Consider the following 115343-nt stretch of genomic DNA (forward strand, 5'->3'; position numbering starts at 1 on the left):
TCAGAATTCTCCCTCAACAGGATGAATTCGATCAGCGAATTAGTGAACATGCACAGCAATGACGGGGAGAGAGTCTTCGCATAACGAAGGTCTCGTAGGGTGGGCAAAGGCGCAAAGCGCCGTGCCCACGACCTCTATCCGATCACGATGGAAGACGTGGGCACGGCGCGCGAAGAGCGCGCCTTTGCCCACCCTACGGCACCGTGCCTACTTCACTTCCGCCAGTGCGGCGAGGATGCGGGCCCACGACCGGATGCCCTTCTGGAAGCTGCGGAGGTCGTACTTCTCGTTCGGCGAGTGGATGTTGTCGTCGTCGAGGCCGAAGCCGACCAGCAGCGAGTCGAGGCCAAGCGTGCGCTTGAAGTCGGCGACGATCGGGATCGAGGCGCCCGAGCCCATCAGCACGGTCTCCTTGCCCCATTCCTCACTGAGCGCCTTGCTGGCGGCGGCGAGCGGCTTCATGTTCCAGTCGAGCGCGACGGCGGGCGCGGCGGAATGGTCGCCGAACTCGACCTTGCAGTCGCCGGGAAGCCGCGCGGTGACGTAGTCACGGAACGCCTTGCGGATCTTCTGCGGGTCCTGCCCCTCGACCAGGCGGAACGAGACTTTGGCCGAGGCATGCGACGGAATCACCGTCTTCGAGCCTTCGCCGATATAGCCGCCCCAGATGCCGTTGACATCGCAGGTCGGACGCGAGGAGGCCTGCTCGATCAGGAGCCGGCGTTTCTCGCCCGCGGGGATCGACAGGCCGATCGGCTTCAGGAACATCTCCGGCGTCAAATTGAGCTTCTTCCACTGCTCCAGAATGTCCGGCGGCAGATCCTTCACGCCGTCATAGAAACCGGGAATCGTGATGCGGTTGTCGTCGTCGAACAGGCCGCCGAGGATCTTCGTCAGCACGCGGATCGGGTTCATCGCGGTGCCGCCGAACACGCCGGAATGCAGGTCGCGATTGGCCGCGGTGATCTTCAGCTCCTCGTAGAGCAGGCCGCGCAGCGAGGTCGTGATCGCCGGCGTGTTGCGGTCCCACATGCCGGTGTCGCAGACCAGGACGTAATCGGCCTTGAACTCGTCCTTGTTGGCCTCGATGAACGGCACGAAATTCTTCGAGCCGACCTCCTCCTCGCCTTCGATCAGGAAGGTGACGTCGATCGGCAGCGAGCCCGTCACCTTCTTCCAGGCGCGGCAGGCTTCGACGAAGGTCATCACCTGGCCCTTGTCGTCCTCGGCGCCGCGCGCGACGATGATCTTGCGGCCGTCGGCGTGATCAGTCACGACCGGCTCGAACGGCGGACGATGCCAGAGCTCGAGCGGATCGACCGGCTGCACGTCGTAATGGCCGTAGAAGATCACGTGCGGCCGGCCGCCCGCTTTGGTCTTGCCGACGATGGCGGGATGGCCGGCGGTCGGGCGCACTTCGGTCGCGACACCGAGGCTCGCGATGTCCCTGGCGAGATGCTCGGCGGCCGCCTTGCAATCGCCCGCGAAGGCCGGATCCGCCGAGATCGACTTGATCCGCAACAGCGAGAACAGACGCTCCAGGCTGTTGTCGAAATCCTTGTCGATGTGGTCGAGCACGGATTGAAGCTGCGCATTGGCCATGGTCGGATTCCTGACTTTTTGAATCTCAAGAGGGTTGCGGTTTTAGCGCTGCTGCGGCCTCAGAGCCAGCCGCAACCGGCGGATGCCGGATGTGCCATGCGAGGCTACCTGCCAGGATCGCCGTGGCGATGAGGTTGTTGCCCCAGGCCTGGATGACATTGGGAAACCACGGCAGCGCCAGCAGCATCAGGATGCCGACCGCGCCCAGCGTCAGCCAGGTTCCCAGCCGCACGTTCGGCCGCACGTCGAAGGCGGCGCGATGCATCAGCACCGTCATCGGGAAGAACAGCCACATGAAATAGTATTGCCGCGCCAGCGGTGAGGCCACCGTCATCAGGCAGAACAGGATGCCGAGCTCCTCGGCATCCGAGCGCGCCGTTCGCTGCGATTGCCGTGGCATGACGGCGAGGAAGCCGAGCCCGAGCAGCACCGAGACGGCGAGCACGATCCAGTTCGCCGTCTTGTAGTCGACGTCGATGATGTTCATCGTGCGCGGCGGCTTGTTGGGATCTTCCTGATTGTAGTTGATCGGGCGGACCAGACGATGCGTCACCGCAATGAGGGACTGGTTGACCCACGACCAGTTCTGCTCGTCGCGCTGGCCGAAGCCTTTTTCCGAGCTCGAAGCGACCATGCCCTGATACCAGGTCTTGAGCTCGGCCGCGTTGCGCTCGAAGCCGCGGATCGGCGCCGGCACGACATAAAGCAGGATGGCGGTGAAGGCGATCGTGCCGATTGCGGCCGTCCAGTTCCGCCGCCAAACCAGATAAGGCAGCACGGCGATCGGAAACACCTTGATGGCGGTGGCGAGCGCGAACAGGAACCCGGCGAGCCAGCCCCGCTGATGCTGCAGGCACCAGAAACCCCATAGCATCATCGCCAGCAGCACGAGGTTCGGCTGGCCGAGGTCGAACATGTCGAACACGAAGGTCACGGTGACGAAGGCCGGCAGCGCTTCCAGCCACGGGCCGGCCCTGTGGCCCGACCCCGTCATGGCATTGGAGAGCATGCCGGTGTACCACCACGCTACGATATTGAGGATCGACAGCACGGTGTAGAGCGTGATCTTGCCGAACCAGCTTGGAATCGCCAGCAGGATCGCGGGCAAGGGCGGATAGATGAACTCGAAGTAGGACCTGATATCGGCAGGATAAAGCGGCCCGCCGTGCAGGACCTGCTGTCCGGCCCAATACCAGAGCCCATAATCCTTGGTCTTGCCGTGGCCGAAGATCTCCGGACCGAGCACGTCGGCAGTCAGGATCAGGCAGCAGAGCAGGAAGAGCAGGTCGAGCGGCGCGCGTAGCGAAAAGTGTCGGAATGCGCCCGGTTTGTCTGATCGATTCGGTGGTGTCACATGATGTCCAGTCGGAAACAGGTAGCACCTAGCAGACCGACGGACGCTTGGAGAGTCCCCCTCACCCGAAAATTTGCCTGGACACGGGAGCGTCCCCGCGGATCGGCAGCCCGCAAATCGGGCCGTTCTGGCTACCTTCGCAGCAGCCCGCCGAGCGCGCCGCGGACCAGCGTACGGCCGATCGAGCCGCCGAGCTGGCCGCCGATCGACTTGCCGACATTGGCGGCCAGCCCACCGATCACCTGGTTGGTGACCGATCGCGTCACGTCGCGCGCGATGACCTGGCCGGTCGACAGGCGGCCGCGTTTGACATTGGTGCCGAAAATGGTGCCGACGATCGACCCGATCTGGCCGAGGAGACCACCGCTTTCGCCGCCTGCCGGCGCATCCGCGGTTGCGGCCATGCCGGCGATGCGCTTCTGGATCATCTCATAGGCGGACTCGGCGTCGACCGCGGTGTCGTATTTGCCCTTGACCGGGCTCGCATCCATGATCGCCTTACGCTCGTCCGGCGTGATCGGCCCGATCCGGGCCGATGGCGGCCGGACCATGACGCGCTCGACCATAGCCGGTGTGCCGTTGCCTTCAAGGAAGGACACCAGCGCCTCGCCCTTGCCGAGCTCCATGATCACCTTGGCGGTATCGAGCTTCGGGTTGGGGCGGAAGGTCTGCGCAGCGGCCGCGACCGCCTTCTGATCGCGCGGGGTGAAGGCGCGCAGCGCGTGCTGCACCCTATTGCCCAGCTGCCCGAGCACGCGGTCGGGCACGTCGATCGGGTTCTGCGTCACGAAATAGACGCCGACGCCCTTGGAGCGTATCAGGCGCACCACCTGCTCGATCTTGTCCAGCAGCGCCTTCGGCGCGTCGTTGAACAACAGATGCGCCTCGTCGAAGAAGAACACCAGTTTGGGCTTGGGCAGGTCGCCCGCCTCGGGTAGCTCCTCGAACAGCTCTGACAGCATCCACAGCAGGAATGTCGCGTAAAGCCGCGGCGACTGCAGCAGCTTGTCTGCAACGAGGATGTTGACCATGCCGCGGCCATCGCGGTCGGTCTTCATGAAGTCCTTCAAGCTCAGCGCGGGCTCGCCGAAGAATTTGGTGGCGCCCTGGTTCTCCAGCACCAGCAGCTGGCGCTGGATGGTACCGACGGTGGCCTTGGTGACGTTGCCGAAACCCTGCGCCGCCTTCTTGATGTCGGCGAGCGGGCTTTCCTCTGCGTCGGCGCCCTTCTTGCCGGCGTCGGGCACGATGGCATCGAGCAGCGCGCGCAGATCCTTCATGTCGATGAGGGTCAGGCCGGCATCGTCGGCGACGCGGAAGGCCACGTTGAGCACGCCTTCCTGCACATCGTTCAGGTCGAGCATGCGCGCCAGCAGCAGCGGTCCCATCTCGGTGACGGTCGCCCGCACCGGATGGCCCTGCTCGCCGAAAACATCCCAAAATACCGTGGAGAACTGGTCGGGCTGGAACGTCAGCCCCATCTCGGTAGCGCGCTTGACGATGAAGTCTTTGGCTTCTCCAACCTCGGAGATGCCGGAGAGGTCGCCCTTGATGTCGGCCGCGAAGACCGGGACACCGGCGCGCGCAAATCCTTCCGCCATGACCTGCAGCGTCACCGTCTTACCGGTTCCGGTTGCCCCGGTGACGAGACCGTGGCGATTGGCAAGCGCCAGCGTCAGCCATGCCTGCTCGTCTCCCTTGCCGACGAAGATCTTGTCGTCGGTGTCGCCGAGCTTGCTGTCCTGTGCCGTCATTATTCTCTCTGATCTCTCTGCCGTGTTTCGCGTATTGAAACCCGAATGCACCAGTTCCGTAGTTTAACGCATGTTATGCGCCGATTAAATCCGTTCCACGCGCCCTCAGCACGTGACATTGTCGGAAACATGCAATCAACATCCGCCAAAAGTGGGAAAGACGCGTTCGCAGCGCGGCAATTTTTCGCCGATTCCATCTCTGCTCTTGCATGGCTGCAACACTTTTCGCGTCTTCGAGAATGAATCGGAGCGTTGTTCGCGTTCATCGCTTGAATTTCACATCACACCGGCTCAAGATCATTTTTCGAAGAAATACTCCGGCATGCGAACCGGTTGAGGGGCGGGCCTTATGGACGAACTGATCGGACGGCTGGCGACAAACGCCAGCATAGATAGTGCTGTGGCTGAAAAGACCGTCGGCATCATCCTGGGCTTCCTGCGTAACGAAGGTCCTTCCGACAGCGTGCAGGCCCTGATCGATCAGATCCCCGGTGCCGAAGCGGCGATCGAGGCATCCAGAAGCGGCGGCGGACTGTCGCGGTTGATCGGCGGCGGCCTGATGGCGGTCGGCACGCGCCTGATGGGCCTCGGGCTTGGCATGTCCGACATTCAGTCGATTGCCCGTGAACTTTTCCGCTACGGCCGAGACAAAATCGGAGCGGATCAGATGGGCAAGATCATCGCGGGGACGCCGGGCCTCAGCCAGTTCGCCTGAGCGACGCTTTTCATATCGAGTACCATGACATATCCGATCTCCGAGATTGAGGGCTTGCCTGCCTTTGCCGCCAACAAGTTGAAGGCGCAGGGTATCCGCACCACCGACGCGCTGCTCGAAGCGGCCTCCACCGTGAAGGGCCGCAAGGCGCTCTCCGCCAAGACCGGCATCAGCGAGCAACTGCTGCTCGAATGGGCCAACGTCTCCGACTATATGCGCATCCCCGGCATGGGCCGCGCCAAGGTCGGCCTCGTCCGCGCCGCCGGCGTCGCCACCGTGCGCGAGCTCGCCTATCGGAATCCGGCAAGGCTCGCCCAGAGCATGCGCGACGCCAACGAGAAGAAGAAGCTGGTCCGCATCCTGCCGTCGGAGAAGTCGGTCGGCGACATCATCGCCAAGGCGAAGAAGCTGCCGCCGAAGATTACCTATTGATCGTAGCTCCGTCATCCTGAGGTGCGAGGCGCGCGGTGCAGAGCACCGCGCGGGGAGCCTCGAAGGATGCACGGCCACGCTGCATCCGAGCGGAGAGAGCCGGGCCGTCGCCCTTCGAGGGCCGCTGAAGAAGCGGCCACCTCAGGGTAACGGCGAAAGGCAGCGTGCATCCGCCTCCAATCCCGCCTTGAATCCCCCCTCCCCGACCGCTAAAGCGGGCCGCATGAATGCCTCGCCCTCTTCATCCGTCCCGCTGGCCGGCTCGGCCGGGGCAGATACGTTGCGGACGCTGCTGGAACGGCCGATCCCGGCGGTGATGGGCGTGCTCAACGTCACGCCGGACTCCTTCTCGGACGGCGGCCAGTTCATCGCGCCCGAAGAGGCGCTGAAGCGGGCGCGGGCGATGATCGAGGCCGGCGTCGACATCATCGACGTCGGCGCCGAGTCCACCCGTCCCTATACCGGCGCCAAGGCCGTCACGGCGGCGGACGAGCTGGCCCGGCTGAAGCCGGTGCTGGCGGGCATCGTGGCGCTCGGCGTGCCGGTGTCGATCGACAGCATGAAGTCGGAAATCGTGGCCTTCGCGCTCGACCAAGGCGTCGCGATCGCCAACGACGTCTGGGGCCTGCAACGCGATGCCGGCATGGCGCCGCTGGTCGCCGCAAGAGGCGCCCCCGTCATCGTCATGCACAACCGCGACAGCGTCGATCCCGCCATCGATATCATCGTGGACATGAAGGCGTTCTTCATGCGCTCGCTGGACATCGCCGCGAAAGCGGGCATCGCGCGCGACAAAATCGTGCTCGATCCCGGCATCGGCTTCGGCAAGACGGCCGAGCAGAGCATGACCGCGCTGGCGCGCTTGCGCGAGCTGGACGTGTTCGGCCTGCCGATCCTGGTCGGTGCCTCGCGAAAGCGCTTCATCGCCTCGGTGTCGCCGTCGGAGCCATCGGGCCGGCTTGCCGGCTCGATCGCCGCGCATCTGATCGCCGCGCAGAAGGGCGCGAAAATCATCCGGACCCATGACGTCGCCGAGACCTTGCAGGCCCTGCGGGTCGCCCATGCCATCGAGAGCAAGCCAGAGAACACGCAATGACCGATACGATCTTCGTCACCGGCCTGTCGATCCACGCGCGTCACGGCGTGATGGATCACGAGACCGAGGTCGGCCAGCGTTTCGTCATCGACCTCGAGCTCTATACCGACCTGTCCGAGCCCTCACGCTCCGACAAGCTCTCCGATACCGTGTCCTATGCCGAGGTCGTGGCGACCACGACGGCGGCGTTCAAGAACACCAATTACAAGCTGCTGGAGCGCGCGGCCGGCGCGGTGGCCGATGCCATCCTGTCGCACTTCCCGCGCATCCGCGCCGTGAAGATCACCGTGCACAAGCCGCATGCACCGATCGCCGCGATCTTCGATGACGTCGGCATCATGCTGACCCGCTCGCGGCATCCATAACATGGCAAGCGTGCTGATCGCCCTCGGCGGCAATGTCGGCGATGTCCGCGCGACATTCGCTAAGGCGATCTCGCACATCTGCGGCATGGCACAGGCCGCGGTCATCGCGCGCTCCTCGGACTACAGGACCCCGCCCTGGGGCGACGAGGACCAGGCTGCCTTCATCAACGCCTGCGTCGAGATCGAGACCGACCTCGATCCGCATGCGCTGCTGTTCGTGATGCAGAAGGTCGAGCAGAAATTCGGCCGCACCCGGGACAAGGACCGGCAATGGGGCCCGCGTACGCTCGATCTCGACATGATCGCTTATGACGACGTGTCGTTTCGGAAGCCCGATTTGACCCTGCCGCATCCGCGCCTGTTCGAGCGCGCTTTCGTGCTGGTGCCGCTGGCCGAAATCGCGCCCGACCGCGTCATTGCAGGCATTCGTGTTCGGGACGGGCTTGCCAGCGTCTCGACGCAAGGCATTGAGCGGCTTGCGGATACCGGTTAACCAAAATCGACGGTTTGCAGGGACGGTCCGCCGTGGCAAAATTCGCCTGCCAATAACAATATCTTCGGGAGCCCTTGGCCGTATGACCTCCGTGACTGACGACCTGAAGCTGGCGGCGGAATTTCCCAAGGCCACGCCTGAGGACTGGCGCAAGCTGGTTGACGGCGTGCTGAAGGGCGCGCCGTTCGAGAAGCTGGTCGGCAAGACCTATGACGGCCTCAAGATCGACCCGCTCTATCCGCGCGCCAAAGACGTTGCGCCGGTGGTGGGACGGGCTGCGACAGCGCCCTGGCAGATCATGCAGCGGATCGATCATCCGGATGCGGCCACGGCGAATGCGCAGGCGCTGACCGATCTGGAGAACGGCGCGACGGGGCTTGCGCTGGTGTTCGCCGGAGCGAACGGTGCCCATGGTTTCGGCCTGGAGCCCACGGCGGATGCGGTCGCGAGAGTTTTGAAGGACATTCATCTCGATGCCGGCATCGGCATCGAGCTCGAGATCGGACCGCAATCGCGGATGGCCGCGATCCACGTCGCGGAATATGTCAAGAACAACGGGCTCGATCCCGCCGCCTGCAACATCCGCTTCGGGCTCGATCCGCTCGCGGCCGCTGCGGTGTGGGGCCACAGCCCCTATACTTGGGACGAGATCGTCCCCGCCGTCACCGGCGCGATCAAGGGCCTCGCCGCGCTCGGCTTCAAGGGGCCGTTCGCCTCGGCCGATGGCCGCGTGATCCACGATGCCGGCGGCTCCGAGGTGCAGGAGCTTGCCTTCGTGCTCGCCTGCGGCGTTGCTTATCTGCGCGCGATCGAAGGCGCCGGCATTCCGCTGGAAGCCGCGCAGGGCATGGTCTATGCGCGGCTCTCTGCGGATGCCGACCAGTTTTTGACCATGGCCAAATTCCGTGCGCTGCGGCTGCTCTGGGCGCGCATCGAGACGGCATGCGGGCTCTCGCCAAAACCGCTGTTCATCGCCGCCGAAACGGCGTGGCGCATGCTGACGCAGCGCGATCCTTACGTGAACATGCTGCGCGCGACGATCGCGACATTCGCGGCCGGGCTTGCGGGAGCCAACGCGATCACTGTGCTGCCGCATACGCTGGCACTCGGCCTGCCCGATCCGTTCGCGCGCCGCGTGGCGCGCAACACGCAACTCCTGCTGCTGGAGGAAAGCAACCTCGCCAAGGTCAGCGATCCCGCAGCGGGTGCCGGCGGCATCGAGGCGCTGACCGCGCAGCTTTGCGACGCGGCCTGGGCGCTGTTCCAGGAGAGCGAGAAAGCCGGCGGCGCCTTTTCCGCACTTCAGCAGGGCCTGTTCCAGAGCAAGGTTGCAGCCGCGCGAAAGGCGCGTGACGCCAACATCGCCAAGCGCCGCGACGTGCTGACCGGCGCCAGCGAGTTTCCGAACCTGCATGAGAGCGAGACGGCGGTGCTGAAGGCAACGCCGGTCGCGCTGGCGCCCTACGGCGAGCAGAAATATAAATTCGAACCGCTGCCGCCGATCCGCTTGGCACAGCCGTTCGAAGCGCTCCGCGACAAATCCGACGCGGCGCTCAAGGCGCGCGGCAAGCGGCCAAGCGTGTTCCTGGCCAATCTCGGCACGCCCGCCGACTTCACGGCGCGCGCGACCTTTGCAAAAAGCTTCTTCGAGGCCGGCGGCATCGAGGCCACGGGCAGCGAGGGGTTTACCGATCCGGCCAAGATCGCGGCCGCCTTCAAGGCCTCCGGAGCCGCGCTCGCCTGCCTTTGTTCCAGCGACAAGGTGTATGCGGAACACGCCGAAGGCGCAGCGAAAGCCCTGCAAAGTACCGGCGCCCGACATATCTTTCTGGCGGGACGCCCGACTGAAGCCGAGGCGGCTCTCCGTGCGGCCGGCGTCACGGGTTTTGTCTTTGCCGGTGGCGATGCGCTTGCGACGCTGCAGGACGCTTACGTTCGGATGGAGCAGGCATGACCGAGGCCAGCAAACCCGTTCTCACCGGCGGCTGCCAATGCGGCGCGGTGCGCTTTGCGATTTCAGCCACGCCCGCCAAGGTCAGCATCTGCCATTGCCGGATGTGCCAGAAGGCGAGCGGCGCACCGTTCGCCTCCTTCGCCGATATCGAGAAGACAGACTTTGCCTGGACCAAGGGCACGCCATCGGCGTTCCAATCCTCCACGATTGCGATGCGCGATTTTTGTGCGGCCTGCGGAACGCCGCTCAGCTTCCGTCGCATCGACGGCCCGCGCATCGAGATCATGACCGGCACGTTCGACCGCCCCGACCGGCTGGTGCCGACCCGGCAATACGGAACGGAGTCGCGCCTCGGCTGGGTTGTCGGCATCTCCAACCTGCCGAGCCAGACCACGCAGCAGAATTACGGACCGGAGAAGATGGCGACCATCGTCAGTCATCAGCATCCGGACCATGATTGAGGATATGGTTGAAACCATGAGCCGCATTCCCAGTTTCGCCGATGTCGCCTTCGAGCGGACCCCCACCACCCCGCCCTCAGGCGGCGCCGAGCCGTGGCTGACGCCCGAGGGCATTCGGGTGAAGCCGGTCTATGGCGAGGCGGATCTCGCCGGGCTCGACTTCCTCGAGACCTATCCGGGCATCGCGCCGTTCCTGCGCGGCCCCTACCCGACCATGTATGTCAACCAGCCCTGGACCGTCAGGCAATATGCCGGCTTCTCCACGGCGGAGGATTCCAACGCGTTCTACCGCCGCAACCTGGCTGCGGGACAGAAGGGCCTCTCGGTCGCCTTCGATCTCGCCACCCATCGCGGCTATGATTCCGACCATCCGCGCGTCGGCGGCGACGTCGGCATGGCTGGTGTGGCCATCGATTCCATCTACGACATGCGCACGCTGTTTGCGGGGATTCCGCTCGACCAGATGAGCGTGTCGATGACCATGAACGGCGCGGTGCTGCCGATCCTCGCACTCTACGTCGCCGCCGCCGAGGAACAGGGCGTTCCGCCGGAAAAACTGTCGGGCACCATTCAGAACGACATTCTGAAAGAGTTCATGGTGCGCAACACCTATATCTATCCGCCCGCGCCATCGATGCGGATCATCTCGGACATCTTTGCGTACACCTCCCAAAAGATGCCGAAATACAATTCGATCTCGATCTCCGGCTACCACATGCAGGAGGCCGGTGCGACGCAGGATCTCGAGCTTGCCTATACGCTCGCCGACGGCGTCGAATATCTGCGGGCCGGACTTGCCGCCGGTCTCGACGTCGACCGCTTCGCGCCGCGGCTCTCGTTCTTCTGGGCGATCGGCATGAACTTCTTCATGGAGGTCGCCAAGCTCCGCGCCGCGCGGCTGCTCTGGGCGAAGCTGCTCAAGCCGTTCAATCCGAAAGACCCACGCTCGCTGTCGCTGCGCACCCATAGCCAGACCTCGGGCTGGTCGCTGGCCGCGCAGGACGTCTTCAACAATGTGATGCGCACGACCGTGGAAGCGATGGCGGCTACCCAAGGCCACACCCAGTCGCTGCACACCAACGCGCTCGACGAAGCCCTGGCGCTGCCGACCGATTTCTCGGCGCGCATCGCCCGCAACACCCAGCTGTTCCTGCAGCAGGAGAGCGGCACCACCCGCATCATCGATCCCTGGGGCGGCTCGTATTACGTCGAGCGTCTGACGCGCGACCTCGCGGCGAAGGCGTGGGGCCACATCCAGGAGGTCGAGGAGCTCGGCGGCATGGCGAAAGCCATCGAGGCCGGCGTGCCGAAATTACGTATCGAAGAGGCTTCGGCCAAGACGCAGGCCCGCATCGATGCCGGCAAGCAGGCAGTGATCGGCGTCAACAAGTACAAGCCGACCGACGAGACGCCGATCGAGATTTTGAAAGTCGACAACAGCAACGTCCGCCGGCTCCAGATCGACAAGCTGACGCGGCTGAAAGCCGAGCGCAACCAGAAGGAGGTCGATGCCGCACTCGCCGCGCTGACCCGTTCGGCCGGCGAAGGCAACGGCAATCTGCTCGCGCTCGCGATCGACGCGGCGCGGGCGAAAGCGACCGTCGGTGAAATCTCGGACGCGATGGAAAAGGTGTTCGGCCGCCACCGCGCCGAGATCAAATCCATCACCGGCGTCTACAAGCGGGAAGCATCCAGCATGGGCAACCAGGTCGAGAAGGTTCAGGCGCTGATCGACGCCTTCGAGGAGGCGGAAGGCCGCCGCCCGCGCATCCTGGTCGCAAAAATCGGCCAGGACGGCCACGACCGCGGCCAGAAGGTGATTGCGTCGGCATTTGCCGATATCGGCTTCGATGTCGACATCGGGCCGCTGTTTGCAACCGCGGACGAAGCCGCGCGGCAGGCGGTCGAGAACGACGTGCACATCCTCGGCGTCTCCTCGCTCGCGGCAGCCCATCTCACCGCAGTGCCGGAGCTGAAGGCCGCGCTGAAGAAGCAGGGCCGCGAGGACATCATGATCATCGTCGGCGGCGTCGTGCCGCCGCAGGATTACGACGCGCTCTACGCGGCGGGAGCGGAGGCGATTTTCCCGCCCGGCACGGTGATTGCCGAGGCGGCGGAGGAGCTGATCCGCAAGCTGAACGCGCGGCTCGGGCATAGCGAGGCGGCGGAGTAGATGATATACTGGCGGGGTAACCGGCCAGGTTGTGTCCATGACACGCGACGAGATCATCGCTGCAATACGCGAAAACGCTGATGCCATCAAAGGCAAGGGCGTGTCGAAGCTTGCGATCTTCGGCTCGCGCGCCCGCGACGATTATCGCCCGGACAGCGACATCGATGTCCTGGTCGAAATCGAGCCGGATACGACTTTTTCGCTGCTCAATCTGATCGATGTCGAACACATCATCGAGGATGCGACCGGCTTGCAGGCGCAAGCAACCGTCCGACGGTCGATCTCTCCCCGCTTTGCCCAACGCATCGCAGACGACATTCTCGAAGTATTCTGACGTGCGCCCAACCCTTGCTGACCGGATCGGCCATATTCTGGATGCGGCCGGAAAGATCAGGATCGCCGTCGCTGGCCACACGCGAGACAGCTTCTCCAAAGATATCTTCATGCGCCTGGCGACCGAGCGACTGCTCCAGGTCGTCAGCGAAGCCTCGCGCTTCATCCCGGACGACCTCAAAGCGAAGAACCCGGACATCAACTGGAGGGGGCTGGCTGATTTGGGAAACTGGCTGCGCCATGCCTACCACCGCACCGATGCGGACCTCCTTTGGGATATGATCGAAGATGATCTCCCGCCGCTCGAGACTTTCATTCGAACAATCGCTGAGGAGCCGAAGCCTTGAAGCTCGTGTTGAAATTGAGCGTAGCGTTGTTGCTGGGCGCAATCGGTCTCTCGCCTTCCCTCGCCGCCGATCCCAAGCCCGATGCCGCCGTCAAAACCAAGAGTATCGACGCCCGGGTCTTCCTCGACGACAAGATCAAGGCCGATACGGCACTGGCGGCCGATTGCCTCGCTGAAGGCAAGAAGTGGCTCGACAAGAACGCGGCCGATGCTGCCGCCTCGCGCAAGGCGGACCCGCAATTCTTTCGGGACGGCGGCTGGGATTTCGAGCGCAAATATTCCATCCGCTCGATCGTTGCCGATCGCTATGTCAGCGTGCTCCGCAACGACTACATGGACACCCACGGCGCGCATCCGAACTCGGACGTCAACACCATCCTGTGGGACAAGACTGACAACAAACGCATCTCGATCCGCCCGTTCTTCACCGAAACCGCCGACAAGGGCCCGACCATGAAGGCGATGGTGAAGGCGATCATCACCTCGCTCAAGGCCGAGAAGAAGAAGCGCGACACCAGCGAGACCGCAACCGACGAATGGTTCAAAAGCGTGGAGCCGAGCCTTCTCAAGATCGGCGCGGTGACGCTCGCGCCGTCAACGGAAGCCGGCAAGAGCTCGGGTCTCACGTTCCATTACCCGCCCTATGCAGTCGGCCCCTACGCCGAGGGCGAATATGTCGCCTTCGTGCCGTGGGAGACGCTGAAGCCCTACCTCACTCCGGAGGGCACGCACATCTTCGGCGGCGCACGGCCGAAGGGCGATGCGGAAGAACAATGATTGTCGCTTGAGGACCGTCGGGTTGCTCACGGCGCCCTGCTAACGCTATCGTGCGGCGTGCGCGCCATGGCGATCGGCGCGCCGCTCTGGTCGGTGATGGTCCGGGTCTGGCGCAAGGTGAAACCGGTGCAGACGGCGGCGGCAACATCCCGGTGATTTCAGGCGGGCGGCCCTCGCCTGCCTCCCCGCGCCGTTGTAAAGCAGGGCATGACTGAGAAGAAGGCCTCGCTCGACATCAAATCCCTCGCCCGCGACCTCCGTTCCGGCAGTCGCGCGGCCCTCGCCCGGGCCATCACGCTGGTGGAAAGCCGGCGCAGCGACCATCAGGCGCTGGCGCGGGAGCTGGTGCAGATGCTGCTGCCCGACACCGGCAAGGCGTTTCGTGTCGGAATCACGGGCTCGCCCGGCGTCGGCAAATCCACCACCATCGATGCGCTCGGGACCTATCTGATCGCGCAGGGCCACAAGGTCGCGGTGCTCGCGGTCGATCCATCCTCGGCGCGAAGCGGCGGTTCGATCCTCGGCGACAAGACGCGGATGGCGCGATTGTCGGCCTCGGACGACGCCTTCATCCGTCCCTCGCCGTCCTCGGGCACGCTCGGCGGCGTTGCGGCAAAGACGCGCGAGGCGATGCTGCTGTGCGAGGCCGCCGGCTTCGGCGTGGTGCTGGTCGAGACCGTCGGCATCGGCCAGTCCGAGACGGCGGTCTGCGACATGACCGATTTCTTCCTGGCCCTGATGCTGCCCGGCGGCGGCGACGAATTGCAGGGCATCAAGAAGGGCCTGGTCGAGCTCGCCGACATGATCGCGATCAACAAGGCCGACGGCGACAATCTCAAGCGCGCCAATATCACCGCCGCCGACTATCGCGGCGCGCTGCATATTTTGACGCCGCGGTCCGAGCACTGGCATCCGCCCGTCGAGACCTATTCGGCGCTGACCGGCGACGGCATCGCGAAACTCTGGCAGAAAGTTCTGGACCACCGCACGGCAATGAGCGCATCCGGCGATTTCGCCGCAAGGCGGCGCGATCAGCAGGTGAAGTGGATGTGGTCGATGCTGGAGCAGCGCATGCTGGCGCGGCTGCGCAGCGAGGCGTCGGTACGGACGAAGGTGAAGAAGATCGAGGTCGAGGTCGCCGACGGCCATCTTACGCCCGCGCTCGCCGCCGAACAGATTCTGGGGTTGCTGCAATGAGCGACAAGCTCCGCGTTCTCCTCACCGGCTTCGGGCTGTTTCCCGGCGCGCCCTATAATCCCACCCAGCCGCTGGTGGCACGGTTGGCGCAATTGCGCCGTCCGGCGCTCGACCATGTCGCGCTATCGAGCCACATTTTTCCGGTCACCTACGCCGCAGTCGACCGGCAATTGCCCGAAGTGCTTGCGAAGGTGAAGCCCGACGCGCTGCTGATGTTCGGCCTTGCCGCGCGCACGCCCTACCTGCGCATCGAGACCCGCGCGCGCAACGCCGTCACCATGCTTTGGCCTGACGCCGCCAATACCCGCTCGAGCAAGCGCGGCATCACAGGCACCGCGGATGCGATGATGTTCGGGCCGCACACGGCAAGGCTGCTCCGTGCCGCGCGCCTCACCGGCATCGACGCGCGTTCCTCGCGCGATGCCGGCGCCTATCTCTGCAATTACTTAAGCTGGCGCGCGATCGAGAATGTCAGGGCCGGCGGGCCGAGGCTTGCGGCATTCATCCATATTCCGCTGCTCGCACGCAGCGGCGCGGTCAGGCGCAAGGGTGCGCCGCGGATCACGCTGGAGGAGCTGGTGGACGCGGGGGAAGCGATGCTGATGGAGATGGTGGGGTTGGCAAGAAAGGAGCGTATTTCGTAGGGTGGGCAAAGGCGCACTTGCGCCGTGCCCACGATCTCTCTCAACTACAAAAAATGCGTGGGCACGCTGCGCTTTGCCCACCCTACGGCACCTCGCCTGGGTAAACATTTAACCCTACCGCGAACAATCCCCGCGCGCCCTGGCGCCCTGCGCTACCTAATCTCCGCGGACCGCCGCGTCCGCCGGAGGACGCGTCATGGACCTCAATCGCCGCCATCTCATCGGAGCTTCCACCGCCGGCATCGCGGGTGCCCTCGCCATGCCGGCCGATGCCGCGCGTGCCGCGCCGCTGACGTCCCTGCTCGGCCGCGACGCCACGCAATATGGCGTGCGGCCCGGCAGCAGTGAGGATCAGACGCGCGCGCTCCAGCGTGCCATCGACGAAGCCGCGCGGGCGCAGATGCCGCTCGCCCTGCCGCCCGGTATCTACCGTACCGGATTGCTACGGCTGCCGAACGGCGCGCAACTGATCGGCGTGCGCGGCGCGACGAAACTCATCTTCACCGGTGGTGCCTCGACCATCCAGAGCGACGGCTCCGACTCGATTGGCCTCACCGCCATCACCTTCGATGGCGGCAACATTCCGCTGCCGACGCGGCGCGGACTGGTCCATGTGCTCGGCGGACGCGATGTCCGCATCACCGATTGCGAGATCACGAACTCCGGCGGCAGCGGCATCTGGCTCGAGCAGGTCGCGGGCGAGATCTCCGGCAACATTTTTACGAACATCGCGGTCACGGCAGTGGTGTCGTTCGACGCCAGGGGACTCAGCGTGTCCCGCAACACGATTCTCGGCACCAACGACAACGGCATCGAGATCCTGCGCACGGCGATCGGCGACGACGGCACACTGGTCACCGACAACCGCATCGAGGACATCAAGGCCGGCCCCGGAGGCTCCGGCCAGTACGGCAACGCCATCAACGCTTTCCGCGCAGGCAACGTGATCGTGCGCGGCAACCGCATCAGGAACTGTGACTACTCCGCGGTGCGCGGCAACTCCGCCTCCAACATCCACATATCAGGCAACAGCGTCAGCGACGTCCGCGAGGTCGCGCTCTATTCCGAGTTCGCCTTCGAGGCCGCGGTGATCGCCAACAACATTGTGGACGGCGCGGCCGTCGGCGTCTCTGTCTGCAACTTCAACGAAGGCGGACGTATTGCGGTCGTGCAAGGCAATATCATCCGCAATCTGCTTCCGAAGCGGCCGATCGGCACCGCGCCGGACGATGACGCCGGTGTCGGCATCTATATCGAGGCGGATTCATCGGTGACCGGCAACGTGATCGAGAACGCGCCGTCCTACGGCATCGTCGCCGGCTGGGGCAAATATCTGCGCGACGTCGCAATCACCGGCAACGTGATCCGCAAGGCCCTCGCCGGCATCGGCGTCTCCGTGGTGCCGGGCGCCGGCACCGCGCTCGTCAACAACAACATGATCTCGGAAACCCCGCGCGGCGCCGTGGTCGGGCTCGAGCACGCGCGTGCGGTGACGGCGGATTTGTCGGCCGACGGCGCGCAGCGGTTTGCGCAGGTGGTGATCGGCGGCAATGCGGTGCGGCGTTAGAACGCGTTGCGCAGCAACGGGTACTTCTGCTCCAGGCCGTCGAGGCTGAAGGTGAATTCGACGACGCGCTCGGGGGCGGCGACGATTTCGTCGGCGGGCGGGGCGAACTGCGGCAGGAGCGCCGCCATGGCCGCGGGGGCCTTCACGGCAGGCGCCTTCACGGCAGGAGCGTTGGACACCGCCATTGCAGCCGGCACGGCGACCGGCGGCTTCACAACAGGTGCGGTGAGCGGCGCCATTGCGGCGGGCCATGTGACCGGCGACCTCACAGCAGGCGCGGTTGGCGTCGCCCTTGCAGCGGGAGTCTTCAGCGGCGGCACAGCGGCGGGCGCGGTGAACGAAGCCGCTGCCGCAGGCGCCGCGACCAGTGCGGCCGGGACGAGCGGAGCTTCGGTGACGTCGGCCAGCACATCCGGCTTGGGATCGAGCTTGACCGGCACGACGGTCTCGGGGGCGATGTGGACGGCCTTCGGCTGCATGGTTTGCGGCGGCGCGGCCTGCGCCTGCTCGCGCGGAAACACGCGGGGCATCGTCGCCGGCGACCAACCGAATGCCGGTGAGACGCTCGCGGCCGCCGCGGCGACGTCGCCGCCGGTCGCGATGGCGCGCCAGGTCTGGACGGCGCGCTTGGCTTCCTGGATGTTTTCGAGGAACGCGATCTCGGAATGATAACGGCGCCAGCGCCCGGTTTCGAACATTTCGGAGAGATGTTCGAGCCGCTGTTCGGCGAGAGCGCACCAGCGTGCCGCGATGTCGCGGCTGCCAGCCGCGGCCTGAACCAACTCTTGGCGATGTGTCATAAATCTGCCCGTCAGGAGAAAATACGGACGCGACGCAACGCACACGAATCAATTTAGAAGCGACATGAATATTTTGTGGAAAAGTTTTGACTTGTCCAGCAACGACACCGCGTTCGTCATGAAAGACCGTAGTCGTGCGGAGTTTTACGCCACTTCCGAGTCAAGCTTCGCACAAGCATGACGGACTTGCGGTGGACCTGAACGAGGCCGACGATGCACGCGATCGCATTTGCTTAACCGCAAGTTGAGCCCGAATTTCCTTCAAGGAATTGGATGCCACAAAAGAAAAGACCCGTCCGGGGGGACAACCGGACGGGTCGAGCCATATGGGCGCTTGGGGTGGATGGGCGCTCGCGCCTGATATGACTGATGGGGAGGGATGACCGCTCCCACATCATTTGGTCGTGGCAGCTGGCTGAACGTTCAACGCGGCGACCGACTTTTTAACCTTTGGCGGGCGCGCAATCTCGTCGCACGCAGCTAGCGCGTCGCCGGCCTATCCGCCTGAGAAACCGCGGATTTATCGCCCCCGCTCGACAGCGAGGGCTGCTCGATCGCGCGAATGCCAGGCTCACTGGACGGCTTGTCGGCATCTTCACGTTTTGTTGTATCGGACGCCGCCGCAACCGGCGTCGCATTGTCGGCGGGAACAGCCATCAAAGCAGCGAACGCGTCGGCCTCGCCGTCGCCGTAGAGATCGTCACGCCCGGGTGAGCCGAGATCGCGCGCGGTCTTCGCCAGCGTCATGCGTAGCGCTTCCGGCTTGAGCGCGTAGTTGCGCTCGAGCAGTAATGCCGCAACGCCGGAGACATAGGCCGCCGAGAACGAGGTTCCCGAGGTCATCTGGTATTTGCCGTCGGGCGCCGGCAGGAAGATGTCGACGCCGGGCGCCGCCAGCGCGATGTAATTGCCGCGATTGGATGCCGAGAACAGCTTGTCCTGCTGGTCGGTCGCGCTGACCGCGATCACGTTGGGATTGGCGGCCGGATAAAGCGGCGGCGATTTCGCACCCGCATTGCCGGCGGCGGCGATCAGCACCAGCCCGCGCGCGGCGGTCGCCGCGATAGCGCGCTCGATCACGGCGTCCTTCGGGCCGGCAAAGCTCATATTGACGATCTGGGCGCCGTGCTCGGCGGCATAGTTCAGCGAGCGCAGGATGATGTAGGACGAGCTCTCGGCACCGCCCCTGGTGCCGCCGAAGGCGCGGATCGCGATGATGCGCGCTTCGGGCGCGCTGCCCATCAGCCTGGCGTGGGCTACGATGGCACCTGCGATGCCGGTGCCGTGGACATGCGCGCCTTCCGTGCTGCCGAGCGCGTCGAAATTGTCGGAAATGGAATGGCTGAGCTCGGGGTGGCTCGCATCGATGCCGGAGTCGATCACGGCGACCGTGACGTTGGCGCCGTGCGCCAGCGTATGCGCCTGCGGCAGGCGGAGTTTTGCCAGCGCATATTGCGCCGGATCGCCTTCGGTCGGCACGGCCGACTTCTGATCCTGGAGCACGTAACGGAAATTCGGCTGAACCGAGCGCACGCTGCCGTCGGCTGCGAATTCGCGCCGGACCGTCTCGGACGGGCGGCCGTTGGTGATCCGGAACAGGCCGAACGTCGCCCCGATCAGCGGGAAATTCTCGGACGCGACGCGCGTCAGCCCATGGCGTCGCGCGAGCGCGTCGGCCTCAGCGATCGACAGCCCACCGTCGATCTCGGCGACGAATTCATTCGCAAAGGTCCGCTGGCTGACCGAGACCTGCGTGGTGTTGCCGCGGCCCTTGCCTGCGCTCTTCTTTCCGGATTTGCCGGTCCCCTCACCGCCTGCATCTGGCTGGGCGAGGCATTCGCCGTCGGCGCCGCGGTTCGCTGCCGTGCAGGCCGGATAGAGGTTCGGCGAATAGCGCACATAGGGCAGCACCGGCGCGGGCCCGATCCGAACCACGGAGAGTCTCGGGGTCGTGATCGTGCGCGGACCGGGATTGACGCTGACGGCGCGTGCGGTCACGCCAGGGCTGACGCGTGCGGCGACGTTCGGCGAGACGGTCGGCGTGCGCGAGGGAACGCTGATGGTGGGCGTGCGCATGATCGCCTGCGCCTGCGCGACCTCGACGCCCAGGCAGGCAGCAAGCAGCAACCCCGCTCCGACCGAGGAGGCGTAGGCCCCGGCTCGCACCTTGCTCTCGGACTTGCGCGTCATCGGTGCAGCGGCGCCTTACGGCGCCGCGACGGCGAGGTTGACGAACTTCTCGCGCGACATCCTGGCGAGCAGCGATGCGAGCTCGTCCTGGCTCATCGCCTTGTCGAACTGGAGGCGGAACATGCCGCCCTTGGCATCGCCGATGATCGAGGCCTGGTAGTTGTCGAGCAAGGCGGTGATGTCGGCAACCCGTGCCTCCGGCGTGAAGCGCACCAGCGCACGCGAAGGCGCAGCGGCCCCGAGCTCGCGGGTGATCGGCGCGCCGGTCGAGAGCGAGGCGGTCTGATAGGTCGCGGTCTGGGTCTTCATCAGCACGGCGCCGATGATGCCGGCCTGCAGCAGCAGGGCGATGGCACCGAGGCTCGCCGACCACGCCAGCGTGCGCGGCGACAGGCTGGAGAAAAAGGTCGCGATGCGCGCCGACAGCGGCAGCGATGCGACGGGCCGCGCCGGCTCGGCGTCGATTGCTGCGAACAGCTTCTGCATCGCGCGGGCCGACGGCGCACCGAGGCTTTCGTTCAGGTGAATGGTCTCTTCGTACTCGCCGCGGATCACGGCGTACTGCCTGGCCAGTTCCGGATCCCGCGCCAGCGCTTCCTCGACGCGGCGGGCGTCGCGCGCGTTCAGCGTGCCGGCGGCGTGCCAGGGCAGCAGCAGTTCAATTTCACTGGGCTCTTGCTCCAGCATCTTCTTGCTCAAAGCCATCATGGCCAGCCTCGCTCAACGCCGGCTGCCTTCAGCAGTTCGGCCAGTTTCTTGCGCGCATAGAACAAGCGCGTCTTCACGGTGTTCTCGGGAATGCCGACGATCTCTGCCACTTCTTCCACGGACTTCTCGTGGTAGTAGACGAGATCGACGATCTCCCGGTGGTCCGGCGAAAGGCCAGTCAGACACTCCCGCAACGCTTCACTCGTATCCTTCTTCTGCACCGCGATTTCGGGATCGTCGGACGAATCCTCGATCGCGTTGGCAGCCTCTTCGTCCAACCCAACGTCCTTCCTGCGCCGAAGCGCCGAGAGGGCCTTGAATCGGGTGATTGCCAGCAGCCAGGTGGAAACGGCGGATCGGCCTTCGAACTTGCCGGCTTGGCGCCAGACGTCGAGAAACACCTCGCTGATGAGGTCCTCCGCCGCCTGCTCGTCCCGCACGAGCCTCAGCCCGAACCTGTACACCCTGACATGGTGCCGCCCGTACAGCACCTGCATGGCGAGCCGGTCACCCTGGGCGATCCTGGCGATGAGGACCTCGTCCGAAGCCGCCTGTGTCACGCTCAAAGCCCGTCTCGCAAGATTGGTCGGGTCGATGCGGCGCAGGGTTCGACGGGTGGCGTGAAATTCTTCAACTTACCGCAGTCATACGGGGCGGTGTGTGATCTACCCCACATACGCGAATTTTCCTTTTGCCATCCGCGGCGGTTCGCCGTCTCGCTCAAAAACGGTAACATAGTAATGAGGCGCTTCCCTGTGCAATGCCGTCCCGGTGCGGGCGGCCCGGCCTGCATGGAACCATAGCAGCCCCGCACGACGTATGTCTCACCAAGTGCTGTTTTGGCTCGACCGCATCGCCAGCGATGCCTAATTGCCGGAAAATCCGCTCCCCGGCCGCCGCCACTCTGTCCTGCGCTGCACCGTTTGGATTTGGTTTCAAAGGATACCAAACCTAAAGGCTTGCCACGTAGATTTTTGGGCTGAACTCCACCATTGGCGGGACCATGAACACGGCCGCGACGTCCTTTCCCGAGAGGAATGCCGCTGAGGTCGCGGATCTCGTGCTCACGCCTGGGACAGCGGCACCCGAAGTGCTGGCGCGCCGGGCGAGGCAGCGCCGCCAAATGTATATCGGCCAGGTCGCGAGCTACTCGCTCGGCGCCTTCGTCCTGCTGCTCTACGGCTATGACGGCACCGTTGCGATGCACGTGCCCTCGCTGTTCTGGGTCGGCGGCCTCTCGATCATCGGCATCTTCGCCGTGTTGTCGGAAGCCGGCGTCGGCGACAGGTTCACCGACCATTATCTCACCGTCTTCCAGATCTCGGCGCATATGGCGCTGCAGTTCATCTTTCTGCTGTCGGTGCCGACGATCGGCATCGCTTTCATCAGCGTGCTGTTCCTGATCTTCGCCTTCGGCACGCTGCGCATGACCTCGGCCCAGGCGATGTTGACCTGGGCACTTGCGACCATCGGCCTCGCCGCCGTGTTCCTCGGCTCCGAATTGCCGATCGGAATGCCCGTCGCGTCCCGGCTCCAGCGGATCGCCTCGATGCTGTGCTTCGTGCTGGTGATCGGCCAGTGCGCCTTCCTCGGCCTGTTCGGCGCCACGTTGCGCAAGGTGCTATACCGCCGCAGCATCGAGCTGAAGGACGCCTACCGGCGCATCGAGGAACTGGCCGAGCTCGACGAGCTGACCGGCTCCTATAATCGCCGCTGCATCATGCGTCTTCTCGACGCCGAGATCGAAAAGTCACGGCAGGCCTCCGCACCCTGCGCGATCGCGCTGATCGATCTCGACTGGTTCAAGCGCATCAACGATGCCCACGGCCATCCCGTCGGCGACGAGGTGCTGCGCACCTTCGCCATCACCATCTTCGCCAACATCCGTCCAGCCGACCGTTTTGGCCGCTATGGCGGCGAGGAATTTCTGCTGCTGCTGCCGGACACCAATGGCGAGGCCGCCGCGCGCATGATGGAGCGACTGCGCAGCATCGTCGCCGAGCTCGACTGGAGCGCATTTTCTCCGGGCATGGGGGTGACGATTTCCGCAGGCGTCGTCACGCTCCGCGACGCCGACACTGCCGATACATTTCTCGCGCGCGCGGACAGCGCGCTCTATTCCGCCAAGGCGCAGGGGCGCAACCGGGTTGCAATGAGCTGACCAATCCATTTTCACCCGGCCGCGCAGAAGAAGCGGCCGAACCGAAAGCTCCAGGACAGGGCAATGAGATCGAAATCCGCCAAACCATCCGAGAACCTGCTGGAGGAATTGCAGGCTGCGCTCTCGCACGGCACCGTCGCGCGCCGGGTCGAGACACTGCGCCGCGTCACCGATCTCTTCGTCGGCAATGCGGTGGAGTATTCGGACGAGCACGTGCGCGTGTTCGACGACGTGTTCCAGTGCCTGATCGAGCAGATCGAGACCTCGGCAAGGGCCCTGCTCGCCGAGCGCCTCGCACCGCTTCCGGCTGCGCCGCCAAAGATCATCCGCACGCTGGCGTTCGACAAGGTCATCGAGGTGGCCGGCCCCGTGCTGGCGAAAGCGGAACGGCTGGACGAGACGACCCTGCTCGAGATCGCGCGCACGCGCGGCCAGGCCCATCTGAAGGCGATCTCGCTACGCCGGGTGCTGTCGGAGGCGCTGACGGATGTGCTGGTGACGCGCGGCGACGAGGACGTGGTGCAGTCGACCGTCAGCAATCCCGGCGCGCAGCTTTCCGAGGGAAGCCTCACCGATCTCGTGACGCGCGCCGAGCGCGACGACGATCTCGCCGCCTGCATCGGCCTGCGGCCCGATCTGCCGCGCCATCACTATCTGAAGCTGATCGCGAAGGCCTCCCTGAGCGTGCGCAGGAAGCTGGAGGCCGCCCACCCCGAGCTCGCCGACGAAGTCTCGAGCGTGGTCCAGGAAGCGGCCCAGCGCGTCCGTGCCGCCGCCATGACCAGGCAGACCGAGATGGCGCGCGCGCTGGTGAAGTCGCTGCACGAGGATGGCCGCCTCAACGAATTGCAGGTCACCGCTTTCGCCGAGCAGGGCAAGTTCGACGAGACCAATGCGGGACTCGCCGCGCTTGCGGGCGTCGCGGTCGACACCGCCGAGACCATGATGATCGAGAGCCGCACCGAGGGCGTGATGATCCTCGCCAAGGTCGCTGGCCTGCAATGGTCGAGCGTGCGCGCGATCATCGCGATGCGCGAAAAACTCTCCGGCGGCGCACGGACCGACATGATGACGCTGCGCGACAGCTATGAAGCCCTGCGCTCATCGACCGCACAGCAGGTGCTGCGCTTCCACCGCATGCAAAGCACCATCCCTGCGGCCTGACGTCACCGGGGCTGGCATCAGGCGTTCGGCATGTGATCCAGCAGCTTGTCGAGCGTGATCGGATAGTCACGCACGCGGATGCCGGTGGCGTTGTAGATCGCGTTGGCCAACGCCGCGGCAACGCCGCATATCCCGAGCTCGGCGATACCCTTTGCCTTCATCGGCGAGGACATCGGATCCGTCTCATCCAGGAAGATCGTGTCCTGATGCGGAATATCGGCATGAACAGGCACTTCGTAACCGGCAAGGTCGTGATTGACGAAAAAGCCGGCGCGCTTGTCCACGACGAGATCTTCCATCAGCGCGGCCCCTACACCCATCGTCATCGCGCCGATGACCTGGCTGCGTGCCGTCTTCGGATTGAGAATGCGGCCCGCGGCACAGACGGCGAGCATGCGCCGCACGCGGATTTCGGCCGTTGCGGCGTCGACGCCGAGCTCGACGAAATGCGCGCCGAAGGTCGATTGCTGATGGGTCTTGGCGAGATCGCCATACTCGATCGAATCCTCGGCCACGAGCTCGCCGTCCGACGCAGCCTGCTCCAACGGGACGCTTCGGTTGCCCGATGATACCTGGCCATCCGCGAAAGCAGCGTCGGCGGAATTGAACCCGAGCTTCTGTGTCACCGCCTCACGCAGCTTGACGCAGGCCGCATAGACGCCCGAGGTCGAATTGTTCGCGCCGAACTGCCCGCCGGAGCCTGCGGAGACCGGAAAACTGGAGTCGCCGAGACGCACGACGACCTTGTCCAGCGGCACGCCCATCATCTCCGCCGCGGTCTGGGCGATGATCGTATAGCTGCCGGTTCCGATATCGGTCATGTCGGTCTCGACGGTCACGCGTCCCTGCCGGTCGAGACGGACGCGCGCGCCTGATTTCATCAGCAGGTTGTTGCGGAACGCGGCCGCCATGCCCATGCCCACCAGCCAGCGACCGTCGCGCTGCCTGCCCGGCTCGGCATTTCGCTTGCTCCAGCCGAAGCGCTCCGCGCCGATCCGCATGCATTCGACCAGCTGCCGCTGCGAGAACGGGCGGTTCGGATGCTCGGGATCGACCTGGGTGTCGTTGCGCGCACGGAACTCGACCGGGTCGAGCCCCAACCGCTCCGCCATTTCGTCCATGGCGATCTCCAGCGCCATCATGCCCGGCGCCTCGCCGGGGGCGCGCATGGCGTTGCCCTCGGGCAGATCGAGCATGGCGAGACGCATCGCCGTCATCCGGTTCTCACCGGCATAGAGCAGGCGCGTCTGGTTGACTGCCGTCTCTGGCCTGCCTTCCGGCAGATTGCCCGACCAGCTCTCATGTCCGATCGCGGTGATCTTGCCGTTCCGGTCGGCGCCGATGCGAATGCGCTGGATCGTCGCCGGACGATGCGTGGTGTTGTTGAACATCAGGGGGCGCTGCAGGGCCACCTTGACCGGACGGTTGGCGGCACGCGCGCCGAGTGCCGCGAGCACTGCGTCAGCACGGAGGAACAGCTTGCCGCCGAAGCCGCCGCCAATGAACGGCGAGATCACCCGAACGTTCTCCTTGGGAAGACCGAGCGTCTTCGCAACATCGCCAGTGGTCCAAGCGATCATCTGGTTGGAGGTCCAGAGCGTGAGCCTGTCGCCGTCCCACGCCGCCATCGACGCGTGTGGCTCCATCATGGCATGGGCCTGGTCCGGCGTGGTGTAGGTTGCGTCGAGCTGCACCGGCGCAGCCTCGTAGGCGCCGGCGAAATCGCCGACACTGGTCTTTGGCTGGCCGTCGACGCCGCCACCAGGAGGTTCCGCGGCGCTCTGCCGTCCAGCCGACAGGTCGAACGACCCCTTCGCCGCGCTGTAATCGACTTGGACGAGTTCGGCGGCGGCGCGGGCCTGTTCGAATGTCTCGGCAACGACGACCGCGACGGCTTGGTGGTAATGATCGATTTCCGGGCCGCCGAGCAATTTTGCCGTGTTGTGGGTGCCTTTGCCGAGCTTGCCGGCGTTCTCGGCCGTGACGATGGCGATGACACCGGGCGCGGCCTTGGCACGCGACAGATCCATCGATGCGATCCGGCCCTTGGCAATGGCCGAGCCGACGATGTAGCCGTAGGCGGGCTTCACGGCCCGGTCGTGCCATTCATAGGCATAGGTGGCCCGTCCGGTGGCCTTCAGCGGACCGTCGATGCGGCTGGTCGCATGACCGATGATCTTGAGCTGATCGATCGGATTGGTGGTCGCAGGCGTGTCGAATTTCATGGCTCAGCCTTTCGCTTCGGTCAGGACCGCGCCGAGGGTTCGCTCCACCAGCGAGAGCTTGAAAGCATTCTCCTTGGTCGGCCTCGCGCCCTCGAGCAGGCGCGCCGTAACGGCCTTGGCGCCGCGCGGCATTTCGGCCTCGGCGGCCTCGACGCGCCACGGCTTGTGCGCAACACCGCCGACGGCGACGCGTCCGGTTCCGTCGCGCTGCACGATCGCCCCCACCGACACCAGCGCGAACGCGTAGGACGCGCGGTCACGGACCTTGCGATAGATGTGCGTTCCGCCGACGGGCTTGGGCAGCGTCACAGACGTGATCAATTCGCCCGAACTCAGCGTCGTCTCGATGTGCGGGGTATCGCCGGGCAGACGGTGGAGATCGGCAATCGGGATGTCGCGGGTCGATCCGTCAGGGCGAACCGTCTGCACGGTCGCGTCGAGCGCACGCATGGCGATCGCCATGTCGCTCGGATGCGTCGCGATGCAGGCCTCGCTTGCACCGATCACCGCATGCTGGCGCGTCACGCCGCCGATGGCGGCACAGCCGCTGCCGGGCTTGCGTTTGTTGCAGGGCTGGTTGGTGTCATAGAAATACGGGCAACGCGTCCGCTGCAACAGATTGCCGGCCGTCGTCGCCCTGTTGCGCAATTGCCCCGATGCGCCGGCAAGCAGCGCGCGCGACAGCAGGCCATAGTCGCGCCGGATCCGCGCATCGGCCGCTAGGGTCGTATTGCGCACCAGCGCGCCGATACGAAGTCCGCCGTCGGACGTCGGCTCGATCTTGTCGAAGCCGAGGCCGTTGACATCGATCAGATGCGCAGGCGTCTCGATCTCGAGCTTCATCAGATCGAGCAGATTGGTGCCGCCAGCGATGAATTTGGCGTTGCTGTGATTGGCGGCAGCGGATGCCGCCGCCGCGGGCGAGTTGGCCTTCTCGTAGGTAAAGGACTTCATGCGGGCCTCCCGGCAACTTCCGTGATTGCCTCGGCGATGTTGGAATAGGCGCCGCAGCGGCAGATGTTGCCGCTCATGCGCTCGCGCAGCTCGGCGTTGCTGAATTCCGGCGCCGCATTGAGATCGCCCGTGACGTGACTGGGAATTCCGGCCTTGATCTCGTCGAGCACGGCGACCGCCGAACAGATTTGCCCCGGCGTGCAATAGCCGCACTGAAAGCCGTCATGCTTGACGAAAGCGGCCTGCATCGGATGCATGTGCTCCGGCGTGCCAAGCCCCTCGATGGTCGTAATGCTGTCGCCCTCATGCATGACGGCGAGCGTCAGGCACGAATTGATGCGCTGCCCGTCGACGATCACGGTGCATGCACCGCATTGGCCGTGGTCGCAGCCTTTCTTGGTGCCGGTCAGATGAAGATGCTCACGCAGGGCATCAAGCAGCGTCGTGCGGGTATCCAGCTCCAGGGCACGGACCTCGCCGTTGACGCTGAAGGACACCGTCGCCATCGCCGGAGCGTCCGGACGCGCAGCTGTCAGGGGCGAGGAGACAGAATTTTGAGCCTTGTCATTTTGAGCCTTGGCAATCCCGGATGTGGCGATCGCGACCGACGTCGCGGTTCCCACCAGAAGGTTCCGCCGCGACATTTCGAATGCGCTGAGTTTTCGCATGGTTGGGCATGTCCCTCGCTACAGCAGCGTCCATCGACGCTCTGGAGAGAAATCGTCCAACCGAAGTTAGTTTCCAGGCGTGAACGGGATTAGCCGTTCACAATGGCATGAGCCTATTAGTAGCCTATTAGCCGTGCGCATGAATGAGCCGTGATGAAGCTCATCGAAGACGGCACGTCGGGCAGATGTGACACAGCGTCCATCTGCGCGAGGCGCCTTCAATACCGCAACACCCTCGATCCGACCGCAGCGCCGATGGCGGTCACCACCGCGGTCGCGATTGTGTACCAGGTCGCGACGAACAGCGGGGAATCGTCGGTGCAGTGCGAGGCATAGAGCGTTGCGGCGAGCCCGGCCGACAGCAGGCCGGCGAGTGCGCCGGCGAGCGCGGGCCGCGACGGCGCGCCGTGACGCAGGCCGAACAAAGCGCCGGCGAGCAGCGGCAGCGACATTGCGGGGATTGCCATCAGGCAGGCCCTGGAGTTCCTGCCCACGAGCCGCATCGACATCGGCATCGCCGGCGCCATCATCGCCTCGCTGCCGATCGCAACCGCAAGCAGGCCGACGGGCAGCAGCAGCAGCCAGGCCCAGCCGCGCATCAGGGCTTCGGGCCGCGATAGATGCAGGCTGATGATGATCGCGGGGATCGCGAGCGACAGCGTCACCGCGAACTTGGTGTCGAAGAACGGATTGTGCATGGCCGTCATCACGTCGGGCCGTACGCCGAGGAAGCTTGCGAAGATCAGGATTGAGAACGGTGCCGCAACCAGCAGCGCCATCGTCAGCATGGCGCCGACGCGCGGGGCGCGATGGGAATTGTCGGCCGCAAGCGAGCGAATGAGTTGATCGGTGTCCATGACTAGTGGTCCCGCAGTTTGGCAGTCAGTGCCGCAAGTCCGCGATGCAGCGCGACGCGCACCGCACCTTCGCTCATCGCAAACTTCGCCGCCGTGTCTTTGATCGAGGCGCTCTCGACCGCGATCGACTGCAACACGTCGCGCTGACGCTGCGGCAGCGTGTTCAGCTGCGTCGCGACCTCGGCCGCGGAAGCGGTCTCTTCCGGCATCTCGCCCGGCAGCGTCTCGGCGAAATCGTCGATGTCGACGAAGATGCGCCTGCCGCGCCGCCTCAGCGCATCGATCAGCTTGTTGCGGGCGATCGCAAACAGCCACGGCGCGAAGGGAGCTTCGCTGTCCCAGGTGTGCCGTTTCAGATGCACCGCCAACAAAATCTCCTGCACGATATCCTCGGCCTGATCGGGGGGCTGCCCGGCCCGCGCCAGACCACGCCTTGCGGCAGCGCGCAGCACAGGCGTGACCGCCTTCAACAGGCGATGATACGCCGCATCATCGCCTGCCATGGCCGACCGCATCAGGCCGGTCCATTCGTCCTCACGTCCGCGCACGCGCGCCCCTCATCATGCAGTTCGGCCGCTTTTTCAGTTTGTTACGCCGGCATCGCACGATCACGAATTCGTGATCGACACCGGCCCGATGGCTGAACGGCCGTCGAAATCCGCGACGGCTCATAACACCGATCGGTCCCGTCCGCACCGGTGCCGGTCGCAGGGCGGGCGATTTGCCAAGCTTTTGCCCGGTGTAGCCCGAAGATTCCCATTTTCTGCCCCGCTGTCGTCACGCCCCGGGGTCTCTGTTCCGACCGGGACGGGCGGAATTGGGGAGATCGTCAACATGATGAAAGCCAGCGGACACGCCGCATTGATCCTCCTTGCCGGGCTTTTCCTGCTGTTCGGCGGGACCGTGCAGGCGGCGCCGAGCTCAGCCGGCAAATCCGACAGCGCGAGCAAGCAGGCCGACACGGCGAGGCCAGGCAAGCAGCGGCGCCACGCCTCTCGCCACCGCGACAGTGGCAAGGAGAGCGACAAGGCCGCGCAGAAATCCGACGACAAGGCCGCCAAGACCGAGGTCGCGGCGAAGGCCGACGAACCTAAGACCGACAATGGTGCCGATGGCGACGTGCCGGCCTCGAGCCGGATGCCGCCGGAAGTGGCCAACGCCCGCGCGCAGCTCGCCGCCGCCGATACGCCGCCCGCGGCCGCAGCCTCCGCGATGACGGGCCGCGCCAACGACAACGTTCAGGCCGCGGCCGATAATACCGCCACGCCGACGGCCGAAAGCCAGGCGGCGGCCCCCGATCAGCTCAATGATGCCGACCGCGGCCTGCAGCAGGACCCCGCGCCCGCACAAAAGGCGGTGATCGCCGCAACTGACGCGCAGCCGCGGCCCTCGCCTGTGATGGCGAGCAGCGACCACAGCTCGGCCTGGGACCAGAGCTCCCTGATCGGCAAGATCTTCATCGGCGTCGGCACGCTGCTGACGCTGGCCTCTGCCGCGCGCATGTTCATGGCCTGATCCTTGGCCTGATCCTTGGCCTGATTTGCCGGCCTGACGGACCTCGTCCGGAACGCGACAGCCGCGCGTTCCGGCCCCTTGAAGGCATCCGCGCCAGCGGGCACATTGCCCACCCAATCAAAAGCGTGGGTGGAGCATGAGCACGTTCGAACACATCATCGTCGAAAGCAAAGGCGCAGTCGGCATCATCAAGCTGAACCGGCCGAAGATGCTCAACGCGCTCTCCTTCGGCGTCTTCCGCGAGATTGCCGCGGCGGTCGACGATCTCGAGGCCGATGACGCCATCGGCTGCATCGTCGTCACCGGCAGCGAGAAGGCCTTTGCCGCCGGCGCCGACATCAAGGAGATGCAGCCGAAGAGCTTCATCGACATGTTCTCGGAGGACTTCGCCGCGATCGGCGGCGACCGTATCGCGCGCTGCCGCAAGCCGACCATTGCCGCGGTCGCAGGCTATGCGCTCGGTGGCGGCTGCGAGCTCGCCATGATGTGCGACTTCATCATCGCGGCCGACACCGCCAAATTCGGCCAACCCGAAATAACGCTCGGCACCATTCCCGGCATCGGCGGCACCCAGCGCCTGACCCGCGCGATCGGCAAGTCCAAGGCGATGGACCTCTGCCTCACCGGCCGCATGATGGACGCCGCGGAAGCCGAGCGCGCGGGCCTCGTGAGCCGCATCGTACCCGCTGACAAGCTGATGGACGAAGTCATGGCCGCCGCCGAGAAGATCGCCTCGATGTCGCGCCCCGCAGCCGCGATGGCCAAGGAAGCGGTGAACCGCGCCTTCGAGACCACGCTCGCCGAGGGCATGAGCGTCGAGCGCAACCTGTTCCATTCGACCTTCGCGCTGGAAGACCGCTCCGAGGGCATGGCCGCGTTCATCGAGAAGCGCAAGCCGGTGAACAAGAACCGCTAACACAGGGGAGCGGTCAGGCTGGTGTAAGGCTCTGACGCTATCCCGCAAAATCCCTGTGACGTACCTGCAACAAGCACGGAATAGATGGGGGTTTTCCCCGCGGCAGTTTGCCTGCGGGACCCCGGCTGGCTAAACAGTTAAGAGAGCCGCCGTCGGCGGGGGCGGACAGCCGGGATTGAGCGGGATTACATGATTGGGCGTACCGCCAGAGCTGGTCGCGTGATGACGCGACGCCGATCGGGCGTGGGTCCTGTGCTTGCGACATGGACCACGCTGGCGCTCTGCTGCGCCCTGCCCTCCGCCGCATGGGCCGAAGCCCTGCCGGAAGCATTGGCAAAGGCCTACCAAACCAATCCGCAGCTCAATTCCGAACGCGCGCGCCAGCGCGCCACCGATGAGAACGTGCCGCAGGCACTAGCCGGCTACCGCCCGCAAATCGTGGCGAGCCTCAGCGCCGGCCTGCAATCGGTGCGCAACCTGTTGCCCGACAACACCATCCAGACCGCCAATCTGAAGCCGTGGATCATCGGCGTCACGGTGACGCAGACGCTGTTCAACGGCTTCCGCACCGCCAACAATGTGCGCGCCGCCGAGCTCCAGGTGCAATCGGGCCGCGAAGCGCTGCGCAATGTAGGCCAGGGCGTGCTGCTCGACGCCGTCACCGCCTACACCAACGTGCTGGCAAACCAATCGCTGGTCGAGGCGCAGCGCTCCAACGTCGCGTTCCTGCGCGAGACGCTCGCCGTCACCCAGCGCCGCCTCAACGCCGGCGACGTCACGCCGACCGACAGCGCGCAGGCCGAAGCCCGCCTCAATCGCGGCCTGGCCGATCTCAACGCCGCCGAGGTCGCGCTCGCGGTCAGCCAGGCCACCTATGCGCAGGTGATCGGCAATCCGCCGTCGCAGCTCCGGGCTGCCGAGGTCGTCGACCGTTATCTGCCGAAGAGCCGCGACGATGCGATCACGATGGCGATCCGCCAGCATCCGGCGGTGATGGCGGCAGGCTTCGACGTCGATGTCGCCTCCACCAACATCCGCGTCGCCGAGGGCGCGCTGCTGCCGAGCGCCAGCGTCCAGGGCAGTGCCAGCAAGAGCCGCAACAACGACCCGACGCTCGGAACCTTCGCCGAGGACCAGGCCTCGATCGTCGCCAATGTCACCGTGCCGATCTATGACGGCGGTCAGGCGGCATCGCAAACCCGGCAGGCCAAGGAAATCACCGCGCAGAGCCGGCTCGTGCTCGATCAGGTCCGCAACCAGGCGCGCACGGCGGCGGTCAGCGCCTGGGTTGCCAATGAAGGCGCCAAGATCGCAGTCTCGGCCTCGGAGTCCGAGGTGAAGGCGGCAACCGTCGCCCTTCAGGGCGTGCAGCGCGAGGCCGCCGGCGGACAGCGCACGACGGTGGACGTGCTGAACTCGCAGGCCGATCTGATCCAGGCCAAGGCCCGCCTGATCGGCGCGCTGCGCGACCGCGTCATCGCCTCCTACACGCTGCTCAGCGCTGTCGGCCATCTCGACGTCAAGACCTTGAGCCTGAACACCCCGGACTATCTGCCCGAGGTGCACTACCAGCAGGTCCGCGACGCCTGGCACGGCCTGCGCACGCCGTCGGGGCAGTGAGGCGCAGTCAGCCACCGCCCCGGCGAAAGCGCTCTAGCGAACCCGCGTAAATATGTCCGTGCCCGTGGACTTCTGCGGCGGGCCAACGGGCGGCGTGTAGATCATGATCCAGTTCGTTCTCATCGTATTGCCGCTAACCGTGCCGAACCACGTCGTGTGCGAACTGCATTGCGTGAACGTCACCGCAAAGGTGACCGCTGGCCCTCGGGTGATTCCTTGCGCGGGGTACGGTATCCCCTGGCATTGATAACCAGGCGCCCTGTTTGTGAACGTGCCAGTGAACGGACCTGATGGATCGACGTAATACACTTCGAGGGTCGATCCCCGCTGGTTCTGCCAAAGCGACCATGAAGGTAATGCCTGGGCAGATGCGGCCGAATGAAGTCCAAGCAGGATGAAAAGCGCGAGCAATATTCTCTTCATAGGACCATGCTCCCTTTCGGATAAAATCCTTATAGTTGTATTTACTGATTGTAACTACCACACAATACAACCATCATCAACGGTTTCCGGTCAGCCCGGTTACGGCGCGAGCCGTCCCTGCCGGCGACCGGGTCGACTCCTCATCGATTGACCGGCGGCCGGCCGAAGATGTTATCCTCCCGAAAACGACGAACAGGGGGAGACACCATGCTCAATCGACGCAGCGTTCTGCTTGCCTCTCTTGCCGCCGGAGTAGCCATGACCAGCAAAGCCCACGCCCGCGCGGCGCAGCCCGCGACGCCGGTGAATTTCGACGTTCCGGCTCATGCCTGCGACTGCCACACCCACATCCATGGCGATGTCGAAAAGTTTCCGTTCTTCGCCGGCCGCGTCTATACCCCGGAACCGGCGAGCCCTGAGGAAATGGCCGCGCTCCACAAGGCGCTGCATATCGAGCGCGTCGTGATCGTGACGCCGAGCGTCTATGGCACCGATAATTCCTCGACGCTGTTCGGCATGAAGGCGCGCGGGGCGAACGCGCGCGGGGTCGCCGTGATCGACGACAAGACGAGCGAGGCGCAGCTCGATGCGATGCAGGCGGACGGTTTCCGCGGCATGCGCCTCAACCTCGCGACCGGCGGCGTCAACGATCCCAATGTCGGCAGGTCGCGCTTCACCGCCGCCGTCGAGCGCATGAAGGCGCGTGGCTGGCACGTCCAGCTCTACACCACGCTGGCCATGATCTCGGCGATCAAGGACCTCGTCGAGAGCGCGCCGGTGCCCGTCGTGTTCGACCATTTCGGCGGTCTCGAGGCATCGCTCGGTCTGGAGCAGCCGGGCTTCTCGGATCTCGTCGCGCTGGTGAAATCCGGAAAGGCCTATGTGAAGATCTCCGGGGCCTATCGCTCGTCGAAACTCGCGCCTGACTATCAGGACATGGTCTCCTATGCGCGCGCGTTGATCGCGGCGAACCCGGATCGCATCGTCTGGGGCACCGACTGGCCGCATCCGGATTCGAGCCGCGTCGAGGGGCGTAAGGCCACCGACATCGCGCCGCTCTACCAGATCGACGACGGTGCCTTGCTCAACCAGCTTCCGGTGTGGGCGCCTGATGCGAATGTGCGCAAGAAGATCCTGGTCGACAATCCCGCGCAGCTTTACGGGTTCTGAGTCGCGCCACGCGCAATTAGGTTCAACGATGCATGATGCGATTTCACGTCGAGTCGTGGAACCGTTGTAACGAGGGCACACATCGTTGCCGCGAGAACACAGCGCGGCAACGATTCACATGAACGTGTTCGCACGCGCGTTCGTTTTTCAGCCGTTTGGTTGAAGCGACAATTCGCGTTCACCGATACGCACGCACACAGATTTCATCTGTTCGTGCGGTCGCATGCCTTTATCGCATTATCTTGCCGCGCTCGTCTCCGGCATGGGAATTGGTTTCACCGTCGCAGCCCCGATCGGGCCGATGGGCATGTTGTGCATCCAGCGCACATTGGCATCGGGCATGGCCACCGGCCTTGCAACCGGATTCGGTGCGGCGACCGTGCATCTCACCTACAGCGCTTTAGCGGTTTTGGGACTGGGCACGCTCGCGCAGCCATGGGTCGAGGCGAATGCCGTGGCCTTCGGCATCGTCTCGGCGCTGACGCTCTTGTGGTTCGCGATCCGCACGCATCGTTGTTCCATCGTGTTTCAGGACACCGGTGAGATCGACAGGGTGCGGCTGGCGCGCGCCTATCTCAGCGCCATCGCGCTCGGGCTGACAAATCCGCTGACGGTCATCCTGTTTCTGGCCGCGCTGCATGCGTTCTCGACGCAGGCCGCGGCAGCACCGCTCATCGCGGGAGTCTTCGTCGGCTCCGCGGTCTGGTGGATGATGCTCAGCACGATCGTCGCGACCGCACGCGCGCGACTGACGCCCCGGATGCTGTCGCTGAGCAGCCGGTTCGCGAGCCTGATGCTGCTCGGCCTCGGCACCACGATGCTGCTACGGATCGCGCAGCGGATGCTGTGATGGCGACGATCAGCGCGCGCGGCGGGAGAAGAAGGAGATCAGCACCGGCAAGGTCACGAGAATCACGACCGGGGCCAGCATCATGCCGGTGACGACGACGACAGCGAGCGGCTTCTGCACCTGCGAGCCGATGCCTTCGGACAGCGCGGCGGGCAGCAGGCCGACGCCGGCGACGACGCACGTCATCAGCACGGGCCGGAGCTGAAGCTCGCCGGTGCGGATCACCGCGCTCATGCGGTCCATGCCTTCTTCCATCAGCTGGTTGAACTGCGACAGGATGATGATGCCGTCCATCACGGCGATGCCGAACAGCGCGATGAAGCCGATCGCCGCGGAGACGCTGAAAGCCGTGCCTGATATCAACAGGCCGAGTACGCCGCCGAAGATCGCCATCGGGATCACGCTCATCGCCAGCAGCGTATCGGTCATCGAACCGAAATTGAACCACAACAGCACGCCGATCAGCCCCAGCGAGATCGGTACCACGATCGACAGCCGCCGGATCGCGTCCTGGAGATTGCCGAACTCGCCGACCCATTCCATGTGCGAGCCGGGCGGCAGCTGCACCTGCTCGGCGATCTTCTGCTGCGCCTCGCGGATGGCGCTACCGAGGTCGCGCTCGCGCACCGAGAACTTGATCGGCAAATAGCGCTCCTGCTGCTCGCGATAGATGTAGGCCGCACCCGAGACGAGGCTAATGCTGGCGACTTCGCTGAGCGGAATCTGCGTGACGGTGCCGTTCGGCCCCGGCGCACCGATCCGCAAATTCTGGATCACCTCCGCGCTCCTGCGGAATTCCGGCGCGAGCCGAACGATGATCGGGAAATGCCGGTCGGAGCCGGGCTCGTAGATATCGCCCGCGGTATCGCCGCCGATCGCGACCTTGATGGTGGCGTTGATGTCGCCAGGCGCAAGGCCGTAGCGCGCCGCCTTGGCGCGGTCGATGTCGATCTGGATGGTCGGCTGTCCCAGCGAGGTGAACACAGCAAGGTCGGTGACGCCCTGCACGGTCGCCAGCACCTGCTTGATCTTGTTGGCGGTGTCGGTCAGCGCCTGGAGATCACTGCCGAACAGCTTGATCGAGTTCTCGCCCTTCACGCCGGAGACGGCTTCGGAGACGTTGTCCTGGAGATATTGCGAGAAGTTGAACTCGACGCCGGGGAAGCGGTCGTCGAGCTGCTTGAGCAACTGCGCGGTCAGCTCTTCCTTGTCGTGGGTACCGGGCCATTGGCTGGCGGGCTTGAGTGGGGCGAAGAACTCGGCGTTGAAGAAGCCGGCGGCGTCGGTGCCGTCGTCGGGACGGCCATGCTGAGACACCACGGACTCGACCTCGGGCCGGGCCCGGATCAGCTTGCGCATCTCGTTGACGTAGCTGTTGCCTTCCTGCAGCGAGATGGTCGGCGGCAGCGTGGCGCGGATCCAGAGATTGCCCTCTTCCAGCTTGGGCAGGAATTCGAGACCGAGCAGCCGGCCGAGCGCCACCGTCATCAGCACGAGGCCGACCGCGCCGCCAAGCACGATGTTGCGGTTGGCGACCGCCCAGTTCAGCACCGGCATGTAGAGCCGGTGCAGGATCAGCATCACCTTTGTCTCGGTCTCCTCGACATGCGCCGGCAGGATGATCGCCGACAGCGCCGGGGTGACAGTAAAGGTCGCAAGCAGGCCGCCGGCCAGCGCATAGGCATAGGTGCGCGCCATCGGCCCGAAGATGTTGCCTTCGACGCCCGACAGCGTGAACAGCGGCAGGAAGGCCGCGATGATGATCGCAGCTGCAAAGAAGATCGAGCGCGACACGTCGGCGGCGGCGCTGAGGATGGCATGGCTCTTCATGCCAAACAGCGTTTCGGGCGACATATGCTCGGATTCCGAGACAGGGGTCGTCTGCGTCAGCCGTCGGAAGATCGCCTCCACCATGATGACGGTGGCATCGACGATCAGGCCGAAATCGATCGCGCCGACTGACAGCAGATTGGCCGATTCGCCGCGCAGCACCAGAATGATCACGGCGAAGAACAGCGCGAACGGAATGGTGGCGCCGACGATCAATGCGCTGCGGAGATCGCCAAGAAAGATCCATTGCAGCAGCACGATCAGCAGAATACCGACCACCATATTGTGCAGCACGGTGTGGGTGGTGAGCTCGATCAGATCGCCGCGGTCGTAGATGCGCTCGATGCGCACGCCCGGCGGCAGGATGCTGGAGTTGTTGATCTGCTGCACCAGCTGATGGACGCGCTTGATGGTCGGCGAGCTCTGCTCGCCGCGGCGCATCAGCACGATGCCCTGCACGATGTCGTCGGAATCGTCGATGCCGGCGATGCCGAGCCGGGGCCTCTGCCCGACCGTGACGGTGGCGACGTCCTTGACCAGCACCGGATTGCCGTTGGTCTGGGCGATCATGGTGTTGGCGAGGTCGTCGATCGAGCGGATCAGGCCGACGCCGCGCACCACGGCCGATTGCTGGCCGATATTGACGGTGTTGCCGCCGACATTGACGTTGGAATTGCTGACGGCCTGCAGCACTTGCGGCAGCGTCAGGCCGTTGGCGACCAGCTTGTTGTTGTCGACCTGGAGTTCGTAGGTCTTGCTCTTGCCGCCCCACCCCGTGACGTCGATCACCCCCGGCACGGCGCGGAAGCGGCGCTGGAGCACCCAGTCCTGAATGGTCTTGAGATCGAGCACGCTGTAGTTCGGCGGGCCGACCAGGCGGTAGCGGAAGATTTCACCGATCGGGCTCAGCGGCGATATCTGCGGTTGCACGTTGCCCGGCAGCGGCGCGAGCTGCGCCAGGCGATTCAACACCTGCTGCAACGCCTCGTCATAGGTGTAGGCGAAGGAGAACTGCAGTTTGATGTCGGACAGGCCGTAGAGCGAGATGGTGCGGATGGTCGTGAGGTTCTTCAGACCCGCGACCTGGGTCTCGATCGGGATCGTGATGTAGCGCTCGATCTCTTCCGCCGACAGGCCCGGCGACTGCGTCACGATGTCGACCATCGGCGGTGTCGGATCGGGATAGGCTTCGATGTTGAGCTGGTTGAAGGCAATCAGGCCGCCGATCAGCACGGCGACGAACATGCCGACCATTAGGAAGCGCCGGTTGACGGCAAGTGCGACGAGGCGATCCATTCAGGTCTTCAGTTATCTTGTTCTTGGGTCGCCGATCAGCTGCCGGACGCCGCGCGGTCGATAAACAGGCTGCCCTTGACGACGATCTGCTCACCGGGCTTCAGATTGCTGGTGACCTCGACGAGGTTGCCGTTGATGAGCCCGGTCTTGATCTCGCGCAGCTCGACGGACTTGTCCTCGCGCGCGACCCAGAGGCGGACCTTGTCGGCTTCATAGATCAAGGCCTGCTTCGGGACCGCCGGCGCGGCGCGGTCGCCGGCCGAGTAGATCGTGACGTTGGCGAACATCTCCGGCTTGAGCAGGCCATCCTTGTTGTCGATGGTGGCGCGCACCAGCAGACGGCGGGTGCTCGGATCGATCGCGGCGGCAACGTAGTTGATCTTGGCGGTGAGCGGGCGGCCCGGCAGCGCCATCACGTTGACGGTGATGTCCTGCCCGACGCAAACCGCGGCCGCATCGCTCTCGCGCACGAAGGCGGTGAGCCAGACCGTGGAGAGGTCGCCGACCACGAAGACCGGATCGCTGGCGCCCGCGCTCACATACTGGCCGGGGCCGATCTTGCGCTGCACGACGGTGCCGGCGATAGGCGAGTAGATCGTGATCTCCCGATCGATCACGCCCTTGTCCTGGAACGCCTTGATGGTCTCATCGGTGAAGCCGAGGATGCGCAGCTTGTTGCGTGCCGCCTCCAGCGCGGTCACCGAGGAGCGCATGTCGTTCTGCGCCTGGACCTGGGTCGCTTCCGCCTGCTGATAGTCCTTCAGCGGAATGGCATGGCCCTCATAGAGATCCTTGGCACGCTTGAACTGGATGTCGGCCAGATCGATCGCCGACTTCGCCTTGTTCTGCGCGGTCATCGCCGCGATGAAATCGTTCTGGGCCTGCACGGTGTCGGCGGCCTCGATCGTGAACAGCGGTTGACCCTGCTTCAGGGTCTCGCCCGGCTTGGCGAGCAGCTTGGTGACGCGGCCCGCATAGGGCGAGAACACCGGCGTCGAGCGGTCCTCGTCGACCGCGACCTTGCCTTCGGTGACATATTCGGCCCGGAAGGTCTTGGCCTTGACCGGCTCGATCGTCAGCGTCGCCCATTCGGACGGCGTCGGCGTGAAGTTCTGCGCATTCCTGCGCGACTGGCTGGAGATCTCGGAGTGGCTTTTGTCCTTGGCCGTGCTCCCCGCATAGAAAAAGCCATAGGCGCCGGCGCCGACAAGTGCCAGTAAAACTACGGATGTGATCATCCGTTGTTTTGTAAACACCTGCAAACGCTTGGTATTTTCAACTACCATGGGGCCCGGTCGTATCTGCGACGATCTCGGCAGACGCCTGCCTTGTCGGTCGCGCTAATAGTGCCGAATTAGGATTTCAAACAACCTAAAAAACGCTTCGCACCTTTCGAACTGCGTTAAAATTCTGCGACGCGTCAGCTTCACGTCAGTTTCGCGCCGGCCATGTCGCGGGATGACTGCCGAGTGGCATCGCCGGACGGCGCCACCCTGCCGGCGTCTTCGACAACAACGCCGAATGCTGCACCGCCTTCAATGTGCCGAAACCAGATGACACGCTTTCGATGAACGCAGCATGTACGGCTTCCCCCGTAAGATCCGGGGTGGTCAGCCCGCCATCGAGCCGGCCGAGATTCCACAGCCAGCGCCCGGTCTGGGCCAGCGACACGCGCACATGCCAGCTGCCGCCTTCCCTCGCCTGGCGCGCCTTGGCCATCATCGCGCCGAACGCCATCAGATAGCCGGTGGCGTGGTCGAGCATCTGCGCCGGCAACTCCTTGGGCCCATCAATGCCGGCGGCCTTTCCTTCCGCGTGGTTGAAGCCCGTCGCGGTCTGCACCAGCGAGTCGAAGCCGCGCCGCTCGGCCCAGGGACCGGTATGGCCATAGGCCGACAGCGTCACGTAGATGATGCCGGGATTGATGGTCGCGGCCTCCTCGGGCGAGAAGCCGAGGGCCGCAAGCGCACGCGGGCGATAGCCTTGCGAGAAAATGTCGGCGTCCTTCAGAAGCTCGCGCAGCTGCGCGCGGCCAGTCTCTGTCTTCAGCTCGACGAAGGTGGTGAGCTTGCCGCGGCCGGTGTCGATGGTGAGCCAGGGAATGGCGGGGAGATCGGGCCCCGACACCAGCAGCACGTCCGCACCGTGCGCGGCGAGCGTGCGGCCGGCTACGGGTCCTGCGATGACGCGGGAGAGATCGAGCACGCGCAGGCCGGCGAGCGGGCGATCGCCTCGAGGCCACGGCTTCGGATCGGCATCGCCGATCTTCTCGATCGCGACCAGCGGCAGCCCGGCGAGCGCACGCGCCTGCGGCAGCGCCGACCATTCGTCGTGGCTGCGCATCAGCGCAACGACGCCGCCTGCGGCATAGGCCGCGGTCTCGAAGTCCTCGCCCTTCCACTGCATCAGTGCAGCCTGCACCGTCTCGCGCTCCGGCGCGCAGGCCAGCACCTTGCAGACGGCGTTGCGATGGTGCGGAAAATTGGTGTGGCAGCGGACGAAACGATCGTCGCCGGTCTTGTAGACGCCGGCGATTGCGTCCCACGCGGGAGGCGGCGGCTTGTCGTCGAGGCGGAGATAACGCTCGGAGCGGCATTCGGCGACGGCGTGGCGCATGTCGACGGTGACGTCCTGCGCCTCGCCGCTGCGCATTCGCCAGATCTCGGCGGCGGCCATGCCTGCAGCTGCGATCGTCGTTTGGCCAGCGACGGCGACACGGAACGAGGACGGGATCTGCGGCTCTTCTCCGGTCAGCCGCACGCGTGCGAGCGCGGCCGGGTCACCGCCGACAGAGGTCCACATATCCTTGAGAATATCGGAGGGGCTTTGCATGGCCGCTTGTCTCCCTTAGTTTTTCTGCCGACCTCCATTAGCACATAAAGGAAGGGCAATGGCCGCCATCGATCCCCTCACCGCAGGCGCCGTGTTCGTCGCAACGGCGGCCACCGACGCGGTCTATGTGATGTTCACCTCGGCCGTCGTCGCGCGCAAGCGCGTGCCCGCCGCGACCTGGAGCGCGATCTGGTATCTGCTCTCCTCCTACGCGGTGATCAGCTACACCGAAAACGCCTTCTATGTCGCTTTCGCGGCGATCGGCTCCTGGGTCGGCGCCTATGCCTCGCTGACCTTCCTGCACCGCCCGCCCGGCGGCCCGCCGGTGGGCGCCGCGCCGGAATGAGGTGGGGCTCTCTCCACGTCATTGCGAGGAGGCTTCGCTTTCGCTCGCAATGACAGCTGAATGAGACTACGCGGATTTTGATCAGGATCCGAAGGCTAAGACCCCAGCGACACCGATGCGCGTTTTCGTCGCCTGCTGATCAGCCAGGTCATCCACCTGATGATCCAGTCCGGAGCGTTTAGATGGCGCAATGTTTTGATTTGTCCGTCCTCTTCGCGCGTACGGAAGCTTGCATCGGCAAAATAGCCGTCGTGATCCGCAGCACACCACTCCAACGTACGCGCGATCTCATCCCGAAGCACCTCGGTGTTCGGCAATTTGCCGAGGAAGCGCAACTCCTGGCGAAGGCAGATCGCTTCGATCCGGATACGCATCGCCTCGACATAAGAGATTCCCCAGCCTTCGAGGCGCGCGTGGGTTGCTTCATGGATAAAGGTAGACGCGATCTGCTCCAAGGTCGTCGTGTCTCCGAGAATGTAGCGCTCGTCGACCACGCAAGCGTTCATCGACCGATCATAGTGTGCTTGGGCGCTGGGGAGCAGAGTCACCCATATCCGGTCGAGATCGCGCGTGATCCGGGTATAGCCGAGCCGGTCGTAGCGCTTGATGAGCTGGAGAGCTTCTTCCACGCGGCGTAGCGCCGAATGGGGCTTGCCTTCGAACGATCCGACCCAAAGTCCATCGATTGTACTGCCTTTGGACAACCAGAGAGCCAGCCTGTCGATACAAGCCGGCTGCCGATCCAACTTCACGGCAACGGCGAGGCCACGCGACCGTTGCAACGATTCTGGCTGCCGCAAGAAGTCCCCCGCCATGTCCAAATCGAATTAAGCGAACCATATCGACCACTCTCTTTCAGGTTGTTTAGGGGCTTGATTCAAATTGTCTCGGTCGCAAGGGAAACTGTCCGGCGAAGCGATCTTCAATGAAAATCCCTTGACGGCGGCAGGATGCGGACGTTGCGGGGGTGGCGGATTTTTTGCGCGGGCATGTCCCCGAGAGTGCGGCGATCTTCGTTGAGCGGCTCGACCACGGTGGCACCCGCCGGCACCGGAGGCGTGCGGCTCAGCGCATCATTGGCAAGGCCGACCAGATCGTGCGAGCGGTCGATAATGCGCTGGGCGATCAGATGCGTGACCTTCTCCGGGCTGCTCTGGATATAGCCCTGAACCTCGATGAGGCGCGCGCCCATCACCTCCTTGCGGTACTGCTCCATCACCTTGGGCCACACCACGACATTGGCGATGCCGGTTTCGTCCTCCAGCGTCATGAACACCACGCCGCTGGCACTGCCCGGCCGCTGCCGCACCAGCACCACGCCGGCGCAGCGGACGCGGCGCCGCTCGTTCTCGTGGCTGATCTCCTTGCAGGCGACGATCCGCTCGCGCGAAAACATCGCGCGCAAGAACTCCATCGGATGCCCCTTCAGCGACAGGCGGATGGTCTGGTAGTCCGCGACCACCTGTTCGGAACGCGGCATCACTGGCAGCGGCTTGGCGTGCTCGTCGGGCTGCTCGCGCGCGGTCGCCGCCTCGAACAGCGGCAGCGCGACGTCATCGGGCAGCCGCCGCACCTGCCACAGCGCCTCGCGGCGGTCGAGCCCGAGCGAGCGAAACGCGTCGGCATCTGCGAGCAGGATCAGCGCGCGCTTGGGCAGACCGGTGTCGCGGGCGAAATCTTCAAGCGAGGTGAACGGGCGGCGGTAGCGGGCCTTGATGATGCGATCGGCCCAGTCTTCCTGGGTAACGTATGTCTTGCCTTGTCGCTCCGCCTGCTGCTTCTTGAGTTCCTCCTCATCCGGATCGAGCCAATGGAAACCGTCGATCTGGCGGAAGCCCAAACGTACATCGCAATATTCGTTACCGTTATCTTCCAGAGTATTCTGCGCAAAGCTGTGCGTGACATCGATATCGAGAACCTTGACCCTATTCTTGATCGCATCACCGACGATCTGCGCCGGCGCATAAAAGCCCATCGGCTGCGAGTTCAACAGGCCGCAGCAGAAGGCGTCGGGATGATGGTATTTCAGCCAGGACGAGATGTAGACGAGCTGGGCGAAGCTCGCGGCATGGCTCTCGGGAAAGCCGTAGGAGCCAAAGCCCTTGATCTGATCGAAGCAGCTTCGAGCGAAATTCGGATCATAGCCGCGCGCGACCATGTTGCCGATCAGCTTCTCCTCGTATTGGCCGATGGTGCCGACATTGCGGAAGGTCGCCATCGAGCGGCGCAAGCCGTTGGCCTCCTCGGAAGTGAACTTTGCCGCCTCGATCGCGATGCGCATCGCCTGTTCCTGGAATAGCGGCACGCCCAACGTTTTGTTCAGCACATTGTAAAGCTCGTTTTTGTCTCCTTGATCCGGTGCCGGAGACGGATAGCTCACCTTCTCCAGACCGTTCCGCCGCCGCAGATACGGATGCACCATGTCACCCTGGATCGGGCCCGGCCGCACGATCGCAACTTCGATGACGAGATCGTAAAACGTCCGCGGCTTCAGGCGTGGCAGCATGTTCATCTGGGCCCGGCTCTCCACCTGGAAAACGCCGAGCGACTCGCCCCGCTGCAGCATTTGGTAGACCTCGTCGTCATCCTCCCCCTGAATATCGGACAGAACGTAACGCTTGCCCTTGTGGTCCGCGATCAGATCAAAGCATTTCCTGATGCAAGTCAGCATGCCCAGCGCGAGCACGTCGACCTTCATCATGCTCAGCGCATCGACGTCGTCCTTGTCCCATTCGATGAAGGTGCGGTCGTCCATCGCGGCATTGCCGATCGGCACATAGGTGTCGAGCCGGTCCTGCGTCAGCACATAGCCGCCGACATGCTGGGAGAGATGACGCGGGAATTCGATCAATTCGGTCGCAAGCTCGACCGCGAGGTTGATCATGGGATTTTTGGGATCGAGCCCGGCCTGCCGGACCTGCATCTCATTGAGGCCACTGCCCCAGCTGCCCCACACGGTGTCGGCGAGCGCGGCGGTGACGTCCTCGGTCAGGCCGAGCGCCTTGCCGACGTCGCGGATGGCGCTGCGCGGGCGGTAGTGGATGACGGTCGCGATGATCGCGGCGCGGTGACGGCCATAGCGGCGATAGACATATTGCATCACCTCCTCGCGCCGGGAGTGCTCGAAATCGACGTCGATGTCGGGCGGCTCCAGCCGCTCCTTGGAGATGAAGCGTTCGAACAGCAGATCGACCTTGGTCGGGTCGACCGAGGTGATGCCGAGCACGTAGCAGACCGCCGAATTCGCCGCCGATCCCCGTCCCTGACACAGAATGTTCTGGCTGCGGGCGTAATGGACGATGTCGTGCACGGTGAGGAAGTAATGCGCGTATTTCAGCTCGGCGATCAGCGCGAGTTCCTTCTTCAGGGTGGCGCGCAGCTTTTCATCAATGTTATCGATGCCGCCGAAATATTTATCGACGCCCGCCCAGGTCAGATCCTCCAGATGCCCCTGCGCGGTCTTGCCCGGCGGCACCGGCTCGTCCGGATATTGATATTTGAGCTGGTCGAGCGTGAAATCGATCCTGTCCGCAAAGCGCAACGTCTGTGCGATCGCGTCGGGAAAATCGCGGAACAGCCGGGCCATCTCGCGGGGCGTTTTCAAAAACCGCTCGGCATTGGCTTCGAGCTTCCGCCCGACCGCCTCGATCGTGGTCTTTTCCCGGATGCAGGTCAGCACATCCTGCAGCGGACGGCGGCCGGGATCGTGATAGAGCACTTCGTTGGTCGCGAGCAGCGGCACTTTTGCTGTTGCGGCGAGATCGTCGAGCCGCGCCAGGCGGCGGCGATCGTCGCCGCGATAGACGAGGCTCGCCGCTAGCCATACGCCCTCGGCGCGGCTCGCTTTCAGCTTTGCAAGAATATCCAGTGCCTGCGCGGGATCGAAACGATGCGGCAGCGTCAGGATCAGGAGCTGGCCTTCCGAAAATTCCAGAAGATCGGCGAAGCTGAGACGGCATTCGCCCTTCTCGATCCGCGTGATGTCGTCGCCGCGCTTGCCCCTTGTGAGAAGCTGGCACAACCGGCCATAGGCGGCGCGGTCGCGCGGATAGACAAAAATATCGGGCGTGCCGTCGATGAAGACGATGCGGGCGCCGATCAAGAGCTTCGGCTTGTGCAGCACCTTGTCATTATCCAGCTCCTTCCAGGCGCGCACCACGCCGGCGAGCGTGTTGTAATCGGCAATGCCGATCACGGGAATGCCGAGCCTGCTCGCCTGATGCACATAGGCGCGCGGATCCGAGCCGCCGCGCAGGAAAGAGAAGTTGGTGGTGATGCCGATCTCGGCATAGGCGGGCGCACTCATGCGAAGAGACCGTGCACGTACCATTTGGGCGGTGCAGGCTCGCCATCGGCGTTGAACACCTCTCCCTCGTAGAGACCATCGCGAAAGATCCAGAAGCGCAGGCCCTCGGCATCCTCGATTCGGAAATAATCCCGCGTCAGTTGCTTGCCGTCCTGCCGCCACCATTCCATGGCGATGCGCTCGGGCCCCTCCACGCGCACCACCGCATGTTTCGCGCGGCGCCAGGTGAATTGATGCGGCGGGCCGTCAGGCACGGTCGCGAACGGCACGGTGACCAGCTCCGGCTGATCGAACAGTCGCAAGGGGCGCAGCGGCGGCTCGCTCTCGACGCGATCAGGCCATTCGGCCTTCTGGGCTGCGGCGAGATGATGCTGGGCAGGCGCGGCCAGCACCGCGCATTCGGGAATATGCGTATCCTGCGGCAGATGCACGACGACGCGCTTTCCCCCGATGCGCGCGGCGATGCGGTCGATCAACGCGGCGAGTTCGTCATTGTCGTGGACATGGGCGTCGAGATCGCGCTGCTCCTGCACCACGACCTCGGTACGGCTCGCCGACAGCCGCACCATGTCGAAGCCGAAGCCGGGATCGAGGGGATCGGCGAGCGCATCGAGACGCTCGCGAAACAGGCGGTCGATCACGACGCTGCGCGTCACGGGACGTCCGGTCTCGACCATGATGGCGCGCACCACGCCGTCAGTGCGAAAGAATGCCGCTTCCAGCCGCCGCGCGCCCTTGCCCTGCTTCTCCATCGACGCGATCAACGTGTCCGCCAGCTGCGACAACGTCATCGCAATCATGGTGTCGGTCGCGATCGGCTCGGCAAAGCGCTTTTCCACGATGTAATCGGGCAGCGGTTTTCGCGGGCTGATCGGCGCATCGCCCTGCCCCAGCGCATGGGCGAGCAGCGTGGAGAAGCGCGCGCCGAACCGCGCCGTGATCTCGCTGGGCGAACGCGAAGCGACATCACCGATCGTCTTCAAGCCGGCACGGCGCAAGCCGGTGGTGGTGGCTTCGCCAGCACCGAGCGCGGAGACCGGAAACCGGTCGATCGCCGCCGCCTCCCCGCCATCGGCCACGATGACGCCGGGCGTCTGCCGGGTCAGCGTGCGCGCGCAGACCGAGGTGCCGGCAATCGCCGCGCTGACGGCAAAGCCCTGGCGCGCCAGCGCGCGGACCAGCGTCTGCAACAATGCGGCCTCGCCGCCGAACAGATGCGCGCAGCCGGTGATGTCGAGAAACAGCCCGTGCGGCGGATCGAGCGCCACCAGCGGTGTGAAGCGGTCGCACCAGTCGGCGATGTCGCTGAGCGTTTTCGCATCGGCCACGACATCGGCGTCGAACACGCGTAAATCCGGACACATCGCCCGGGCGTTCGCGAGCGGCTGGCCGATGTGCAGACCGAGGCGCTCGGCGGCCTTGTCCAGCGCGTGGATCACCAAAGCATTGCTGTCCTTGATGACAACGATGCTGGGCTTATCTTTTTGTTTTGACGCGTTTTCTTCACGCGAACCGGTACCCACTTCGCTTGAAAACGCTTTGGTTTTACCCAGCGCGCCGAAGAACCGCTGGATCCGGTCGATGGGCAGGCGTGGCAGCCACAGGCTGAGGATACGTCGACGGTTCACTGAACTGGCACTCATCACATTTCCATTCCATGATCCACCGGCCGCAGGGGCCGTGACGATTGCGCAACAGCTCGGCATCGAAGCGCGGCGCACCCCAGGCACTCCAAGGCGCCGCAGGCATTGAAGCCGGGCCCGGCGGCGAATGCGCCGCGCGCAGCATCCATCGCGTCTCCGCGGTCGAGGGCAGCGGCTGCGCAGCCATGCGCAGCATCAGCCCGGTGACGCCGGACGATTGCGCAGCCAGCGTCAGCTTGCGGCTCGCCACGAGATCGAACTGCCTGACTTCGCCCCAGAGCTCGAGCACGACGGCACCGAGCGCATCGCAGGCGAGCGCATCAGCCGCGCTCCGCAGCGCGCTCTCGACATCGGCGGCGCGCACCGTCACCACGCGGCGCGGATCGAGGCCGAGCTCGGCGAGCCCGCTCATCGACAGCGCGCCGGCTTCGAGTTCTGAAAAATCCTGCCGCACCCACAGCAGCGGCTTGCGCGCCGTCACGCGCCCGGCAAGCCCGGTGACAAAACCCGTCGCGGCCGCGCCCTGGCGCCCCTCGCAAAACACCTCATGGATCGCCGCGCGCGCGAGCCCGCCCTTCAGCGCGGCGTCGGCTTCGCGATGGCCGAGCGCAACGCGATCATGCTGGTGCACGACCTCCGCCGTCTCGATGCGCTCGATCTGGCCGCGCAAGGTCGCAAGCGCGCTTAGACGTGCGCCGCTCATATACGCCGCTCCTTCAGAGGTGATTGCCGGAAGCTCTCAAAAAGAGAACCAGCGGCTGGCTCATTTGTTCATGATATGTTCTAATATAAAGCTAACGAGGCCGGGTGAGTCAATCGAATTGGTGCTCATTCGGATTCGCAAGCTGAATCAAAGGGATTCCGGAATGGACGTACAACGCAAGCTGGAAATTCTGGCGGATGCCGCCAAGTACGACGCTTCCTGCGCCTCCAGCGGCACCGAGAAACGGGATTCCAGCGACGGCAAGGGCATGGGCTCGACCGCGCCAGGCATGGGCATCTGCCATTCCTATGCACCGGATGGACGCTGCATCTCGCTGCTCAAGGTGCTGCTCACCAACGCCTGCAATTACGATTGCCTCTATTGCGTCAACCGCGCCTCCTCCAACGTGCCGCGCGCCCGCTTCACCATCGACGAAGTGGTCAAGCTCACGCTCGACTTCTACCGGCGCAATTACATCGAGGGCCTTTTCCTCTCCTCCGGCATCATCCGCAGCCCCGACTACACCATGGAGCAAGTGGTCAGCGTCGCGCGAAAGCTGCGCGAGGAGCATCACTTCCGCGGCTACATTCATCTGAAGACCATTCCCGAGGCCGACGACGCGCTGATCGCGGAGGCCGGCAAATATGCCGACCGTCTCTCCATCAACATCGAGATGCCGGAGGAGACGAGCCTGCAGCAATTCGCGCCGGAGAAGGATGTGCGCGCGATCCGCCGCACTATGGGCCGGCTGCGGCTGAAGCTCGACGAGGCCGAGGAAGGCCGCGCCGCAAAGACGAAAGCCAGGCCTCAACGTTTTGCGCCCGCAGGCCAGAGCACGCAGATGATCGTCGGCGCAGACAGCGCCAATGACCACACCATCCTCCACACCAGCGCCAATCTCTACGGCTCCTACCGGCTGCGGCGCGTCTATTATTCCGCCTTCAGCCCGATCCCCGACGCCAGCCGCGCGTTGCCGCTGGTGCAGCCGCCGCTGCTGCGCGAGCACCGGCTCTACCAGGCCGACTGGCTGATGCGGTTCTACGGTTTCGACGTTGCGGAGATCGTCGATGACAGCGCGATGCTGCCGCTCGACATCGACCCAAAACTCGCCTGGGCGCTGCGCCATCGCGACCGTTTTCCGCTCGACGTCAACCGCGCCAGCCGCGAGGAGCTGCTGCGCGTACCCGGCTTCGGCACCAAGGCGGTCGAACGCATCATCGCGGCGCGGCGCACCACCACCATTCGCGTGGCGGATCTCGCACGGCTGCACGTGCCCAGGCACAAGGCGCTGCCGTTCATCGTCCTCAGCGATCACCGCCCTTCGCTGCATCGTCTCGATGCAACCGGGCTGATCGAACGGTTCAAGCCGAAGGCAACGCAACTGGGGTTTGGCTTCTGATGCAGTACATCATCCTCGACACTGAAACCGATTTCGACGGCTGGCGCAAAGCCGCGCGCAGCCTCGTGCTGCACCATGTGCAGCCCACCGATGTCACCTGGGCCGTGCAGGACGGCGCCGCCGATTTGTTTGCACCGCCCTCGCCGTCGCCGATCCTCGAGGTGCACGACGGCACCTTCAGCGTATCGGGCAAATTCGTCGATCTCGCCCAGTCCGCGATCCTGCATCGAGATCCCCAGCGATTTGCGATCCTCTATCGCCTGCTCTGGCGATTGAAGACCAACCACGATCTCATGGAGGTCGCGACCGATCCTGACGTCGCGCAGGTGACGGCGATGGCGCGCGCGGTCCATCGCGACGAGCACAAGATGCATGCCTTCGTGCGCTTCCGCGAGATCGGACGCGAGCGCGCCGCGCATTACGTCGCCTGGTTCGAGCCGGAACATCACATCGTCGAGCTCGCAGCGCCGTTCTTCGCAAAACGCTTTGCCGACATGCCCTGGTCGATCCTGACGCCTGACCTCTGCGCGCATTGGGACGGCCATGCGATCTCGTACACGCCGGGCGTCAGCAGGAACGACGCACCGGGCGAAGACCGGCTGGAGGAGACATGGCGGCGCTACTATGCCAGCATCTTCAATCCGGCGCGGCTCAAGGTGAAGGCGATGCAGACCGAGATGCCGAAGAAATACTGGAGGAACCTGCCCGAGGCCTCGATCATTAAGCCCCTGATCGAGGACGCCGAGCGCATGACCGGCGCCATGATCGCCAATGCCGCAACCGATCCGCACAAGCCTCAAAAGCGGCCGGAGGCTCCGATGCCACGCAAGACTGCCACGAATGATCTCGAAGTCCTCCGGGAGGAGGCTGCCCATTGCCGCGCCTGTCATCTCTACAAGGACGCGACCCAGACCGTATTCGGTGAAGGCCCGAAGAACGCCACCATCATGCTGGTCGGCGAGCAGCCCGGCGACAAGGAAGATCTCGCCGGCCATCCCTTTGTCGGCCCCGCCGGCCAGATGCTCGACCGCGCGCTGGAGGAAGCCGGCGTCGACCGCAAGAAGGTCTACGTCACCAATGCGGTGAAGCACTTCAAATTCGTGCCGCGCGGCAAGATCCGCCTGCACCAGAAGCCGGCCACGCCGGAGATCCGGGCCTGCCGGCAATGGTATGAGCGGGAAGTCTCGGCAATCCAGCCGGAGCTCATCGTGGCGATGGGCGCCACCGCCGCGCAGAGCGTGTTCGGCAAGATCACCCCGATCGGCAAAACCCGCGGCCGGCTCATAGAGCTTCCCGACGGGCGCAAGGCGCTCGTGACGGTGCACCCGTCCTATCTGCTGCGGCTGCCCGATCCGGAAGCCAAGGTGCAGGAATATCAGCGCTTTGTCGAAGACCTCAAGATTGCGGCAGGCTTGCAGAGAAAGGCCCCACGCGCCGCATAAACCGGTGAGAAAGCGACGTTAGGACGCAGCCTGTCATTCAGCCTTCAAATCCATCACGGACAATAGCCCTTCCAATAAGTTAAGGGGCGTCCAAAAATGACAGATGTTGCATTCGACCGTGCGGTAGGCGATCCGGCGCCTGTCCAGCCGGCCTCCCGGCCCAATCTCGACAAAGGCTTCAATCCGCTGACGATGATCCTGTTCTTCGGCGTTCTCGCCGCAGGGCTGCTTTATGTCGCCTACAGCATCTACGCCGACGTCGATGCAACCGGCGCCCGCGTCACGAGCTACGTGCCGTTCATCCTCCTGTTCGTTGCCCTGCTGATCGCGCTCGGCTTCGAATTCGTCAACGGCTTCCACGACACCGCCAACGCGGTTGCGACCGTGATCTACACCCACTCGCTGCCGGCGGAATTCGCGGTGATGTGGTCCGGCCTGTTCAACTTCCTCGGCGTCTTGACCTCGACCGGCGCGGTGGCGTTCGGCATCGTCTCGTTGCTGCCGGTGGAACTGATCCTCCAGGTCGGCTCCAGCGCGGGCTTCGCCATGGTGTTCGCGCTGCTGATCGCCGCGATCCTGTGGAACCTCGGCACCTGGTTTTTCGGCCTGCCGGCCTCCTCCTCACACACCCTGATCGGCTCGATTATCGGCGTCGGCGTCGCCAACGCGATGATGCGCGGCCGTGACGGCACCTCGGGCGTGGACTGGGGCAAGGCCACCGAGATCGGCTATGCGCTGCTGCTCTCGCCGCTGGTCGGCTTCATCTGCGCCGCCGGCCTGTTGCTGCTGCTCAAGATGATCATCAAGAACCCCGCGCTTTATTCCGCGCCCGAGGGCAACAAGGCCCCGCCGATCTGGATCCGCGGCCTGCTGATCCTGACCTGCACCGGCGTCAGCTTCGCGCACGGCTCGAACGACGGCCAGAAGGGCATGGGCCTGATCATGCTGATCCTGATCGGCACCGTGCCGACCGCCTACGCGCTGAACCGCGCGCTGCCGGAGAGCCAGGTCGCCCAGTTCCAGAAGGTCTCGGACGCCGCTTCCAAGGTGATCGCGGCCAAGGGCGCCGGCCACGCGATCATCGGCGATCCCCGTCCTGCGGTGACGCAGTACATCACCTCGCACCACATCAGCGAAGGCACCTATCCCTCGCTGTCGGTGCTGGTGAAGGATGTCGGCGATCAGGTCGCCCGGTACGGCTCGCTCAATAAGGTGCCGGCGGAAGTGGTCGGCAACACCCGTAACGACATGTACCTGACCTCGGAAGCGATCCGCTTCCTGATGAAAGACAAGGAAAACGACCTCAACAAGGACGAGGTCGCGACCCTGAACGCTTACAAGGGCGGGCTCGACAGCGCGACCAAGTTCATCCCGACCTGGGTGAAGGTGGCCGTTGCGATCGCGCTCGGCCTCGGCACCATGGTCGGCTGGAAGCGCATCGTCGTCACCGTCGGCGAGAAGATCGGCAAAACCCACCTGACCTATGCGCAAGGAGCCTCCGCCGAGCTCGTCGCAGCCGGCACGATCTTCGCCGCTGACACCTTCGGCCTGCCGGTCTCGACCACCCACGTGCTGTCGTCAGGCGTCGCAGGCGCAATGGCCGCGAACGGCTCGGGCCTCCAGGTCGCCACCATCAGGAACATGGTGATGGCCTGGGTGCTGACCCTGCCCGTCGCCATCCTGCTGTCGGGCACGCTCTACGTGATCTTCTCGCGCATCTTCTGAAGCCGATCGGATCCCGCAAAGACAAAGGGCCCGTGCGATCCACGGGCCCCTTTCATGCGTGGGTCAAGGTTCGGCCCTACGACGCGGCGAGCTGCTCCTCGACCAGCTTGACCCAATAGGACGTGCCGTAGACGATCGCCTTGTCGTCAAAATTATAGGCGGGGTGATGCAGGCCGGCGCTGTCGCCGTTGCCGCAGAAGATGAAGGCGCCGGGCCGCGCTTCCAGCATGTAGGCAAAGTCCTCGCCGCCCATCAGCGGCGGCATCTCGTGCACATTGGCATCGCCCGCGACCTGTCTGGCGATGCGCCGCGCCACCTCGGTCTCCGCGGCGTGGTTGTTCACGACGGGATAGTTGCGCTTGTAGCGCAGGTCGATCTTGGCGCCGGTGATCTGCGCGACGCCCGCCACGACTTCATGCACGCGCTTCTCGACGAGCTTGCGCACCTCCGGCGACAGCGTGCGGATGGTGCCCCGTAGCGTCGCGGTCTGCGGAATGACGTTGCGGGCGTTGCCGGCGTGGAATTCGCAGATCGAGATCACCGCCGATTCCAGGGGATCGATGCTGCGCGCCACGATCGACTGCAAGGCGGTGATCACTTGCGCGCCCACCAGCACGGAGTCCACGCATTTATGCGGACGCGCGGCATGGCCGCCGAGGCCCTCGATGTTGATATCGACCTCGTCGGTCGATGCCATGATCGGACCGGGACGGATCGCGAAGGAGCCGACCGGAATGCCCGGACCGTTATGCATGCCGTAGACCTGCTCGATGCCGAAGCGCTCCATCAGGCCGTCCTTGACCATGGCCGCGCCGCCGGCGCCGCCCTCTTCGGCCGGCTGGAAGATCACCACGGCATCGCCGGCGAAGTTGCGGGTCTCCGCGAGATAGCGCGCCGCGCCGAGCAGCATCGCGGTGTGGCCGTCATGGCCGCAGGCGTGCATCTTGCCGGGCGTCTTCGAGGCGTAGGGCAGGTTGGTCTGCTCGTCGATCGGCAGCGCATCCATGTCCGCGCGCAGGCCTATGGTCCTGAGCCCCTCGCCGGCCGGCTTGCTGCCCTTGATCACGCCGACCACGCCAGTCTGGCCGAGGCCGGTCACGACCTCATCGCAGCCGAACTCGCGCAGCCGATCCGCGACGAATGCTGCGGTGCGGTGGACATCGTACAGCAGCTCCGGATGCTCATGGATGTCCCGGCGCCAAGCCTGAATATCGGGTTGGAGGTCGGCGACACGGTTCACGATGGGCATGGAAGGTCTCGAGCTTTGTTAAGAATACAGGACTGTCTACCATGCAAGCACCGGTCCACCCAACTGCCTCACATCGGGGCGTAGCCCTGCCCGTCCGGCGTGGCCGGACTTGTCCCGGTCCGCCGCGTCTGCCTATTAGGAGGGAACGTCAAGTGACCATCCGGGTGGAAACAGAATGCCGAGACGGCTCGAAGGTGAGTTTGATTACATCGTCGTCGGGGCCGGCACGGCCGGCTGCATCCTCGCCAACCGGCTCTCGGCCGACCCTCGAAATCGCGTCCTCATTCTGGAGGCCGGCGGCGACGACAACTGGATCTGGTTCCACATTCCGGTCGGCTATCTCTTCGCCATCGGCAATCCGCGCTCCGACTGGATGTTCAAGACCGAGGCCGAGCCCGGCCTGAACGGCCGCGCGCTCGCCTATCCGCGCGGCAAGGTGATCGGCGGCTGCTCGGCGATCAACGCCATGATCTCGATGCGCGGCCAGGCTGCCGATTACGATCACTGGCGCCAGCTTGGCATGACCGGCTGGAGCTATGACGACGTGCTGCCGCTGTTCAAGAAACTCGAAGACCACTTCCTGGGTGCGAGTGAGCATCATGGTGCCGGCGGCGGCTGGCGCATCGAGGCCCCCCGGCTGTCGTGGGACATTCTCGACGCCGTCGGCGACGCCGCCGAGGAAATGGGCATCAAGCGCATTCCGGATTTCAACACCGGCGACAACGAAGGCACCAGCTATTTCCATGTCAACCAGAAGCGCGGCCGGCGCTGGTCGTCGGCACGCGGCTTCCTCAAGCCGGCCTTGAGGCGCCCCAATCTGCGGCTCGAGAAGCACGTGCTGGTCGACCGTCTCATCATCGAGCAGGGCCGCGCCGTCGGCGTGCGCTTCATGCAGAACGGCGAGATCATCGAGGCGCGTGCCAGGCGCGAGGTGGTGCTCTCGGCAGGCGCGATCGGATCGGTGCAGGTGCTGCATCGCTCCGGCATCGGTCCCGCCGACTGGCTGTCGCCGCTGGGCATCGACATCGTCATGGACAAGGCCGGCGTCGGGCGTAATCTGCAGGACCATCTCCAGCAGCGTGCGATCTACAAGGTCGAGGGCGTGCGCACGCTGAACGAGACCTATTACAATCTGTTCCGGCGCGGCCTGATGGGCCTCGACTATGCCTTCCGCCGCCGCGGTCCCCTGACCATGGCGCCGTCGCAGCTCGGTATCTTCACGCGCTCGGATGCGACACGCGCGCGCGCCAACATCCAGTTCCACGTGCAGCCGCTGTCGCTCGACAAATTCGGCGATCCCCTGCACCGCTTCCCCGCCATCACCGTGAGCGCCTGCAATCTCCAGCCGACCTCGCGTGGCACCGTGCGGCTGCGCTCGGCTACGCCCGACGAGAAGCCGATCATCGCGCCGAACTATCTGTCGACCGACGATGACCGCCAGGTCGGCGCCGACGCCATCCGCACCACGCGCCGCCTGATGCAGCAGAAGGCGCTGGCGAAATATCGGCCGAGCGAATATCTGCCCGGCCCGACCGTCGGCGACGACGACGCTTCGCTGGCAAAAGCTGCCGGCGACATCGGCACCACCATCTTCCACCCCGTCGGCACCGCGAAGATGGGCGCGGTGAGCGATCCCATGGCGGTGGTCGACGAGCGCCTGCGTTTCTACGGCCTCGGAGGCTTGCGCATCGTCGATGCCTCGATCATGCCGACCATCACATCGGGCAACACCAACACGCCGACCGCGATGATCGCCGAGAAAGGCGCGACGATGATTTTGGAGGATGCGAAGTAGCATCCCGTCACCATGATCAGTCAGCGCTTTTCAATCGGCCCGGCCGGCACAGAGATCGCCATGCTGCAATGGGGCCAGAGCGGCAAGCCGCCTGCCCTGCTCGTGCACGGCACCGGTTTCGTCGCCGGCGTCTGGGACGAGGTCGCACGCGAGCTTGCATCGACCTACACCGTCTACGCGCTGGACCGCCGCGGCCATGGCGCGAGCCACAAGCCTGATACCTATCATTTCCTGGACTTTGCCGAGGATCTCTGCCGGGTGATCGATGCGCTCGATCTGCGCGACGTCTACGGGATCGGCCACAGCGCCGGCGCGACCGATCTTCTGCTCGCCGCAAAACTCTTGCCCGGACGCTTCACACGCTTGTTCGTGATGGAGCCGACCGTGATGGACCCGCACGCGGCGCGCCCCGGCGGATTGGACGACGACTCCGTGGCCCGCGTCCAGGGCGCGCTACGCCGTCGCGCGGAGTTCGACAACGCCGACGCCGTCTTTGCGCGCTACCGCACGTCACCGGCATTTGCGGACTGGACCGAGACCTCGCTGCGGGCCTATGTGCGCCACGGCTTCGTAACGCTCGACGATGGCCGGGTCCGGCTCTGTTGCACGCCGGAGATCGAGGCAGCGATTCTGCGTCCGATCTACGAGGTGATGGTGCAGATTTACGTTGGCGATGCCCGCGGCAATCCGTTTGGTTCGCTCGCCGAGATTAATTGCCCGGTGCGCGTCGCGACCAACGCGAAGTCGGGGCCGGTCTATAAGGTGATGGCGGCGCGGGCGGTGTCGCTGATTCCACGCGTCAGCACGCTGGTCTTCGAGAACGCCGGGCATTGCGTTGCGCAGGAGGTGCCGGCGGCCGTGGTGAGTGCCGTGCGGGAGTTCGCGGAGTAAATCTCGTGCCCCGGACGCTGCGCAGCACGAAGTGATGCGCTGCAGAGCCGGGGCCCATCTCACCGCGCTACGTGCCGCCTTCTGGGTCCCGGCTCTGCGCAGCAACGCTCCGCGTTGCAGCGTGTCCGGGACACGAGGCCGGTTACCTCACGAAAACGTCATCGCATCCGGGAATAACTCTCCACCGCCCCCGATCACTTCCCCGACGCCCAATTCCGGGCGAAGTGGAGACGTTGCGATGAGCGGACACGATCACGGGGACGACGGCGTCAGCCGCCGCAAGGTGCTGGAATGCATGACCTGGGCCGGCACCGGGGTGCTCTGGACCATCACGGGCGGCGTACCGCGCTCGCTCGGCATCATCGATTCCGCGCAGGCCGCCACGGCAGCTGCACCCGGCATGACCTTCCTTCAGATCAGCGACAGCCATGTCGGCTTCGACAAGCCGGCCAATCCCAACGCGCTCGGCACGCTTGAGGAGGCCGTGGGCAAGATCAACGCGATGCCGGCAAAGCCGTCGTTCATGATCCACACCGGCGACATCACCCATCTGTCCAAGGCCGCCGAGTTCGACAATGCCGAGCGCATCATCTCGCAGAGCAAGCTCGACGTGCATTACGTTCCCGGCGAGCATGACTTCCTCGACGAGGAGGTGAAATTCTATCGCGAGCGCTACGGCCGCGGTACCAAGGGCCAGGGCTGGTACTCGTTCGACGCCGGCGGCGTGCACTTCATCGGCCTCGTCAACGTCGTCGATCTGAAGGCCGGGGGCCTTGGCAATCTCGGCGCCGAGCAGCTCGCCTGGCTCGAGGACGATCTGCGCGGCAAGTCGAAATCGACGCCGATCGTTCTGTTCGCCCACATCCCGCTCTGGACGGTCTATCCCGAATGGGGCTGGGGCACCGAGGACGGCGGCCGCGCGCTGGAATACGTCAAGGGCTTTGGCTCGGTTACCGTGCTGAACGGCCATATCCACCAGGTGATGCAGAAGGTCGAGGGTAACGTCACCTTCCACACCGCGCGGTCGACCGCCTTCCCGCAGCCGGCGCCGGGCGCCGCGCCCTCGCCCGGACCGATGAAGGTCGAGGACGCCAAGCTCCGCTCCATGCTCGGCGTTGCCAGCATCAACTTCAAGCAGAACGAGCAGCGGCTGGCGATCATCGACACGCCGATCCAGGGTTGATGCAAGGCTGATCGGACACTGACCATGAAGACACTCAATCGCCGCGACTTCGGCGTCGCTGTGGCCGCGGCCATCCTGCTGCCCGCAACAACTGCCCGTGCTGCCGACGACATGGAAGTCCACATTGACAACTTCGTTTTCCAGCCGGCCGAACTCAAGATCAAGGTCGGCACCACCGTGACCTGGACCAACCGGGACGACATCCCCCACACCGTGGTGTCGGCCGGCAAGTTCAGGTCGAAGACGCTGGACACCGATGACAAGTTCTCGTTCACCTTCACCAATGCGGGCGACTACAAGTATTTTTGTTCGTTGCACCCGCACATGACGGGGATGATCAAGGTTGAGTAACGTCTCCAACCAAGGCATCAACGTCTTGCCCGGCCGGTGGTCTAACGCCGGCCGGGCTCGTGTGCCTGAGGTCACACACGCCGACAGAACGGACAGGGACGAAACGACGCCACGTGCAGAACAAGAGGCAAAGCGAGGAGCGATGCCCGCCACCGACGATTTGCAGAAGGCGCAACGCTTCCGCGAGGCGGCGCTGCCCTATCTCGACGACGTCTACACGCTCGCCCGCTATCTGCTGCGCGACGCCTCCGATGCCGAGGACGCGGTGCAGGAGTGCTATCTGCGCGCGCTGAAGCACTTTGACAGCTATCGCGGCCCGGCGATGAAGCCGTGGCTGTTCGCGATCCTGCGCAATGTCTGCAACGCCGAATATGCGCGGCGCGCGCACCGCCCGAGCGCGATCGAGGATACGCCCGGCGCCGCCGATCAGACGCCGCTGTGGCAGGAGAGCGAGGGGAGCCCGGAAACCGAAGTGCTGCGTAGCCGCGATGCGGGCGCGATCCGCAAGCTGATCGACGCGCTCGCCGAGCCATTCAAGGAAACATTCGTGCTGCGGGAGATCAACAACCTGTCCTATCGTGAAATCGCCGAGGCCGTCGGCGCCCCCGTCGGCACCGTGATGTCCCGCCTCGCCCGCGCCCGCGCCATGCTGCGCGCGGCCTGGACGGCGGAAGAGGAGCATTCGAGATGACCTGCGACGAAGCAAGGATCCTGCTTCACGCGCTGCTCGATGGCGAGCTCGATGCCGGCCACGCGCGCGAGGTCGAAGCCCACATCGCCGGCTGCCCGGACTGCGCCGCGGCGCTTGCGGCGCAGCGCGAGATGCAGCGCGTACTGGCCGACACCAATCTGCGCTACACCGCGCCGGCAAGCCTGCGCAGCCGCATTGAGGCCTCGCTGCCGCAAGCGCAGCGGCAACAGCCGACCCGCCGCTCCATGCTGCGAGGCTTCGCGATGGGCTCGGCGGTCTCCGCGCTCGCCGCCTCCGGTGTCGTCGCGTTGGTGCTGCGTCAGGACGACCAGCAGCGCATTCTGTCGGAGGTCGTCTCCGCGCATCTGCGCTCGCTCCAGGCCGGCCATCTCATCGACGTGGTCTCGACCGACCAGCATACCGTGAAGCCCTGGTTCAATGGCAAGCTCGACGTCGCCCCGCCGGTGATCGATCTCACCGCGCAAGGCTTTACGCTGGTCGGCGGCCGGCTCGACTATATCGACGCTCGCGCCATCGGCGCGGTCGTCTACAAGCGGCGGCAGCACGTGATCAATCTGTTCGTATCGCAGACCACGAGCACCGAGCACCGGCCGCCGAAGACCCAGACCATGCAGGGCTTCAACTGCCGCCGCTGGGGCGAGCGCGGGCTGAACTTCTGGGCCGTCAGCGATATCGGCGGCGACGAGCTCGCCGAGTTCGTCGACAAGTTCGAGGCGGCGATGAAGGCGAATGTGGAGGGCTAGATGTATCTACGCCGTCATTGCGAGCGCAATGACGGCTGCTGAAACAGCTATACGGCCTTACGCCGACCGCCGCACCGCGTTATCCACCAGCGTCTTGCCGAGCGACCAGATCGCACCGGGGACCTTGTGGCTGCCGGCGATGACGTCGTCGAAGGCGCGCTCGATCCAGCTGCAGTCTTCCTCGGTGATGGTGAGCGGCGGCAGCAGCTTGATGGTGTGGCTGCCGTGGCCGGCCACTTGCGTCAGGATCTTGTGATCCTTGAACAGCGGCACGGTGATGAGCTGGCAGAACAGGCCCTTGTTGGCGGCCTCCAGCACGTTCCAGGACGCGCGCAGCCGCAGCGATTTCGGCGGGCCGAACTCGATGCCGATCATCAGGCCCTTGCCGCGCACTTCCTTCAGCAGCTCGTAGCCAGGCACCATGCGCGTCAGCGCGAGGCGAAGCTCGGCGCCGCGCTTGGCGGCGGCCTCGATCAGCTTCTCGGACTCCATGACGTCGAGCGTGGCGATGCCCGCGGCCATCGCGAGGTCGTTCTTGGAGAAGGTGGAGCCGTGCACGACGGCACGGTCCATCTGGTTGAAGATCTTGTCGAAGATGGCCTTGCGCGTCAGCACCGCGCCGACAGGCACGTGGCCGCCCGACAGCGACTTCGACAGCAGCACCATGTCGGGCTCGACGTTCCAGTGCTCGACCGCGAGGAAGCGGCCGGTGCGGCCCATGCCGGTCTGGATCTCGTCGGCGACGAACAGCGTGCCGTACTTCTTGCAGAGCGCGGCCGCGCCCGGCAGGAACTCGTCGGTGGGCATGTTGACGCCCTTGCCCTGGATCGGCTCGACGACGAACGCCGCGACCTCGCGCGAGGCCAGCGCCTTTTCGAGCGCGACCAGATCGTTGAACGGCACCGCAGTACAGCCCGGCAGCAACGGCTCGAAGCCGGTGCGGAAATTCGAATCACCGGTCAGCGACAGCGCGCCATAGGTCAGGCCGTGATAGCCATGGGCGCAGTAGACGATGCCGGGACGCCCCGTGGCGCCGCGCGCGAACTTGATCGCGGCTTCGACGCATTCGGCGCCGGAATTGGCGAAGAACGCCTTGTCGAGATAGGGGACGTATTTCAGCAGCCGCTCGGCCAGCACGCCGGCGAGCGTCGAAACGTCGAACTGGACGAGATTCGGCAGGTCGGCATCGAGCACGCTCTTGAGCGCCTCGCGCATGACGGGATGATTGCGCCCGATCGCAAACACGCCAAAGCCGGACAACAGGTCGAGATAGCGCGCGCCCTCGCGGTCGTAGAGGTACTGCCCCTGCCCCTTCTGGAAGCCGACATCGTAGCCGATGGTCTTCAGGACCCGGACGAACTGCTCGTTCAGATACCGATTATGCAGGGTGCTGCGCTGGGCCTGCCGGTCCGCGAACAGCTGAGACATGTCTGGATTTGGACTGTGCATCCGCTACATACTTCGATTGAGGGCCGTCTCGTCAACTGAAAACGGACCGTGACTGAAAACGGTCTGTGCGGCCTTTTGCCCTTTTTCGGACCATCTTCGCAAGCACAGCTTTAAACCATGTTGCACTGCCAAGGAACACTCATGCGTTTGGCCCTTTACACCGGAATATTACTGGCCGGCGGTTACACCTGCCTGACTCCCGCGCTCGCGGCGGACCCGACCGGCGACTGGCGGGTCGCCGACGGCGTCGCCAATATCCGTGTCGCCCAGTGCAATGGCAGCATGTGGGGCGCGGTTTCCTGGGAAAAAAAGCCCGGCGGCCGCGACGAGAACAACCCGGATGTCTCGAAAAAGAACAGGCCGACACTGGGCATGCCGACCCTGATCGACATGAAGAAGAAGCCTGGCGCCGAGCAGTGGGAAGGACAGGTCTATAACGCGCAGGATGGTCAGACCTACAGCGCGACCATCACGCCTGTCGGCACCGACCAGCTCGAGATCAAGGGCTGCGTGATGGGCTTCCTCTGCGGAGGCGAGACCTGGACGCGGGTCGGGCCGCCGATCCCCTTGAGTCCTGCCAATGCCATGGCCAAAGGCGCACCGAAGGCGGCCGGCGCGGCGCCGAAAGCTCAGGGCGCGACAGCCCAAAGCACGGCTCAAGCCACGACCGGCGCAACCGCTGCCGCGCCTGCCCCCGCGGGGCCGAAAGCCGCCGGCGCAGCTAAGCCCGGTCAGAAGGGCGCCGCTGACCCTGTCGGCGACATCTGCCTACTCCCTGAGATTGCGGGGTTTGCCCATTAGGGCCGGCTGAAACAGCAGCACTGCGGCAAGCGTCGTCACCAGCGAGAGCGCGAGCAGCTTGCCCATGCTGGAGGTTCCGGGATGGCTCGACAGCCACAGGCTGCCGAACGCGGTCGCCGTCGTCAGCGCGCTGAAAAAGATCGCGCGCGTCAGGCTGGTCTGAAGCAGGTTTGTTCTGCCCGAGCGCCACGCCACGACATAATAGATCTTGAAGGCGACGCCCACGCCGAGCAGCAGCGGGAACGCGACGATGTTGGCGAAGTTGAGCGGCAGGCCGATCAACACGCAGATCTCAAGCGTCACCGCGCCGGCTACCAGCAGCGGCACCAGCGTCATCAGCACGTCCACGAACCGGCGCAGCGTGATCCACAGCAAAAGACCGATCACCAGAAGCGCATAGATGCCGGCGTGAATGAAGGCCTTTACCACGGTGTCGCCGGATTTCAGGATCGAGACCGGCCCGCCGATCGCGGTCGGCTCGGCATTAAGCACGGCGGCCGCGAATTTGCGCAGCGTGTCGTTGTCGTTGGGATCGCCCTTGGGCAGCGCCTCGACGCGAATGATGCCGTCCTTGCTCTTCCAGGCGTTGACCAGATCAGGCGGCAGTGAGGTCAGCGTGACGGGACCCGCCTGCATCGCGTTCCTGAGCTGGTCGAACACGATCTTCATCGGCGTGACGAACACGTCCTGGGCCTTGTTACGGGTGACCTCGTCGCCATTGGCGAGCTTTTCGAGCGCATCGGCCAGCCGGCGCGCAGCGGTCGCGCCCGGCCCCTTGGCATCGCCTGCGGTCCGCCGCAGGTTTTCGACCGAGGATTTCAGCGCCTCGACATTCTCCTGGTCGGTCGGGGCGGCATCGATCTGGTCGGGATTGAGCGCGGGATTCAGCACCTTGGCGCCCTGCGCGAGCAGCTTCAGCTTCGGCTGCTGGTCTTCCGGCACGAAGCTGTCGAGTGACATCACCCGCAGCACCTCGGGCACCTTCTCCAGCTTCGCCTCGACCTGCTTGGCTTGCTGCTCCGACGTCGTCATCACGTTGATGGCATTGGCGCCAGTGTTCGGATCCTTGCGCAGATCGAGGAAGGTCGCGATCGATTCGGCGTTGGGATTGCGCAAATTCATCGGGTTGAAGTCGAACTTCAGGAAGTAGAGCAGCGGCAGGCCGGCGACCGCCAGCAGCAGCGTGCCGCCCACGACCAGCACGCGGTGCGTCTCGAGAAAGTGATCGAGCGGCGCCAGGAAGGCGTAGCCGACCGGCTCCTTCTCGCCGGGCGGGTTCAGGAGCTTGAGCAGCGCCGGCAGAACGGTAATCGAGGAGAGGAACGCCACCAGCATGCCGACGCCGGCGATCTGGCCGAGCTCGGAGATGCCCTTGTAATCGGTCGGTAGGAAACAGAGGAAGCCGGCTGCGGTCGCCATGGCCGCCAGCGACAGCGGCACCGCGGAGCGCTTCGCGGCAAGCACCAGCGCACCGGTGAGATCGTCGTGCTTGTAGCGCTCCGAGCGATAGCGGACGCTGTACTGGATACCGAAATCGACGCCGAGGCCGACGAACAGCACCGCGAAGGCGATCGAGAGCAGATTGAACGAGCCGACCATCATCAGGCCGGCAGCGGTCGTCAGCGCAAGGCCGACGAAGAGATTGACGAACACCGCGAAAATGATCTTCGAGGAGTGCAGCGCCAGCCACAGGATGAGCAGCACGACGAGGATGGTGCCGACGCCGTTGACCACGGCGCCTTCCTGCACGGTGGCATATTCCTCGTTGGCGATCGGGACCGGGCCGGTCAGCCGCACCCGGGCCTGGTACTTGGTCGGGAAATCGAGATCGGCAGCGGCCTTGCGGATCGCGTCGGTGGCTCCCTTGCCGGGCTCCAGTGCGTTGTAATCGAGGATCGGCTTGAACTCGATGAAGGTACGCTTGTCCGAATCCTCAAGCGGCTTGTCGCTGACGAGTTCGCGCCAGGAGAAGCTGGCATTGCCCTTGTTGAGCACGGTCTCGACCGTCTGCGCGATCATGTTGAAGGGACGCTCGGTATTGTCGAGCTTGACCTGGCCGCGCTTGACGCCGGCAAGGCCCGTCTCCAGCGCCCCGGTCAAGCCGCGGATCGAGGGATCGCCCGCCATGATCTCGATCAGGGGCGCGGCGGATTCGAACTGGCTTGTGATCTTGCCGACCTCCTCGGTGGGCAGGAACAGCAGGCCGTTCTTCTCGAAGAACTCGCCGGTGCCGAGCTGCTGCATCGACTGGAAGTTGGTCTTGTCGTCCTTCAGCTTGGCGTAGAGCGCGTCTGCTGCCGCCGTCGCCATCTCCGGCGTCCTGGCCTCGACGACTGCGAGAATCGTCGCATCGCGGTCGAAGGCGCGGTCGAACTGCTGGTCGCGCTGACGCCAGTCCAGATTCTGGGCAATCAGCGAATTGATATCGGTGTTGATGGCGAAGTGTCGCGACGCGTAATAGCCGGCGCCCACCGACAGCAGGAGCCCGACTACGACGACGAGGGAGGCAAACCGGGTGCAGGCCCTGACGATGGCAACGACGACGCTTTGCAGCACTTCTTTTCTTTCTGCGGTTAACAGCTTGCCGGAAACGCCCGCTGTTTATCGGAGTTCCCAGGCGAAACCTATTGCTGTTTGAGTGGTTCGCGCCGGAACAAGGTTCGAGGTAAACGGCGGGAGACCGTAGTAAAAACATGCGGGGCGGTCGGTATAGCCCGCGAGATGAGGCGGGAAAGTGACGAAGGGGTGGGCACAAATGTCGCCATTTTGCCCACCGCGCTCGCTATACTATCATACCGTAAAATCGGGTCGGTTCGGAACTATAGGTTCGTGTGACCTTTCCTTTTTGCCGATTTTTTGACACAAAGTACTGTGCCTCCATGCGCCAGGCCCAGTTGGGGTGGGCGGTTACCGCGTGTGCGCGGCCAATGGTGCGGTTATTGCAGCGCATTGGCCAGTATCGGGGTGCCGCTAGGGACTTAAGAAGCGGATTGGTGCAACTTGCGTGACGGGCGTCCTATGGAAGTTTTTCTAGCGCAGCCGCGCGGCTTCTGCGCTGGCGTGGTGCGCGCGATCGAGATCGTGGAGCGGGCGCTGGAGAAGTACGGCCCGCCCGTCTATGTGCGCCATGAGATCGTGCACAACAAATACGTGGTGGAGAGCCTGAAGGCCAAGGGGGCGATCTTCGTCGAGGAGCTATCCGAGGTTCCGCCGAAGGCCGTCACCGTTTTCAGCGCCCATGGCGTCGCCCGCACCGTCGAGGAGGAGGCCGCCGCCCGCGATCTTCCGGTGCTCAATGCCACCTGCCCGCTGGTCACGAAAGTTCACAATCAGGGGAAGCGCTACGTCAGCAAGGGCCGCACCTTGATCCTGATCGGCCATGCCGGCCACCCCGAAGTCGAGGGCACGATGGGCCAGGTTCCCGGCCCCGTGCTGCTGGTCCAGAGCGTGGAGGAAGCCAATTCCCTGACGCTGCCAGCGGATACGCCAGTGGCCTACATCACCCAGACCACCCTGTCGGTCGACGACACCAGGGACATCATTTTGGCCCTTCAGGCCCGCTTTACAGATATTCAAGGCCCGGATATCCGGGATATCTGCTATGCGACACAGAACCGCCAATCTGCGGTAAGGGACTTGAGCAAGCTGGTCGACGTGATCTTGGTGGTGGGCGCTGCCAACAGCTCGAACTCGAACCGGCTCCGCGAAATCGGCACTGAGGCCGGCGTCGCGAGTTATTTGATTGCGGACGGCAGCGAGCTCAATCCGGAGTGGTTGAAAGATGCCAGGACCGTCGGCGTCACGGCCGGCGCTTCGGCGCCCGAGGTACTCGTGGATGACGTGATCGAAGCGATGCGGCGGATCGGACCAGTCAAGGTCCAGGTGTTGCCGGGCCGCGAGGAAAACATCGAATTCAGGCTTCCGGCCGAACTGGCCGCAAGCTGACCCACCGAATTGAAAAGCCCAGAAAGAAACGTTGTAATGGCCATCCCCTTCTTCAAGGAAATGCGTATCGGCGGCTATTTGCTCAAGCAGAAACTGCTTGGCCGCAAACGCTATCCGCTCGTGCTGATGCTGGAGCCGCTGTTTCGCTGCAACCTCGCCTGCGTCGGCTGCGGCAAGATCGACTATCCCGACGCGATCCTCAACCGCCGCATGACCGCCCAGGAGTGCTGGGACGCGGCCGACGAGTGCGGCGCGCCGATGGTGGCGATTCCCGGCGGCGAGCCGCTGATCCACAAGGAGATCGGCGAGATCGTGCGCGGCCTCGTTGCGCGCAAGAAGTTCGTCTCGCTCTGCACCAATGCGCTGCTGCTCGAGAAGAAGCTCGATCTGTTCGAGCCCTCGCCCTACCTGTTCTTCTCAGTGCATCTCGACGGTCTGCGTGATCACCATGACAAGGCCGTGTCGCAGAAGGGCGTGTTCGACCGCGCAGTCTCCGCAATCAAGGCGGCCAAGGCGCGCGGCTTCACCGTCAACGTCAACGCCACCATCTTCGACGGCCACCCGGCCGAGGAGATCGCGAAGTTCCTGGACCTCACCGTCGAGCTCGGTGTCGGCGTCTCGATGTCGCCCGGCTACGCCTATGAGCGCGCGCCGGACCAGGAGCACTTCCTCAACCGCACCAAGACCAAGAAACTCTTCCGCGACGTCTTTGCGATGGGCAAGGGCAAGAAGTGGAATTTCATGCATTCCGGCCTGTTCCTCGACTTCCTCGCCGGCAACCAGGAATATGAGTGCACGCCCTGGGGCATGCCCGCGCGCAACATCTTCGGCTGGCAGAAGCCCTGCTATCTGCTCGGCGAAGGCTACGCAAAAACCTTCAAGGAGCTGATGGAGACCACGGACTGGGATTCCTACGGCACCGGCAAGTACGAGAAATGCGCCGACTGCATGGCCCATTGCGGCTACGAGCCGACGGCTGCGACCGCAGCGCTCAACAACCCGTTGAAGGCGATGTGGGTGTCGCTACGCGGCATCAAGACCTCGGGCCCGATGGCGCCGGAGATCGACATGAGCAAGCAGCGCCCGGCGCAGTACATCTTCTCGGAGCAGGTCCAGAAGAAGCTCTCGGAAATCCGCAAGGACGAGGCTGCGGCTGCCGCGGAGAAGGCGGCGCGGAAGGCTTCGACCGCGGCGTAAAGACGCAATCAACTCCAATGACGAAGGCCCGGCCGCGATCGCGACCGGGCCTTTTCTTTTGAGCAAGTGTCGGCGGCTATCAAGGCGCGCGGCCCCAGCGTCATTGCGAGCCCAGCGAAGCAATCCAGACCGCCTCTTCGGAAAGATTCTGGATTGCTTCGCTGCGCTCGCAATGACGGAGTGTGCGGCAGCAGCTTCTTCTTGCGCGTTCTTCATCGCAGACATGCCTTCGCGTTCTCGCGGTTTCTTTCGCACGAGCTTTGCTGTTCGTTTCGCCCTCTGAAGACCAGAGGGTGCAGGGAAGGCCGGGCGCCGGCGGCACCCGCAATCCGCATGCACAGAATGCACACGGGGTGGATCACAGGCGTGCCGGTCGCCCGGCCTTCCCTGCGCGGATGGTTTTAACGTGTCCTTCGGTGCTCTCCTCGGGGAGCGCTGCACTGTTGCCCCCGTCGCGTTGCGACTGATCGATGCGCGCCCGGTCGGGCCGGCGCACCGCCGCATTGCTTGACGCCAGCCTTCGGGCGTCAGGACCACACGACTTCTCCGTCCGCGGACGGCCCGGCCTCAGCGCCCGGGGCTTATGTGCGAGCCCCAGACCATTGACCAAACCGCTGTGACCGCGCCGGTCGTCCCGCGTCGCGCATGACTCAACGGTCGCCCGCCCCTGTCATCGCCTTCCGCGCCGGCGCTACCGCGTCCACCGCACCCCGACCCGCATCTCGTGACGATCGCGAAGCGCCCCTCTGGGAGGGCCGGGATGGCGGATATATGTCATAAATCCGAAATTCGGGAAAGCAAAATATTTTTGCGGGAAGGGGTTGACGGGTGTTTGGGTGTTTTGCCCGACGGGTCATTTGACTGGTCGCTGCCGGTCCTCTCGCCATCATTTCGGGCGCGCAGCACGAACTGGATCCATCGCACGCACTCGGTCGCGGTAATCTGGTGAACGCCGCTAATTCCTCGACCGAACGGCATTGCTGAAGGAGCCTCGATCACGATATTCGGTTGCAATGGAAAGAACGTTCATTCTGACGGCCGAATTGGATACCGACGGCTTCGCGTGGCTCGACGGACTGCGCCGCGAACATTTCCCCCCGGAGCGCAACCTGCTCCCCGCCCATCTGACGCTATTTCACCGGCTCTCTTCGGCGCAAACGGAGCGTCTAGATGATGCCGCCATGCCGGCCGCTGCGATATTCATTCTCTACGAGCGCATTCGCCTGCTCGGCTCCGGAGTTGCTGTCGAGATAACAGCCCCCGCGCTGGCACAATTGCGAACTGCGGTGCGGCATGTGATGGGGGGCGATTTTTCCAAACAGGATCGCCAAAGCTGGCGGCCGCACGTGACCGTTCAGAACAAGGTGACGGCCGCAGCAGCGCGCCAGCTTCACGACCGGCTATCGGCAGGTTTCAAGCCGCGCACCGGCGGCGTCTCCGGGTTGCTCGTCTGGGAGTACCTGGGTGGCCCTTGGAGACTGGTGCGCCGGCTTTCGTTTCACCAGCCGGCCTCCGACGCGGTCGCTGAAAAAAAATGACGGCAACCTAATCCAAAGCTTCGGTCGATTCGTAACGCTCAGGTTGCGACAGCGATGGAGCCCGACCCATGGAGTCAGTTTGGGACTATCCTCGACCCCCTCGACTTGAGCCCGTCTTCCGGCGCCTTGAGGTCATTTTCGCTGGCAAAACCGTTGCCATGACCCTCAACGGATATCGGGTTTTGGAGACCAGCCACCCGCCCGTCTACTATTTCCCTCCGAGCGATGTCGACACGGCAATTCTGAAAAGCTCCGGCGGACCATCCTGGTGTGAGTTCAAGGGGCTAGCCGTGTACTGGTCGGTCGAAGCAGACGGCAGGATCGCCGATCGAGCCGCCTGGAGTTATCCCAACCCGACCGAAGACTATTCCGCCATCGCCAATTTCTACGCGTTCTACGCTTCGAAGATGGATAGGTGCTACGTGGGCGACGAGCTCGTAACACCGCAGCCGGGCGGCTTCTACGGAGGATGGATCACATCGGATCTCGTCGGCCCTTTCAAGGGTGTGCCGGGCAGCAAGGATTGGTGAGCGCGAGAGACGTGCAGCGGCTGTTTCGCGCCAGCCTTCGGTCCATTGCGATCGCATGTGTGAAGACTACGCAGGGCGGGCTTGCGCGTCGAAGCGGCCCGGAACTTTGCCGACGTGGCCTCGTTCCCGTGAGCGGGCGCGAATATAGGCAGAAGCTATGAAATGGATGCTGGTAGTTCTGGTCGGCGGCGTCTCCCCCGTCAACACCGATCTCGTATTCGACAAATTCAGCGATTGTCTCGCGGCCGAGGAGCAGATGCGTCAGCACTATTCTGATGCGTTCGACGCCTGGGACCGCATGGCTGCGGCAAGGATCGATCGCCGAAGGGACTACAAGAAAGCGCGAGACGTTGAAGCGAAGCGGCTGTTGAGCAATGTTGGGACCTGTGTGCCGCATGGGGGCGATCAGCCGCCGATCACAGCGCCCCAACAACAGCCTCCTGCTGCATCCTCTCAGCAGCCTGCCCCTGCGCCGTCGCCAACGCCGCGAACCTAGCCGCGACGTTGGCCATCGGCAATGCTACGCTCAACCCGTCGACGGGAATGCCAGGGCTTCGCATCAGACGGGCGAGCCTCACGTCAGAAGTGGACCTCGGTGCGCATGCCGAGCACGACGGCATTGTCAGTCTTCACGCCCGCGCCGTTGTAGCCGCGGCCGCCGGGATTGATGACGTATTGCGCGTCGAACTTGAGGTTCATCCAGCCGGTTGCTTGCCAGCCGTACCAGACTTCGAGCGGAACTTCGTTGCCGCCGGCGTTGGGGCTGAGGGCCGCCGAGTTCACATGGGTCGTGCCGACCGCGAAGCCGACCTCGTCCTGCGGACGCCAGCTGAACGTTCCGGTGTGCCGGAAGCCGCCGGCGATCTGGTAGTCCTGGTACGACGTCCGGTGATCGGCAACGGTCGTATTGAGGAAGGCGTACCAACCCACCGCACCGGGACCGTCGACGGTCAAGCGCTGAAGGATGGACTCGTAGACGCCGTAGCGGCCGCGTTGGTCGCCGAGATTTTGATCCGGGACGCCACCGACGCCCGGGATGGTGGAGATGATACCGGGAAGGCCACCATCGATGGTCGATGCGCTGTCATACCAGCCGCCCAATCGCCAGGTCCCGTTCAACGGTGCTTTCGGTGCCCACACCAACTCCACCGGCACCAGCACCCCGCTGGCGGGATTTGAATGAGGGACGCCCGGCAGGAAGTAGACGGTCGGATCGTCCGTCGTCAGGTAACCGGGGTTGGCGTCGTACACGCCGACCGAGATCGTGAATTCCGGCGCAAACTTGTAGTGGACGACGCCGGCCCACTGGCTCACCGGCCAGTTGTAGATGTACCCACCCTGGATGTTGCCGGGCTGGCCGCCGCAGAAGGTCAGGTTGATGAACTCGCACAAGCCGAAGAAAAAGTCGGAGCCGACAGGGAGACGGCCGCCCTTGAGCTCGAGGCGGTCATCGAAAAGCTTCTGCGAGTAGTAGAGCTGCGTCAGGCGCAGAATGTTGCCGCGGCCGAACACTTCGTTGGTCAGCTGCAAAGCGGGAATGCCAGCCTGATCATTCAGGTTGCGCCCGAAGCGATCCACCAGCGTGAGACCGACGGTGCCGCCCTGGATGCCGGCGAGCTTGCCCATGTCGAACTTCGCGCCGAACCACAATTGACCGGCATTCGCCGCGGTGTTCTTGCTGCCGCCCGTGACGTTGCCGACGGATTCGTTACCCAGCGTCAGGCCGAGCTCAATGCCCCGCTCCTTCAGCTGTGTCCTGCCGAGATCGCCGAACAGGTATGGCCTCGTCCAGAAGTCATCGGTTTCGGCATAAGGAACAGGCGCAGCCTTCCTCGCCATATCCGCCGCATGCACGCCACCCGCCATCAGCGATGACAAAGCAATCCCGACACCGCACACACGTGCAGTGCTCACCAACCTGCGCAACATTTGACTCGTCCTCCCGCCGTCTCAGGCTTCGCTTGTTTGCCTCACGTTCCCGGCCAAGCCCTCGAGCCTGGAACGTGTTCCCCTCCCCGGCCAACACCGTCGCAGCCGCGCGCCCACGAAGCTGTTTTGTGTCGACCGGAGCCTGGATTCGTCATGCCTTGTCGCCCGTTCTCGCCGGCAACGCGTCCACGCCGCGCGGCGGTGCCTTCTGCTGTCTCTGCACAAAGGGGACCTGCGGTGTGGTGCGTGCGAGACCGGCCAGTGCCATCTTGCGCCGTCGCCGGGCCTGCAACTGATGATCCGCCAACACGCCGATCAGAATCACCGTCCCCATCACCGCGAAGTTCAGCGAGTTCGGGATGCCTAGGATATTCACGAGGTTCTGCAGCACCTGCAGCAGCGCAGTCCCCAGCAAGATACCGAGAATGGAGCCTTCGCCGCCGCGCAGGCTGCACCCGCCCAGCACGGCCGCCGCGATCGCGTAAAGCTCATAGAAATTGCCGAACGAGCTCGGAGACACCGAGTTCGTGTAGAACACGAACAGGACCGTCGAAACTCCGGCGAGCCCACCGCTGATGATGTAGGCCGTTGCAATCACGATATCCGTGTTGATGCCCGAGAAGCGCGCCGCCTCCTCGTTCTTGCCGACGGCATAAAGCCAGCGCCCGTAGACCGAGCGGTGCAGCAGCACGCCGAGGACGATCGCCAGGACGATCAGAAGGATGAAGGTATTCGGGATGCCCGCCACATTGCCGGAGGCAATGCTGCTGAGCGTCGCAGCCTCGTCGCCGTAGCCGAAGCCGCGTGTCGAGTCCGTCGTATAATAGCGGGCGGCGCCGCGATAGATCAGCAGCCCGCACAGCGTCACGATGAAGGGCTGCATCTTCAGGCGGGTGACGAGGAAACCCTGAATGGCCCCCAGCGCGAGCCCGCCCAGCAGAACGGCCAGCAGCGCCAGAGGCCAGGGCACCTGGTACGTCGTCAAGAGGTCGATGAAGACCACACCGAGCAGCGCGAACATCGAGCCGAGCGAGAGGTCGATGCCGCCGGTGATGATCACGAGCCCTTCGCCCAGCGCAAACACGCCGAACAGGCCGATCAGATTTGCCATGTTCAGCAGGTTGACCAGCGACAGAAAGGCCGGATTGATCGCACCGGTGACGGCGGAAATCAAAAGCAGCAGCAGGCCGAGGCCGAGCTCTTTCTTGTTCATGGCGCCGCCGCTTCCACGGTTTCCGGCGCCTGGCCGATCGCAAGCTGCAACACGTTGTATTCGCTGAACTGCTCCCGCTCCAGCACGCCGCTGACGCGCCCTTCATGCATCACTGCGATCCGGTCGGAGACACCGATGACCTCCTCCATGTCGGAAGAGATCATCACGATCGCGACGCCGTGGTCGGCGAGCTCGCGCATCAGGGCGTAGATCTCGCTCTTGGCGCCGACATCGACACCGCGGGTCGGCTCGTCGAAGAACATCACGCGCGGCTGCATGGAAAGCCACTTGCCCAGCACGACCTTTTGCTGGTTGCCGCCGGAAAGGGTGATGGCCTCCATGTCGATGCTCGGCACCTTGATGGAGAGGCGCTTCACCTGCTCTTTGGCGACCTTGCGCTCGGCCGGGCCGCTGATCAGCCACATCCGCGCATAATCCTTGAGGCTGGCGAGCGTCACGTTCTCCCGGATCGGCAACTCCAGCACGAGCCCGGATTTCTTGCGGTCTTCCGGCATCAGATAGATGCCTTGCCTGATCGCGTCCCGCGGCGATGCGACATCGACCGGCGCGTTGTCGAGCCTAATCTCGCCGCCCAGCGGCGGGTCAATGCCGAAAGCCGCGCGGGCCAGGGAGGTGCGGCCGGCCCCCACGAGCCCCGCAAGGCCGAGGATCTCGCCATGCCGAACGGAGAGATCGATCTGCCTGTCGGGAAAGGCCGATGTCACGAGGCCGACGATGTCGCAACCGCCCGGCTGCGGCGGCCGCTTCGGCGGCGTGTGCAGCGCTTTCAGGTCACGGCCGATCATCAGGCGGATCATCGCGGCATGGCTCAGCCTGTCGCGCGCCAGCTCTCCCACCGTGCGCCCGTCGCGGAGCACCACGACGCGGTCGGCGCAGGTCATGATCTCGCTGAGCCGGTGGGAGATATAGATCACGGAGATGCCGTGCGCCCTCAGATCGGCGATCACCTCCAGCAGCCGTTCAGTCTCCGAAATCGTCAGGCTGGAGGTCGGCTCGTCCATGATGATCACGCGCGCGTCGATCGAGAGCGCCTTGGTGATCTCCACCAACTGACGCTCGGCGATCGACAAATTGTCGACCAGCGTGTCCGGGGTGAAGTCGGCCCCCAGCCGCTCCAGCAGCGGCGCCACGCGGGCTCGTATCTGTGCGTCGTCCACCAGCTTGAGCGGGCCTCCGACAAGCTTCTCGCGTCCGATGAAGACGTTCGCGGCGACGTCGAGATTTTCGAAAAGGTTCAGCTCCTGATGCACGAAGGCGATGCCGGCCTGCGTCGCCTCGTTCACCGTCATGCGGGCGTGATCGACGCCGCCGATGCGAATCACGCCCTCGCTCGGCGCGATCACACCACCCAGCACGCGCATCAGCGTCGATTTGCCGGCGCCGTTCTCGCCGATCAGGCCGAGCACTTCGCCGCGGTCAACGCGGAGGCTGACGTCGTCGAGGGCCATGACCCCGGGATAGGACTTGCTGATCCCGGCGAGTTCGAACAGAATTTCCGCCATTCATCTCTCCTGCAACGACGCCCGGCGGCCGTGCCGCCGGGCGCTGAAAGTCACTTCTTCAGGAGGTTCTTCAGATCTGCGGTGAATTCCGCGACGTTGGACTTGCTGATCACCTTGGTCGGCACGATCAGCTTCCCGTCCGCCGGGATCCAGGACTTGTCGCCGTTCAGCGTCTTGATGATGTTGGTGGCGGAGAGATAGCCGAACTCATAAGGCTGCTGCACCACGGTCGATTCGATCGTGCCGTCGGAAACGCCCCGCAGCGTGCGCTGGTCCTCGTCGAACCCGACGATCTTCACCTTGCCCGCCTTGCCGGCCGCCTTGACCGCATCATAGATCAGCGGCGTCTCGTAGCTCCAGAGGCCGGACAGCAGCGCGATATCAGGGTATTTGACGAGCACGTTCTCGATGTTCGCCTTGGCCTTGGCGAAGTCCACCTGGTCGGTAAACACGTCGACCAGCTCGACCTTGGTGCCGGCGATCGCCTCCTTGATCCCCTGCACCCGCTCGCGGGCATTGTCCGCGTCCATCGTGCCGACGAACAGCGCGATCTTGCCGCCGTTCGGGAGCGCCTTCTTGATCTCTTCGCCGGCCTGCCGCCCGGCCGCGACGTTGTCGGTGCCGATATAGGCGAGACGCTTGCTTTGCGGCGCGTCGCTGTCGGTCGTGATCAACACGGTCTTGGCCGCAACCTTGTTGAGCTGCTCGGTCGCGTGCGGCGCATCGTCGACGGAGATGGAGATCCCGGCGACGCCGCGCACCAGCAGGTCATCCAGCTCGCGCCGCTGGCCCGCCGCCGTACCCTCATTGGTCACGATCAATTCGATGTTGTAGTCCGGGTGCTCCTTCTGCGCCTTTTCGAGCCCGCGGCCGGCGATGGTCCAGAAGTCGGCCGCAACATTGGTGACCAGCGCGATGGTCTTCTTCTGCTGGGCCTGCACCATCCCCGTCGCCATCGCGAGCGCGGCGGTCGCGAGCAGCGGCACTAGCAATTTCTTCATCGATCCATTCATGTTCACCTCCCGATGGTCACCCCGGACGGGGCTTCACGACGCTTTTGCGCCTTGTTTTATTTACACAGCGAATAAATGCTGCAGAGCAATGGCGCCAAAAGCAGGATGTATTGGCGCCTTCTTCAAGCGGAAATAGTACATGAGGTATGATATTAGTAAATATGACTTCCGAAAGACGCTTTCTGGCTGTGCCTTTCCGATCACACTACCGCATCACCCGATAATTAATTCACTTAATGAATTAAAGAGACAACATGACTGACCAAATCGAGCCGCCGAGACGCGTCTCAAACCTCGCTCGCGGCTCGAACCGCGGCCGCCTGGTCGAAGTCTTGCGACGTCAGGGGCCGCTGCCGCGTGTGGAGCTTGCCCGCAGCACGGGATTGAGCTTCCCGGCCGTTTCCGGCCTGACGTCGCGGCTGATCGCCGAAGAGTTGCTGTGCGAGACCGAGACGCCGGCAACCTCATGGCCCGACGACACCGACGAGGACGATGCCGAGGGATCCAACGGCCGCCGCCGCGGCCGGCCCGCGGTGCTGCTGACGCTGAACCCGGAGTTCGGCCGCATCGTCGCGGTCTCGCTGCGCATGAATCTGATTGAAACATTGATCGCGGATTTCAGCGGCGCTGGCCTTGCCCAATCGCGGCTGGAAATCGCGACCAGGGCACTCGACGCGGGCGCGCTGTGCGACCTCGTGATTGCGCAGATCGATGCGATGCTCGAGGCGACGGCCACGCCGCGCCATCGCCTGTTGGGAATAGGGATTGCCCTGCAGGGCATCGTTAACGCGGACACCGGCCGGCATCTGTGGAGCCCGGCGCTGTCCGTCACCGATGTCAATCTGGTGAAGCCGGTGCGCGAGGCCTTCGAGGCCGAAGTCGTCGTCGCAAATGACGCTGTCGCGGTTGCGCTCGCCCTCTGCGCCGCGGAGCCGTCATTGGCGCAGGGCCTGTCGGCCACGATCATGGTCGGCCACGGCGTCGGCATGGGCGTCGTTGTCGATGGTGAAGCGCGCTGGGGCGCCGGCGCCGGCAGCGAAATCGGCCATATCAAATTGGGATCGAACGGGCCGCAATGCCGCTGCGGCCAGCGCGGCTGCATCGAGGCCCACCTCGCCGACTATGCGCTCTACCGCGACGCCCGTACCTTTCTCGACCTGCCGCCCGCAGCTGCGCAACAGCCCTCCGAGGCGCAGATGGCCCTGCTGCGCGAGCGCGCGCGGGGCGGCGATCCCCGTCTCGAGCACGTCTTCCAGCAGGCAGGCCGCGCGCTTGCCGAGGCGGTCGCAGCAACGATCTCCGTGTTGCGCCCACACCATGTCATCCTGGCGGGACCCGGCCTGCAGGCCTTCGACATGATGCGCCGCGCCTATGAGGAACGGCTCGAGCAAGCGGTATTGCCATGGCTGCTTAAATCCACCGCGATCTATCTGCGTCCAAGCGGGTCGGCGGCCATCGTCGAAGGCATGGTACGCCGGACGCTGTGGGTCGTGGACCGAAACCGCGTGGAGGCAACCGAGTGAGCAGGCGTCAAGACAAGACGCTCGCGTTGGGGACATTGCACTCAAGATGTGCAGAAGCACTGCGATCGAGGCGCGCCGTGCACAAAATCCGACATGTACGTCACGGGAATGTCATCTAACAATATCGGTTCCCTTCCGGACGGCCAGCCCTGCGGCCAATATCGATGGAGCCCGATATGTACCTGTGCACGATAAGCGGCCTGCGGCGCGCGCTCGTGTCGATCGCCGCCGCCATGTTCTGCCTCAGCACGGCAGCCCGCGCGGCGGACCTCACCGTCTACACGGCGCTGGAGGCCGACCAGATCAAGCCCTACAAGGCCGCGTTCGAGAAGGCCAATCCCGGCATCAACATCCTCTGGGTTCGCGACTCCACCGGCATCATCACCGCAAAACTCCTTGCGGAGAAAGCCAATCCCAAGGCCGACGTGGTGATGGGTCTTGCCGCGACGTCGCTGATGCTGCTGCAGAAGGAAGGCATGCTGATGCCTTACGCACCTGCCGGTCTGGACAAGGTCGACGGCAAGATGCGCGATCCCGCGGCCTCGCCGCAATGGGTGGGCATGGACGTCTGGGCATCGGCCTTCTGCGTCAACACCGTGGAATCCGGCAAGAAGAACCTGCCGGAGCCCGCCTCCTGGGCCGATCTAACCAAGCCGGTCTATCAGGGGCAGATCGCCATGCCGAATCCGGCGTCCTCGGGGACCGGGTTTCTGATGGTCTCCGCCTGGCTCCAAATGTTCGGCTGGGACGGCGGCTGGAAGTATATGGACGAGCTTCACAAGAACATTGCGGCGTACACCCATTCCGGCTCCAAGCCGTGCCGGCAGGCTGCCGCCGGCGAATACGCGATCGGCCTCTCGTTCGAATACCGCGCCAACAAGACCAAGAAGGGTGGCGGGCCGATCAGCATTGTCCTGCCCAAGGAAGGCCTCGGCTGGGACATGGAGGCGATCGGCATCATGAAGACCACCAAGGAGGCGGAGGCGGCGAAGAAGCTCGCCGACTGGGCGGCGACGCCGGAGGCCAACAAGCTCTACGCCGAGAACTTCGCGATCGTCGCGTTGCCGGGCATCGCAAGCTCGATGGAGTTTATCCAGGGTGACATCGACAAGATGCTGATCAAGAACGACTTCGCCTGGGCCGCGGAAAACCGCGACAAGATCCTGGCGGAGTGGAGCAAGCGGTACGACGGCAAGTCCGAGCCCAAGAATTGAAGAGCATGATCTGAGGGACTGAAAATCCGCCGGGGATTCCCGGAGCAACAAATCCGGCGGTGCACGGGCGCCGCCGGTCAATGCGGGACAGTGTCATGGACAGCATGCCGACAAGAGAGCCCTATCTCCGCATCCGTAACCTCTCGAAAAAGTTCGGCGCATTCACCGCGCTGGACACTGTCGATCTCGACATCATGCCGGGCGAGTTCGTCTCGTTCCTCGGGCCATCCGGCTGCGGCAAAACCACCCTGCTCCGCGCCATCTCCGGCCTCGACGTGCAGACCACCGGGTCCATCCATCAGGGCGGGCGGGACATCTCGACGCTGCCGGTCGCCAAGCGCGATTTCGGCATCGTATTCCAGTCATATGCGCTGTTCCCGAACCTGACGATCAAGGACAATGTCGCCTACGGCCTGGTGTCGACAGGCGCGCCCCGCGTCGAGATCGACAAGCGGGTCAAGGAGCTGCTCGAACTCGTCGGCCTGCCCGAGCAGGCCGGCAAATATCCGGCGCAGCTCTCGGGCGGGCAGCAGCAGCGCGTCGCGCTCGCCCGCGCGCTGGCGCTGTCGCCAGGCCTTCTGCTGCTGGACGAGCCGCTATCGGCTCTCGACGCACGTGTCCGCGCGCGTCTGCGCGGCGAGATCCGCGACCTGCAGCAACGCCTCAAGCTGACCACGATCATGGTGACGCACGATCAGGAGGAGGCGCTTACCATGTCCGACCGGATCGTGGTGATGAGCCATGGCAGGATCGAACAGGTCGGCACGCCCGACGAGATCTACGGCCGCCCCGCAACGGCTTTCGTCGCCGACTTCGTCGGCAAGATGAACTTTCTGGAGGGGCGCATCCTCACCGGCAAGCGTGCGAATGTCGGCGGAGCCGTGCTCGATTTCGGCGAGGAGGTGCCGCTCGCCGAGGGCGCGGCCGTCACGGTCTGCCTCCGGCCGGAGGACGTGGTGGTGCGCGACATCGGCGAGCATTCGGACAATCGCCTGGCGGTCCAGGTCGGCGTGATGGAATTCATCGGCAATCATTTCGCGACGACCTTGCATGCGAGCGGCACGAACCTGAACTTCTCGGCCGACTTTTCCATCAACGCGGTGCGCGACCTCGGCATTTCCTCGGGCGCGACCATCGAGGTCGCGCTGCCGCCGAAGAGACTGCGGGTGTTTGCCCAACAGCGCTCTGCGACAGCCTGACACGGGAACAGCAGCGATGGCGACCGAGACGCTGATCCTGCCTGATCATCCCGCCGCGGCCGCGCCGCTGCGGCAGAAGCTCGGGCGCGACGACTGGATCATGCGCGGCGCAGTCGTGGCGCTCGGCCTATGGTTGATCGTCACCGTATTGCTGCCGCTCTGGGCGCTGCTGTCCAAGAGCTTCCAGGCGGCGGATGGCCGCTTCGTCGGCCTCGCCAATTTCCAGGCCTATTTCGCCAACCCGGCGCTGGCCGATTCGATCTGGCATTCGGTCTGGGTCTCGCTGCTGAGCACGGTCATCTGCGTCCTGCTCGCCTTCGTCTACGCCTACGGGCTGACGCGCACCTGCATGCCAGGGCGCGGACTGTTCCGCATCATCGCGCAGATCCCGATTCTCGCGCCCTCGCTGCTGCCCGCGATCAGCCTGGTATACCTGTTCGGCAACCAAGGCCTCGTCAAATGGATGCTGTTCGGCGCGTCGATCTACGGCCCGATCGGCATCGTCATGGGCGAGGTGTTCTGGACCTTCCCGCACGCGCTCATCATCATCACCACGGCACTGGCGATCTCGGACGCACGTCTGTACGAAGCGGCAGAAGCACTGCGGGCAAGCTCGCACCGCACCTTCTGGACGGTGACCATTCCCGGCGCGCGCTACGGACTGATCAGCGCAGTCTTCGTCGTCTTCACCCTTGTCATCACCGATTTCGGCGTACCGAAGGTCATCGGGGGCAAGTTCAACGTGCTCGCGACCGACATCTACAAACAGGTGGTCGGGCAGCAGAATTTCCAGATGGGTGCGGTGGTCGGCCTGATCCTGCTGTTGCCCGCAGCGCTAGCCTTCGTCGTCGATCAGCTCATGCAGCGGCGCCAGCTGGCGCTGCTCTCGGCGCGCGCCGTGCCGTATGCGCCCAAGCCCGACGCCACGATCGATCGCGCCATGCTGGCGATCTGCTCGCTGATCGCGTTCGCGATCCTCGTCATTCTCGGCGTGTCCTTCTTCGCCTCGATCGCGACCTTCTGGCCGTACAATCTGACGCCCAGCTTCAAGAATTTCGACTTCGACATGATGGATGGCGGCGGCTGGCGCAGCTATTTCAACTCGCTTCTCATGGCCGGCCTCACCGCGCTGTTCGGGACCGCGGTGATCTTCACCGGCGCCTATCTCGTCGAGAAGACCCCGCGCTTTCGCGCCATTCGCGGCTTCGTGCAGTTTCTCGCTCTGCTGCCACTGGCCGTTCCCGGACTGGTGCTCGGCCTCGGCTACATCTTCTTCTTCAACAACCCGGCCAATCCGCTGAACTTCATCTACGGCACCATGGCCATCCTGGTGATCTGCACCATCTCGCATTTCTACTCGGTCTCGCACCTGACCGCGGTGACGGCGCTGAAGCAGATCGACCAGGAATTCGAGATCGTTTCGGCATCGCTCAGGGTGCCGTTCTGGCGTACCTTCATGCGCGTGACCCTGCCGGTCTGCCTGCCGGCCGTGCTGGATATCGCCATGTATCTGTTCGTGAACGCGATGACGACCGTGTCCGCGGTGGTCTTCATCTACGCGCCGCACACGACGCTTGCGGCGATCGCCGTGCTCAACATGGACGACGCGGGCGACGTGGCCCCGGCGGCGGCCATGGCCATGGTCGTATTCGCCACGGCGGCCGTCACGCGCGCCGTCTATATGTTACTCACGCAGGGCTATCTTGCGCGCGCACAAATGTGGAGAAAACGGTGAGCGTGTCCGGGGACGAATTCGATCTGGCCGTTGTCGGCGGTGGCATCTGCGGTCTCGCGCATGCGCTTGCGGGCGTACGCAAGGGATTGCGGGTCGTGGTGATCGAGCGCGATGCGAGGGCGAACGGCGCCTCGATCCGCAATTTCGGCTTTGTCACCGTCACCGGGCAGCAGCGCGGCCAGTGCTGGCAGCGGGCAATGCGGTCGGCGCAGGTCTGGGCCGAAGTGGCCCCGGCCGCGGGCATCAGGATCGAGCATGCCGGACTGGCGGTCGCGGTGCGACGGCCGGAAGCCGCGGCCGTGCTCGAGGCATTCCGCACCACCGAGATGGGCGAAGGCTGCGAGCTTCTGAGTCCGACGGAAGCGGGCCGGCGTTTCCCGATGCTGCGGACCGACGATCTGCAAGCCGTTCTGGCAAGCCCTCATGATCTGCGGGTGGAGTCGCGCATCGCCGTGCCGGCGCTAGCAAAGTGGCTCGCCGAGGTGCACGGCGTCACCTTCCTGTATCAGACGCTGGCCAAGGAGGTCGCTCCGCCGGTGATCGACACCACGCGCGGGCCGGTCCGGGCCCGGCTCTGCGTGGTCTGCCCCGGCGACGATTTCCTCAGCCTCTATCCGGAGCGCATCAGCGCTTACGGCCTGGTCCGCTGCAAGCTGCATATGCTCAGTGTCGCGTCCGCGAGCGCGATGCCGCGCTTCAACGCAGCCGTGATGTCGGACCTCGGCCTCGTGCGTTACCTCGGCTACGCCGAATTGCCCGAGGCCGCCGCGCTGAAGCAGCGGCTCGAAGCGGAGCAAGGTGAGCATCTGGCCAACGGCGTGCATCTGATCGCCGTACAGAGCGAAGATGGCTCGCTCGTCGTCGGCGATTCCCACCACTACGACACGACGCCGGACCCGTTCGGTCCTGAAGCGGTGGACGAGTTGATCATGGACGAATTCCGGCAGGTCTTGGCCTGGCCAACGCCTGTCATCCGCGAGCGCTGGATCGGCACCTATTCGTCGGCGTCCGACCGGCTGATGCTGATCGATCGCCCCTCTGAAGTTGTCCGCCTCGTCATGATCACCAGCGGCACCGGCGCCAGCACCTCGTTTGCGATCGCCGAGGAAGTAATTGACGAATTGACCTCCGGGAGCCACGCGACATGACCGACAAATTCGAGCACGTCCGGGCCGTGGTGTTCGACTGGGCCGGCACGACGGTGGACCATGGCTCGCTGGCGCCGATGGGCGTGTTCGTCGAGGCGTTCGCGCGCTTCGGCGTGACCATCACCGTCGACGAGGCGCGCGGGCCGATGGGCATGGCCAAGCGTCCCCACATCGCCGCGCTCCTTCGCCTGCCGCGGATCGCCGCCGCGTGGCGCGACAAGCATGGGCGTGAGCCGACCGACGCCGACATCGATGCACTCTACGCGGTGTTCGTACCGATGAATGTCGAAGTCGCCGCCCGCTACGCCGACGTCATTCCGGGCGTGGCCGAGGCAGTCGCGCAGCTACGTCGCCGCGGGCTGAAGATCGGCTCGAGCACGGGCTACACGCGCGAGATCATGGCCGAGGTCATTCCGGTCGCGGCCGCGCAAGGCTATGCGCCCGACAGCATCGTCTGCACCGGCGACACGCCCGACGGCCGCCCCACGCCGTTCATGCTCTACAAGGCCTTCCTCGAGCTCGCCGTCTGGCCGGCCTGGAGCTGCGTCAAGGTCGACGACACCGAGGTTGGGATCAAGGAGGGCCTCAACGGCGGCTGCTGGACGGTCGGCGTGGCCGTCACCGGCAACGTATTCGGATTGTCGCTCGCAGACACCGCGGCACTGCCGCCGAAAGCCTTCGCCGAGCGGCGCGCGGCAGCGGCCCGCCGGCTGACGGATGCCGGCGCCCATTACGTGATCGACGGCGTCGCCGACATCATCCCGGTGATCGCCGCGATCGAAGGCCGGCTGGCGCGCGGAGAGCGGCCATGAGCTCGTCCGACATGAGCGCCGCCGAGGGCGACGTCAATCTGTCAGCGGAGCGGCGTGCGTTTGGAGAACGCCATCTCGATGCAGAGACGAAGAAACTGCTCGACGAGGACGAGCGCTGGTTCCTGCGGCAGTCGCTATCGACGCCCTGCCTGAACGTCGCCACCGCCGCCGAAGGCAGCCACATCGTCGATCTCCAGGGCCGGCGCATCCTCGACTTCCATGGCAACAGCGTGCATCAGGTCGGCTACGGTCATCCTCGCGTGGTCGCGGCCATCAAGGCGCAGCTCGACACCCTGCCCTTCTGCCCGCGCCGCTACACCAACAGATCCGCCATCGACCTCGCCCGCCGCCTTGCCGAACTGGCGCCCGGCCACTTGGAGAAAGTGTTGCTGGCCCCCAGCGGGTCGGCTGCCATCGGCATGGCGCTGAAGCTCGTCCGCTATGCCACGGGGCGACACAAGACCCTGTCGATGTGGGACGCTTTTCACGGCGCCAATCTCGACGCGGTCTCGGTCGGCGGCGAAGCCCTGTTCCGGCGCGGCGCCGGCCCGCTGCTGCCGGGGACTGAGCACGTGCCGCCGCCGGGCCTTGCCCCGCGCTTCTTCGGAGAGGACGGCCGCGCGCATGAGCGCCTCGCCGACTACATCGATTATGTCCTGGAGGTGCAGGGCGACGTCGCCGCCGTGATCGCAGAACCGATGCGCTGGACCACGGTCGAGCTGCCGCCATCAGGCTTCTGGCCCCGCGTGCGCGCGAGCTGCGACCGGCATGGGGCGCTGCTGATCTTCGACGAGGTACCGAGCTGCCTCGGCCGCACCGGGACCATGTTCGTCTGCGAGCAGGCGGAAACCACGCCCGACATTCTCGTGCTCGGCAAGGGCCTCGGCGGCGGCATCATGCCGATGGCGGCCATCGTGGCGCGGGCCGATCTCGACGTGGTGCCCGAAGGAGCACTCGGCCACTACACCCACGAGAAGAGCCCGGTCGGCTGTGCGGCCGCGCTTGCCACGCTCGATGTGATCGCGGAGGAAGGGTTGCTTGCCACAGCGGGCGTCCTCGGCGCCCACGCTCTCGAGCGGCTGCGATCGATGGCAGAGCGATCCCCCGTGATCTCCGAGGTGCGCGGCGCAGGCCTCTATCTCGGCGTCGAGATCGGCCGCCGTGACACGGTCGAAGCCAACGCGCGTGCGGAGCGCCTGCTGTACCGCTGCCTGGAAGCTGGCCTCAGCTTCAAGCTCGGCGGCGGCAACGTGGTCACGCTCTGCCCGCCGCTGACGATCTCGCGGGACGAGCTCGACCAGGCGCTGGATATTCTCGAAGGGGCGATGTCCGGCTTGTGAGCGGGACGCGGCGCGCACGCTTCGTAACGCCGCGCTCCATCCGGACAACGACACCAAAGCAGAAAAGGCCCAGACGCCATGGGCGACCGGGCCTTTTCTTTTGTTCGTTCGAAGACCCCGCTCAGGCCGCCTTCGACACCAGCGTCTCGCTCTCGATCAGCTCCGTCCCGATCAGATAGTCGCGGCAACCACGCAAGCTGCGCAGGGCGCGGTTGAAGTCGATGCCGGTCGAGACCAGCGCGTGGAGCGTCGCCGGATTGCGGACGATGCCGCGCAGGACGGCGGCGAGGTCGATCTGGCCGTTCGGCTTGATGGCGGCGCGGGCGATTGCCGGCAGCGCGCGATGGGCGGGGTCGCTGATGACGCGGACCGCGGCGAAGGGCAGCCCGGCCTCGGCGGCATAGGCGGCCGCTATATGGCTCTCCATGTCGACGGCGGCGGCGCCGGTCTCCGAATGCAGCGCCGCCTTGCAGGCGCGCTTGGTGACCACTTCCTCGGCGCCGGCGAGGCTGCCGCGCACGACGCGGCGGCGGCCCGAGGTCAGGCGATCGATCAAATCGTCGCCGAGCGACAGGCCGGCGGCCCAGCGGGTGTCGCCGGCCAGCACCTCGGTCGCCAGCACGACGTCGCCGGAGCGCAGGGTCGGGTCGAGCCCGCCGGCCACGCCGAACGAGATCACGCCGCGAATCGATTCGGGATCTACCACCGTCAGCAGCGCCCTGAGCTGGGTCGGGCTGCTCGACGAACAAATGACGGCCATTCCAGGCCCTGCCGCAATGCGGGCCTCCTGAACCAGTCCGGTCACGATCAAGATTGGCCGCGGGTCGATGGCAGTACCCGCGGTAGCATAGTCCCCCGTCCCCAAAGTCACATTCCGACCCCTACCACCCTGCTGTTGGTGCTCCGCAAGTTCCGATACCGCGCCAATGCCCACAACGGAAAGAACTTCGGGTAACCGTGATAACGCAGATAGAATACACGAGGAAAGCCCGTGGCGGTGTACCTCTGCTCGTCCCACAGTCCTTTTTTGTTCTGTGTTGCAATCAGGTACTCCACCCCGCGGGCGACGGCCGGGTGATCAACCTCGCCTGCCGCCATCAGGGCAAGCAAGGCCCATGCCGTTTGCGAAGCCGTCGAGGGGGCTGCCTCCCAGCCCTTGTAGTCCAGCCGGTAGCTAACGGCGTCCTCGCCCCAGCCGCCGTCCGGGTTCTGGATCGAGGCCAGCCAGGCGGCGGCCTTCCGGATCATGGGGTCGTCGTGGCGGACGCCAGCCATGTTGAGCGCGCACAGCACCGACCAGGTTCCATAGATGAAGTTCATGCCCCAGCGGCCGTACCAGGACCCTTCGGGGTGCTGGGTCTTGCGCAGATAGGCCACGCCGTTCGCCACATGCTTGCTGGTCTTTTCGGTCTCGCCGAGCTGGGCCAGCATCGAGATGCAGCGCGCGGTGACGTCCTCGGTCGGCGGATCGAGCAGCGCGCCATGATCGGAGAACGGGATGTTGTTCAGATAATATTCGAGATTGTTGACGTCGAAGGCCGCCCAGCCGCCGTCGTCGCTCTGCATGCCCTCGATCCACTCCCGGCCGCGATCGATCGCGGCATCGTAGGCGGCGACGCCGTGCTCGCGGCGCATGCGGTCCATCGACATCACCACGACGGCGGTGTCGTCGAGATCGGGGTAATAGGCATTGTTGTACTGGAACGCCCAGCCGCCCGGACGCACGTCGGGCCGCTTCAACGCCCAGTCGCCCTTCACCTCGAGCTCCTGCTTCGGGATCAGCCAGTCGAGACCCTGCTTGGCCGCCGGCACCGCCTTGTCACCGCCGGCTTCCAGCAGCGCATGCGCGGTCAGCGTCGTGTCCCAGACCGGCGAGACGCAAGGCTGGCAATAGGCTTCGTCGCCGTTGATCACCAGCAGCTTGTCGATGCCGCGCCGCGTGACCGCGCGCGGCGGATAGTTCTCGTCCTTGCCGAGCGCGTCATACATCATGACGATGTTGGCCATGGGCGGATAGATCGCGCCCATGCCGTCCTCGCCGTTGAGGCGCTCCTCGATGAAGGCAAGCGCCGCGTCGATCGCGCGCTTGCGCAGGCTCTTCGGGAACATCGGCTCGACCACGCGCAGGACACCATCGAGCGCGCGGAACAGTACGAACCAGGCCATGCTCTGGTGCGGCGCCTTGGCGGTCATGCCGATCGAGCGCGGATCCTGCAGGAACAATTCGTCGATCCCGACGCCCTTCGGGTTCTTCGCGCGCGGCTTCAGCGCGGCGATCACCATCAGCGGCACCATGGTGGTGCGCGCCCAGTAGGAGATCTTGTTGAGATGGAACGGCGACCAGAACGGCAGCAGCACAATCTCGATCGGCAGCACCGGTACCGAGCGCCAGGTCATGACGCCGAAAGTCGCGAGCAGGAAGCGGGTGAAGACGTTGCTGTTGATGGCGCCGCCGCGGGCATGGATCGCTTCGCGCGCACGCACCATGTGCGGCGCGTCCACGGAATCGCCGATCATCTTCAGCGCGAAGTAAGCCTTCACGCTGGCGCTCATGTCGAACTCGCCGTCATGCACGAGCGGCCAGCCGCCATGGGCGCCCTGCACGCGGCGCAGGTAGTTGCCGATCTTGGCCTCGAGCGCGACGTCGACCGGCTCGGCGAGATAATGGCGCAGCAGGATGTACTCGGCGGGAATGGTGCAGTCGGCCTCGAGCTCGAACACCCAATGGCCGTCGGATTGCTGGAAGTCGAGGACGCCCTGCGTGGCTGAGGCAATGCTCGATTCCAAAGCTTCGCGGCTGGTCGCGGTCACGGAATCCATGTCGCTCGATTGCTCCGAGTATCGATTGAAATTGAACGGGACATTGCCCGTCAGGGCCGCTTTGCAGCCAAAACCAGATCGGCGGCACGATCACCCGACCGGACCGATCCTTCGATCGTTGCCGGCAATCCCGTAGCAGTCCAGTCGCCGGCAAGAAACAGGTTTTTCAGCGTAGTGACCGGCCCCGGACGCAGGGCATTCTGAGCCGGCGTGGCGGCAAAAGTCGCACGGCGCTCGCGCACGATCTGCCAGGGAGGAAGCTCCCCGGAGACGCCGCCGGCCTTGCAGACATCGTTCCAGATCGCCTGCGCCAGTTCCTCACGCGGCATGTCGACGAGACGGTCGCCATTGCTGATGGTGACGGAGAGCCGGTTCGGAAACGCGAACAACCATTCCACCACGCCGCCGATGACGCCGAGGATCGGCGCCGAGCCCGGCGGCGGCTCGATGCGGAAATGCGCATTCACGATGGCGCGGAATTCGGTCGGGCCTTTCAAGCCCGGCAGCAAGCTCGTCGCCGCGCGCGGCGGCACCGCCATCACGACGACATCGCCGTCGGCGAGCTGGATCACATCCTCGCCGCCAAAGTTCAGCGCGCTGGCCTTGCCGTCATTGGTGGCGAACGAGCGCAGCTCATGGCCGAGCTGAACCGTGTGACCACGATCCTGCAAAAACTTAACGGCCGGCTCGATCAACACGGCGCTGAGACCATCGCGCGCGATCAGCGGGCGGCACGCCTGCCCGCCCGCAAGCAGCGTTTCGCGCACGATGGCGCCGGCAAGTCCGGCCGAGCCTTCCGGCGGATCGACGTTGAGCGCGGCGAGCAGCAGCGGCTGCACCAGGCGCTGATAGAGCACGCCCTCGCAAGGAATGGACTTGCCGACCAGCGTCTGCTCCGACGCCCAGATCAGCGGCGCCAGTTTCAGATAATCGGCGAGACCCGTATCGGGAACGCGGCGGCCCTCGTCGAACACCCAGGTCGGCAACCTCCCGGCGCCGAGATCGATCTGCCAGCGCTGCCCGGTCTTGATGTCCACGAAGGGAAACTGTGCGCTGTCGGGGCCGACGAGGCCCGCCTCGGTGCCGATCGCGCGCGCATAGGCGCGCGCGTGGCTGTTGCCCGACAGCAGCAGATGGTTGCCGTTGTCGATGGTGAGACCGGTCGCGCCGTCGAAATAGGAGCGGCAGCGTCCGCCGGCCTGATGCGTCGCCTCGTGCACGGCGACCTTGAAGCCGGCATTGGCGAGCCGCACGGCGGCGGAGAGGCCGGAAATTCCGGCACCGATGATGTGAGCTGTGTTTTGCATCAGATGAAAGCGTAACGGAGCAGGATCAGGATGCGTGTGACTTTCGACACACGCACCGGCTCGCGCGGCGCGTTGAAACCGCGCGCGATCAGGAGGTCCAAAATGGAATGATAGTACTTCGACATGATCCGCGGGGCGCGCACGGCACGGCGCCTGTTGCGGTTCATGATCTCGTCCGACTTCTCGAAATGCGTCTTGGCCCGCTGCGCCAGCGGCATGCAAACCTTCGGCAGCGCGCGCTCGGCGATGACGCGGTTCGGATCATCAGAGGTGATGCCGGCATGCAGCAGCGCCTCGCGCGGCAGATAGAGCCGGCCGAGGCCCGCATCCTCGTCGATGTCGCGCAGGATGTTGGTGAGCTGAAGTGCCCGGCCGAGATGGTAGGCAAGCTGGATGCCGTCATCCTCCGGCAGGCCGAACACGCGCACCGACAGCCGTCCGACGGCGCTGGCGACACGGTCGCAATAGAGATCCAGCGTCGCCATGTCGGGCGCGCGGATGTCCTGCGGCACGTCCATCTCCATGCCGTCGACGATGGCGAGGAAATCCTCGCGCTTGAGGCCGAAGGTCTTCACCGAGCCGGCATAGTCCTTCAGCCGCGGCGGCGGGTTGCCCTGGTACAACGCGTCGATGTCGTGGCGCCATTGCTGGAGCGCGGCGAGACGCTCGTCGCGCGGGCCGTCGGAATCGGCGATATCGTCGACCTGGCGGCAGAAGCTGTAGATCTGGAACATGGCTTCGCGCTGGTCATGCGGCAGGATGCGCATCGCAGCGTAAAAGGAGCTGTTCGATGCAGTCGAGCCGTAATTGGCGCTGGGCGAGGTCGCCTCAAGCGTCATGGGCAGTCCCCGGTCTGGAAATGGCCTTGCGTCCGATCGCGCGGCGGCCGACTTCGCCGATCATGCCGGCGAGGCTGAAGATGAGAAGCTCGAACTTGTTCAGGTGCACACGCTCGCGCAGCGGATCGCGCACCTTCAAGAGGCGCACGATGCGGTCGGCATAGGCCTGGATCACGGCGACGTCGACGCCGAGGCGGACATCACGGATCTCCGCAGCCAGCGACCTGCCCTCGCCCAGCAGCGCTTCGTTGCGCGCGGCGAGACCGTGCAGGCAGGCCAGCATCGCCGGCGGCGCCTCCGTCAACCCGAGCTGCTCGACCGAGGCGCCGTGCGCTGCCAGCGCATCGCGCGGCAAATAGACACGGTTGAGCTCGCGAAAGTCCTTGCCGCAGTCCTGGAGGTGGTTGTTGATCTGGAGGCCCGCGCAGAGCGCATCCGACGCAGTCCAGGTCGAGGTCGCCTCGCCATGGACGTCGAGCATGAAGCGGCCGACCGGCATCGCCGAGTAGCGGCAATAATGGATGACCTCGTCCCAGGTCTCGTAGCGCAACTTGGTCACGTCCATGCGGAACGCGATCAGCACGTCGAGCGCATGGCGCGGCGCCATGCCGCGCTCGGCCAGCGCACGACGCAAAGAGACGGCCTCGGCCTGGGTATCGCCCTTGCCGAGCAGTTCCGCCTCGAGCAAGTCGAGATAGCGCAGCTTCTCGTCGGCCGGCAGGCTCGCGTGATCGGCGATGTCGTCGGCGGTGCGGACGAAATTGTAATAGGCCAGGATCAGCGCGCGATGACGCGGATGAATGATCCAGGATGCGACGGGAAAATTCTCGTCGCGGTCACCCTTGCCGGATCGCAATTCGCTCGCAGAGGTCATCGAGGGCTGGTTTACAATCGTTTGGACAGGAAGGGCTTTTTTCGCCCACACGGGCTTGCACCGGCGCTGCGGCCGCGGCCCCCATATAGGGGAATACGGCCGCAAAACCAATCCTGTCTCGCGATGGCAGCCCTTCCAAAACCGGCCCGAAAAGGCGGCCTCAGGACCGCCTTTGTGGGCCAGTGGCCGAGCTTACTGGTTGTGGTTCTTGAGGACCTGGTCGCAAGCCTGCGAGATCTTGGGCCGGTTCTCTTTGAGGCAGGCGAGGATGGTGAAATCGCCCTGGTCGATCACGGGACGGCAGAACTTCTGCACGTCGCGCGTGCAGGCCTTCTGCTCGGCGTCCGTGCCGCGCCCTGCCTGGGCGAATGCCGCGGTCGAAAGGGTTGCCGACAGCAGGGTGAGAGCGACAAGAAGCTTACGCATTGTATTCCTTCATTCTGACGGCAGAATCGCACCAATCCCGGACTGCACAGGGCGGACAACGGGAACGGATTGTTCTGATGGCAAGTGCCGCAGGAGGCGCGGCCTTTCGAGAAGGCACAAGCACCGGTAAATGCGGCCAAATTGGCGCCGCGCCCACCAAATCAGGTCTTCCCTGCGCCTTCATTGGCAGATGTAAGAGGTTGATACTACGTCATAATTCAGACACTGCGCATTTTACCGCAGGGCTGTTGCAGCGCTGCACCTCTTCCCCCGCCGTTTCGGCCGGAAATGTGCCGAAACACGGCCATTCGCCGGATCCGGGCATGGCGCGGGCACTCGTGAACCGCCGTCTCTGGCGATGGGGCGTTGAACCTGACACAGGCTCGGAGCACTAAACTTTCGATGTGGCGAGACGTTCATCTTCAGCGGACGTCATTCCAAAACGGGATATTTGTGATGAATTTTTTCGGGCGATCTGGACAGGCGATCAAGGCGGCCGGCGTTGGGGCTGCGCTGCTCTTCTCGGTTTCGGTAAGCCACGCTCAGTCGTCCGGACCGTTTGCCGGCTTCGACGGCGCATGGACCGGCACCGGCACGGTGTCGCTGTCCGATGGTTCGACCGAACGCATCCGCTGCAAGGCGGACTACAAGGTCGCGGGCAGCGGCCTCGCGCTCAAGCAGGCGCTGCATTGCGCCTCCGACAGTTACAAGTTCGACCTCACCAGCGACGTGACCAGTCAGGGCGAGCGGATCTCGGGCAATTGGAGCGAGACCAACCGCAACATCTTCGGCAATCTGCAGGGCACCGCCGGCGGTGGCCAGATCGAGGTGTTCGTCGAGGCCAACGGCTTCGCGGCCAATCTGTCGCTGCGCACCAACGGCACCAAGCAGACCGTGCAGATCTCATCCAAGGGCGAGATCCGCGGCGTCAACATCACGATGACGAAGGGCTGACGCCCGTCGCACTTCAGACATACGCTTCAAGACAAGACCCCGGTTCTGGCGAACCGGGGTTTTCCATTTGGTGCCTGTGAGCGCGTCGAAGCCGCTCAGATCGCCGGCTTATCGCCCTGAAGCTTGGCGTGCAAATTGATCAGCCACATCGCCGTCGGGCGGAGGATGAAGAGGTCGGCAACGAGCGCCATCACCATCGAGAACGCGCTGAGCCAGCCGAACAGCCGCAGCGACGGCAGGTCGGAGAACACGGTAACGACGAGGCCGCAGGCCAGCACCACCGTGGTCAGGATCAGCGCCGGGCCGACCAGGACGGTCGCACGCTCGACCGCCAGCGCCGAGCCGACGCCGGGCTTGCTCTCAAGCCGCAGGCGGTTGAGGAAGTGGATGGTGGCGCTGAGGCCGAGGCCGAACGAGACGGTGAGCGCGACGACGCTGGCAAATTGCAGCCCCTCGCCCATCGCCCACAACACCGTACCCGACATCACCACGGGGAAGATGCCCGGCAGGATGCAGGCGAACATCACGACCCATGAACGGAAGGCAAGGCCGATGAAGATCGCGACCAGCGCGAATTCGACGGTGAGGCCGCGGTTCAGCTTCTCGATCATGCTGGCCGAGTTGCGCGCCGCGATCGCGGCAAGACCGGTGACGGCCACCTCATAGCCAGGATGCTTCTTGCGGACGGCGTCGAGCTCGGAATCGAGCTTCTCGACGATCGGCAGCAACTGGCTGGAATCTTTGTCCGGCACGCGGCCGGCGACCACGACGGCATCCTGCTCGGCGTCGATGAAACGCCGCACCAGATGCTCGGGGATGACGCTCACATATTCCTTCAACGTCGCAACGTCGCCGCTGCCGGCCTTTTCCGCGAGCCAGCGGCGCAGCGTCTCGAGCGACCAGACGTTGCCCACTCCGGCCGCCTTCTCGACGGTCGCATGCACGTCCGCAATGGTCTGCAGCGTCTCCGGCGAATAGAGCGATTCACCCTTGGGGAACTGGATCAGCACGTTGACCGGATTGGCGCCGGTCAGCTTGGCATCGAGCCGGTCACTGGCGGCAACCGCCTGGCGCTTATCCGGCACCTGGTCGGCAAGGCGATAGCGCGGCTCCAGATTGGCGTAGATGACGCCGAGGCCGCCGACGAACAGCACCGCGATCAGGCTGAACAGGCCGGGCCGGCCGACCATGCGCACCGCGATCCAGTAGCAGAAATTCCGCAGAGCCTGGACGCCTGCATCGGCGCCCTGGAACTTGACCGCGAACACCTTCTCGTTGCGCACGAACAGCACGCCGAACACCGGCACCAGCGACAGCACCGCCACCAGCGCGATGATGGTGGCGGCAAGGCCCGCCTCGCCGAACTTGCGGATCAGGTCGGAATTGGAGAATTGCAGCGCGATGAAGGAAATGCCGGCGGTGCCGTGCGTCAGCACGCAGGCCGGTCCCACCACCAGCACCGCGTTCTTGAACGCGGTGAACTTGTCCTGGCCTGCGATCAGCCGGTCGCGCGCGGCGAAGGTCAGCTGCATCGAGTCCGAGAAGCTGATGACCATGATGAGCGGCGTCATCACGTTCAGGAACATGTTGAGATTGAAATTGGCCCAGCCGAGCGCGCCGAGCGCCAGCAGGATCGCGATCATCGGCGGGAACGCCGCCGCCACCATGAACGAGATCTTGCGGAAGAAGATGATGGCGATGACGCAGCCGGCGAGAATGCCGAGGATGTTGTAGGTGAGACCGTCGCGCTCGACCGCGTTGCGGATCTCGAGCTGCATCACCGGAACGCCGGAGAGCTGCACGTTGAGGCCGGTGTCGCTGAGATCTTCCTTCATCAACGCGCGAATGTCGCCGACGGTCTTGGTCAGCTTGTTGGACGCCACCACCTCCGGATCGAGCGACAGCACGATCAGCGCCAGCGTGCCGTCCTCCGACAATAGCTTGCCGCGGATGATCTCGTTGTTCTTCACGGTCTCGATGAACTTGTCATAGGCCGCGCCCTCGGGCAGTTCGGCCGGGAACAGCGCCGCCGGCAGCTTGCCCGGCGCCGGCGCCTGGCGCGCCGAGAACAGCGAGACGAGGCCGCGCGTGCCTTCGACCAGCTGCATGTCCGTGACGAAGTCGCGCAGCTTCTCGAGGTTGTTGCGCGCCAGCAGGGTCTTGCCCTCGACCACGACGAGGACGTCGAATTCCTCGGCCGGGAACTTCTTGGTCACGTCTTCATACTGCTTGAACTCGCGGGTGTCGGAGCGGAACAGCTGCGACAGCGAATCGTCGATCTTGATGCGGTGGATGCCGAACACGGCGCCGACGATCAGCGCGAGCAGGACGATGCAGGAGACGATCGGCGCGCGGACCGCGATCAGTCCGATGCGCTCCAGCCCGAAGGCGATCGAGGACGCAGGTCCCTGCTCGACCTTGTCGACATGAACCTCATTCTCGCGGTGCTTTTCGAGCATGCCTTGTCCAGTTCCTCAATCGGCTCAAGCTGTGAGCTTATGGCGTCCCGCGAACGGCCTGAAAATGCCATACCAATGGGAGGCTTGCCCTTTGAAAATGCGCGGAAAATCGCCGGCAGCGGTTTAGCAGGTCAATCCCCCTTTTCGCAAGCCAGCGAAGGGCGCCCAAACCGATCAAGATACGGCGATTTTGCCGGAACGCCCGTCATTCGGGCAAGGCCGTGCCAATTCGACGCGGCGCGCGGTCGGCGCTCTCGTCCTTGAGCGCCACGCCGGTCGTCTCCCGCGCCAGGCCCTCGCGGAGCAGCCAGGCGATCTTGACGGCGGCCTCCTCATAGCTCAACCCCGCCTTGTGGACGTTGGACACGCAATTGCGCTCGGCATCGGTGCGGCCGGGTTTTGGCGCGAAGGTCAGATAGGCGCCGAGGCTGTCGGGCGCGGACAGGCCGGGCCGTTCGCCGATCAGCGTCACCACCATGTGCGCGCCGAGAATCGCGCCGATCTCGTCGCCGAGCGCAACGCGCGCGCCCGAGGCGACGACGACATGGCCGACCGCGACGGCATCGCCTTCCGCCAGAAGTGGCAGCAAGCGTGTCACCAGCGTCACCGCATGGGCGTGGACCGCCGCCGCCGACAGGCCGTCGCCGATCACGAGTGCGACCTGGCATGGCTCGTTCACACCTTGCGCCAGACGCTCCGCCGATTCGGCATCGAGCTGTCGTCCCAGGTCGGGACGCCGCAGATAGTCCCTGCGGTCGACTGCCCGGCTCCGTACCTCCGTGACAACGAGACCCAGTGCGCGCAACTCGGTGGCCAGTCGCGGCGCATCGAAGGCAGCGTGCACGGCATCGCGGGCGCGGGCATGGTCCAGCGTGAAATCGAGCAGAGCCTTGGTCGGTACGCTCGCGCCGCTGCGCCCGAGCGCAACGCGCGCGGGTGTGAGCGACCTGAGATCGAGGGTCGGGTGGCGCGGGACGGCCGGATCAGACATGTCGCGTCATTCGGCGGGAACGGAGGCCTCACGCAGCCGGATCGAGTAGTTTGAGGCATTCGTTTCGCCGCTCGATGCCGCGCGCGCAAAGGTGATGAGGTGATGCGCGATCAGGGTGCAGCCGATCAGACCTTCGAGATCGCCGCGCTTGATGCGGCCCAGCGCGAACTTCCAGAACACGCGCCTGTAGTCGCCGAGCACACCGACCTTCCAGACAATGTTCCTGAGCATGATCAGGCCGCGGCGGATGTTGGCCCAGGTCTTCATCTCGTCCGGCACCGGCATCTTGAGACGATGAGGGTAGGTGTGGTCGCACTGATACTGGAAGCGCGCAAACACTTTTTCCGGTTCGTAGGCGACGCTCATCGCGTGCTTCCAGGACGCGACGACATCCTCGTAAGGCAGCAGGAAATTGACGTTCGAATCGCGCCCCTCATCGTCAATCAGGCGCCCTTCCCGCTCCAGCCGGTCCCACAGCGGCGTCTTCGGGAGCGCCTGAAGCAGATTGATGGTGAGCAACGGAATCCTGGACTCCTCGACAAAGGCGAGCAGCGCCTCCGAAGTGTTTGGCTTGTCGGTGTCGAGCCCCATGATGATGCCCGACACCACCTCCATGCCGTAGGAGTTGATGGTGCGCACGCCCTCCAGGATCGGGACCATCATGTTGTGGTCCTTCTGCATCGCCTTCAGCGCGTCGGGATCCGGCGTCTCGATGCCGCAGAAGATTGTGATGAAATAGGCCTCGCGCATCTTCTCGAGGATTTCGGGACGTTTGGCGATGTTGAGCGTCGCCTCGCAGGCGAGCCGCATCACGTAACCGGTCCTCTTCTGCCATTCGATCAGATGCGGCAGCAGGTCCATCGCCGCCTTGCGGTTGCCGATGAAATTGTCGTCGACGAAATAGACCGTGTCGGTCATGCCGCATTCGCGCAGCCGGTCGAGCTCGGCGATGATCTGCTCCGGCGTCTTGATCCTGGGATTGCGGCCGTAGAGGCCGGGGATGTCGCAGAACTCGCACTGATAGGGACAGCCGCTGGAATACTGGATGCTGCCGAGCATGTATTTCTTGACGTCGGCGAGCTCGTAGGCCGGGATCGGAAATTCCGTCATCGGCACGCGGTCCTTGGTGGTCAGCACCACCTGCGCCTCGGGACGCGAAACATCGTGCGACAGAATGTCGATCAGCTGGTTGGTGGCATCACCGAGCTCGCCGACATGGAGATAGTCGAACGACGGATAATAGTCCGGGCAGGCGCTGACCGAGGGGCCGCCGAGTGCGACCGGCAGATCGAACTCATGGGCGCGGCGGCAGATGTCGTTCATCTGCTGGCGCTGGATGTGCATGCCGCTGACGAACACGGCCTCGGCCCAGTCGAACTCCTCCTTGGTCGTGCGGCGGAGATTCTCGTCGACGAACTTGACCTGCCAGTTCTCGGGCAGATAGGCCGCGAGCAACAAAAGGCCCTGCGGCGGCATGAAGGCGCGGACGCCGTCGGTCAGCGGATAGGAATGCTCGAACGTCCCGAACGAGGAGGTGTATCGCGGAAACACGCAGAGAATCCGCCGGGCCGTACCGTTGCTTTCAGCTCGCATTGAAGCTCCCCCGCCACGCTCGACTTAGCTGCGGAAATTGCCAGCCAGACACATAGCGTAATGCTGTCGGCGGAATTTCTCAATATTGTGGCGTGAGCATAATTCCGAGAGGGGCCAATGGTTTCCTGGAGGTCCCGGCGACCTCGGGACGTCACGCGATCAGCCGCGAGGCAAAATCGGGGAGCAGGCCTGCATCGCCGGCGAGACGGAAATCGGCGCCCGCGATGCCGGCCTGCACCAGCCAGTCGTCGAATTCCGGCGCGCGACGCAGGGAGAAGACGTCGCGGACATAGAGCGCGTCGTGAAACGACGTGGACTGGTAGTTCAGCATGACGTCGTCGGCACCGGGAACGCCCATGATGAAGGTGACGCCGGCCGCGGCGAGCAGCGTCAGCAGATTGTCCATGTCGTCCTGGTCCGCCTCGGCATGGTTGGTGTAGCAGATGTCGATGCCGAGCGGCAGGCCGAGCAGCTTGCCGCAAAAGTGATCCTCGAGCCCGGCGCGGATGATTTCCTTGCCGTCGTAGAGATATTCCGGGCCGATGAAGCCGACCACGCTGTTGACCAGCAGCGGCGCATAGGCGCGGGCGACCGCATAGGCGCGCGCCTCGCAGGTCTGCTGGTCGACGCCGTGATGGGCGTTGGCCGACAACGCCGAGCCTTGGCCCGTCTCGAAATACATCACGTTCTGGCCGACGGTGCCGCGCTTCTGCGACAGCCCGGCCTCCTGCCCCTCCTTCAGCAGGGCGAGGTCGATGCCAAAACTGCGGTTGGCGGCCTCGGTGCCGGCGACTGACTGGAACACGAGATCGACCGGCACGCCCTGCCCGATCAGCGCCAGCGTGGTCGTGACATGGGTGAGCACGCAGGCCTGCGTCGGGATCTTCAGCCGCGCGATGATCTCGTCCAGAAGCCGCAGCAATTGCCCGATCATGGCGGGATCGTCGCTTGCAGGGTTGATCCCGATGCAGGCATCGCCGGCGCCGAGCAAAATGCCATCGAGGATCGAGGCGGTGATGCCCCTGGCGTCGTCGAAGGGATGGTTGGGCTGCAGCCGCGTGCTCATCCGCCCCTTCAGGCCGATGGTGTTGCGGAAGGCGGTGGTGACCTCGCATTTCCGCGCCGCGAGGATCAGGTCCTGGTTACGCATCAGCTTCGACACCGCGGCCGCCATCTCGGGGGTGATCCCCGGCGCGAGCTTGCGTAACGCCGCGGGCGTTGCGGCATCCGACAGCAGCCAGTCGCGGAAAGCGCCGACGGTGAGCGAGGAGACCGGCGCAAACGCCTTGGCATCGTGGCTGTCGATGACGAGGCGGGTGACCTCGTCGGCCTCATAGGGGATGACGGCCTCCTGCAGGAACTGCCCGAGCGGGACGTCCGCCAGCGCCATCCGCGCGGCGATCATCTGCTCGGCGCTGGCGGCCGCAATGCCGGCCAGCCGGTCGCCGGAGCGCGGCGGGGTCGCCTTGGCGAGCAGGTCGCGCAGATCAGGGAAGGTGTAGGTCGTGGCGTCGATGGTATGGCGGTAGACCAAGGGCCCCTCCGGGGTTCGTCGGCCAGCGGCCGACTCCAGCCGATCCTGAAGGCGGCCGTGCCTCAGGGAATACGCGCTCGGGGGCCCGAGTGCACGCCGATCTTTGGGGCAGCCCGGGCGATTCCCGGGGCAAGCTGCCGAAAACCGACAGGCTCAGTCCAAGCCCCTGAGATAGCTCATTTTTCGCAGGCCCCGCGGCGCGCATGCCGGAGGGGCGCGTTAACACCGCGTCCATCTTCGTTCTGCATAGTTTTGCATGCATTTTAGACGACCGCGCTGACCGGCCGCTTCAGGCCATTCCGGGCCCCTGACCACCATGACAACAGACCGATCTGGGAATGCCAGCAAGCTGGCAGGCCGTTTCTCGCTCGCGACCAAGCTGTACGCGATCTTCGCGCTGTTCGCGCTGCTGACGGCGGCGATCGCGATGCTGTCCGATTACAACAGCCGCCGCAGTGCCGACCTCACCGTCGCGATCGAAACCGCCAATGCGGCCGCGCTGAACGTCGAACGGGTCAACTCGCTGGTCTATGCGGTGGTGATGGAATCGCGCGGCGTCTACATGTCGAGCGAGCCGGCCGTGGTGAAGAGATACGGCGAAGGCCTGCTCAAGTTCAACGACCAGATCCTCGCCGTCGTGAAGCACTGGGAGACCATCGTCAAAGCCGACGATGCCGAGCAGTTCGCGACCTTCAAGAAGCGCATCGAGCAGTTCGTCGAATTCCGCAAGGAGCTGGTCCGCCGCGGCGTCGAGATCAGCGCGGCCGCGGGCCGCGAATGGGGCGACAACGACGCCAACCGCGCCGTGCGCTCGGCGCTGAACAAGGACCTCGAGGCGCTGTCCAAGGTCTATGCCGAGCGCGCCAGGCAGATCGCGCAGCAGACCGAGACCAACCGCATCCTGTCGCTGGTGCTGACCTGCCTCGGCGGCATCGCCCTGATGCTGGTCGTGATCGGCATCGTCATCATTGCCCGCTCGATCGCCCGCCCCCTCGCGGCCATCACCGCGACCATCAAGCAGGTCGCCGACGGTGCCGAGAACGTGGTGGTGCCGCACACCGGCCGCGCCGACGAGATCGGCGCGCTGGCCCGCGCCATCCAGATCTTTCAGGACGCGATGGGCCGCAACCGCAACCTCGCCTCGCAGGTCTCGCAGGACTCGGCCGCGCGCGAGCAGCGCGCCCGTCATATCGAGCAGTCCGTCGAAGCGTTTCGCGGCGCGATCGGCGCGATCATGCGCGGCCTCAGCGACAACGCCTCGGTGATGCGCGAGACCGCGCAGACCATCACGCGCGTCACTGCGGACGCCAGCCATCGCGCCGGCACGGCGGCCAAAGCGACCGAGCAGGCCTCGCACAACGTCACCGCGGTCGCAGGCGCCGCCGAAGAGCTGTCGGCCTCCGTCGAGGAGATCGGCCGCCAGGTGCGCCAGAGCGCCAGCGCGGTCGAGCAGACCGGCCAGCGCACCGAGAAATCGATCGCGGAGATCGAGAGCCTTGCCGCCGCCACGCAGCGCATCGACGGCGTGCTGACCCTCATCCAGACCATCGCCGAGCAGACCAATCTGCTCGCGCTCAACGCCACCATCGAAGCCGCCCGCGCCGGCGAAGCCGGCCGCGGCTTTGCCGTCGTCGCGCACGAGGTGAAGGCGCTGGCGGGACAGACCGCCAAGGCGACCGCCGAGATCGGCGAGAACGTCAGCCAGATCCAGGCCTCCACCCGCAACGCGGTCGATGCCGTCCGCGAGATCGGCGGCGCGGTGCGCGACATCAACGAGGTCACCTCCGCCATCGCCGGCGCCGTCGGCCAGCAGGACCAGGCGACGCGCGAGATCTCGTCCAACGCGCAAAGCGCCGCGCAAGGCAACGAGACGCTGGTGGCCAGCATCACCTCGCTGCGCGATGCCATCGGCGAGACCGATACGGCGGCAGCCTCCGTGCTGACGGCGGCGAGCAGCCTGACCGAGACCGCGGACACGCTGTCGCGCGAGGTGGAAAAGTTCTTTCAGAACCTGCGCGCGGACAGCCGCAGCGCCCGGGCGGGGTGACGGCGGCCCGGCTGCCGGCGAGACTCGGCTCGATCGAACCAAAATTCAAAACAACCCCATGCACAGTAGCGCGAGCTAGCGATATCAACGGCTTGGGCGCTAAGCCTGCAGCAATTACTGATTTTACGAAATTATCGTTGACACGTCGGGCAAAACACTGGCATGATGTCATCATGGCCGTGGTGAACGTCGGGACGGCCAGAGAGCCAAGGCAACAAGAGCAAGACCGGACAGACCTGAGCGGTGTTCGAACAAGGCTAGGCGATCGGTTCATCCAGAGCGGCGTTGGATTGCGTCGAACCCCACATCCGTCAGTTCGACTGTCCGCGCGTCCGGAACGCTGATGTATCCAAGCTGCTTCAATTTGGAAACGGCGACCGCAACGCTCGGATCTGTCCCGAAACGGGCATCCAAAGTTGCCATTGTCATGCGGGCACCGGGTTTTCGATGTGTTTCACGAAACCATTCGAGGATCTCGCGGGCGGTTTCGCTGAGTGGCATGATCGCCTCCATTGGATCCACTTTCCTCGGCTGATCGAGCAGACCTAAGGCAGGGTCAGGATCATTCGCGGCGTCGTTGTACAACGTCTCCAAAATGCTCGACTGTAGGTAGACGTCGCTGAATCCGGTGGCCGACGAATAAATGGTCAAGGTATCCCACCAGCGAAGAAAGATGCCTGCATCGCCTAACCACTCTCTGATGCGGTGTTCTGAAGCACCGATTCGACCGAATCTGGTGTAGATCACAGAGCCGTTGACCCAAAACCGATACATCGAATGTCCAGCTTTACCGGGCCGAAAGAGCGCGATAGTGGCGCAAGTAGTCGCGTGCCATCCGCTCCGACGTGAAACGCTCTTCGAAGCGCGCACGTACGCGCGCTCGATCAATCTGGCCAAGCCGCGTCACAGCCTCAATTGCTTCGTCCTCGTTTTGGACGATGAAGCCGGTCACGCCGTCCTCGATAATCTCAGGCACCGAACCGGACCGGTAGGCAATGACCGGCGTTCCGCAGGCCATCGCCTCGATCATCACCAATCCAAACGGCTCGGGCCACTTGATTGGGAAGAGCAGCGCAGCGGCTCCCGCCAGGAACGGCTGTTTCGATTGGTCGTCAACCTCGCCGACCAGCTGAATGTGTTTGCCGTCGATCTGAGGCTCGATCTTCTCCCTGAAATACCCACCTTCTGCGCGGGGGACCTTGGCAGCGATCCGAAGCGGCATTCTTGCGGCGAGAGCGATGCGGATAGCATCTTCGGGACCTTTTTCGGCGGTCAAGCGCCCGAGAAATGCCAGATACGATCCGCTCGCAAATGAGGCCCGGAACTGGTCGATGGGCAGACCGTGGTACACCGTTCCACACCAGTTTGCGCGGGCGAGCGGGATGCGCTGATCATCTGAGATGGATACAAAAGGAGCGCCTGGAAACTTGCTGGTCACGTCGCTCAATCCCGGAAGATCCAGCCGGCCATGCATCGTCGTGATAAATGGCACGCCTGCGCGATTGAGAATGGGCAGATGGAGCCAGTCGATGTGGGCGTGAATCACGTCGAACCGGTCTGAGCAACTGTAAACTGCTTCCAGCTGGGCAGCCAAAGCCGCGTTGGGATCTGAGCGCGGTCGACCAAGGCGCAACGCTTTCGGCCAGACCGGAAAAAGCGTAGCTCGGGTCTTCGAATCTCCGCTCGCGAAAAGCGTGACGTCCTGCCCGAGTTCGACGAGCGCATCGACGAGCCAGGCGACCACTCTTTCCGTTCCACCATAGAGCTTCGGTGGAACGCTTTCGGCCAGCGGCGCGATCTGAGCTATCTTCATCAATCCCTCCCGAATGGCGCTCGCGTGCCCGCGGCAGGCCGGGCGGTCTCAGCACCCGGCTGACGGTCGCATCTGTCGGCCGGGCATGCTCATTGCACGATACGAAACCAACGATATCCGTAGCCGTCGAGTTCGATCATCGAATCCTCGCCGGGCTCAGAGGCGTACACGCGATTTCCGAACAGATCGGTCAGCTTGTGCATTGCCGAGAAGCCATCGACTTGCGCTCGGCACTCCGCCTGCGACAAATTGTGCAAGATCAGCACCGATTGACCTTCCCACGTGTATCTTTGAACCAGGATGGAGGGGGCATTTGCCTGCGGCAAACTCAGATCGCCCCACCCGATCTCCGAGCACCCCTTGCGCAATTCGACCAGACGCCGCAGCCAATTGAAGAAAGAATCCGGGTCGCGCTGCTGGGCGGCGGCGTTGACCTTGGAGGGCGCGTATTCGGCATCCCGGATCATGTCGTAACGCGATCGGGTCGCCAGTCGAGCAGAGAAGCCACCCGTTTCATCGGCGGTCCATTGCATGCAAGTTCGTACCGGCCATCGCTCCGGGAGCGCGAGATCGTCGCCCATTCCCAGCTCATCGCCGTAGTAGATGACCGGTGTGCCAGGGAGGCTGAAGAGCAGGCTATATGCGAGTTCGATCTGCCGGCGGTCATTGCCAAGGATGCAGGCCAAACGGCGACGAATTCCGCGTCCGTAAAGTTGCATTCTTCTGGACGGCGCGAAAGCCGCATAGACTTCCTCACGCTCCTCAGGTTTCAAGCGCCCCAGGTCAAGCTCGTCGTGATTGCGCAGGAACTGCGCCCACTGAGCGAACGGCGGCAACCGCGGCAGTGCGGCCAGACACCACCGAAGCGGTTCGGCATTTCCGCGCGCAAGCGCAAGAAACAAGTGCTGATTCAAAAGGAAGGCGAATAGAAGGTGTATGCGTGACCCACTCCCGAAGTAATGGTCGAGTTCGGAAGGGGCAACATTGGCTTCCGCCAGCAAGACGGCATCACCCTTGCGCCATGACAAGAAGTCGCGCAGCTCTCCAAAAAACTCGTACCGGCGCGTTGGCGGACGGTCCGAGCTTATCTCCTCGACCACGAAGGGGGCGGCGTCGATACGAAATCCGGACACGCCGAGTTCAAGCCAAAAGCCGACGATCTTGAAGATTTCTTCGCGGACGGCGGAAGATGCGATGTTCAGATCGGGCTGGTGCTGGTAAAAGCGGTGATAGTACCAGGCTCGTGCGCAAAGATCGTAGGTCCATACACTCGGTTGCACGCCCGGAAATACGACGCCCTCTGCGCTGTCTTCCGGTTCGGTGTCGGACCAGACATAGTAGTCGCGAAATGGCGACTGAGGATCAGCGCGCGCCTGCTGGAACCACGGATGCTGCTCGGACGTGTGGTTGATGGGGAGATCGATGATCAACCTCATCCCTCGCAGGCGTGCTTGATGACTGAATTCGACGAAGTCGCCCAGCGTTCCGAGTGCGGGTGCTACATTGTAATAGTCCGTCACATCGTAACCGTGATCGAGCCCTGGGCTTGGATAGAACGGCAGTAGCCAGAGGCAATCCACTCCGAGCTGGGCAATATGGTCGAGCTGGGCCACCAAACCTTTGAAATCGCCGACACCATCCCCGTCGCCATCCTTGTAGGTGGCCACGTTCAAGCTGTAGATCGCAGCGTTCTTGTACCAGAGGTCAAGCACCAGCAGCCCTTCCTTGTCTCCCGAGAATTTCTGTAAGGGGACGCGTCACGGCCGCTTTATCGCTGTGTCGATTTCAGCTGGCTGGTAAGCCATGGCGGCTCCGAGCCGATGAACGAGAGCATCCCACCGTCTTCGGCATCCGATATAGGTTTCCTGTGATTGCGGGACGGTCTCCGTAACACTGATGCCGGCGCGCTGGAGCCTCTCGCGGGCATGGTCGAACCGGAGCTTCCAGAGATGCCGGTCCGCATCGTTGGAATCGGCCAACGCCTTGTCGCCCATAAAAACCTTGTTGAGGGTGGAAAGTAGAAGCGTCGCGGAGGACCATATCTGCGTGACTGCACCCGATTGTTTCAGCCACTCCGCATCTTTCGGCAGCGCACTTCGGATCAGCGAAACCGCATCCAGCGCGACAAGCCAGGACCTGGACACTGCGTAGATCGGTTCAGGGAAGCGGAAGTAGAACAGGATGGGATAGAAATGGTGAGCTTCCTTCGCGTCGGTGAGTTCGGCGGCGAGCTCCGAGAGGTTGTTGTAACCGGCGCTGAGCTGGTTGTTCGCAAACAGGTGCGCGAGCAACTCCGCAGCATCACTGGTCTCGCCGGAAAGCGCGTGGATTTTGAGGCATAGCGAGTTTCTGCTCCTGAGAGCACCGTAGATCTGCATCAGGTAAGTGATGGTGAGCGAAATGACTGACGTTCCGATGACCGAATTGAGAAGAAACAGCAGCTTCGCTCCGGCGCTTTGCGGGCCGAAATTGCTGCCGCCAACGATCGAGAGGCTGCTTCCGGCTACGTACAGCGCGGTCACGAAGTCCGTTGGCGTGTCCTGGTTGCTGTTCGTGATGCTCGTCCCGAGCATTGGGTGGACAATCAGTGCAGCTCCAAGCGCGAGCAGAAGCGACCAGGTCAGGAGCAGCGCGACGACGATGGCAGGTCCGCAGAACGAAAGCAGCTGCTTATTTTGGCTGGAGGCAACCGCGCGCGTTGCGAGCCAGACCAGTCTTGCCAGGCGGTCGCTCATGATCCCGGTGCCCGCGCGTGCATAGAGCACCGTGAGGAAGACGTCGGCAAGGACGATGGCCATCAACGACGTGCCCAATAAGGGCTCCAACCAACGCACCATCGGCCTCCTTGGCTCAGTCGCCGACCCTGGTCGCTTACTTCGGTTTGGAAGCGCCGTCCGACGCGACCGCGTTGGCATCGCGCAGCATGAACTTGAACAAGGTGAAGGTCTTGTCAGTCCATGCCATGTGGAACCAGGGCGAGTCCTGGATATGCGACGCCGTCACATAGACGTGGCCATCAGGACCTTGCGAGAATGTATCCGGCCAGCGCAGACGCGAATCCGTCAACAGCTGCCGTATGCTGCCGTCCTTGGAGTTGATGACCTTGACGGCGTTGTTGGCGAGCGAGCTCAGATAGATCTCGTCATTTTCTCCCGTCCAAAGCCCATCCGCCGGCTCTGTCGTGGCGACCGTCTCCGGACGCGCACGGCCTGCCGTATCAGGGTTCTGGATGCTGGACGTGGCAATCCGGTAAAGGGTTTTCCCGGTCAGGGCTTGCCAATAGAGCGTGCTGCCGTCTTTGGACAGCGCCAGGCTATCTGCATTGAACAGTGGTTGCCGTCCGTCCGGCCGTCGCAGCGGCTGGCCGTCGGTCATCACACTGACGCTCGGATCGAATTGGGTCGAAGGATCGTCGCTCAGGACACGCCACGCCTGCCCCGACCCGATATTGAGAACGACCAGACCACCGGGCGAGCCGGAGTCGGTCAGATAGGCAAATTTGCCATCAGGTGCGATGCGGATGTCGTTCAGATAGCTGGCCGGACCAGCTATTTCCGGAGGAAGCGGGAAGGATCGTTTCACGTTGTTCGATTTCAGATCGATCTCGACAATCTTGGGGCCGCCCTTGATCGTCTTCTCGGCATTGGGAGCCGCCGGATCCACGACCCAGAGGGATCCTCGCTGGTCCGCGACCACGCTTTGAACGCAAACGAAGTGATCGTTGGGGGAGACGTCGGACATCTTTGCGTTGCGCCAGCTGTTCCACTCTTCAGAGGGGTAAGGCTTGATCGACCCATCCGGCAGGAGCTCGGCCACCGAGACGGGCGTGTCCTCCGTCCAGCGCGGGAAATTCACGAAGATGCGGCCGTCCGGTGCAACCGTGACACCCGTGACCTGATGGTCGAACGTGGCGACCACTTGCAGGCGGCTGTCGCGCGCGTCGGTCAAGGGAGAGACAAGTCGCTCCGCCTTGGCCTTGATGTCTTCGGTCGCCGTTTGCGCGTGGGCAGCGGATGAGATCGACAGGAACACTGCCGCGCAGGAGCCGAACAGGTTGGGACGCATTGCGCCGTCCTCTCACTTGGGGAAAGTCACGACACAATCCTCTCTTTCCGACATCGTTCCTGCTGCCGCGCCAAACCGGGTCGCACAACGCCATGCATAAACCTGGGTTAAGAATCGCGCTGCACCGACGAGAACTGCACCGGCTATCCGAAAGGAATAGCCGCCTCGCGCGGTAGCCACGTCCGCTTAGGGTCACAAGGGGCATCAGCGGGCATCAACGTGACGGTCCGTTGCGGGCCAATTCGGACATGCCAGCAAATCCGCGGTAGGAAGCCAGTCGAGGTGGCCTATCGCGTGCGATGCTCGTCCAACCAGTCCTTTACCAAGTAATATCCTGGCCTGATTGCGACGTCGCCTAGTTCGTCCGTTGCGAAAGTTGGCCGAAGAAGGCCCTCTAATACCAATATGTCGGCATAGAACCGAAGCGGCCTATTAACCCCGCGTATGCGAGTCCAAGCAAGTCCGTCGATGAACTCGCGCAGCAGCGACATGCACTCTTCATGCTTGGCCTCTTTCGAGATTGGTCGCTCGACGATCAACTCCCACTGATTGACCAACTCGGAGTATGCGCGGACTATTCGCGATACGGCCATAGATCTCCTCCGCCCGACCGCTTAAGCACCTTATGCCGCGATTGCATAACCGTAAGACATCAACCAGTCGCATAGCAGAATGCAATAGTTTTATACATCCCAACAAGACCCTTTCGGGAGCTGACCCGACGCCACAACTAACGGTGCGAGAGATCGACGGTCCTGTTCACAAGTAAACGCTCAAGAACGCTCCTTCCGCTTGCGATCTGTTCGTCGAACTCCCTCACGGAGTAATCCTGACCTCGCGGTTTATCCGAGGAATAGAACGCAATCCGAGCGGTAAGCCCGTCGCGACACGCCCGCGTGGAACATCCTCCGTCGAACCCGCAGTGAACTGCATAGTACCGGCTTGTACGTCTGTCGCCCTCGTCTAGGAACCTGATGAACATCGTTTCGCCGGTGCTCTTCGAGAACTCCTGCCGGGTCCAACCATACTGGTCGGGCGCCAAGTCGACAGCAGCGTCCCGAAGGCGGGACCAGCCGGCCAGCCATGCCTCGCAGTTCTTATCCACGCCGACAAGGATACCGACTCCGTTCACTCCTCTTGCTACGGGAATACCAATGATCTCAAGCGAATGATGGCCTCCCACACTCACAGAACTCCATTCAGACGAGCGCAATTTGGGCACCAAACGATCGGGGTCATGTAGAAGGTCATGAAGATAGAAATGAAGCGGGCTGCGGCCTGGTGGGGTTGATACGTAAAAGCCAGTCTGCTGGTTCTTTGGATCTTCATCCGGCAGTGCAACGGTCACGCCATTCAGGTCAACGAGGTATCTTCCGTCCGGGGCTCGTTTGATCGCTTCTTCGCACAGCGCGATTGATATTGAACTCGTGGCGGCAAGCAAAGCTAGGACCGCGGTCTTCCAAATAGCGCTCATGCGGCTGCTCCGGCCTCGATCATTCTAGGCTTTGGTTACGAACCCTTTTGGTTGCATGCGGAGCGGGCGTCAACCATCGGCACGACCAATGCTCAATTTTCCATGAACTGCGAGGTCCGCAACGGGTCAAAGGCGTTGGTCTAATGGTCTCTCAGACGCGTCCGGTGCTCCTCTGGGATCCGACATGGTCACCGCCGGCCGAACTATCTCAAACGCGCCACAAGCGGAAGTTGACATCGGAGGTTCGTGCCGCGAACTTCGGCGCATCTTCCCTAGGGCAATCGAGCCGGCATATCGAGCATGATCTCACTGAATGAGCTAATGGGTTGGTGGAAGCTCGTCAGAGCTTGGCACGAATTTCCCGAAGCTCCTACGCGGTGGCCCTTCGGCACAAGCGCGACCGGATCGCTCGTCTTCACAAGTGACCAACGGATGATGCTGGCAATTATCGGGGCCGAACAAGCGGCTCTAAGCTGTGCGATCCATTCTGGGCGCTTCGCTCTCGAAGGTTCAGAAATCATCACAGTGTCCGACACCTCGTCTAGGCACGAATGGCGGCACACGGAGCTTCGATATTTCGTCTCGTTGGCGCACGGCGCTTTGTTTTTGACATCCCGGCAGGCTCTGAGCTCTTGGGAGGGGGCGCTTTATGCGGGTGCTCCGTTCGTAGCCGCGTATACATGGGTCCGACAACCCGAAGGTTAACCCTCCGGGATGGTTCGGTCATTCTGGCGAACAGCGGCGTCCGAAATTCGCGTGATGGCTGCTTTGCGTCACGAGCCGACATCGATTAAGGCCATCCGAACGTCCGCTGACGGGCTACAGGCTGGGTTTCTTCGTGCTGATCAATCGGAGCCCGCGCGCGCCGCCTCGATCAACCCAGGCCCTGCTCAGCCAGGAAGCGCGTCAGCGCATCCGTCTGCTGCGCGCCCACGACAGCACCGACGTAACCGTCCGGACGCACCAGCACCCACTCCCCCGGCGACACCGCATACGTGCTGCGGAAGTGCCCGCCTTCGTCCACGAGCTCGCCATCCGCACCAATACAGTGGATGTGCAATCCGCCGCGCGCCGGCACGGCGTCGCGCTCGACCTCGTAGCCCAGCAGCGTCCAATGCGGCCCCTTGAACAGCTCGAACAGGCGCCTCGGCTGTCCGGCGGCACCGCGCAGCGGCGCGTCCGGGGCGCGGTCTCCGGCGAGCACGCCGGCGATACGCTCCGGGGCCTCCAGCGCCAGCGGGGAGCCGGGATAGCCGATGTCGAGCTGCTGGACCTCGCGGCCGCGCCTGATGTCGCCGCGCTTGGCGGCTTCCAGGAGGCCGGTGGCAAGGCCGAGCATGCCGGCCGCGACGGGGCGGCGTTCGCTCTCGTATGTATCGAGCAGGCTGGCGGGCGCGCCACCGATCACGCCTGCGAGCTTCCAGCCGAGATTGTAGGCATCCTGCACGCTGGTGTTGAGGCCCTGCCCGCCGGTGGGCGGATGAATGTGCGCGGCATCGCCGGCCAGGAACACGCGGCCGTGCCGGTACCGATCGGCAAGGCGCGCGTTCATCTGATAGGCCGAGGCCCAATGCACGGCGTGAACGCGGATGTCGTCGCGCGAGGTGCGCTTCGCGATCATCGCCGACAGCCCCTCGGCCGACAGGTCGACCTCGCCTTCGAACGGGACCGGCGCCTGCAGCTGGAAAAACTCCGTTCCGGCCAGCGGACACAGCGCGAGCTGGCGATCCATCGCGCCGGTGTTGAAGCGGTGCCATGCGGTGCGGTCGAGCCCCGTCAGCACAATATCGGCCACCACGGCACGCACGCCGAGCGTCTTGCCGGGGAAACCGATATCGAGCGCGTGGCGCACGAAGCTGCGGCCGCCATCGGCGCCGACGAGGTAGCGCACCCGCATCGTCTCCTCGCCGGCCGCGCCGGACAGGCGCGCCGTCACGCCATCCTGATCCTGCTCGAAGCTGGTCAGCTCGCAGCCGAATTCGACGCGATGGCCGAGCTCGCCCAGACGCTCGCGCATCACGCCCTCGGTCAGGGATTGCGGGATCATCAGCGCGATGTGGTAGGGCTCGGCCGGCGTCGGGGCGACGTGCTCCGCAATCTCGGACTCGCTGAAGCTGCCATCTGCCTGGTAGACGCGCTGCGGCGGATAGAGGCCGCCGGCCGCGACGATGCGGTCGATGATGCCGAGATCCTCAAAAATCTCCTGGGTGCGCGGCTGGATTCCCTTGCCTCGGGAGCCGTGGAATGGTCGGTCCATCTTCTCGACCAGGCGGAAGGAGACACCGCGCCGCGCCAGGTCGATGGCGAGCGCAAGGCCGGCCGCGCCAGCGCCGCAGATCAGGACATCCGCCGTGAATTGTTGTGTCATAGGACCCTCGATATGTGTATTATGCACATAATAGGCAGAGGGCGAAGGGATGTCAAGAAGCGTGCAAAATACACATATTAAAAAACAGGTGCGATCGCTTCACGAGGCGTTGATGGACATCATCAGCGTCTTCAACCGCCGCCAGGGTGACGAGATGATGATCCGCGAGGCCGGCATCTCGCTCGATCGCGCGCTGTTTCCGCTGCTGGTCGGCATCGAGCGGCGCGGGCCGATCGGGGTCGTCGACCTCGCCGATCGCATGGGCCGGGACTACACGACGGTCAGCCGGCAGGTTGCGAAGCTGGAATCTCTGGGCCTCGTCAAGCGCCACGCCAGCAAGGCGGATCGCCGCGTCAGCGAGGCCACGATCACCCCCGACGGCAAGGCCATGACGGACGCGGTCGACCGGGCGCGCGAACGTATCGTCGCGGGAATGTTCGCGAGCTGGGACGGTAAAGATGTCGAGGATCTGGTGCGCTTGATACGCAAGCTCGCAGATGCGATGACCACGCATATCGGCCCGGCCTGAGATCGATCGGAAGCGCTGCCTCAATGACCAAGACCAATCGCGTGCTGTTTCTCTGCACCGGCAATTACTACCGCAGCCGCTATGCCGAGGAGATTTTCAATTATCGCGCCGGGCGCGATGGGCTCGGCTGGCGCGCCTTCTCGCGCGCCGTCGCCGAAAAGCTCTCGCCCGAAAACGTGGGGCCGATCTCGCGCCACGCGCTGGAGGCCCTCGAGGCGAGAGGCATCGCGCCGGCCAGCGCTGCGCGACATCCGGTGCTCTGCACGCCCGACGATTTCGCGCAAGCTGAACTTGTCGTGGCGCTGAAAGACGCCGAGCATCGCCCGATGGTCGAGCGCCGCTTTGCCAGCCTCGCCCATCGCGTCCAGTACTGGGACGTGGATGATATCGAATATCTCGATCCCGCGATCGCGCTTGGCAAGATCGATGAGCAGATCGGGCGGTTGATAGCAGCCCTGCAGCTCCGGAGCCGGTAGCGGCAAGGCTATTGCATATGACACAGGACTGCTGACGCAAGGCTGACCTTTCGTCAGATTTCCAAAAGCAAGACCAAGCAAGACCAAGAAGGAATCCCATGAGCCAGACGCGGCGCGTTCTCTCGGCGCAAGTCGCCCACGAGACCAATACTTTCTCGATCGTTCCGACGACGCTGGAGGACTATCGCAAGCGGCTGTTCCTGCTTGATGGCGAGATCGCGGCCGCGCTGTCCGAGACAAGGATGGAGATCGCCGCGCATCTGGCCGCAGCCAAGCGTTACGGCTGGACCCTGGTGCAGCCGGTCGCTGCGGCGGCCACCCCGTCGGGCAAGGTGACGGCCGAGTGCTGGGCCGAATTGCAGCGCCTGGTCTACCAGGCCTGCGAAACCGGGCCGCTCGACGGCGTCATCCTCGCATTGCACGGCGCGATGGTGACCGAGACCGACGACGACGCGGAAGGTGCGCTGCTCGAAGGCTTGCGCAAGCGTCTCGGCGACACGATCCCGATTGCGGTGACGCTCGACCTGCATGCCAACGTCACGGAACGGATGGGCCGGCTGGCCAGCATCATGCTGCCCTACCGCACCTATCCCCACATCGACCAGTATGAGACGGCGTTCCGCGCCGCCGAGCTGCTGCAATCGGCGATGGACGGCACGATCCGTCCGAAAGTCTTCCGCCTGCAGGGACCTCTGCTCGACGGCTGCAATCACGGCCGGACTCAGGGCGGGGTGATGAGCGACCTGCTGGCGCGCGCCGCGGACCTGCAGGCGCAAACGCCGGGCCTGCTGTCCGTCGATGTCTGCGCCGGCTTCAGCCGCGCGGACATTGCCGAGGTCGGCCCCAGCGTTCAGGTCACCTTCGACGCCTCCCACAACGCCGCCGAAGCGGCCGCGCGGCAGGCGGCGGCCGCACTACAGGACGAGATGATCCGCCGGCGCGCCGAGGTCACCGTCACGCCGCTCGACCTGCCGGCAGCGATGAGGCTTGCCGCGGCAGCCGCAGCCGACGCCGCCGACACCCGTCCGCTCGTGATCTCCGACTTCAGCGACAATCCGGGTTCGGGCGCCTATGGCGATGGTGTCCGCCTGCTGGAGGCGCTGTTGCAGGCCGAAATTCGAAGCGTGCTGTTCGGCGTCCTCGGCGATCCCGAAGCCGCAAGCCGCTGCCATGAAGCGGGCCTTGGCGCCAGTGTGGATGTCGTCGTCGGCGCCAAGCGCCATCCCGCCAGCTACGGACCTCCGCTGACGCTGACCGGGCGGGTGACCGGCCTGTCGGACGGTGCCTTCGTCTGCGAGGGACCGATGAATGCGGGTCAGCCGATGACGCTCGGGCCCTCTGCCCTTCTCGAGGTCGACGGCATCTCCATCGCGATCTCGACCAACACGTTGCAGACCTACGATCAGGAAATGTTCCGCATTCTCGGCGCGGAGCCGGCTCAATTCCGGATCGTCGCAGTGAAGTCTGCGCACCATTTCCGGGCGGCCTTCGGGCCGATGGCCAAGGAGGTGATCCTGGCCGACAGCGGCGGCCTTGCCACCAACGACCACAGCAAGCTGTCCTACCGAAAAGTCCGTCGTCCGATCTGGCCGCTCGACGAACTCCCGCCCGGTTGAACCGCCCCGCGCGCGCTTCGATTGGCATCGCGGCTCATCCCGCGATGCCAAACGAAAAACCCCAGCACGGATGCCGGGGCTTGCGATGTGGCTCGCGTACATCCGGCGAACCAATCGTCACGTGAGAGACTAGCCGCGGACTTTGAACGGATGATGACGGGGGTGAGTCGACAAGATGTCGCTTCACCTCAGCCAACCGGCCCGGGAATCCAATCGTCACCGGACAGCGGCTTGACGGTGACATCAGGAATGACCCCACGCTCCATGCCCGGATCGAAATGGCGCATCGTCCGCTCATTGAGGTCGATGATGCGGCCGGGCCTGAGCGGCCCCACGTCGTTGATCTTGACGATGACCTTCTTGCCGACGGCCTCGACGAGCGCAAATTTCGGCCTCGCTCCGAACTGGACCCCACCAAATTTCCGACGCAAGTTCGTCTTGATCGCAGCCGTCCAGACCTCGGGATCGTAACGCTCGCCTGAGGCTGTGCGCGGGCCGCCCTCCTCCTTGCCGGGCTTGAACGGATTATACGTCGATGCTGCGCCAACGATCGCCTCACCGGAGGCGGCATCGACGATTGTGCTCGAATGCACCACATCTGATTCACTTCGAGCAGAGGTCACGGAAACGGCAAGCGCAACCAGGGCGCCGCAACTTGCGGCGCTCAAGCGGAACACCATCATTACTCCTTTGATTTTCTCGATGGTCCGGTTCCAGATGCCGCAGAGCATGGTCAAGCGAACGCGAAAAGCGTTTCGAACTTGCGCCAGACCTTTGCGGAGTCGAGCCAACCCCTTGGCCGCGGAACCGTTGTGGGAACCAGGGCGGTCCCGCACGGTGTTTTGTTGTCGCCGTTGAAGACGGGGAATGAGTCAGCAATTTGGCCCGGCGAGGCTCAGGCTCCTTCCCCGGAGTCCTACGTGCTCAGCGACAGCGGCGCACTGCCCGCCTTCCGCGCGCAGCTAGCGCGCGCCCGACTGATCGAGGAAGATTCTGACGCGGCCGACGTCCTCGACTTCGCGGTAGCGACTGAGCTCGGCTCGCAGCTCGGGATCTGCATTGGCCCAGCCCAGCCAGTCGAACGGGAACGAGCTCAAGAGGAGGGTGTCGACGAGAATGATGTTGGGGCGACCGTTGCGCACGTCGGCCAGCAGATGCTGCCGCTCGAAGGTGATGATGCCGTCGAGCTTCGTTTGCTCGGCGGGACCTGGTTGCGAGCTGCTCTGGCGGAGTATGGCGCCTGCGGCCAGCAACTGCGCGCATGAGCTGCCGACCCAAATTCCCTCGATTTGGCGGACAAGCGGATGCCCTAGACCGATGTGATCGGTGATCGTAAGCAGCCGGGGGTGCTTGACGAGCGCCTCCACGCGCTCCTGCAGGGGCGGAAAGCGTGGGTCCGGTGATGACAAATAGAGCCCGATGAGCACGACGGCCGCGAGCCCACCGATCAAAGCCGGCATTCGCGACGTTCTGATGCTGATCTGGAGCGCCGGCGCCGCGATCGCGAACAGACAGAGCGCCAACGCGGTGTACGGCCACGCCTTGCCCTGGATGACGAAACTGGCGGCTCCGCCGATCGATGCGGCGAGCCACGGGGTCGCGTCGCCGCCGATTTTGAAGTCGCGCGGCGCCAGCAGGCGCACGAACGCGAGCGAAGCGGTGATCACGACGATCGGAAGCGGAAGCAGGCTGCCGATATCCTTCCGGATGGGAAGATAGGCCTCGGCCACCATAGGCGCATAGCTGGAGACATAAGCGGGAAACAGAGCCACGACCAGCACACCGTAGCTGATGACGATGGCGGCGGCGATGCAGGCCTCGGACGTGAACAACGGCCTGAGGGAACGCTGGCGGACGACGCGCAGGATCATCGGAAGCCCCGCCACCAGCGCAAAGAAAGGCTTGATGCCCATTGCCAGTCCCGCACCCAAGCCTGCGAGCATTGCAGCCGGCCCGGGCGAGAGGTTGCGCCAGCGCAGCGCGGTGACCGCGACAAACGGGGTGAGCGCAATGACGGCGATGTGCTCGCGCTGCCCGAACACGGTGCCGGGAAGGATGGCGAGCAGGAACGCGAACAGCCACGCCGAACGATTTCGCTCTCCCGCCTCCAGCCGCGCGAACGCAGCGGCGCGATCGATGATCAGGAGCGCGGCCGCGATTTCGGCCAGCACCATCGCGATCACGATGAACTTCGGTGCGATGCCGGTCAGGCGCGAGACCACGACGGCCGGCATGTACATGTAGACCGACAGCGGCGGATTGGACTCGAACAGGTCGACGCCCAACTTTCGGCCGTCCAGGATCTTTTCGTTCGCAGTCAGCAGCCAACCCAGATCCGGGTTGAGAACGAGGGGAATTTGAATGAAGAAGGCCGTCAGGAGGATCGCGGCCACGACGGTCCAGCGCTGATTCATGCCGAACCGTATAATGATCTGAAACGGATTGGCAATGACCGGACAGAATTCCGCGTCCGCCGATGTCAGCAGACATGCAATGGTGTCTGCGATAATGATCCGGCCGAGACCACGTGGGCGCGGCCCACCCAGCGATTCCGCGTCCGCGGAGAGAGCCTCACGTCCCGCGCAAAAGCTCGCTCGCCACGACCCAGTCGTTGCCGTCGAACTGGAGCATGTAGCCGTCCTTGATCGGGCGGAAATCCTGCGGCGTGGTGTTGAGGGTGATCCCGGGCATCAGCAGCGACAGCGGCACGTTCTTCAGGTTCGAGGCCTGCGCCATGATGTTCTCGCGGGTCAGATTGTCCTTGCACTGTTTCAGCAGCACCACCAGCGCTTCGGCGACGGTGTAGCCGTAGAGGCCGGCGACGTTGTTGATGTCGGCATTGGGCAGGCGCTTCTTCATGAAGTCGATATAGGCCTGCATGGCCGGATCGTCCTTCGGCCCCTCGACGAACGGCTTCAGCGAGCCGAGCGATAGCACGCCCTTGCCGGCATCGAGGCCGGCCGGGGCCATCACGGTCGCCTTGTTGGCGCAGCCGCTCGCGAGGAAGCGCGTCGGCTGCCAGCCTGTTTCGTGGGCCTTGCGGATCGCCTGCGCGCAGGCGCGCGGCGTCACCGAGTAGATCATGAACACGTCGGCCTTGGTGCTCGCGAGCGTCAGCA

At 64.4% G+C, this 115343-nt stretch carries 96 protein-coding genes (1 of these 96 running past the window's edge); 49 read left to right on the forward strand and 47 right to left on the reverse strand.

Going from position 1 to position 115343, the window contains the following annotated elements; genetic code table 11:
- Nucleotides 1-207 precede the first annotated feature (207 nt).
- The 3 genes from HYH08_RS14145 to HYH08_RS14155 form a co-directional block, all read right to left on the reverse strand.
- Entirely contained in the window at nucleotides 208-1602 is a 1395-nt protein-coding gene (locus HYH08_RS14145; RefSeq protein ID WP_220010423.1) for a M20/M25/M40 family metallo-hydrolase, read from the reverse strand.
- Between the two features lie 25 nt (nucleotides 1603-1627).
- Nucleotides 1628-2956: a glycosyltransferase family 87 protein gene (locus HYH08_RS14150; RefSeq protein WP_220010424.1), complete on the reverse strand. Its 1329-nt coding sequence runs from the start codon at nucleotides 2954-2956 to the stop codon at nucleotides 1628-1630.
- Between the two features lie 131 nt (nucleotides 2957-3087).
- Nucleotides 3088-4710 carry a helicase HerA-like domain-containing protein gene (locus HYH08_RS14155; protein ID WP_220010425.1) on the reverse strand — a complete coding sequence of 541 codons (1623 nt, stop codon included), beginning with the start codon at nucleotides 4708-4710 and terminating at the stop codon, nucleotides 3088-3090.
- 349 nt (nucleotides 4711-5059) lie between these two features.
- On the opposite strand from HYH08_RS14155, the gene HYH08_RS14160 reads away from it, so the two are divergent.
- From HYH08_RS14160 to HYH08_RS14225, 14 genes are all read left to right on the forward strand, one after another.
- The gene (locus HYH08_RS14160) at nucleotides 5060-5425 is read left to right on the forward strand and encodes a DUF2267 domain-containing protein (protein WP_220010426.1); all 366 of its coding nucleotides are present in this window, start codon (nucleotides 5060-5062) and stop codon (nucleotides 5423-5425) included.
- A 24-nt stretch (nucleotides 5426-5449) separates the two neighbouring features.
- Nucleotides 5450-5857 carry a DUF4332 domain-containing protein gene (locus HYH08_RS14165; RefSeq protein WP_220010427.1) on the forward strand — a complete coding sequence of 136 codons (408 nt, stop codon included), beginning with the start codon at nucleotides 5450-5452 and terminating at the stop codon, nucleotides 5855-5857.
- Between the two features lie 223 nt (nucleotides 5858-6080).
- A complete protein-coding gene (gene folP, locus HYH08_RS14170) occupies nucleotides 6081-6953 on the forward strand; it encodes a dihydropteroate synthase (RefSeq protein WP_220010428.1) in 873 nt (290 codons plus the stop codon).
- Complete coding sequence (gene folB, locus HYH08_RS14175; RefSeq protein WP_220010429.1) at nucleotides 6950-7318, forward strand: dihydroneopterin aldolase; 369 nt, start codon at nucleotides 6950-6952, stop codon at nucleotides 7316-7318. The genes folP and folB overlap by 4 nt, the downstream gene beginning before the upstream one ends.
- 1 nt (nucleotide 7319) lies before the next feature.
- Nucleotides 7320-7811 carry a 2-amino-4-hydroxy-6-hydroxymethyldihydropteridine diphosphokinase gene (folK, locus tag HYH08_RS14180; RefSeq protein WP_220010430.1) on the forward strand — a complete coding sequence of 164 codons (492 nt, stop codon included), beginning with the start codon at nucleotides 7320-7322 and terminating at the stop codon, nucleotides 7809-7811.
- 82 nt (nucleotides 7812-7893) lie between these two features.
- Complete coding sequence (locus HYH08_RS14185) at nucleotides 7894-9765, forward strand: methylmalonyl-CoA mutase family protein (RefSeq protein WP_220010431.1); 1872 nt, start codon at nucleotides 7894-7896, stop codon at nucleotides 9763-9765.
- A complete protein-coding gene (locus HYH08_RS14190; protein WP_220010432.1) occupies nucleotides 9762-10226 on the forward strand; it encodes a GFA family protein in 465 nt (154 codons plus the stop codon). The genes HYH08_RS14185 and HYH08_RS14190 overlap by 4 nt, the downstream gene beginning before the upstream one ends.
- Before the next feature lie 16 nt (nucleotides 10227-10242).
- Entirely contained in the window at nucleotides 10243-12399 is a 2157-nt protein-coding gene (scpA, locus tag HYH08_RS14195; RefSeq protein WP_220010433.1) for a methylmalonyl-CoA mutase, read from the forward strand.
- Between the two features lie 37 nt (nucleotides 12400-12436).
- On the forward strand, nucleotides 12437-12733 hold the full coding sequence (locus HYH08_RS14200; RefSeq protein ID WP_220010434.1) for a nucleotidyltransferase family protein: 297 nt from the start codon (nucleotides 12437-12439) through the stop codon (nucleotides 12731-12733).
- A 1-nt stretch (nucleotide 12734) separates the two neighbouring features.
- A complete protein-coding gene (locus HYH08_RS14205; RefSeq protein ID WP_220010435.1) occupies nucleotides 12735-13079 on the forward strand; it encodes a HepT-like ribonuclease domain-containing protein in 345 nt (114 codons plus the stop codon).
- 5 nt (nucleotides 13080-13084) lie between these two features.
- Complete coding sequence (locus tag HYH08_RS14210) at nucleotides 13085-13855, forward strand: RsiV family protein (RefSeq protein WP_502788095.1); 771 nt, start codon at nucleotides 13085-13087, stop codon at nucleotides 13853-13855.
- 207 nt (nucleotides 13856-14062) lie between these two features.
- Nucleotides 14063-15052: a methylmalonyl Co-A mutase-associated GTPase MeaB gene (gene meaB, locus HYH08_RS14215; protein ID WP_220010437.1), complete on the forward strand. Its 990-nt coding sequence runs from the start codon at nucleotides 14063-14065 to the stop codon at nucleotides 15050-15052.
- Nucleotides 15049-15696 carry a pyroglutamyl-peptidase I gene (locus HYH08_RS14220; RefSeq protein ID WP_220010438.1) on the forward strand — a complete coding sequence of 216 codons (648 nt, stop codon included), beginning with the start codon at nucleotides 15049-15051 and terminating at the stop codon, nucleotides 15694-15696. Before meaB ends, HYH08_RS14220 begins: the two co-directional genes overlap by 4 nt.
- A gap of 196 nt (nucleotides 15697-15892) precedes the next feature.
- Nucleotides 15893-17263: a TIGR03808 family TAT-translocated repetitive protein gene (locus HYH08_RS14225; protein WP_220010439.1), complete on the forward strand. Its 1371-nt coding sequence runs from the start codon at nucleotides 15893-15895 to the stop codon at nucleotides 17261-17263.
- Here HYH08_RS14225 and HYH08_RS14230 read toward each other — a convergent pair.
- The 4 genes from HYH08_RS14230 to HYH08_RS14245 all read right to left on the reverse strand — a co-directional run bounded on the left by HYH08_RS14230 (nucleotide 17260) and on the right by HYH08_RS14245 (nucleotide 21527).
- Nucleotides 17260-18063: a TIGR03809 family protein gene (locus tag HYH08_RS14230; RefSeq protein ID WP_220010440.1), complete on the reverse strand. Its 804-nt coding sequence runs from the start codon at nucleotides 18061-18063 to the stop codon at nucleotides 17260-17262. The genes HYH08_RS14225 and HYH08_RS14230 overlap by 4 nt on opposite strands.
- Before the next feature lie 480 nt (nucleotides 18064-18543).
- A complete protein-coding gene (locus tag HYH08_RS14235) occupies nucleotides 18544-20253 on the reverse strand; it encodes a S8 family serine peptidase (RefSeq protein ID WP_220010441.1) in 1710 nt (569 codons plus the stop codon).
- Nucleotides 20254-20268: 15 nt separating this feature from the next.
- Nucleotides 20269-20961 (reverse strand): hypothetical protein, encoded by a 693-nt coding sequence (locus HYH08_RS14240; protein ID WP_220010442.1) that lies wholly within the window; start codon nucleotides 20959-20961, stop codon nucleotides 20269-20271.
- A complete protein-coding gene (locus tag HYH08_RS14245) occupies nucleotides 20958-21527 on the reverse strand; it encodes a sigma-70 family RNA polymerase sigma factor (protein WP_220010443.1) in 570 nt (189 codons plus the stop codon). The genes HYH08_RS14240 and HYH08_RS14245 overlap by 4 nt, the downstream gene beginning before the upstream one ends.
- Nucleotides 21528-21964: 437 nt before the next feature.
- On the opposite strand from HYH08_RS14245, the gene HYH08_RS14250 reads away from it, so the two are divergent.
- Both HYH08_RS14250 and HYH08_RS14255 read left to right on the forward strand, forming a co-directional pair.
- On the forward strand, nucleotides 21965-23122 hold the full coding sequence (locus tag HYH08_RS14250) for a GGDEF domain-containing protein (RefSeq protein WP_220010444.1): 1158 nt from the start codon (nucleotides 21965-21967) through the stop codon (nucleotides 23120-23122).
- A 63-nt stretch (nucleotides 23123-23185) separates the two neighbouring features.
- Nucleotides 23186-24286, forward strand: coding sequence for a DUF2336 domain-containing protein (locus HYH08_RS14255; RefSeq protein WP_220010445.1), 1101 nt, complete (start codon nucleotides 23186-23188; stop codon nucleotides 24284-24286).
- 17 nt (nucleotides 24287-24303) lie between these two features.
- On the opposite strand, the gene paoC is transcribed toward HYH08_RS14255, so the two are convergent.
- From paoC to HYH08_RS14280, 5 genes are all read right to left on the reverse strand, one after another.
- Nucleotides 24304-26511: an aldehyde oxidoreductase molybdenum-binding subunit PaoC gene (paoC, locus tag HYH08_RS14260; RefSeq protein ID WP_220010446.1), complete on the reverse strand. Its 2208-nt coding sequence runs from the start codon at nucleotides 26509-26511 to the stop codon at nucleotides 24304-24306.
- A 3-nt stretch (nucleotides 26512-26514) separates the two neighbouring features.
- Nucleotides 26515-27465 (reverse strand): FAD binding domain-containing protein, encoded by a 951-nt coding sequence (locus HYH08_RS14265; RefSeq protein ID WP_220010447.1) that lies wholly within the window; start codon nucleotides 27463-27465, stop codon nucleotides 26515-26517.
- A complete protein-coding gene (paoA, locus tag HYH08_RS14270; RefSeq protein ID WP_220010448.1) occupies nucleotides 27462-28133 on the reverse strand; it encodes an aldehyde dehydrogenase iron-sulfur subunit PaoA in 672 nt (223 codons plus the stop codon). The genes HYH08_RS14265 and paoA overlap by 4 nt, the downstream gene beginning before the upstream one ends.
- 218 nt (nucleotides 28134-28351) lie before the next feature.
- The gene (locus HYH08_RS14275) at nucleotides 28352-28990 is read right to left on the reverse strand and encodes an NrsF family protein (protein WP_220010449.1); all 639 of its coding nucleotides are present in this window, start codon (nucleotides 28988-28990) and stop codon (nucleotides 28352-28354) included.
- 2 nt (nucleotides 28991-28992) lie between these two features.
- Nucleotides 28993-29538 (reverse strand): sigma-70 family RNA polymerase sigma factor, encoded by a 546-nt coding sequence (locus HYH08_RS14280; protein WP_220010450.1) that lies wholly within the window; start codon nucleotides 29536-29538, stop codon nucleotides 28993-28995.
- A gap of 286 nt (nucleotides 29539-29824) precedes the next feature.
- Between HYH08_RS14280 and HYH08_RS14285 the strand changes: the two genes are divergently transcribed.
- From HYH08_RS14285 to HYH08_RS14295, 3 genes are all read left to right on the forward strand, one after another.
- Nucleotides 29825-30505, forward strand: coding sequence for a hypothetical protein (locus HYH08_RS14285; RefSeq protein WP_220010451.1), 681 nt, complete (start codon nucleotides 29825-29827; stop codon nucleotides 30503-30505).
- 136 nt (nucleotides 30506-30641) lie between these two features.
- A complete protein-coding gene (locus HYH08_RS14290) occupies nucleotides 30642-31421 on the forward strand; it encodes an enoyl-CoA hydratase (protein WP_220010452.1) in 780 nt (259 codons plus the stop codon).
- A 222-nt stretch (nucleotides 31422-31643) separates the two neighbouring features.
- The gene (locus tag HYH08_RS14295; RefSeq protein WP_220010453.1) at nucleotides 31644-33041 is read left to right on the forward strand and encodes a TolC family outer membrane protein; all 1398 of its coding nucleotides are present in this window, start codon (nucleotides 31644-31646) and stop codon (nucleotides 33039-33041) included.
- Nucleotides 33042-33074: 33 nt separating this feature from the next.
- On the opposite strand, the gene HYH08_RS14300 is transcribed toward HYH08_RS14295, so the two are convergent.
- Nucleotides 33075-33464, reverse strand: coding sequence for an avidin/streptavidin family protein (locus HYH08_RS14300; RefSeq protein ID WP_220010454.1), 390 nt, complete (start codon nucleotides 33462-33464; stop codon nucleotides 33075-33077).
- Nucleotides 33465-33671: 207 nt separating this feature from the next.
- On the opposite strand from HYH08_RS14300, the gene HYH08_RS14305 reads away from it, so the two are divergent.
- Both HYH08_RS14305 and HYH08_RS14310 read left to right on the forward strand, forming a co-directional pair.
- Nucleotides 33672-34634, forward strand: coding sequence for an amidohydrolase family protein (locus HYH08_RS14305; RefSeq protein ID WP_220010455.1), 963 nt, complete (start codon nucleotides 33672-33674; stop codon nucleotides 34632-34634).
- 223 nt (nucleotides 34635-34857) lie between these two features.
- The gene (locus HYH08_RS14310) at nucleotides 34858-35484 is read left to right on the forward strand and encodes a LysE family translocator (protein WP_220010456.1); all 627 of its coding nucleotides are present in this window, start codon (nucleotides 34858-34860) and stop codon (nucleotides 35482-35484) included.
- Nucleotides 35485-35493: 9 nt separating this feature from the next.
- Here HYH08_RS14310 and HYH08_RS14315 read toward each other — a convergent pair whose 3' ends face one another.
- From HYH08_RS14315 to HYH08_RS14325, 3 genes are all read right to left on the reverse strand, one after another.
- A complete protein-coding gene (locus HYH08_RS14315) occupies nucleotides 35494-38610 on the reverse strand; it encodes an efflux RND transporter permease subunit (RefSeq protein ID WP_220010457.1) in 3117 nt (1038 codons plus the stop codon).
- A 35-nt stretch (nucleotides 38611-38645) separates the two neighbouring features.
- Entirely contained in the window at nucleotides 38646-39896 is a 1251-nt protein-coding gene (locus HYH08_RS14320; RefSeq protein WP_220010458.1) for an efflux RND transporter periplasmic adaptor subunit, read from the reverse strand.
- A 145-nt stretch (nucleotides 39897-40041) separates the two neighbouring features.
- On the reverse strand, nucleotides 40042-41442 hold the full coding sequence (locus tag HYH08_RS14325) for a CoA transferase (RefSeq protein ID WP_220010459.1): 1401 nt from the start codon (nucleotides 41440-41442) through the stop codon (nucleotides 40042-40044).
- 58 nt (nucleotides 41443-41500) lie between these two features.
- On the opposite strand from HYH08_RS14325, the gene HYH08_RS14330 reads away from it, so the two are divergent.
- The gene (locus HYH08_RS14330) at nucleotides 41501-41788 is read left to right on the forward strand and encodes a hypothetical protein (RefSeq protein ID WP_100230195.1); all 288 of its coding nucleotides are present in this window, start codon (nucleotides 41501-41503) and stop codon (nucleotides 41786-41788) included.
- Nucleotides 41789-41883: 95 nt separating this feature from the next.
- On the opposite strand, the gene HYH08_RS14335 is transcribed toward HYH08_RS14330, so the two are convergent.
- The 4 genes from HYH08_RS14335 to HYH08_RS14350 form a co-directional block, all read right to left on the reverse strand.
- Nucleotides 41884-42603: a hypothetical protein gene (locus tag HYH08_RS14335; protein WP_220010460.1), complete on the reverse strand. Its 720-nt coding sequence runs from the start codon at nucleotides 42601-42603 to the stop codon at nucleotides 41884-41886.
- A 107-nt stretch (nucleotides 42604-42710) separates the two neighbouring features.
- Nucleotides 42711-46094, reverse strand: coding sequence for an error-prone DNA polymerase (locus tag HYH08_RS14340; RefSeq protein ID WP_220010461.1), 3384 nt, complete (start codon nucleotides 46092-46094; stop codon nucleotides 42711-42713).
- Complete coding sequence (locus HYH08_RS14345) at nucleotides 46091-47737, reverse strand: Y-family DNA polymerase (RefSeq protein ID WP_220010462.1); 1647 nt, start codon at nucleotides 47735-47737, stop codon at nucleotides 46091-46093. The genes HYH08_RS14340 and HYH08_RS14345 overlap by 4 nt, the downstream gene beginning before the upstream one ends.
- The gene (locus HYH08_RS14350) at nucleotides 47640-48440 is read right to left on the reverse strand and encodes an ImuA family protein (RefSeq protein WP_220010463.1); all 801 of its coding nucleotides are present in this window, start codon (nucleotides 48438-48440) and stop codon (nucleotides 47640-47642) included. Before HYH08_RS14350 ends, HYH08_RS14345 begins: the two co-directional genes overlap by 98 nt.
- Before the next feature lie 163 nt (nucleotides 48441-48603).
- Between HYH08_RS14350 and HYH08_RS14355 the strand changes: the two genes are divergently transcribed.
- The 3 genes from HYH08_RS14355 (at nucleotide 48604) to HYH08_RS14365 (ending at nucleotide 53006) form a co-directional block, all read left to right on the forward strand.
- Nucleotides 48604-49839, forward strand: a complete 1236-nt coding sequence (locus tag HYH08_RS14355) for a putative DNA modification/repair radical SAM protein (RefSeq protein ID WP_220010464.1) — start codon at nucleotides 48604-48606, stop codon at nucleotides 49837-49839.
- The gene (locus HYH08_RS14360; RefSeq protein WP_220010465.1) at nucleotides 49839-51281 is read left to right on the forward strand and encodes a UdgX family uracil-DNA binding protein; all 1443 of its coding nucleotides are present in this window, start codon (nucleotides 49839-49841) and stop codon (nucleotides 51279-51281) included. The genes HYH08_RS14355 and HYH08_RS14360 overlap by 1 nt, the downstream gene beginning before the upstream one ends.
- A 96-nt stretch (nucleotides 51282-51377) precedes the next feature.
- Nucleotides 51378-53006: an inorganic phosphate transporter gene (locus HYH08_RS14365; protein ID WP_220010466.1), complete on the forward strand. Its 1629-nt coding sequence runs from the start codon at nucleotides 51378-51380 to the stop codon at nucleotides 53004-53006.
- 76 nt (nucleotides 53007-53082) lie between these two features.
- Here the strand turns inward: HYH08_RS14365 and HYH08_RS14370 are convergent, their stop codons facing one another.
- Nucleotides 53083-54255, reverse strand: a complete 1173-nt coding sequence (locus tag HYH08_RS14370) for a M20 aminoacylase family protein (protein ID WP_220010467.1) — start codon at nucleotides 54253-54255, stop codon at nucleotides 53083-53085.
- Between the two features lie 175 nt (nucleotides 54256-54430).
- Here HYH08_RS14370 and HYH08_RS14375 point away from each other — a divergent pair, with 175 nt between their 5' ends.
- From HYH08_RS14375 to HYH08_RS14400, 6 genes are all read left to right on the forward strand, one after another.
- Complete coding sequence (locus HYH08_RS14375; RefSeq protein WP_220010468.1) at nucleotides 54431-56050, forward strand: GMC family oxidoreductase; 1620 nt, start codon at nucleotides 54431-54433, stop codon at nucleotides 56048-56050.
- Nucleotides 56051-56062: 12 nt separating this feature from the next.
- Nucleotides 56063-56941: an alpha/beta fold hydrolase gene (locus HYH08_RS14380; RefSeq protein ID WP_220010469.1), complete on the forward strand. Its 879-nt coding sequence runs from the start codon at nucleotides 56063-56065 to the stop codon at nucleotides 56939-56941.
- 238 nt (nucleotides 56942-57179) lie between these two features.
- Nucleotides 57180-58124, forward strand: coding sequence for a metallophosphoesterase family protein (locus HYH08_RS14385; RefSeq protein ID WP_220010470.1), 945 nt, complete (start codon nucleotides 57180-57182; stop codon nucleotides 58122-58124).
- A gap of 24 nt (nucleotides 58125-58148) precedes the next feature.
- Nucleotides 58149-58475, forward strand: a complete 327-nt coding sequence (locus HYH08_RS14390) for a cupredoxin domain-containing protein (RefSeq protein ID WP_220010471.1) — start codon at nucleotides 58149-58151, stop codon at nucleotides 58473-58475.
- A 142-nt stretch (nucleotides 58476-58617) separates the two neighbouring features.
- Nucleotides 58618-59166, forward strand: coding sequence for a sigma-70 family RNA polymerase sigma factor (locus HYH08_RS14395; protein WP_220010472.1), 549 nt, complete (start codon nucleotides 58618-58620; stop codon nucleotides 59164-59166).
- Nucleotides 59163-59930: an anti-sigma factor family protein gene (locus HYH08_RS14400; protein WP_220010473.1), complete on the forward strand. Its 768-nt coding sequence runs from the start codon at nucleotides 59163-59165 to the stop codon at nucleotides 59928-59930. Before HYH08_RS14395 ends, HYH08_RS14400 begins: the two co-directional genes overlap by 4 nt.
- A 57-nt stretch (nucleotides 59931-59987) precedes the next feature.
- Here the strand turns inward: HYH08_RS14400 and hpnO are convergent, their stop codons facing one another.
- Entirely contained in the window at nucleotides 59988-61379 is a 1392-nt protein-coding gene (hpnO, locus tag HYH08_RS14405; RefSeq protein ID WP_220010474.1) for an aminobacteriohopanetriol synthase HpnO, read from the reverse strand.
- A gap of 141 nt (nucleotides 61380-61520) precedes the next feature.
- Between hpnO and HYH08_RS14410 the strand changes: the two genes are divergently transcribed.
- Complete coding sequence (locus HYH08_RS14410; RefSeq protein ID WP_220010475.1) at nucleotides 61521-62180, forward strand: DUF2147 domain-containing protein; 660 nt, start codon at nucleotides 61521-61523, stop codon at nucleotides 62178-62180.
- Here HYH08_RS14410 and hpnN read toward each other — a convergent pair.
- Nucleotides 62148-64736: a hopanoid transporter HpnN gene (gene hpnN, locus HYH08_RS14415; RefSeq protein WP_220010476.1), complete on the reverse strand. Its 2589-nt coding sequence runs from the start codon at nucleotides 64734-64736 to the stop codon at nucleotides 62148-62150. The two genes, HYH08_RS14410 and hpnN, sit on opposite strands and share 33 nt — an antisense overlap.
- 462 nt (nucleotides 64737-65198) lie before the next feature.
- Here hpnN and ispH point away from each other — a divergent pair, with 462 nt between their 5' ends.
- From ispH to HYH08_RS14440, 5 genes are all read left to right on the forward strand, one after another.
- Nucleotides 65199-66125, forward strand: coding sequence for a 4-hydroxy-3-methylbut-2-enyl diphosphate reductase (ispH, locus tag HYH08_RS14420; RefSeq protein WP_220010651.1), 927 nt, complete (start codon nucleotides 65199-65201; stop codon nucleotides 66123-66125).
- 36 nt (nucleotides 66126-66161) lie between these two features.
- On the forward strand, nucleotides 66162-67322 hold the full coding sequence (gene hpnH / locus HYH08_RS14425) for an adenosyl-hopene transferase HpnH (protein ID WP_220010477.1): 1161 nt from the start codon (nucleotides 66162-66164) through the stop codon (nucleotides 67320-67322).
- A 1013-nt stretch (nucleotides 67323-68335) separates the two neighbouring features.
- Nucleotides 68336-68860: a 2'-5' RNA ligase family protein gene (locus HYH08_RS14430; protein ID WP_220010478.1), complete on the forward strand. Its 525-nt coding sequence runs from the start codon at nucleotides 68336-68338 to the stop codon at nucleotides 68858-68860.
- A 68-nt stretch (nucleotides 68861-68928) separates the two neighbouring features.
- Nucleotides 68929-69390 (forward strand): DUF427 domain-containing protein, encoded by a 462-nt coding sequence (locus HYH08_RS14435; protein WP_220010479.1) that lies wholly within the window; start codon nucleotides 68929-68931, stop codon nucleotides 69388-69390.
- A 157-nt stretch (nucleotides 69391-69547) separates the two neighbouring features.
- The gene (locus HYH08_RS14440; protein WP_220010480.1) at nucleotides 69548-69886 is read left to right on the forward strand and encodes a hypothetical protein; all 339 of its coding nucleotides are present in this window, start codon (nucleotides 69548-69550) and stop codon (nucleotides 69884-69886) included.
- An 83-nt stretch (nucleotides 69887-69969) separates the two neighbouring features.
- Here the strand turns inward: HYH08_RS14440 and HYH08_RS14445 are convergent, their stop codons facing one another.
- The 4 genes from HYH08_RS14445 to HYH08_RS14460 all read right to left on the reverse strand — a co-directional run bounded on the left by HYH08_RS14445 (nucleotide 69970) and on the right by HYH08_RS14460 (nucleotide 75068).
- Entirely contained in the window at nucleotides 69970-71319 is a 1350-nt protein-coding gene (locus HYH08_RS14445; protein ID WP_220010481.1) for a carbohydrate porin, read from the reverse strand.
- 151 nt (nucleotides 71320-71470) lie between these two features.
- Entirely contained in the window at nucleotides 71471-72532 is a 1062-nt protein-coding gene (locus tag HYH08_RS14450) for an ABC transporter permease (protein WP_220010482.1), read from the reverse strand.
- Nucleotides 72529-74055 carry a sugar ABC transporter ATP-binding protein gene (locus HYH08_RS14455; protein ID WP_220010483.1) on the reverse strand — a complete coding sequence of 509 codons (1527 nt, stop codon included), beginning with the start codon at nucleotides 74053-74055 and terminating at the stop codon, nucleotides 72529-72531. The genes HYH08_RS14450 and HYH08_RS14455 overlap by 4 nt, the downstream gene beginning before the upstream one ends.
- Before the next feature lie 50 nt (nucleotides 74056-74105).
- Nucleotides 74106-75068 (reverse strand): sugar-binding protein, encoded by a 963-nt coding sequence (locus HYH08_RS14460; protein WP_220010484.1) that lies wholly within the window; start codon nucleotides 75066-75068, stop codon nucleotides 74106-74108.
- A 254-nt stretch (nucleotides 75069-75322) separates the two neighbouring features.
- Between HYH08_RS14460 and HYH08_RS14465 the strand changes: the two genes are divergently transcribed.
- The 7 genes from HYH08_RS14465 to pbfA all read left to right on the forward strand — a co-directional run bounded on the left by HYH08_RS14465 (nucleotide 75323) and on the right by pbfA (nucleotide 84039).
- Entirely contained in the window at nucleotides 75323-76591 is a 1269-nt protein-coding gene (locus HYH08_RS14465; protein ID WP_220010485.1) for an ROK family protein, read from the forward strand.
- Nucleotides 76592-76767: 176 nt separating this feature from the next.
- Nucleotides 76768-77805, forward strand: a complete 1038-nt coding sequence (locus HYH08_RS14470) for a putative 2-aminoethylphosphonate ABC transporter substrate-binding protein (RefSeq protein WP_228747832.1) — start codon at nucleotides 76768-76770, stop codon at nucleotides 77803-77805.
- Nucleotides 77806-77900: 95 nt separating this feature from the next.
- A complete protein-coding gene (locus HYH08_RS14475; protein ID WP_220010486.1) occupies nucleotides 77901-79004 on the forward strand; it encodes a putative 2-aminoethylphosphonate ABC transporter ATP-binding protein in 1104 nt (367 codons plus the stop codon).
- 16 nt (nucleotides 79005-79020) lie between these two features.
- Nucleotides 79021-80739 (forward strand): putative 2-aminoethylphosphonate ABC transporter permease subunit, encoded by a 1719-nt coding sequence (locus HYH08_RS14480; RefSeq protein WP_220010487.1) that lies wholly within the window; start codon nucleotides 79021-79023, stop codon nucleotides 80737-80739.
- Entirely contained in the window at nucleotides 80736-81887 is a 1152-nt protein-coding gene (locus tag HYH08_RS14485) for a TIGR03364 family FAD-dependent oxidoreductase (protein WP_220010488.1), read from the forward strand. Before HYH08_RS14480 ends, HYH08_RS14485 begins: the two co-directional genes overlap by 4 nt.
- Nucleotides 81884-82699 carry a phosphonoacetaldehyde hydrolase gene (phnX, locus tag HYH08_RS14490; protein WP_220010489.1) on the forward strand — a complete coding sequence of 272 codons (816 nt, stop codon included), beginning with the start codon at nucleotides 81884-81886 and terminating at the stop codon, nucleotides 82697-82699. The genes HYH08_RS14485 and phnX overlap by 4 nt, the downstream gene beginning before the upstream one ends.
- Nucleotides 82696-84039, forward strand: a complete 1344-nt coding sequence (gene pbfA, locus HYH08_RS14495) for a (R)-1-hydroxy-2-aminoethylphosphonate ammonia-lyase (protein ID WP_220010490.1) — start codon at nucleotides 82696-82698, stop codon at nucleotides 84037-84039. The genes phnX and pbfA overlap by 4 nt, the downstream gene beginning before the upstream one ends.
- Nucleotides 84040-84160: 121 nt before the next feature.
- On the opposite strand, the gene HYH08_RS14500 is transcribed toward pbfA, so the two are convergent.
- The 6 genes from HYH08_RS14500 to HYH08_RS14525 form a co-directional block, all read right to left on the reverse strand.
- Nucleotides 84161-84910: a phosphorylase gene (locus HYH08_RS14500; RefSeq protein ID WP_220010491.1), complete on the reverse strand. Its 750-nt coding sequence runs from the start codon at nucleotides 84908-84910 to the stop codon at nucleotides 84161-84163.
- The gene (shc, locus tag HYH08_RS14505) at nucleotides 84907-86859 is read right to left on the reverse strand and encodes a squalene--hopene cyclase (protein ID WP_220010492.1); all 1953 of its coding nucleotides are present in this window, start codon (nucleotides 86857-86859) and stop codon (nucleotides 84907-84909) included. The genes HYH08_RS14500 and shc overlap by 4 nt, the downstream gene beginning before the upstream one ends.
- 50 nt (nucleotides 86860-86909) lie before the next feature.
- A complete protein-coding gene (gene hpnE, locus HYH08_RS14510) occupies nucleotides 86910-88166 on the reverse strand; it encodes a hydroxysqualene dehydroxylase HpnE (RefSeq protein ID WP_220010493.1) in 1257 nt (418 codons plus the stop codon).
- Nucleotides 88166-89005: a presqualene diphosphate synthase HpnD gene (gene hpnD, locus HYH08_RS14515; RefSeq protein ID WP_220010494.1), complete on the reverse strand. Its 840-nt coding sequence runs from the start codon at nucleotides 89003-89005 to the stop codon at nucleotides 88166-88168. The genes hpnE and hpnD overlap by 1 nt, the downstream gene beginning before the upstream one ends.
- Nucleotides 88995-89879 carry a squalene synthase HpnC gene (gene hpnC, locus HYH08_RS14520; RefSeq protein ID WP_220010495.1) on the reverse strand — a complete coding sequence of 295 codons (885 nt, stop codon included), beginning with the start codon at nucleotides 89877-89879 and terminating at the stop codon, nucleotides 88995-88997. The genes hpnD and hpnC overlap by 11 nt, the downstream gene beginning before the upstream one ends.
- A gap of 192 nt (nucleotides 89880-90071) precedes the next feature.
- A complete protein-coding gene (locus tag HYH08_RS14525; RefSeq protein ID WP_220010496.1) occupies nucleotides 90072-90305 on the reverse strand; it encodes a hypothetical protein in 234 nt (77 codons plus the stop codon).
- 456 nt (nucleotides 90306-90761) lie between these two features.
- Between HYH08_RS14525 and HYH08_RS14530 the strand changes: the two genes are divergently transcribed.
- Nucleotides 90762-91259 (forward strand): hypothetical protein, encoded by a 498-nt coding sequence (locus HYH08_RS14530; RefSeq protein WP_220010497.1) that lies wholly within the window; start codon nucleotides 90762-90764, stop codon nucleotides 91257-91259.
- A 95-nt stretch (nucleotides 91260-91354) separates the two neighbouring features.
- On the opposite strand, the gene HYH08_RS14535 is transcribed toward HYH08_RS14530, so the two are convergent.
- The 4 genes from HYH08_RS14535 to HYH08_RS14550 all read right to left on the reverse strand — a co-directional run bounded on the left by HYH08_RS14535 (nucleotide 91355) and on the right by HYH08_RS14550 (nucleotide 97836).
- Nucleotides 91355-93718, reverse strand: a complete 2364-nt coding sequence (locus HYH08_RS14535; protein WP_220010498.1) for an efflux RND transporter permease subunit — start codon at nucleotides 93716-93718, stop codon at nucleotides 91355-91357.
- Between the two features lie 205 nt (nucleotides 93719-93923).
- Nucleotides 93924-94709 (reverse strand): ethanolamine ammonia-lyase subunit EutC, encoded by a 786-nt coding sequence (gene eutC, locus HYH08_RS14540; RefSeq protein ID WP_220010499.1) that lies wholly within the window; start codon nucleotides 94707-94709, stop codon nucleotides 93924-93926.
- A gap of 6 nt (nucleotides 94710-94715) precedes the next feature.
- Complete coding sequence (locus HYH08_RS14545; protein ID WP_220010500.1) at nucleotides 94716-96302, reverse strand: B12-binding domain-containing radical SAM protein; 1587 nt, start codon at nucleotides 96300-96302, stop codon at nucleotides 94716-94718.
- Nucleotides 96303-96453: 151 nt separating this feature from the next.
- Nucleotides 96454-97836, reverse strand: a complete 1383-nt coding sequence (locus tag HYH08_RS14550; protein WP_220010501.1) for an ethanolamine ammonia-lyase subunit EutB — start codon at nucleotides 97834-97836, stop codon at nucleotides 96454-96456.
- A 316-nt stretch (nucleotides 97837-98152) separates the two neighbouring features.
- On the opposite strand from HYH08_RS14550, the gene HYH08_RS14555 reads away from it, so the two are divergent.
- Nucleotides 98153-99883: a methyl-accepting chemotaxis protein gene (locus tag HYH08_RS14555; RefSeq protein WP_220010502.1), complete on the forward strand. Its 1731-nt coding sequence runs from the start codon at nucleotides 98153-98155 to the stop codon at nucleotides 99881-99883.
- A 270-nt stretch (nucleotides 99884-100153) separates the two neighbouring features.
- On the opposite strand, the gene HYH08_RS37460 is transcribed toward HYH08_RS14555, so the two are convergent.
- From HYH08_RS37460 to HYH08_RS14595, 7 genes are all read right to left on the reverse strand, one after another.
- A complete protein-coding gene (locus HYH08_RS37460; protein ID WP_228747833.1) occupies nucleotides 100154-100657 on the reverse strand; it encodes a helix-turn-helix domain-containing protein in 504 nt (167 codons plus the stop codon).
- A gap of 13 nt (nucleotides 100658-100670) precedes the next feature.
- Nucleotides 100671-101696 (reverse strand): glycosyltransferase family 4 protein, encoded by a 1026-nt coding sequence (locus tag HYH08_RS14565; RefSeq protein ID WP_220010503.1) that lies wholly within the window; start codon nucleotides 101694-101696, stop codon nucleotides 100671-100673.
- An 89-nt stretch (nucleotides 101697-101785) separates the two neighbouring features.
- Nucleotides 101786-103411, reverse strand: a complete 1626-nt coding sequence (locus tag HYH08_RS14570) for an alpha-amylase family protein (protein WP_220010654.1) — start codon at nucleotides 103409-103411, stop codon at nucleotides 101786-101788.
- A 42-nt stretch (nucleotides 103412-103453) separates the two neighbouring features.
- The gene (locus HYH08_RS14575) at nucleotides 103454-104533 is read right to left on the reverse strand and encodes a two pore domain potassium channel family protein (protein WP_220010504.1); all 1080 of its coding nucleotides are present in this window, start codon (nucleotides 104531-104533) and stop codon (nucleotides 103454-103456) included.
- Nucleotides 104534-104567: 34 nt separating this feature from the next.
- Complete coding sequence (locus HYH08_RS14580) at nucleotides 104568-105761, reverse strand: L-dopachrome tautomerase-related protein (protein WP_220010505.1); 1194 nt, start codon at nucleotides 105759-105761, stop codon at nucleotides 104568-104570.
- A 730-nt stretch (nucleotides 105762-106491) separates the two neighbouring features.
- A complete protein-coding gene (locus HYH08_RS14585) occupies nucleotides 106492-107235 on the reverse strand; it encodes a hypothetical protein (RefSeq protein WP_220010506.1) in 744 nt (247 codons plus the stop codon).
- Between the two features lie 874 nt (nucleotides 107236-108109).
- A complete protein-coding gene (locus HYH08_RS14595) occupies nucleotides 108110-109603 on the reverse strand; it encodes an FAD-dependent oxidoreductase (RefSeq protein WP_220010508.1) in 1494 nt (497 codons plus the stop codon).
- A gap of 49 nt (nucleotides 109604-109652) precedes the next feature.
- Between HYH08_RS14595 and HYH08_RS14600 the strand changes: the two genes are divergently transcribed.
- The 3 genes from HYH08_RS14600 to HYH08_RS14610 all read left to right on the forward strand — a co-directional run bounded on the left by HYH08_RS14600 (nucleotide 109653) and on the right by HYH08_RS14610 (nucleotide 112224).
- Nucleotides 109653-110132, forward strand: a complete 480-nt coding sequence (locus HYH08_RS14600; RefSeq protein WP_220010509.1) for a MarR family winged helix-turn-helix transcriptional regulator — start codon at nucleotides 109653-109655, stop codon at nucleotides 110130-110132.
- A 23-nt stretch (nucleotides 110133-110155) separates the two neighbouring features.
- Complete coding sequence (locus HYH08_RS14605; protein ID WP_220010510.1) at nucleotides 110156-110608, forward strand: arsenate-mycothiol transferase ArsC; 453 nt, start codon at nucleotides 110156-110158, stop codon at nucleotides 110606-110608.
- Between the two features lie 98 nt (nucleotides 110609-110706).
- On the forward strand, nucleotides 110707-112224 hold the full coding sequence (locus tag HYH08_RS14610; protein WP_220010511.1) for a M81 family metallopeptidase: 1518 nt from the start codon (nucleotides 110707-110709) through the stop codon (nucleotides 112222-112224).
- Nucleotides 112225-112412: 188 nt separating this feature from the next.
- Here the strand turns inward: HYH08_RS14610 and HYH08_RS14615 are convergent, their stop codons facing one another.
- The 3 genes from HYH08_RS14615 to HYH08_RS14625 form a co-directional block, all read right to left on the reverse strand.
- Complete coding sequence (locus HYH08_RS14615; protein WP_349631431.1) at nucleotides 112413-112907, reverse strand: septal ring lytic transglycosylase RlpA family protein; 495 nt, start codon at nucleotides 112905-112907, stop codon at nucleotides 112413-112415.
- Nucleotides 112908-113186: 279 nt separating this feature from the next.
- Nucleotides 113187-114638 (reverse strand): glycosyltransferase family protein, encoded by a 1452-nt coding sequence (locus HYH08_RS14620; protein ID WP_220010512.1) that lies wholly within the window; start codon nucleotides 114636-114638, stop codon nucleotides 113187-113189.
- Nucleotides 114639-114795: 157 nt separating this feature from the next.
- A protein-coding gene (locus HYH08_RS14625; protein ID WP_220010513.1) for an ABC transporter substrate-binding protein crosses the window boundary here: on the reverse strand, nucleotides 114796-115343 show its end. It continues 664 nt past the right edge of the window; the window shows 548 of its 1212 coding nt (coding positions 665-1212); the start codon falls outside the window, past its right edge — the gene reads right to left on this strand; the stop codon is at nucleotides 114796-114798.

The organism is Bradyrhizobium sp. BR 10289 (genome assembly GCF_019455385.1).
Classification (GTDB): domain Bacteria; phylum Pseudomonadota; class Alphaproteobacteria; order Rhizobiales; family Xanthobacteraceae; genus Bradyrhizobium.

Excerpts from the sequence above, each read along its gene's own strand:
- HYH08_RS14145 (WP_220010423.1), bottom strand. The coding sequence starts at position 1,602 with ATGGCCAATGCGCAGCTTCAATCCGTGCTCGACCACATCGACAAGGAT.
- HYH08_RS14155 (WP_220010425.1), bottom strand. The coding sequence starts at position 4,710 with ATGACGGCACAGGACAGCAAGCTCGGCGACACCGACGACAAGATCTTC.
- HYH08_RS14160 (WP_220010426.1), top strand. The coding sequence starts at position 5,060 with ATGGACGAACTGATCGGACGGCTGGCGACAAACGCCAGCATAGATAGT.
- HYH08_RS14165 (WP_220010427.1), top strand. The coding sequence starts at position 5,450 with ATGACATATCCGATCTCCGAGATTGAGGGCTTGCCTGCCTTTGCCGCC.
- folP (WP_220010428.1), top strand. The coding sequence starts at position 6,081 with ATGAATGCCTCGCCCTCTTCATCCGTCCCGCTGGCCGGCTCGGCCGGG.
- folB (WP_220010429.1), top strand. The coding sequence starts at position 6,950 with ATGACCGATACGATCTTCGTCACCGGCCTGTCGATCCACGCGCGTCAC.
- folK (WP_220010430.1), top strand. The coding sequence starts at position 7,320 with ATGGCAAGCGTGCTGATCGCCCTCGGCGGCAATGTCGGCGATGTCCGC.
- HYH08_RS14185 (WP_220010431.1), top strand. The coding sequence starts at position 7,894 with ATGACCTCCGTGACTGACGACCTGAAGCTGGCGGCGGAATTTCCCAAG.
- HYH08_RS14190 (WP_220010432.1), top strand. The coding sequence starts at position 9,762 with ATGACCGAGGCCAGCAAACCCGTTCTCACCGGCGGCTGCCAATGCGGC.
- scpA (WP_220010433.1), top strand. The coding sequence starts at position 10,243 with ATGAGCCGCATTCCCAGTTTCGCCGATGTCGCCTTCGAGCGGACCCCC.
- HYH08_RS14200 (WP_220010434.1), top strand. The coding sequence starts at position 12,437 with ATGACACGCGACGAGATCATCGCTGCAATACGCGAAAACGCTGATGCC.
- meaB (WP_220010437.1), top strand. The coding sequence starts at position 14,063 with ATGACTGAGAAGAAGGCCTCGCTCGACATCAAATCCCTCGCCCGCGAC.
- HYH08_RS14220 (WP_220010438.1), top strand. The coding sequence starts at position 15,049 with ATGAGCGACAAGCTCCGCGTTCTCCTCACCGGCTTCGGGCTGTTTCCC.
- HYH08_RS14225 (WP_220010439.1), top strand. The coding sequence starts at position 15,893 with ATGGACCTCAATCGCCGCCATCTCATCGGAGCTTCCACCGCCGGCATC.
- HYH08_RS14230 (WP_220010440.1), bottom strand. The coding sequence starts at position 18,063 with ATGACACATCGCCAAGAGTTGGTTCAGGCCGCGGCTGGCAGCCGCGAC.
- HYH08_RS14235 (WP_220010441.1), bottom strand. The coding sequence starts at position 20,253 with ATGACGCGCAAGTCCGAGAGCAAGGTGCGAGCCGGGGCCTACGCCTCC.
- HYH08_RS14240 (WP_220010442.1), bottom strand. The coding sequence starts at position 20,961 with ATGATGGCTTTGAGCAAGAAGATGCTGGAGCAAGAGCCCAGTGAAATT.
- HYH08_RS14250 (WP_220010444.1), top strand. The coding sequence starts at position 21,965 with ATGAACACGGCCGCGACGTCCTTTCCCGAGAGGAATGCCGCTGAGGTC.
- HYH08_RS14255 (WP_220010445.1), top strand. The coding sequence starts at position 23,186 with ATGAGATCGAAATCCGCCAAACCATCCGAGAACCTGCTGGAGGAATTG.
- paoC (WP_220010446.1), bottom strand. The coding sequence starts at position 26,511 with ATGAAATTCGACACGCCTGCGACCACCAATCCGATCGATCAGCTCAAG.
- HYH08_RS14265 (WP_220010447.1), bottom strand. The coding sequence starts at position 27,465 with ATGAAGTCCTTTACCTACGAGAAGGCCAACTCGCCCGCGGCGGCGGCA.
- paoA (WP_220010448.1), bottom strand. The coding sequence starts at position 28,133 with ATGCGAAAACTCAGCGCATTCGAAATGTCGCGGCGGAACCTTCTGGTG.
- HYH08_RS14275 (WP_220010449.1), bottom strand. The coding sequence starts at position 28,990 with ATGGACACCGATCAACTCATTCGCTCGCTTGCGGCCGACAATTCCCAT.
- HYH08_RS14285 (WP_220010451.1), top strand. The coding sequence starts at position 29,825 with ATGATGAAAGCCAGCGGACACGCCGCATTGATCCTCCTTGCCGGGCTT.
- HYH08_RS14290 (WP_220010452.1), top strand. The coding sequence starts at position 30,642 with ATGAGCACGTTCGAACACATCATCGTCGAAAGCAAAGGCGCAGTCGGC.
- HYH08_RS14295 (WP_220010453.1), top strand. The coding sequence starts at position 31,644 with ATGACGCGACGCCGATCGGGCGTGGGTCCTGTGCTTGCGACATGGACC.
- HYH08_RS14300 (WP_220010454.1), bottom strand. The coding sequence starts at position 33,464 with ATGAAGAGAATATTGCTCGCGCTTTTCATCCTGCTTGGACTTCATTCG.
- HYH08_RS14305 (WP_220010455.1), top strand. The coding sequence starts at position 33,672 with ATGCTCAATCGACGCAGCGTTCTGCTTGCCTCTCTTGCCGCCGGAGTA.
- HYH08_RS14310 (WP_220010456.1), top strand. The coding sequence starts at position 34,858 with ATGCCTTTATCGCATTATCTTGCCGCGCTCGTCTCCGGCATGGGAATT.
- HYH08_RS14315 (WP_220010457.1), bottom strand. The coding sequence starts at position 38,610 with ATGGATCGCCTCGTCGCACTTGCCGTCAACCGGCGCTTCCTAATGGTC.
- HYH08_RS14320 (WP_220010458.1), bottom strand. The coding sequence starts at position 39,896 with ATGGTAGTTGAAAATACCAAGCGTTTGCAGGTGTTTACAAAACAACGG.
- HYH08_RS14325 (WP_220010459.1), bottom strand. The coding sequence starts at position 41,442 with ATGCAAAGCCCCTCCGATATTCTCAAGGATATGTGGACCTCTGTCGGC.
- HYH08_RS14330 (WP_100230195.1), top strand. The coding sequence starts at position 41,501 with ATGGCCGCCATCGATCCCCTCACCGCAGGCGCCGTGTTCGTCGCAACG.
- HYH08_RS14335 (WP_220010460.1), bottom strand. The coding sequence starts at position 42,603 with ATGGCGGGGGACTTCTTGCGGCAGCCAGAATCGTTGCAACGGTCGCGT.
- HYH08_RS14340 (WP_220010461.1), bottom strand. The coding sequence starts at position 46,094 with ATGAGTGCGCCCGCCTATGCCGAGATCGGCATCACCACCAACTTCTCT.
- HYH08_RS14345 (WP_220010462.1), bottom strand. The coding sequence starts at position 47,737 with ATGAGTGCCAGTTCAGTGAACCGTCGACGTATCCTCAGCCTGTGGCTG.
- HYH08_RS14350 (WP_220010463.1), bottom strand. The coding sequence starts at position 48,440 with ATGAGCGGCGCACGTCTAAGCGCGCTTGCGACCTTGCGCGGCCAGATC.
- HYH08_RS14355 (WP_220010464.1), top strand. The coding sequence starts at position 48,604 with ATGGACGTACAACGCAAGCTGGAAATTCTGGCGGATGCCGCCAAGTAC.
- HYH08_RS14360 (WP_220010465.1), top strand. The coding sequence starts at position 49,839 with ATGCAGTACATCATCCTCGACACTGAAACCGATTTCGACGGCTGGCGC.
- HYH08_RS14365 (WP_220010466.1), top strand. The coding sequence starts at position 51,378 with ATGACAGATGTTGCATTCGACCGTGCGGTAGGCGATCCGGCGCCTGTC.
- HYH08_RS14370 (WP_220010467.1), bottom strand. The coding sequence starts at position 54,255 with ATGCCCATCGTGAACCGTGTCGCCGACCTCCAACCCGATATTCAGGCT.
- HYH08_RS14375 (WP_220010468.1), top strand. The coding sequence starts at position 54,431 with ATGCCGAGACGGCTCGAAGGTGAGTTTGATTACATCGTCGTCGGGGCC.
- HYH08_RS14380 (WP_220010469.1), top strand. The coding sequence starts at position 56,063 with ATGATCAGTCAGCGCTTTTCAATCGGCCCGGCCGGCACAGAGATCGCC.
- HYH08_RS14385 (WP_220010470.1), top strand. The coding sequence starts at position 57,180 with ATGAGCGGACACGATCACGGGGACGACGGCGTCAGCCGCCGCAAGGTG.
- HYH08_RS14390 (WP_220010471.1), top strand. The coding sequence starts at position 58,149 with ATGAAGACACTCAATCGCCGCGACTTCGGCGTCGCTGTGGCCGCGGCC.
- HYH08_RS14395 (WP_220010472.1), top strand. The coding sequence starts at position 58,618 with ATGCCCGCCACCGACGATTTGCAGAAGGCGCAACGCTTCCGCGAGGCG.
- HYH08_RS14400 (WP_220010473.1), top strand. The coding sequence starts at position 59,163 with ATGACCTGCGACGAAGCAAGGATCCTGCTTCACGCGCTGCTCGATGGC.
- hpnO (WP_220010474.1), bottom strand. The coding sequence starts at position 61,379 with ATGCACAGTCCAAATCCAGACATGTCTCAGCTGTTCGCGGACCGGCAG.
- HYH08_RS14410 (WP_220010475.1), top strand. The coding sequence starts at position 61,521 with ATGCGTTTGGCCCTTTACACCGGAATATTACTGGCCGGCGGTTACACC.
- ispH (WP_220010651.1), top strand. The coding sequence starts at position 65,199 with ATGGAAGTTTTTCTAGCGCAGCCGCGCGGCTTCTGCGCTGGCGTGGTG.
- hpnH (WP_220010477.1), top strand. The coding sequence starts at position 66,162 with ATGGCCATCCCCTTCTTCAAGGAAATGCGTATCGGCGGCTATTTGCTC.
- HYH08_RS14430 (WP_220010478.1), top strand. The coding sequence starts at position 68,336 with ATGGAAAGAACGTTCATTCTGACGGCCGAATTGGATACCGACGGCTTC.
- HYH08_RS14435 (WP_220010479.1), top strand. The coding sequence starts at position 68,929 with ATGGAGTCAGTTTGGGACTATCCTCGACCCCCTCGACTTGAGCCCGTC.
- HYH08_RS14440 (WP_220010480.1), top strand. The coding sequence starts at position 69,548 with ATGAAATGGATGCTGGTAGTTCTGGTCGGCGGCGTCTCCCCCGTCAAC.
- HYH08_RS14445 (WP_220010481.1), bottom strand. The coding sequence starts at position 71,319 with ATGTTGCGCAGGTTGGTGAGCACTGCACGTGTGTGCGGTGTCGGGATT.
- HYH08_RS14450 (WP_220010482.1), bottom strand. The coding sequence starts at position 72,532 with ATGAACAAGAAAGAGCTCGGCCTCGGCCTGCTGCTGCTTTTGATTTCC.
- HYH08_RS14455 (WP_220010483.1), bottom strand. The coding sequence starts at position 74,055 with ATGGCGGAAATTCTGTTCGAACTCGCCGGGATCAGCAAGTCCTATCCC.
- HYH08_RS14460 (WP_220010484.1), bottom strand. The coding sequence starts at position 75,068 with ATGAATGGATCGATGAAGAAATTGCTAGTGCCGCTGCTCGCGACCGCC.
- HYH08_RS14465 (WP_220010485.1), top strand. The coding sequence starts at position 75,323 with ATGACTGACCAAATCGAGCCGCCGAGACGCGTCTCAAACCTCGCTCGC.
- HYH08_RS14470 (WP_228747832.1), top strand. The coding sequence starts at position 76,768 with ATGTACCTGTGCACGATAAGCGGCCTGCGGCGCGCGCTCGTGTCGATC.
- HYH08_RS14475 (WP_220010486.1), top strand. The coding sequence starts at position 77,901 with ATGGACAGCATGCCGACAAGAGAGCCCTATCTCCGCATCCGTAACCTC.
- HYH08_RS14480 (WP_220010487.1), top strand. The coding sequence starts at position 79,021 with ATGGCGACCGAGACGCTGATCCTGCCTGATCATCCCGCCGCGGCCGCG.
- phnX (WP_220010489.1), top strand. The coding sequence starts at position 81,884 with ATGACCGACAAATTCGAGCACGTCCGGGCCGTGGTGTTCGACTGGGCC.
- pbfA (WP_220010490.1), top strand. The coding sequence starts at position 82,696 with ATGAGCTCGTCCGACATGAGCGCCGCCGAGGGCGACGTCAATCTGTCA.
- shc (WP_220010492.1), bottom strand. The coding sequence starts at position 86,859 with ATGGATTCCGTGACCGCGACCAGCCGCGAAGCTTTGGAATCGAGCATT.
- hpnE (WP_220010493.1), bottom strand. The coding sequence starts at position 88,166 with ATGCAAAACACAGCTCACATCATCGGTGCCGGAATTTCCGGCCTCTCC.
- hpnD (WP_220010494.1), bottom strand. The coding sequence starts at position 89,005 with ATGACGCTTGAGGCGACCTCGCCCAGCGCCAATTACGGCTCGACTGCA.
- hpnC (WP_220010495.1), bottom strand. The coding sequence starts at position 89,879 with ATGACCTCTGCGAGCGAATTGCGATCCGGCAAGGGTGACCGCGACGAG.
- HYH08_RS14525 (WP_220010496.1), bottom strand. The coding sequence starts at position 90,305 with ATGCGTAAGCTTCTTGTCGCTCTCACCCTGCTGTCGGCAACCCTTTCG.
- HYH08_RS14530 (WP_220010497.1), top strand. The coding sequence starts at position 90,762 with ATGAATTTTTTCGGGCGATCTGGACAGGCGATCAAGGCGGCCGGCGTT.
- HYH08_RS14535 (WP_220010498.1), bottom strand. The coding sequence starts at position 93,718 with ATGCTCGAAAAGCACCGCGAGAATGAGGTTCATGTCGACAAGGTCGAG.
- eutC (WP_220010499.1), bottom strand. The coding sequence starts at position 94,709 with ATGTCTGATCCGGCCGTCCCGCGCCACCCGACCCTCGATCTCAGGTCG.
- HYH08_RS14545 (WP_220010500.1), bottom strand. The coding sequence starts at position 96,302 with ATGCGAGCTGAAAGCAACGGTACGGCCCGGCGGATTCTCTGCGTGTTT.
- HYH08_RS14555 (WP_220010502.1), top strand. The coding sequence starts at position 98,153 with ATGACAACAGACCGATCTGGGAATGCCAGCAAGCTGGCAGGCCGTTTC.
- HYH08_RS37460 (WP_228747833.1), bottom strand. The coding sequence starts at position 100,657 with ATGTATCGGTTTTGGGTCAACGGCTCTGTGATCTACACCAGATTCGGT.
- HYH08_RS14565 (WP_220010503.1), bottom strand. The coding sequence starts at position 101,696 with ATGAAGATAGCTCAGATCGCGCCGCTGGCCGAAAGCGTTCCACCGAAG.
- HYH08_RS14575 (WP_220010504.1), bottom strand. The coding sequence starts at position 104,533 with ATGGTGCGTTGGTTGGAGCCCTTATTGGGCACGTCGTTGATGGCCATC.
- HYH08_RS14580 (WP_220010505.1), bottom strand. The coding sequence starts at position 105,761 with ATGCGTCCCAACCTGTTCGGCTCCTGCGCGGCAGTGTTCCTGTCGATC.
- HYH08_RS14585 (WP_220010506.1), bottom strand. The coding sequence starts at position 107,235 with ATGAGCGCTATTTGGAAGACCGCGGTCCTAGCTTTGCTTGCCGCCACG.
- HYH08_RS14595 (WP_220010508.1), bottom strand. The coding sequence starts at position 109,603 with ATGACACAACAATTCACGGCGGATGTCCTGATCTGCGGCGCTGGCGCG.
- HYH08_RS14600 (WP_220010509.1), top strand. The coding sequence starts at position 109,653 with ATGTCAAGAAGCGTGCAAAATACACATATTAAAAAACAGGTGCGATCG.
- HYH08_RS14605 (WP_220010510.1), top strand. The coding sequence starts at position 110,156 with ATGACCAAGACCAATCGCGTGCTGTTTCTCTGCACCGGCAATTACTAC.
- HYH08_RS14610 (WP_220010511.1), top strand. The coding sequence starts at position 110,707 with ATGAGCCAGACGCGGCGCGTTCTCTCGGCGCAAGTCGCCCACGAGACC.
- HYH08_RS14615 (WP_349631431.1), bottom strand. The coding sequence starts at position 112,907 with ATGATGGTGTTCCGCTTGAGCGCCGCAAGTTGCGGCGCCCTGGTTGCG.
- HYH08_RS14620 (WP_220010512.1), bottom strand. The coding sequence starts at position 114,638 with ATGAATCAGCGCTGGACCGTCGTGGCCGCGATCCTCCTGACGGCCTTC.